The organism is Paraburkholderia sp. GAS333, from assembly GCF_050435665.1.
GTDB lineage: Bacteria > Pseudomonadota > Gammaproteobacteria > Burkholderiales > Burkholderiaceae > Paraburkholderia > Paraburkholderia fungorum_A.
This window is the reverse complement of the sequence record NZ_JBNDKS010000001.1, coordinates 1-115,343: the sequence shown is the minus strand read 5'-3', so window position 1 is coordinate 115,343 and position 115,343 is coordinate 1. Positions and strand designations below refer to the sequence as shown.

Here is a 115,343-nt window from a genome sequence, read left to right as displayed (position 1 = left end):
GCGGTCGGATCGACCCGCAACTCGACCTCCTTGCTACGGTACAGCTTGCCCAGCGGCGGCAGCACTTCAGCCGCAATGCCGCGCGCGACCAGCAGCGTTTCCATCGTGTTGCAGGTGCCATAGCGATGCGTCTTGGCGTTGTCGCACACGTTCAGCGCCTTGGTCAGATCGGCGCGGTCGTCCACGTACACATGGCAGATGCCGTCGAGGTGCTTGATCATCGGCACGCGGGCTTCGTTGATCAGACGTTCGATCAAGCCCTTGCCGCCACGCGGCACGATCACGTCGACGAATTCGGTCATCGTGATCAGCTTGCCGACTGCGGCGCGGTCCGACGTCGCGACCACCTGCACCGCGTCCTGCGGCAGACCGGCGGCTTCCAGCCCTTCGCCGATCAACTTCGCCAGCGCCGTGTTGCATTCCAGCGCTTCAGAACCGCCGCGCAGAATCGTCGCGTTGCCGGACTTCAGGCACAGCGCGGCGGCGTCGATCGTCACGTTCGGACGCGATTCGTAGATGATGCCGATCACGCCCAGCGGCACGCGCATCTGCCCGACCTGGATGCCGCTCGGCCGATACTTCAGATTGCTGATTTCACCGATCGGATCAGCCAGCCCCGCGACCTGACGCAAGCCTTCGAGCATCGTCTTCAGCGCCTTGTCCGAGAGGATCAGACGGTCGATGAACGCCGCGTCGTGGCCCTTTTCGCGAGCCCGCGCGACATCGCGTGCATTCGCTTCTTTCAGCAACGCGGCGTCGCGTTCGATAGCCTGCGCGACGGCTTCGAGCGCCGCGTTCTTCGAGGCCGTCGAGGCGCGCGCCATTGCTCGCGAAGCGTGGCGGGCGCGACGACCGAGGTCGGTCATGTACTGGTCGATATCCATGGTCATTCTCATGATGCCGCGCACGTCGAGGTGCAGCGGATAAGCGGAATTAGCGAAAGATCAAACAATTGTAAGCCGGGTACAGGGGCTTTGCTTCGAGCGGCGGCTGGCGTTGTCGGCGGAGTCGAATTTCAGCGTGCGGAAAATATCGCGCTTGAGAATTCGTCGACACGGGCACGCCGATGTTTCCGCGCCGCTCTGCCGCTCCGGCTGTTCTGAGCGAAGCCTGCTAAAACGCGCTTTGTGTTATTGCAAGGCTGCAGCAATTCAGACTGGCCTTCGCGCCGAAGAAGCGCCAGCCGCGCTCCGAGGTCGTGGCGGCGGCACCGGCGATGTCTTCGGCGACGCCACCGACATCGCCAACTCGAACAGCCCGTCCCACGGATCAGGCGGCGGATCATTACGATGATTGCCCGGCGTGCCGCCCGACAAACCCTTGACCTGCCGATCCAGCCGCGCCGCCAGAGCCAGCGCCTTTTCCAGCGCGCCCTCGGTCACGCGCGACAACGCGGGGCCGATCAACCGTTCACGCGGACCCCACACGCGGTTCTCGCGCACCAGCATCGCCAGCGGCTTGCCGGCGGACACGCCGCGCTTGATCCGCAGCAGCGTGCGCACTTCTTCGACCACGGCCCACAACACCAGCACCGACGCCTCGCCTTCGCCGCGCAGCCCGTCCAGCATGCGAGACAGACGGCCGACGTCGCCCGCCAGCATCGCTTCGTTCAGCTTGAACACGTCATAACGCGCGACATTGAGCACCGCGTCGTGAACCTGCTCGAAGCTCAGCGAACCCGCCGGATACAACAGCCCGAGCTTCTGGATTTCCTGATGCGCGGCAAGCAGATTGCCTTCCACGCGCTCGGCAATAAACGCCAGCGCGCGCCGCCCTTCTTCACCCGCCACCACCCGTTGACCTTGTGCGGCGAGCCGCTGACCCACCCAGTTCGGCAACTGCGTGCGCTCGACCGGATCGATTTTCAGCGCGACGCCCGCGTCGGCGAGCGCCATGAACCACGCCGACTTTTGTGTGGCCGCATCGAGGCGCGGCAGCGTGACCATGGTCAGCACGTCGTCGTTGACGGCGGCGGCGAGCGTTTTCAGTGCGTCAGCGCCGTCTTTGCCCGGCTTGCCGGACGGAATGCGCAACTCAACCAGTTGACGGTCGCCGAACAGCGACATCGACTGACTCGCGCCGAGCAGCGAACTCCAGTCGAAACTCCGCTCGACCGTGAACACCGAGCGGTCGGTGAAACCGGCCGCGCGCGCGGTGGCGCGAATGCGGTCGCACGCTTCCTGCGCGAGCAGGTGCTCGTCGCCGTACACGACGTACAGTCCGGCAAGTCCCTTGGCGAGATGCGCTTCGAGCGCGTCAAGTCGCAGTTGCATGGCTACCGATCGGCGAGGTTGGACAAGTGCAGCAAATCAGACACGCAAGGACGCTCACAGCGGCGGCGGCGGCAACGGCGCACGCGGCGCTATTGCCGGAACGCCCTGGCCCGGCGCCGGAGTAAGCGTATGCACGACGCCCAGACGCCGGATCAACTGGTCGATCGCGTCGTTTTCCATGTCGGCGAACAGGATGTCGGACTCGGCGGCCTTGGCTTGCGAGAACTGGTCGCTGTAGGTCATCGCGCGGTTCAACGCGATCACGCTCGTCGGAATCAGCACGGTGCCGTCCTTGCCGGTCAGCGTGTACGTCATCGTCAGATTCAACTGATATTCCTGGACCACGCCCAGCGAACTCAGCGTCAGCGTGGCGATGCCGCGAGCCTGGGTCAAATTCAGGATCGCGTCGGCGTTGGCCGGCGACGTCACGACGACCGTGTCGCTGCCGCCCTGCACCATGCGCGTGAGTCGCGCGGAGGCCGCCGGGGAACCGCCGGACACGAACAAACGTTTAAAGGCGTAATCCTGCTGGCCGCGCAACTGGAAGCCGCAAGCGGACAACATCAGTACGCTGCAAGCCAGCGTCAAAAACGATCTGCGAGTCACATTGGCTCCCGGTTCGCAGTGAGTTTCGCGGCATGGACAAGCGCCGCCGCGCGCGGCGGCGTCCTGTCTGCCGACATGTTTTTGTGGGCTGTCAAACGACCACGTTCACGAGACGGCCCGGCACCACGATGATCTTCTTCGGGGCACGGCCTTCGCTGAACTTCGCGACCATGTCGTGAGCGGCCGCGAGCTGTTCGATTGCTTCACGCGTGGCGTCCTTCGCCACGGTGATCGCGCCGCGCACCTTGCCGTTCACCTGCAGCACGAGTTCGATTTCGGCCTGTTCCAGCGCCTTTTCGTCCACCTTCGGCCAGGCGGCGTCGAGCAGCGAGCCGAATTCGTCGGCGTAACCGAGTTCCTGCCAGAGCTGGAAGGTCAGGTGCGGCACCACCGGGTACAGCACGCGCAGCATCACGCTGTAGGTTTCGCGCATCACGCCCGGGTTCGCACCCTTCGCGCTGTCGAGCGCATTGAGCATCTTCATCGCCGCCGACACCACCGTGTTGTACTGCAAACGCTGGTAGTCGAAATCGGCCTGCTTCAGCACGCTGTAGATTTCGCGGCGCAGCGTCTTGTCGACTTCGCCGAGTTGCGCGGCGTCGAACTTGCCGCCCGCGCGCAGTGCTGCCTCGTTGCCCTGACCAAAGCTCCACACGCGACGCAGGAAGCGGCTCGCACCGTCCACGCCCGAACCCGACCACTCCAGCTGCTGCTCGGGCGGTGCGGCGAACATCACGAACAGACGCGCGGTATCCGCGCCGTGCTGGTCGATCAGCAATTGCGGATCGACACCGTTGTTCTTCGACTTCGACATCTTTTCGACGCCGCCGAGCACCACCGGCTGACCATCCGAATTCAGGACAGCGCCGACCGGACGGCCCTTGTCGTCGAACGACACGGTGACATCGGCGGGGTTGTACCAGGTCTTCTTGCCCGCATCGCTTTCGCGGTAATACGTTTCGTTGAGCACCATGCCCTGCGTGAGCAGATTCTTGGCCGGCTCGCCGAACTTGATCAGGCCGAGGTCGCGCATCACCTTCGCCCAGAAGCGCGAGTACAGCAGGTGAAGAATCGCGTGCTCGATGCCGCCGATGTACTGATCCATCGGCGCCCAGTAATCGGTGCGCTCGTCGACCATGGTCTTCGCGTCCGGCGCCGCATAGCGGTAGAAGTACCAGGACGAATCGACGAAGGTGTCCATCGTGTCGGTTTCGCGTTTGGCCGCGCCGCCGCAGGTCGGGCACGCGCAGTTCACGAACGCTTCGGACTTGGCGAGCGGATTGCCCGTGCCGTCCGGCACGAGGTCTTCCGGCAGCACCACCGGCAGATCTTTTTCCGGCACCGGCACGTCGCCGCACGTCGGGCAGTGGATGATCGGAATCGGCGTGCCCCAGTAACGCTGACGCGACACGCCCCAGTCACGCAGACGCCACGTGATCTGCTTGTCGCCGAGACCGAGTTCCTTCAGGTCTGCTGCGATCTGGTCGACCGCTGCTTCGTACGCGAGACCGTCGTATTTGCCGCTGTTGATCAGCGTGCCGGTTTTCTCGCCGTACCATTCTTGCCAGGCTTCGGTCGAGAATTCCTTGCCTTCGACCGCGACCACCTGCTTGATCGGCAGGTTGTATTTCTTCACGAACGCGAAGTCGCGTTCGTCGTGCGCGGGCACGCCCATCACCGCGCCTTCGCCGTAGCTCATCAGCACGTAGTTGCCGATCCACACTTCGACCTGTTCCTGCGTCAGCGGATGCGTGACGTAGAAACCCGTGCCCATGCCCTTCTTTTCCATCGTCGCGACATCGGCTTCAGCCACGCCGCCGCGCTTGCATTCTTCGATGAACGCCTGCAGTTCCGGCTTGCCTTGCGCGAGGCGCGTGGCGAGCGGATGCTCGGCGGCGATCGCGCAGAAGGTCACGCCCATGATCGTGTCGGCACGCGTGGTGAACACGCGCAGCAGCTTCTGTTCGCCGTCGATTTCGTACGGGAAGCCGAAGTTCACACCGAAGCTCTTGCCGATCCAGTTCTGCTGCATGATCTTGACGCGCTCGGGCCAGCCGAGGCCGTCGAGGTCGTTCAGCAGTTCGTCCGCGTACTGCGTGATACGCATGTAGTACATCGGGATTTCGCGCTTTTCGACGAGCGCGCCCGAACGCCAGCCGCGGCCGTCGATCACCTGCTCATTGGCGAGCACGGTCTGGTCGACCGGGTCCCAGTTGACGGTGCCGGTTTTCTTGTACGCGATGCCTTTTTCGAGCATCTTCAGGAACAGCCACTGATTCCACTTGTAGTAGTCGGGGCTGCAGGTGGCGACTTCGCGCGACCAGTCGATCGCGAGGCCCATCGACTGCATCTGCTTCTTCATGTAAGCGATGTTGTCGTAGGTCCACTTGGCGGGCGGCACGTTGTTGGCCATTGCCGCGTTTTCCGCCGGCATGCCGAACGCGTCCCAACCCATCGGCATCAGCACGTTGTAGCCGTTCATCCGCAGATAGCGGTACATCACGTCGTTGATCGTGTAGTTGCGCACGTGGCCCATGTGCAGCTTGCCCGACGGGTACGGCAGCATCGAGACGCAGTAGAACTTGGGTTTGTCGCCGGTTTCCGTCGACTTGTACGCGTCAATCGCGCGCCATTGCCCTTGCGCGGCGGATTCGACGTCGGAGGGAACGTATTTTTCGTGCATGGTGTGATGGGATCGCTGGGTCGGTGCTTTCGCACCGGCCGCTTTGGTGCTCTGCTGGATGAAATGGCTTCGATTCCCCTTCGACGGGGAAAGGGCTGATTATACCGTCCGCGGACGGGTACGCCGCGTGGTGTGGCAGGCGGTCTTCGCGCGGTTTGCGCCAGTGCGGCGGGTTCGGGCGGATTCGGATGGGCCCGGGCGGGGCAAAGGCAACCGCAGCAGAGTGACGCGGCGTCGTACTACACCGTCACCGGAGGACGACACGATTCGACACAATCAGCGCGACGACTGGGCCGTGTCGGCAGACACCCCGGGCAAACCGCTCGCAGCGCCTGCCGGCGCATTCAGTGCGCGGTAGCCGGCGAGCCTGCCGCACCGGCTGGCGGTGGCGGATCCGTGACGAAGCCAAGCCGCTCCAGCCCCGCCTGCTGCGCCGCGCCCATCACCTGGGCGATCACCTCATAGCGGGTCGAACGTTCCGCACGCAATTGAATCTCAGGCTGTTCGGCCTGCTTGCCGGCGTCCGCGAAACGCGTGCGCATCTGCTCGGACGTGATGACGCTGCCGTTCCAGTACAGCTTGCCCGCAGCGTCGATAGAGAGAGAAATGGTTTGCGGCGTCTGACGCGCGGGCGCTGCCGCGACCTTGGGCAGATCGAGCCGGATCGCGTGCGAGAACAAAGGCGCGGTAATGATAAAAATCACCAGCAGCACCAGCATCACGTCGATGAGCGGCGTCATGTTGATCTCGGCCATGGGCGCGGCCGCCTGCTTTTTTTCGAGTCCGCCGAATGCCATGTCGCCTCCTTTTACGAGAGTGAGCTAGCTCTGGATGGGTCTTGAGGCGTCGTACTCGCGAGTGGGTGTTGCTTGCGAGAACTTTCCCATGACTCGGTTCGTTGCACCGCTCACGGGCAATCGAAACAGCCAATCAAGCCTGATGCGTCGACGCCTGCTGCGCCCGCACCATCGGCTGAGCCTGCTCGGCCGGCGCACACACATACGCATGCAGATCGTGCGCAAAGCCGTCGAGTTCCTCCGACAACTGCCGCACGAGACGCCCGAGCACGTTATAGGCAAGCACCGCCGGAATCGCGACCACGAGGCCGAAGGCGGTCATGATCAGCGCTTCGCCAACCGGCCCGGCGACGTTCTCGATCTGCGCTTGCCCGCTCGCGGCGATGCTGCCAAGCGCGTGATAAATGCCCCACACCGTCCCGAGCAAGCCGACGAACGGCGCCGTGCTGCCCACCGACGCCAGCAGCACCTGCCCGAACTCGAGCCGCCGCTGCGACGCGTTGAGCGCCTGGCGCAGCGCCCGCAGCACGCGCTCGCTCCGTTCGACGCGAGCCAGCAACGCACCGGGAATGTCGACCTCGGCCGCGTGGAGCGCCGCTTCGGCGAGCGGCGCGAACACGCGCTCGCGATCCGTACGCTTGAGCACGGAGACGCCTTCGGACAGCGTAGGCGCCTGCCAGAACCGCGTAATGGCATGCGTAGCCTGACGTTTGGCGCGAGTGAGAATCCAACTTTTGACGATCAGAAAGCACCAGCTTGCGATCGACATGGCCAGCAGCACATACGCGACGCCGTGCGTAATCGCATCGCTGGATTGCAGGTAATGGATGATGCCGCTGCTGCCTGCCATCTGACCTCGCCGGAGAAAGTGGTTTCACGAGCAGAACAGGGGCCGCGATGCCCCTGTCCTGTCCGAAAGACCTGTGCGTAAGGCCCGCTTACCGCAGACCCAGCACGTCCTGCATATCGAAGAAACCCGCTTGGTGATTCTCGAGAAAATGTACAGCACGAAGCGAGCCTTGCGCATAAGACAAACGGCTCGACGATTTGTGCGTGATCTCGATACGCTCGCCAGTACCCGCGAACAGCACCGTATGATCGCCGACAATATCGCCACCGCGAATTGCCGAGAACCCGATCGTGGACGGATCGCGCTCGCCGGTCACGCCTTCGCGGCCATAGACCGCGCAGTCGTCGAGATTACGGCCGAGCGCGCCGGCGATCACTTCACCCATGGTCAGCGCGGTGCCCGACGGTGCATCGACCTTGTGACGGTGATGCGCCTCGATGATTTCGATGTCGTAGCCGGTCGCGAAATGCTTTGCCGCGAATTCGAGCAGCTTCAGCGTGACGTTCACGCCCACGCTCATGTTCGACGCGAACACGACGCCGATCTTGTCGCCGGCCGCGCGCAGCTGCGCTTTCTGCGCATTGTCGAAACCGGTCGTGCCGATCACCATTTTTACGTTGTGACGCTGCGCCGCTTCGAGATGCTGCAGCGTGCCGTCGGGGCGCGTGAAGTCGATCAGATAGTCGGATTCGGCGAACACGCGCTCGATGTCGTCGGTCAGCAGAACGCCCGTGGGTTTGCCGAGAAACGCGCCCGCGTCCTGGCCGAGATGCGCGGAGCCGCTACGGACAAGCGCGCCGGACAGCGTGGCGGCGGGATCGTTGAGGACGGTTTCGATGAGCATGCGGCCCATACGGCCCGATGCGCCAGCAATGGCAATTTTCATGGCGATGAGGGTGCAAAAAATGCGAAGAAAGTACAACCCGGCAGAGGCGGGCTAATGTGGCGACGGCAGGCAGCACACCCGCACGCCGCGCACATCATGAGAAAGCGGAAAAGCCGGCGGGCGTAGCGCCCGTCGGCGTTGCCCGCCTTAAGACAGGGACAGCGCGATTAGCTGCCCGTTCCCGACGAAGTGGCCGGGGACGCGGTAAGCGGTGCGTTGAGCGTCGGGCCGCCGTTGCTGCTTTGCGGACCGGTCGGTCCCACCGGATTGCTGTTGTTGTCCGGCTGTTGCGGCGGCGGCGGACGATGGAACTGGAACTGCGGCTGGCCTTGAGCCGTCGGACCTTGCGACGGGATGCCGCCGCCATTCGCGGTCGGCGCGCTAGGCACGGCCGAGCGCGGATTACCCGGCGACGTTTGCACAGCACCGGTCGCCCGATTGGCGGCCTGCGCGGCTTCCGCGTTTGCGTCCGTGGACGGAACAGCGGACGCCGCGGCACCGTCGACAGCCGACGCGGCAGCAGGCGCCGCAGCGGTAGCCGCCGGCGCGCTCGCCGCACTGGCGGCAGTCGCCGTAGCCGCCCTTCTGCCACCGCGCCTGTCGCCGTCGATTTCGGCGAGCAACTCGAGGTTGGACGGCAGATCTTCGCCACCCTGCCAGCTGGTAACGATGTCACCCGAGAAGAACACTACGAAGTCGCGCTGCTGCACGATCGCCGTCGAGCCGCGCTTGAAATAGAACACGTAGTCCCAGCGGTCTGCGTGGAACATGTCGGTCAGAAGAGGCGTGCCAAGCAACTGACGCACTTGCGCACGGGTCATGCCGACTTTCATCTGGGCTGCAGCTTCTGCCGAAACAAAATTGCCTTGCACCACTGTAATCCGGTACGGCGTGATGCTTTGGGCAACACGCTGTGTCAGGCTGTCGTAAGTGGAACATCCGGCAAGAACCGCGACAGTCGCAACAGCGATCAAGGTACCCCGCATTCGGCTCCCCCGGTAGATCAATTGAGATTTTGAAATCATTTCACTCACCGTGCGGGCCCGAAGACGAGCCGCGCGAGTTTCATTCCATCGAAGATGACCAGAGAACGGCAAAAACACATTACTATGAGAGCCCAGCATTGTACTCTAGGGATCCCTTGTCATGACCAATCCAACCGATCTCAAGAATATCGGGCTCAAGGCGACCCTTCCGCGCCTCAAAATCCTTGAGATTTTTCAGCATAGCCCGGTGCGTCACCTGACTGCCGAAGACGTGTACCGCAACCTCCTGCACGAAGAGCTCGATATCGGCCTGGCAACCGTATATCGGGTGCTGACGCAATTTGAGCAGGCAGGCCTGCTCTCGCGCAGCAATTTCGAGTCGGGTAAGGCGGTGTTCGAATTGAACGAAGGGTCGCACCACGACCACCTCGTGTGCCTCGATTGCGGGCTCGTCGAAGAATTTTTCGACCCCGAAATCGAGAATCGCCAGCAGTCCATTGCGAAGGAACGCGGCTTCAAGCTGCAGGAACACGCACTGGCGCTCTACGGCGCCTGCACGAAGGAAAATTGCCCGCATCGCAAGCACTGATGCGGGTTTGGCCGCGTCGGAGGACGCGGCCAAATACACAAGAAAGCCCCGGCCGATGCAAATCGGCCGGGGCTTTTTTCATGATCGGCGCCTGCTGTGATGCAGCCGGATTTACGCCTGCGCGATCAGCTCCTCGCTCACCTCGAACGCCAGCCGCCAAGGCTCGGTTAATGAGATTTCATCGCAATTGGGCTGCTCGCCGCCCCGGTCCACCACGATGAAATCGCTCACCCGATCGAGCGCCAGCAACGGGTGATGCCACACGCCTTTTGCATAGCTCACGCCCTGCCACGAATCGGTCCAGAAAGCGCGCATCTGGGCCGGGTCGAACTCGCCTGCGGGCGCGACCACGACCAGGTAATGTTCGTCGCGTAAGGGAATGAAAGCCTGACTGCCGAGCGGGTGCCTTTCCATCATCGTGATATCGACCGGAAAGGCGCGTGGCTGCGCGCGGAACAGGTTGATCAGCGGTCGGCCGCCCTGCTCCGTCACGTCGACGCGAGCGAGGTCGTGATAGCGCTCGGTCGTACCCCCATTGATCGCGAAATGACGCGCGCCATCCAGTTCGATGACCTCGCCGAACGGCGCGAAAGCCGCGCGCGTCAGGCGTTCCAGCTGCAATGTTTTCATCGGCGAACCCTCCGTTAAGCGATTTCACCCCACAGACGCAGCCGCGATACGCCGCCGTCCGGAAAGATATTGAAACGAACGTGGGTCACCGGACCGGGCGATGCGAGGCCGTCGGTGAAGGTATGCACGTGATCCATCTGCAGCTTCTGTTCGTCGAGCAGCAGCGGCCAGAACATCGCCTGCGTGACGAGCGAATCGTCGGTGCCGCCCGTAACCGACGCGGCCTGCAGCGAACAGCGGTCGGGGAAATTGCCCTTGAAGTGCGCCGTATCCACTTCGATCTTGCGGATCACGCCCGGCCGCGCCAGCGCGACGATCGCCCAGTCGTTGCCCGGCTCGCGACGCCGCCGCGTTTCCCAGCCGTCGCCCATGTTGACGCCGCGGCCCGGCATCAGCATCTGCGAAGCGGGACCGAAATGCTGATTGTTCGCGGCCACCAGATACGCGCCGTTTTCGATGGCGGCGAGGTCCAGCAGCGTGCCGCGCTCGACGCGTTCCCAGTCGCGTTTCGGCTGACCATACACGCGCAAACGCGCGAGGCCGCCGTCCGGGTACAGATTCACGCGCAGATGCGTGAAGGCGCGCGCGTCGTTCACTTCGACGTAGTGATGCTGGTTACCCTGCAACGTGGTCGCGGGCATGAGCGTCTGCCAGTCGGCGTTATCGGGCGGCGTGTCGCTGTCCGCGTAACAGGCGTCGATCGACGCAGCCGGCGGAAAATTGCCCGTGAAGTGGCTTGTGTCGAGATCCACGCCGTGCACGACGCCCGGTCGCGCGAGGCGGATCACGCAGTGGTCGTGGCCGGTGGTGCGCTTGCGGCGGGTTTCCCAGCCGTCCATCCATTTGCCGTGATCGTCGTACTTGCCGGGGATGAACACCGCCGGTTGCGGGTCGAGCATGCGCTCTTTCGGCGCGAAGAATTCGTCGCTCGCGTACAGCGCCTTCGCGCCCAGACGCGGGTCGGCGAGATTCATGTAGCGGCGGGTGAAGGCGGGAGCGTTGGGGTCGAGGATCGGATTAGCCATAGTCTCAGTCAGGCAGCGAAAAGATGAAGGACAACCGGCGGTGCTTGCAGGGCCCGCCGGTGCGGAAAGCGCGCTGCACTGGCGCGCGGAATTCGGGACGGTGGTGATGTCGACAGTCGGGTTGCAGGTTGCGGTGGACCGACCGCGCTGTTCTCAGCAGCAGGAGCGGTGGCAAAGGCGGCGGAGGCAGCAGCGAATCGCAACTTCGGCGCAGCAGGCCCGGATTCCCGCCGCCACACTCGCGGCAGACCACGAAACACATCTGCCTCCCCAGCGCCGGCTTCAGACTGCCGGCACACGCTCGCCGCTCAGCGCTTCAACGCCCGGGTCCTCGCCAGCGGGCACGTAACGCAAAGCCGCATCGCGATTCAGCACGCGATGCGCGCGCACCCGGTCGATATCGTTTTCCCACACGGCCACGACCACCGTCGCCACGCAGTTGCCGATCAGGTTGGTCAACGCGCGGGCAATGCCGACGAACCAGTCGACCGGCAGAATCAGCACGAGGCCGAGCACCGGGATCGCCGGAATCGCGGACAACGTGGCCGCCAGAATCACGATGGCCGAGCCAGGAATGCCGTGCGCGCCTTTCGACGTCACCAGCGATACGAGCACCACTACGATCAGGTCATGCAGCGACAGAGGCGTGTTCGTGGCCTGCGCGATGAAGATCACCGCCAGCGTGAGATAGATGGAAAAGCCGTCGAGATTGAAGGAGTAGCCGGTCGGAATGACCAGGCCGACGGTCGAATCCTTGACGCCCATCCATTCGAGCTTGCGCATGATCTGCGGCAGAACGGCGTCGGACGAAGCGGTGCCGAGCACGATCGACAGTTCTTCGCGCAGGTAGCGGATCAGCTTGAAGATGCTGAAGCCCGCGAGCCGCATGACGATGCCCAGCACGACCGCGACGAACACGAAACAGCTCACGTAAAACACCAGCACGAGCATGCCGAGTTGCTTCAGCGACTCGACGCCGTAGGTGCCGGTGGTGAACGCAATCGCGCCGAGCACGCCGAGCGGCGCGAGCTTGATGATGAAACCCATCACGCGGAAAAACACTTGCGAGAGTTCGTCGATCAGGCTGCTCACGCGCTGCGCCTTATTTCCAAGCAGCGACAGCGCGGAGCCGAACAGCACCGAAAACACCAGAATTTGCAGGATATCGCCGGTGGCAAACGCGTTGATGGCCGTGTCGGGGATGATCTTCAGCAGAAATCCCGCGGTGTCCTTGAGACTTTTCGCGTTCTCGGTGTAAGTCGCGAGCGACGCCGGATCGAGCGAATGCAGGTTGATGTTCATGCCGACGCCCGGCCGCGTCGCGTAGGCGAGCACGGCGCCGATCACAAGCGCGATCGTCGTCATCACCTCGAAGTAGACCACCGCTTTCAGGCCGACGCGCCCGACCTTGCGCAGATCGCCCGCGTGCGCCATGCCGCTGACCACCACGCAGAACACGATCGGCCCGATCACCATTTTGATCAGCTTGAGAAAGCCGTCGCCGAGCGGACGCAGCGACTGCGCGAAATGCGGATACACCGCGCCGATCACGATACCCGCCACCAGCGCTATGACGACCCGGCCAAACAGCGAATTGAAAAATTTCAACACGGCTTCCTCCTGGTTGAGATTTGCATCTGTTCAGACTGGTCGGACCAGTACTGTTATGGGCAATAGTAGGAAGCCGATATACTGGCGTCAAGGAATCATAAAACAGTGTTTACCCGTTGTTTTTCCAGCTGTTTCGGGTCGGATTGCGTCAGCAAATGTTCCGACGATACAGCCACCCGACGCGCGTATTAGAATGCTGGTCAGACCGCGCCACCCAGTGAGCCACAATGAAAAACGTCCCGCATACCGTTACCGATGCCGCCATCGCGACCATCCGCGAACGGATTGAAGCGGGCGTCTATCCGGTGGGCAGTCTGCTGCCCGCGCAGCGCCAACTGTCCGAGGAACTGTCGATCAGCCGCGCGTCGTTGCGCGAGGCGCTCTCCACGCTGGAGGCGCTCGGCCTGCTGGTGATTCGCCCGGGCAAGGGCGTCTATGTGGAAAGTGCGCAGGCCGCAGCCGCGCAGTCCTGGCGTTTCGCGGAGCAGTCGTCGCTGCCGGACACTTATCAGATGCGCTTCGCACTGGAAGGCTTTATCGCGCGGATGGCGGCGCTGGCGGTCAGCGATTCCGACCTCGCGTGGTTCGAAGAAAACATCACGGCCATGCAAACTGCGCTCGCGTGTGACGAGCTCGACGAAGCCGCCCGTCTCGACTACGACTTTCACATGCGGATCGTGAACATTGCCGGCAACGCGGCAATCGAGTCGATTCTGAGCAGCAGCGCGGACATCATGAAGGAAAGCCAGCGGATGCCGTTCTACCGGCGCGAACTGGTGTTGTCTACGTACACCGAGCATCGCGCGATTCTGGATGCGCTGAAGACACGCGATTCCGCCGCCGCTGGCAAGGCGATCGAAACGCATATTTCGAACGCCGCGCAACGCGCAGGCGTCTATTTCCCGACACCACAGACGTAAAAAAGCCGCTCCGAAGAGCGGCTTTTTTATCTACGACGACCGGCCAGAAAACCGGTGTCGCCGAGCATGCAGCGCGCGATAACTTACTTCGCGTTAGCCAGCGCCACAGCCGTGTCCAGCATGCGGTTCGAGAAGCCCCACTCGTTGTCGTACCAGCTCGACACCTTCACCAGACGGCCCGATACCTTGGTCAGCGTCGAGTCGAACGTCGACGAAGCCGGGTTGTGGTTGAAGTCGATCGACACCAGCGGTGCCGTGTTATAGCCGAGGATGCCCTTCAGCGAACCTTCCGAGGCTTCCTTCATGATCGCGTTGACTTCTTCGACCGTGGTGTCGCGTGCAGCGATGAACGACAGGTCGACGACCGACACGTTGATCGTCGGGACGCGGATTGCGTAGCCGTCGAGCTTGCCGTTCAGTTCCGGCAACACCAGGCCAACTGCCGACGCTGCGCCGGTCTTGGCCGGGATCTGGCTGTGCGTCGCCGAGCGGGCGCGGCGCAGGTCTTCGTGATACACGTCTGTCAGAACCTGGTCGTTCGTGTATGCGTGGATCGTGGTCATCAGACCGTTCACCAGGCCGATCTTGTCGTTCAGCGGCTTGACCAGCGGTGCCAGGCAGTTCGTCGTGCACGATGCATTCGAAATGACCGTGTCCGATGCCTTCAGCACGTTGTGGTTCACGCCGTAGACGATCGTTGCGTCGACGTCCTTACCGCCCGGCGCCGAGATGATGACCTTCTTTGCGCCGCCCTTGATGTGCGCGCTCGCCTTTTCCTTGGTCGTGAAAAAGCCCGTGCATTCCAGCACGATGTCGACGTTCAACTCGCCCCACGGCAGTTCAGCCGGGTTGCGGTTAGCCAGCACGCGGATCTTGTCGCCGTTCACAACCAGGTAGTCACCGTCCACCGACACTTCGCCCGGGAACTTGCCGTGCGCCGTGTCGTATTGGGTCAGGTGAGCGTTGGTCTTGGCGTCGCCCAGATCGTTGATGGCGACGATTTCGATATCGTGCTTCTTGCCGTTTTCATAGAAGGCGCGCAGCGTGTTGCGGCCGATACGGCCGTAGCCGTTGATTGCGACGCGAATCGTCATGGTCTATCTCCTGATGGCTGAAAAAAATTCGTCCAGGTTTCGTCTGACTGGCTGCGTTGCCGCGCGTTCAAGCCGAGGCGTGAACGCGGACGGCAACGCCGGCGCGAAATCAGCCGAGTGCGGCTTTAGCCGTCTCTACAACGTTTTCGACGGTGAAGCCGAAATGCTTGAACAGCACGCCAGCCGGGGCCGATTCGCCGAACGTGTCGATCCCGACCACGCCGCCTTCCAGACCCACGTACTTGCGCCAGAAATCCGTCACGCCCGCTTCGATCGCGACGCGGCGCACGCCGTGCGGCAATACGCGTTCGCGGTATTCGGCGTCCTGCTTGTCGAACACGGTGGTCGACGGCATCGACACGACACGTGCCGCGATGCCTTCGCGCGCCAGCGGCTCGACCGCGTTCAGCGCCAGTTCGACTTCCGAACCCGTCGCGATCAGGATGATCTTGCGTGCGACGATTTCATCGTTCCAGTCGCGCAGCACGTAACCACCCTTCTCGATGTTCGCGATCTGCGCGTCGGTGCGCTCCGAGAACTTCAGGTTCTGACGGCTGAAGATCAGGACCGACGGGCCGTGATGTTCGACCGCGTGGGTCCAGGACACCGCGGTTTCGACGGTGTCGGCCGGACGCCAGACTTGCAGATTCGGGATCAGACGCAGGCTGGCAACGTGTTCGATCGACTGGTGGGTCGGGCCGTCTTCGCCGAGGCCGATCGAGTCGTGCGTGAACACGAAGATCGACGGTGCTTTCATCAGCGCAGCGACGCGCAGCGCGTTGCGGCTGTAGTCGGAGAACGTCAGGAACGTGCCGCCGAACGCCTTGAAGCCACCATGCAGCGCGACGCCGTTGATCGCGGCGCTCATGCCGAATTCGCGCACGCCGTAGTTCACGTAGTTGCCGGCTGCGCGGCCTTCTGCGTTCACACGCACCGGAACCGCTGCCTTCCAGTTGGTCAGGTTCGAGCCGGTCAGGTCGGCCGAGCCGCCGAGCAGTTCGGGCAGAACCGTCGACAGACCTTCAATAGCCTGCTGCGATGCCTTGCGCGTCGCGATGGTTTCAGCGCGCTCGTTCGCACCGGCGATGATTGCGGCAGCCTTTTCCTTCCAGTCAGCCGGCAATTGCTTCGCGTCGCGGCGCTTGAATTCGGCCGCTTCCTGCGGGTACTTGGCCGCGTAAGCCGCGAATGCCTTGTCCCACTCGGATTCGATCTTCGCGCCCGCGTCCTTCGCGTCCCACGCTGCGTAGACTTCCTGCGGAATCACGAACGGCTCCCACTTCCAGCCGATCGCTTCACGCGTTGCCGCGATTTCCTTGTCGCCGAGCGGCGAGCCGTGCGAATCGTGGCTGCCGGACTTGGTCGGCGCACCCTCGCCGATCACGGTCTTGCAGCAGATCAGCGTCGGCTTGTCCGACAGCTTGGCCTGCTTGATCGCCGCGTCGACTGCGTCGACATCGTGGCCGACCACGTTCGGGATCACGTTCCAGCCGTACGCTTCGAAGCGCTTCGGCGTGTCGTCGTGGAACCAGTGAACCACTTCGCCGTCGATCGAGATGCCGTTGTCGTCGTAGAACGCGATCAGCTTGTTCAGCTTCAGCACGCCGGCCAGCGAGCACGCTTCGTGCGAGATGCCTTCCATCAGGCAGCCGTCGCCGACGAACACGTACGTGTGGTGATCGACGATCTTCGCGTCAGCCTTGTTGAATTCGGTCGCGAGCAGCGACTCGGCGAGCGCCATGCCGACCGCATTCGCCAGACCTTGACCCAACGGGCCCGTGGTCGTTTCGACGCCCGGCGTGATGCCGTATTCCGGGTGACCCGGCGTCTTCGAATGCATTTGACGGAAGTTCTTCAGCTCTTCCATCGGCAGGTCGTAGCCGGTGAGATGCAGCAGCGAGTACAGCAGCATCGAGCCGTGGCCGTTCGACAGCACGAAGCGGTCACGGTCGGCCCATTGCGGGTTCGTCGGGTTGTGACGCAGATGGCGCGACCACAAAGCCACGCCGATTTCGGCCATGCCCATTGGCATGCCGGGGTGGCCGGAATTCGCTTTTTGAACGGCATCCATGGACAGCGCACGGATTGCGTTGGCCATCAGGGAGGGGGTTGCGGGAGACGAGGTCGTCATGTCGAGTCCGGAGACAGAGTCAGAAAGCGGTGCGCGCTTGAAGACCGGAAGCTCGAATGCCAGTTCGCTTCGGCGCACGATGCGGCGCCAGGAGACGCGAAACGGGCAGAGCAAACGGACAAGGCTGAAAGCGAGACATTCTAGCAGAACGTGACCGGCGACCGGCCCGGAAAGCCGCGTCGTCGTGTGGTCCGATACACGAGGTGCGGCCCGCCGCCACACGGCCCTTTACAATTGCGTACAACCCTGAACCACCGCGCTCGTGACAGAGCCCGCCACCCGTGAGCGCTCCGCTGCTGTTCCACCCGAGTCCCGACGCCGTCTACGGATTTCCGCACGCGCGGCTGATCGAACGAGTCGACTCGCCGTATCAGCGGATCGAGGTATGGGACACGCCGCAGCTTGGCTGCCTCTTCACGCTCGACGGCCGTCCGATGACCTCCACCGGCGACGAGTTCATCTATCACGAATGCATGGTGCACCCGGCCGCGCTCGCGCATCCTTCACCGCGCGCCGCGCTGGTGCTCGGCGGCGGCGATGGCGGCGCCGCGCGGCAACTGCTGCGGCATCCGTCGATCGAGCGGATCGTGGTGGCGGAACTCGATGCGGAAGTCGTCCGCCTGACGCGCGAGCATTTGCCCGAAGTGCACGGCGGCGCTTTCGACGACCCGCGTGTCGAACTGGTGATCGGCGACGCGGCGCATTACGTGGCAGCGGCCGCGTCGGCGCAATTCGACCTTGTGATCTTCGATCTGACGCCGCCCGACTCGCCCGCCGCCGGCCTTTACACACGCCCCTTCTACCAGCAACTCAAGCGCGCGATGAGCCCACTTGCCGCGCTGTCGGTCCATCTCGGCTCGCCGTATCAGCATGTAGAGCGCATTGCCGCCCTGCTCGACGACCTCAGCGCCGAATTCAGCAGCCTCCGCACGATGAACACCTTCGTCCCCCTCTACGGCTCGCTCTGGATGATGGCAACCGCGAGCAACACGCTCGACCCCGCAGCCCTGCCCGCCGAAACAATCGCCGAACGCCTGGCCAATCGTCAAATCGATTCGCTGAAGCACTACGATCCCGCAATCCACGCAGGACTGTTCTCGGCATCGCGAGCCGTGCGCGATAAACTAAGTCAATTCTTAAAGCCATCAATCTGACGTGTGGGCACAATGCGCGATTGGTCAGGCGACGCCATCGGAGCATCGATACGCGACCGCCCATCCAGCCTTGCAGCATGTGTTCCGCCAACCTTCTAGATCGGAGAACCCCATGACCGCCCTCCGCCCAGCCGGTGTGCCCTGGTTGACCCCCTATCTGACGGTACGTGACGCGCGCGCCACGACTGCGTTCTTTTCGGCGGCGTTCGGCTTCGAAGTGCGCGACAGTGTCCAGGACGACGGCGTCGTCATGCACGTCGAGATGACCTATCAAGGGCAGTTGATTGTGATGTTCGCGCCGGAAGGCGCGTTCGGCTCGGCCGCGAAAACACCCAAAAGCGCGGGCGCGATCGCCCCGCAATCGTTCTATGTCTATGTCGACGATGTCGACGCGGTTTATACGCGGGCGCTGGCGGCCGGCGCAAAATCGCTGAGCGAGCCACAGGATCAGTTCTGGGGCGACCGGTTCGCCCAGGTCGAAGATCTGGACGGCTACCGCTGGGCGCTCGCTCGCCACCTTTCCTGAGCCAATGAGTATTTTTCTGATGCCCCGCTTTTTCGTCAGCACCCCGCTCAATCCCGACGACGTCATGCAGCTTCCCGATGACGTCGTCCGGCACGTCCTCGTGCTGCGCTTGCAGTCCGGCGATTCGATCGTGCTTTTTAATGGCGAGGGCGGCGAATACAGCGCCGAACTCGTCGAAGTCGAACGTCGGTCGGTTTCGGTCCGAATCCGCGAATTTCGCGCGATCGAGGTCGAGACGCCTTATCAGCTAACGCTCGCGCAGGGCATTGCCGGCGGCGACAAAATGGACTGGCTGATCGAAAAAGCAGTCGAACTGGGCGCATCCTGCTTCGTTCCGCTGACTACGACGCGCAGCGTCGTGCGCTTATCGGGCGAGCGTGCGCAGCGGCGGCATGCGCATTGGCAGGGCATTGTGCGCGCGTCGTGCGAACAATGCGGACGCAACCGGTTGCCCGAAGTCATGCCCGTGCGCGAGATCGCGACGTGGCTCGGCGCGCTGCCCCGCGAGCTTGCGGAAGGTGAACTGCGGATTCTGCTGTCACCGCGCGCCAGCATCAGCTTCGCAGCATTGCCGGCGACGCCGCCGCGCGGTCGCGTGACCGTGCTGGTCGGCCCGGAAGGCGGTTTTTCCGCTGCGGAAGAAGCGGCAGCAACCGATCACGGATTTATCGCCGTGGGCCTTGGACCGCGTGTGTTGCGCACCGAAACGGCGGGCATTGCGGTTCTGTCGGGGTTGGCTGCGCGTTGGGGCGGATGGTAAGTCGTCTGGATTCTCGTGCAGCGCTGCGCGGAAATATCAGCATCCAAAGCAAAAGGCCCGCCAATCGGCGGGCCTTTTTTCTTATTCCATCATGCAACGTGCAGCTATCTGTGCGGAATATCACGCAAACGAGTAAAACACCCGGAACGCCACTTTGCGCTCGGCCCAGAATTCGGCGGCCTCGCGGAACACGTCGAGCAGCGTCTCGCGCCCTTCCTTGTCGAATTTCTGCGCCACCGGCAACTGGTCGAGCACGATCACAAAGCCCGGCTGCGTACCGGCTTTATGAACGAGATCGGTCAGGCTGTCATAAAGCGCGTCGTAATTTTTGCCGAAATGCTTGGGAAACAGGAACGACGTAGCAATGGTTTCGAGCACTTCCTGTTTGGACGCCGCGTTCGCGCAGTACGCATACAGAAAATGCTGGCCGAGCTGGCTGGCTTCGTCAGCGAGATCCTGCACGCGGAACGCGCGGATCGACTGTACGATGTTCGGTCGTACGGTCTTGAAAAGGCTCATGGGCTCCTCGTTCGATGAAACCACCGTGCCAGCTTCGCTCTGGTTATCGCGACCCTGCTCGCCGGCGCGCATCTTCATGACGCGTTGGAACAAATTGCCGTCGCCGGCCGCGAAAAGATCCGTCGCGACTCCGGTATCGTGCGCGTAGACGTTGTCGCTCATGCCGTTCATCCCGATGTCATTCAACAATACGATTAAAACTGGTGTAGTGGTCGTCCGAGTAGTAACAATTGTCGGTTCGCTTTAGCGGACCTCCGCAGACGATGCGACGCGCCCCGCGATTGTGCGCACGAGGCGTGGGAACGGTGTATTCGTGGTAATAGCCGCGCCGATGGGCCGGCAGCAACCGTTCGCGATTGCCGAATACGATGCCGTCCTTCTCATACGGGTAAGGCCCGCCAGCAGCAATCAAGTTCAATGTATTGACCGCTTCGCGCGGTAACTGAGCCAGCGCGACCGTGCCCTGTGCGTTCGTATCGACAGGCGCCGTGTAGTCGCGGGCAAACGCGCCAGGCACGGAGCCGGATAACGCGTACAGCGTAAAAGCACCGAACAGCACGCCTTTAATGCGCAGCCACTTGCGTGCCATGTATCAAGGTTCCCCGCTGTTAGATCACGAGTTTGACGACCATGAAAGTCGTAAGGGTATCGCTAATAGCCCCCGGAATCAACGTTAGCCGGGCAGCCTAAGGCCATCCAATCGCGCGGGAAAGGCTACAGGTGGGTGTTTGACGAGTTTTGACAGAATGTTTAGCTTGATCGAGCTAAACTGAGCCCGACTGCGCAAATTGGTAGTGCATGACAGGCTAATCAGCACGTTGGCTGCGTGCACTGCTATTCCCCGGCTAGCGCGCCGTGGCCAGTTGCAGTCTTTGAAATTTGATGTGTGAGTAGCTGGTTTTAGGGTGGCTATCCCCTGCTTACCCTCGGGCGTGCCCATTGCGGGCACGCCTTTTTTTCGCTTGGCGCCTCGAAAAACAGCGCCATGCCTGCCCGGATCGCGACGATCAGCGAGCAGCGATGACGTCTGCAACCAGCAGCGCCGTCATATTGACGATCCGGCGCACCGTCGCCGACGCCGTCAGCACGTGAACCGGCTTGGCCGCGCCCAGCAGCATCGGGCCAATCGCGATGTTGTTGCCGGCTGCCGTCTTCAGCAGGTTGTACGAAATGTTGGCGGCGTCGATGTTCGGCAGCACAAGCAGGTTCGCTTCGCCTTCGAGCGTCGAGTCGGGCAGCACTTCGCGGCGCAGATTCGCGTCGAGTGCGACGTCACCGTGCATTTCGCCGTCAACATGCAGTTCCGGCGCACGTTCGCGCAGGATTGCCAGCGTATCGCGCATCTTCTGCGCGGTCGGCGCGTTGCTCGAACCGAAGTTCGAGTGCGACAACAGTGCGACCTTCGGCTCGATACCGAAGCGGCGAACTTCTTCCGCCGCCATGATCGTGATTTCAGCCAGTTGCTCCGGCGTCGGATCGACGTTCACGTGCGTGTCGACCAGGAAAATCTGGCGATTCGGCAGCACGAGGCCGTTCATTGCCGCGTAGACCTTGGCGCCTTCCTTCTTGCCGATTACCTGGTCGATGAAGTGCAGGTGACGATGCGTCGTGCTGACCGTACCGCAGATCATGCCGTCCGCTTCGCCCTTTTCCACCAGCATCGCGCCGATCAGCGTGGTGCGGCGGCGCATTTCGAGCTTCGCCATTTGCGGCGTGATGCCCTTGCGGGACATCATCTTGTAGTATTCCTGCCAGAAATCGCGGTAACGCTCGTCATGATCGGTATTGACGATCGTGTAGTCCTGACCCGCGACCAGACGCAGACCGAAGCGCGCAATGCGCTGCTCGATCACTGCCGGACGGCCGATCAGAATCGGCTTCGCCAGCTTTTCGTCGACGATGATCTGCATGGCGCGCAGCACGCGCTCTTCTTCGCCTTCCGCGAACACGATGCGCTTCTTCTCCGGCTCGACGCCACGCGCCAACTGGAAAATCGGCTTCATCGTCGTGCCGCTGTGATACACGAACTGCTGCAGATGCTGCTCGTACGCTTCCATGTCCTCGATCGGACGCTCGGCGACGCCGCATTCCATCGCGGCCTTCGCCACAGCCGGTGCGACCTTGACGATCAAACGCGGGTCGAACGGCTTCGGAATCAGGTATTCGGGACCGAACGACAGGTCCTGAATGCCATACGCCGTCGCGACGATATCGCTCTGCTCCTGACGAGCCAGTTCAGCGATTGCGTTGACCGCTGCAATTTCCATTTCCCGCGTGACCGTCGTCGCGCCTGCATCGAGCGCGCCGCGGAACAGGAACGGGAACACCAGCACGTTGTTCACCTGGTTCGGATAGTCGGTACGGCCCGTGCACAGCACGGCGTCCGGACGCACTTCGAGCGCCAGTTCCGGCAGGATTTCCGGCGTCGGGTTGGCCAGCGCGAGAATCAGCGGCTTCTCCGCCATCTGCTTGACCATGTCCTGCTTCAGCACGCCGCCAGCCGACAGGCCCAGGAAAATGTCCGCGCCGCCGATCGCTTCAGCGAGCGTGCGAGCGTCGGTTTCGCGCGCGAAGCGCTCCTTGTCCGGGTCCATCAGTTCGACGCGGCCCTTGTAGACCACGCCGGCCAGGTCGGTCACGGTGATGTTTTCGAGCGGCAGGCCGATATCGACCAGCAGGTCCAGACAGGCCAGCGCAGCCGCGCCCGCGCCCGACGACACCAGCTTGACGCTCTTGATGTCCTTGCCGACCACCTTCAAACCGTTGGTGATCGCCGCCGCGACGACAATTGCCGTGCCGTGCTGGTCATCGTGGAAAACCGGGATCTTCATGCGCTTGCGGCATTCGCGCTCGACGATGAAGCAGTCCGGCGCCTTGATGTCTTCGAGGTTGATCCCGCCGAAAGTCGGTTCGAGCGCGGCGATCACGTCGACCAGCTTGTGCGGATCGGATTCGTTCAGCTCGATATCGAACACGTCGATGCCGGCAAACTTCTTGAACAGAACAGCCTTGCCTTCCATGACCGGCTTCGACGCGAGCGGCCCGATGTTGCCGAGACCCAGCACCGCAGTGCCGTTCGTGACGACGCCGACCAGGTTGCTGCGCGCCGTGAATCGCGCGGCATTCAACGGGTTTTCGACGATTTCCTCGCACGCGAATGCGACGCCCGGCGAATACGCCAACGCGAGGTCGCGCTGGTTGATCATCTGCTTGGTCGGGGCGATCGCGATCTTCCCCGGGGTGGGGAACTCGTGGTAATCGAGGGCGGCTTCGCGGAGTTTGCTATTGACGGGATTCGACATAAGGCGGGCTTCGAAGTGCAGATTAGAATAGATGTTCGACGGCATTGTAGCCCCAATTGCCTACGCGATTCCTTCAATACGGGTGCAACTGCCGCGACTTAAAAGGAGTGAACGTCCACGGCGATTCGTGTCGCCCTGTCGAAAGTCCCGCAAGAAGTTGCATGCGGATTGAATCCCAATGCAGCAGCAACTTCGTACAATGCACGCCGTTAGCCGCTTTTCGCGGCGTTTCTTCCTTTTCTGCTGGCCGCCATGCTCTCCGAGTTCTCGCTGATCGATCGATTTTTTGCTCGCCGGGCCGCAGTGGTTCGTCCGTCTGACGCTACCGAAGGGACGCTCGGCATCGGCGACGACTGCGCTTTGCTCGCGCCGCGAGCAGGCGAGATGCTGGCGATATCGACGGACATGCTGGTAGAAGGCCGTCACTTCTTCCCCGATGTCGATCCCGAAGCGCTCGGTCACAAAACGCTCGCTGTGAATCTGTCGGACCTTGCGGCCATGGGCGCGCAACCGCAGGCCTTCACATTGGCGTTTTCTTTGCCGAAAGCGGACGAAGCCTGGCTAGCCGCATTCAGCGAAGGGCTCTTCGCGCTCGCCGAACGTTACGGTTGCGAGCTGATCGGCGGCGACACGACCGGCGGTCCGTTGAATCTGTGCGTGACGGTGTTCGGCAGCGTGCCGCCGCAATCGGCGTTGCGCCGCGACGCAGCCAGACCGGGCGACGACATCTGGATCTCCGGCACACTCGGCGACGCGCGCGCCGGGCTTGGCGTGCAACGCGGCGAGTGGTCGGCTGATCCGGGCGACGCTGCGACATTTCGCCGCGCCCTCGAACGCCCGGAGCCGCGGGTGCCGCTCGGGCTCGCGCTGCGCGGCGTCGCGCACGCGGCGCTCGACCTGTCCGACGGACTGGCCGGCGATCTGCGGCACATTCTCGAACGCTCGTCGGTCGAGGCCACGGTCGACATCGATGCCATTCCGCGCTCCGACGCACTGCGCCGTCTGTCGCCGGAAATTCAGCAGCGTTGCACGCTCGCCGGCGGCGACGACTATGAACTCTGCTTCACTGCGCCGGCCGAAGCGCGCGCGTCGGTCGAAGCGGCGGGTCGGAAGGCGGCCGTGGCGGTCGCCCGCATCGGTACAATAAGCGCTCTCCAGGCGGCAGAAGACCGCCCGGCGATCCACTGGCGCAACGCCGCCGGGACGCCGCTCAACCTGACGTTGCAAGGCTTCGATCACTTCCATGCAGACTGATCCCCCGCTCGGCCCCGCCGACGAACTCATCGGCGGCCCGTCGCCCCAGGCGCCCGGGCCGGACGCGCCCCGGCCCCGTCCGCGTCGCGCGACCGCGCGTTTCATGCTGTCGCATCCGCTGCATATTCTGTCGCTGGGTTTTGGCAGCGGCCTGTCGCCGGTTGCGCCGGGCACGATGGGAACGCTGTTCGCGTGGGCGTCGTTTGCCGTGTTGAGCCGCTATCTCACCGTGGTCGAGTGGGCGGTGCTGATCGTGGTGGGATTTATCGCCGGAATCGGGATTTGCAGCTTCACGGCGAAAAAGCTCAATGTCGCCGATCCGTCGCAAGTCGTGTGGGACGAAATCATCGCGTTCTGGCTAGTGCTGCTGATGGTCACGCCCGTCACGCTGACCGGCCAGCTTTGGGCGTTCATCGTGTTCCGTTTCTTCGACATGGTGAAACCGCCGCCCATCGGTTATTTCGACCGCCGCCTGAAAGGTGGTTTTGGCATCATGTTCGACGACCTGGTCGCCGCGTTTTTCACATTGCTCGTGATCGCGTTGTGGCGCATGTCGGTTTGAGCGCCAGCCGCGCGTAGTCTCATCTTCTGTCTCCCGGACACACCATGCCTACCGATTCCGTGGTTCACCAGCTCGCGATTCGCGTCAGCAACCGTCTGCGCGATGAGCGCCTGATGCTCGTCACCGCCGAGTCCTGCACGGGCGGCATGGTGGCGACCGCGATCACCGACATCTCCGGCAGCAGCGGCTGGTTCGAGCGCGGTTTCGTCACGTATTCGAATCAGGCAAAAAGCGAAATGATCGGCGTCCCACCCGACCTGATCGACAAGCACGGCGCGGTCAGCGAACCCGTGGCGCGTGCGATGGCCGAAGGCGCGCTGCGCAATAGCCGCGCGCAGGTGTCCCTGTCGATTACCGGCGTCGCCGGGCCGGGCGGCGGCACGGAAACCAAGCCGGTCGGGATGGTGTCGTTCGGTTGGAGCAACCGGCTGCATACGTCGGTGGAGACGAAGGTTTTTAAGGGCGATCGCGAACAGATTCGCGTGCAGGCCGCCGCTCATGCGTTGCGCGGCGTGCTGGCGCTGCTCGACGAGCGCGAGCATTAAGCGTCCCCTTCTCCTTTTGCATGGCGGAAAACGATGCCCGATTCGCATTCAGCCAAAGACGAGTTGATCCGGCGCTTCGATCTGAAGCCGCATCCCGAGGGTGGTTTTTTTAGCGAGACTTACCGGTCAAAGGCGCTGATAAGCCGCGACGACGGCTCGGCGCGTTCGGCATCGACGGCGATTTACTACCTGCTTTGCGACGGCGCGCATTCGGCGTGGCATCGGATCAAGTCCGACGAAGTCTGGCATTTTTATGCTGGCGAGCCGTTGCTGGTTCACGTGCTCGACGAAACCGGCGCACTCGTTACGCACCGGCTGGGCAATACGTTGACGCATCCCGAAGCCGTATTTCAGGCGGTCGTGCCCGCAGGCTTGTGGTTCGCGGCGGAGTGCGCCGATCCGGCGACGTTCGCGCTAGTGGGCTGCACAGTGGCGCCGGGGTTCGAGTTCAGCGAGTTCGAACTGGCTGATGTCGACGTGCTGAAGCGGCAGTATCCGCAGCATTCGGGTTTGATCGGGCGGATGAGGTCGGTGGGCTGACCGGGCCGGATTCGGCGCCGGTCGTTCAGAATTCAGAATTCAGAAGAAACTCCGTCTCTGCCGCTGCGTCCCTTACCCATCCAACGGGCTGCAAGCCCTCAAACCAGCAGCCCTTCCTCACTCACCGGAACGCATTGATCCGGTCACGCGTTTCCATCGCCGCCTTTGCTGCGGCTTCCGCGAAATCATCACCCTTGCCCGCGTAAATGATCGCGCGCGACGAGTTGATCAGCATGCCCGTGCCATTCGCGGTACGGCCGGCGTTGACCGTCGCCTGCACGTCGCCGCCTTGCGCGCCGATGCCCGGAATCAGCAGCGGCATATCGCCGACGATCCCACGCACCACCTCGATCTCTTTCGGGAACGTCGCGCCGACCACCAGCGCCAGTTGGCCGCTTGCATTCCACTTGTCCGCCGCGAGTTGCGCGACGACCTGATACAGCGGACGCCCGCCCGTCTCCAGGAATTGCAGATCGGAACCGCCCGCGTTCGACGTACGGCACAGCACGATCACGCCCTTGCCTTCATGTTCCAGATACGGCTGGATCGAATCGAAACCCATGTACGGATTCACCGTCACCGAATCCGCCTGATAGCGCTCGAACGCCTCGCGCGCGTATTGCTCGGCGGTGCTGCCGATATCGCCGCGCTTCGCATCCAGAATCACCGGCAGGCCCGGATGATTCGTGTGAATGTGCGCGATCAGTTGCTCGAGCTGGTCTTCCGCGCGATGTGCGGCGAAATACGCGATTTGCGGTTTGAACGACGACGCATACGGCGCGGTGGCATCGACGATCGCGCGGCAGAAGTCGAAAATCGCGTCGGGCCGGTTCGCAAGCGCGCCCGGGAATTTGCTGGGCTCGGGATCGAGGCCGACGCACAGCAGCGAGTTCGTGCGCTGCCAGGCGTCGTTGAGTGTCTGGATGAAATTGGACATGGTGAGTCTCGCGGCGAGCCGGTAATCGGAAGAGGCGCGTATTTTACCCGTCCTGCGCGGCGGGTCGGGTCGCGCGCGCGGCGACGGGCGTCGGCGCTGGCCGCTAAAACCGGCAACCGACGACTACACCCCGCCCATTCGCCTCTTTCTCCGTCACGACCGCCGCCGCGCTCCCGGCATCGAGCGCAAGCCCGTCCGCTCCACCGTGAACCGGAACGTCCGCGTCAGACGCTCGCCGCGTGAGAGCAACGTCATGCCGTTCTCGCTCGCGCCGCCTGCCAGATTCATCGCGTTGATCGGGTGATCCACGGGTTCGAAGCAGAAGAAATCTTCGCCGGGCGGCGTGTACAGCACGTAGTAATCGGTATCGGCGGCAATATTCAGCGACAGACGCCGCTTCGGCCACACCACCGCCGCCTGCCCGCTCCATCCAGTGAAAGCGTGGTTGACGATGGTGTCCGGCAGCGGATACGCGACGCCGAATTGCCACGCGGGCGGCGCAGGCACGTGCCGCACCGGCAGCCAGTCGTCGCCGGAAAGCCAGAGACCGCCGGCCGCCGCCGATAACTCGGTATCCGCGTCGCGCACGAAGAATGGATGCACGCCGAGTCCGAACGGCAGCGCCTCGCGCCCCGCATTCTCGATTTCCAGCGCAATCACGAGCGTCGGGCCGTCCAGCGTATAGGTCTGACTCGCGCGGAATGCGTACGGCTTGCCGTCGCGGCGATCGAGCGTCAGACGCACGTTTTCGCGGTCCGACTCGGCCACCTGCCACGCCGACAGCCAGCCATCCCCGTGAATCGGCAGCGGTTCGTCGTTGCGGTTGCGCGGTACTTCGACACGCCGTCCGCCGACATTGAATTGTCCGCCGCCGATCCGGTTCGAATACGGCAGCAGCGGATAGCAGGCGAGCTGGTTCGGTTGCGTATCGGCGGAAACGTGACGGCAGCTGCGGAAAATCGGCGTCAGCGCACCGTCGTTGCGCCAGTCGAAACGGGTGACGCCGCCGCCGAGAGTCGGCGCAACGTCGAGGCGCAAATGCGTATTGGCGAGCGTGATGCATGCCACGTCGCCGGCACTGGTTTCGCCGACCGCGACCGCCGACGTGCTCGGTCCGGCCAGCACCGGATTGGCCGCCGCGGCCAGCCGCGAGCGCCGGCTCTGAGAGGTAGGAGAAGAAGCGGAAACAAGATTCGCAACAGTCATATCTGGCTCCATCGAGAGGCGTGAGACGTTGGTGTCATTGCTGACAGATGCGGTAGGGCGATTTTTTTGTGTACGGATCGCCTCAGGGTCCAACTACAAGCTGCCGATTTGCTGCCACTGAAAATCACTGGAATTGCGACTTCAACTTCTGGATTTCGGTCAGGATCACTACGGATGCCAACCACCCGATCGACTGGGTGGCCGGCTGCGTCATTCTGCGCTATGCAGGCGCGCCCTGGAACACCGGCTCGGGCAAACCGTGGCGCGCTTGCGTCGCCACGAACACACCGCCTGCGTGAGTATCGATCGCGAGCGCCGCTTCGTCGAGATCGGCGCGCGCGCTCGTGACGTACAGCGTGTCGAGTTGCGGGCCGCCCAGCGCGACGCAACTCGTGTGAGCGGTCGGCACCTCGACGCGTTCGGTTTCGACGCCATCGGGGCCATAACGCACCACGCGACGGCCGCCCCACTGCGCGTTCCACAAGCCGCCGTCGCTATCGACGGTCGAGCCGTCGGGCTCGACGCTGCGGTCCGGCAGACGGAAGAACAGGCGGTCGTTGGAAATAACGCCGTCCGCATGATAGTCGCAGGCGCGGATTTCGAAGGCCAGCGAATCGCAGTAGTACATCGTTGCGCCGTCCGGGCTGAACGCGATGCTGTTCGCAATCGCGGGCGACGGCAGCGGCAGGCGTTCCAGCGACAGATCGCGGTTGAGCCGGTAAAAACCGCCAATCGGTTGCGCCGGCGACGTGTCGTCTTTCGTACCGAACACGAAGCGGCCCTGACGGTCGCAACGTCCGTCGTTGACTCGCGTATGCAGGCCCGGTTCGACATCGACGACAGGACGGATTTCGCCGGTCGTCAGATTGAAAAACGCCAGTTGCGACGCGAGACCGAGCAGCACAAAACGCGGGTCTGCGCACAACGCGAAGCAGGCGAGCCGCTCGGGCATCGGCCACGACGCGTTGGTGCCGTCGACCGGATCGTAGCGCCACAAACGCGCGCCTTCGATATCCGTCCAGTAGAAGCGATCCGTGCTCGCGCACCAGGTCGCGCATTCGCCAAGCGTGCATTTCGTATCGAGCAGCAGCGTCGCCTTTTGCGAGGTCGAGCTGGAAGGCACGCCCGAACTCACGCCCAGCCTCCGTCGACCACGACGTCCTGCGCGGTGATCATGCGGCTGTCGTCGGCCGCGAGAAACAGCGCCATGCGCGCGAGGTCGGACGGCTCGAGTTCGGCGTCGATACACTGCCCTTCCTTGATCTGACGACGCCCTTCGTCGTCGAGCCACAGGCGCTTCTGCTTCTCCGTGATCACCCAGCCCGGCACCAGCGTATTCACGCGGATATTGAAATGGCCGAGGTCGCGGGCGAGACCGCGCGTCAAACCTTGCACCGCCGATTTCGACATCACGTAGACCGGGTAACCGCCGTTCTTCAGCATCCAGCTAATCGAGCCGAGATTGATGATCACGCCGCTGTTGGCCGCCTTCATGTCTTCCATCACCGCTTGTGCCGCGAAGAACTGGTGACGGATGTTGACCGCGATACCCGCGTCGAAAAACTCGCGCGTCACGTCGCCGATCTGATGACGCTTGTCGTTCGCGGCGTTGTTCACCAGCACCTGGATCGGGCCGAGCGCGGCCTTCACGTCGGCGATGGCTTTTTGCAGCGCGTCGATATCGGTCAGATCGCACGTCAGGAACAGCGGCTTGTGCTTCGAATCGCCGAGCTGGTCGGCGAGCGCTTCACCGGCGCTCGCGTCGATGTCGAAGAACGCGACGCGTGCGCCTTGCGCCGCGAAATGCTCGACGAACGATGCGCCGATTCCGGTCGCGCCGCCCGTGATCAACACCGTGCGGTCGACGAGACTCGGATAGCGCGCGAACGCGGTATCCGCGAGACGGGCGTTTGCATTGGCCGGAGACGACATCGTTCGATTCCTTTAAGAGCGGTTAGATAAGTGACGAGGTTCGGGGATCAGTCCCGCGAGCCACGGTTCTTCAACTGGTCGAGCAGCACGGCGGCGAGCAGGATCGCGCCACGCACGAGGTACTGATAGAACGCGTCGATGTTCAGCAGGTTCATCACGTTCTCGACCGTGCCCATGATCAGCACGCCGATCACCACGCCGGAAATCGTCGCGCGTCCGCCGAGCAGCGACACGCCGCCGAGCACACACGCCGAGATCACGTTCAACTCGAAACCTTCAGCGGCATTCGGCTGGCCCGACGTAATACGCGACGCCAGAATCACACCGGCCAGCGCGGTCACCGCCCCCTGAATCAGGAAGATGTAGACGCGCGTGCGTTCGACGTTGATACCGGCCAGACGCGATGCTTCCGGGTTGCCGCCGATCGCCAGCGTGTTGCGGCCGTACACGGTCTGGTTGAGCATCACGCCGAACACGATGAAGCACAGCAGCGTGACCCAGATCGGCAGCGACACGCCGAAGAAGCTCAAACCGCCCAGCGCGATAAACGTATCCGACGACACGCCGACTGCCTGGCCGTGCGACACGATGAAGCCGAAACCGCGCACGATTTCCATCGTCGCGAGCGTCGTGATCAGCGCGTTGATGCGCAGATACGCGATCACCGCGCCGTTGACGAAACCGATCACCGCGCCCGCTGCGACTGCGGCAATGATCGCGATGAACGTGTTGCCGGTCGCGTTCAGCACCATCGCGCACAGCACGCCCGCAAACGCGACCGTCGACCCTACCGACAAATCGAAATCGCGTGACGCCAGGCAGAACATCATCGTGCACGCGACCATGCCGATCTGCGAGATCGACAGTGCGAGGCCGAGCATGTTCTCGATCGAGAAGAAGTGATCGACGGTCAGCGACATCGTCACGAACATCACGACGAAAATCACGATCAGGCTGTACTCGGTGATCTGCTGCCACCATTTCGTCTTGTCGTTCGACGCTGGAATCAGCGCTTCCGCCGCGCCTTTGGCGGCTTGCTGCGCGAGGTTTTCTCTAGCTTGCATGATGAAGACTCCTCCCGTTCCCCACGGGTTGCCGGACTTGCGTCCGAATAATGTTCAGGCCGCCTGCTGGGCAGCGGTTTCAGTTCCGGTACCGGGCAGTGCAGTCGAGCTTTGCGGCAACGCGAGGCTCAACACCGCTTGTTCGTTTGCATCCTTGCGCGACAGTTCGCCGGAAATCCGGCCCTGGCGCATCACGACGATCCGGTCGGACACGCCGAGCACTTCCGGCAATTCCGACGAAATCATCACGATTGCGCAACCGCGTTCGGCAAGCTGATAGATCACGTTGTAGATTTCGTGCTTCGCGCCGACGTCGATCCCGCGCGTCGGTTCGTCGAGAATCACGACCTTCAGATCCGGTTCCGCGAGCCAGCGCGACAGAATCGCCTTCTGCTGATTCCCGCCCGACAGGAAGCGGATTTTCTGGCGACGGCTCGGCGTCTTGATCTTCAGCAGCTTGATGAACCGGTCGGCGGTTTCCGCTTCTTTCTTGCGATTGAGGAACATCCCGCCGCGCAGATAATGACGGCGGCAACTGATGTTGATGTTCTCCGACACCGTCGCCATCGCGACGATGCCCTCTTCCTTGCGGTCTTCCGGGCACAACACGATGCCGTGCCGGATCGCTTCGCCCGCGCTGCGCACCTTGATCGGCTTGCCGTCGAGCAGCAGTTCGCCGCCCTTCTTGCGATCCGCGCCATACACGAGGTGCATCAGTTCGCTGCGGCCTGCGCCAACCAGGCCGAAGAAGCCGACGATCTCGCCGCGCCGCACTTCGAAGCTGGCCGGTTGCGCGAGCGCGTGACCTTCGATCGCTTTCGCCGCGAAACGCACTTCGCCGAGCGGCCTTGGCGAATAGCTATAGATGTCCGAAATTTCCCGCCCCACCATCTCGCTGACGATGGTGTCGCGCGACACGCCTTCGAGCGTCGTGTGCGAAGCGATCTTGCGGCCGTCGCGGAAAATCGTGCAGGCGTCGCACAGTTCGTAAATCTCGTCCATCCGGTGCGAGATGTAGATCATTGCGCGGTTGTCGGCGCGCAGGTCGCGCACCAGCTTGAACAGCACTTCGGTCTCGCGGTGCGACAGCGAACTGGTCGGTTCATCGAGCGCGATCACGCGTGCATTGCGCAAAAGCGCCTTGCAGATTTCGACCATCTGCCGTTGTGCGATCGAGAGCTTGCGCAACTTCGCGTTCGGATCGAGGCCGACGCCCATCGCTTCGAGGCGTTCGCGCACGAAGCGTTTTGCCTCGCGCTTGTTGACCCAGCCGAGCGAGTTGGGCAACTGGCCGAGCAGCAGGTTTTCCGCGACCGTCAGATCGGGGACGTACTGCAATTCCTGGTGAATCACCGCGATTCCCGCCGCGATCGAAGACGCCGCGCTCGTGAAGCGCACCTCGTTTCCGTCGATCATCACGCGGCCCGAATCGGGCTGATATTCACCGCCGAGAATCTTCAGCAGGGTCGACTTCCCTGCGCCGTTTTCGCCCATCAGGCCGTGAACCTGGCCGACGTTGACGTCGAAGGACACACCGTCGAGCGCACGCACGCCTGGAAAGACTTTGCCGATATTGTCAAAACGTAGCGTCGCTGACACTTCGCCTCCTAATAGATCAGAGTTTCTGGTGCAAAGCACTGACTCCAATCCCATGCAGTTATTGCTGCTTCATATGAACCGCGTTGTGAAACGCCTCGTGGACGCACTCAACCCAGCCTGTCTCTACCGCTTCTTTTATTCCTGCCACCGACGCGCCGCGTTCAGAGATGTCCCCTGAAAATGACGCGCCGGCAGTTCACTTCATCTGCATTACAACCGCGTTACCCACCCGCTTAGTTCGCAGCCAGACCCATCTTCTGACGAACGTCGGCCACGTTGTCACGCGTCGCCAGCATGCCGGTGGTCAGCGTGAGCATCGGCGGTTCCTTGCCTTGCGTGATCCAGTCGTACATCAGCGTCGAAGTTTCTTCGCCGTGACGCTTCGGGCTGATGATGACCGTGCCGTAGAAGCCCGTCGGCGTCGGCTTCTTGAACTCGTTGAGTGCCGAGTCCGAACCGCCGATGCCGATACCGATCATGTTGTCCGCCTTGAAGCCGCGGCCTTCCGCTGCGCGCACCGCGCCGAGTACGCCTTCGTCGTTCAGCGCGTAAGCAACCCAGTGCTTGTACTGCGGGTTCTTCGTCAGCGCGATGTTGGCTGCGTTGAACGCGTTTTCCGTGTCGGTCTTCGCTTGCGGCGCCATGATGATGTTCGCCTTCGGGAAACCGGCGGCGACCAGTGCGTCGGTCGCGCCCGACGTACGGTCATGCGCGGTCGGCAGCTGCTCGTAGGTCACGTCGATCGCGCCGACGTCCTTCATGTCCCAGCCGCGCTTCTTGATTTCCGCCGCCAGGCCGTCGCCGACCTGCTTGCCGATGTTGTACGCGGAGATGCCCATATGCGGCACCGAAGCGATCGGCTTGCCCGCGCCGTCGACCAGGCGGTCGTCGACCGTCATCATCTTGAGCCCGTCAGCTTTCGCTTTCGCAACGATGCCCGGCCCGAGCTTGACGTCCGGCGTGCAGATCACGAAGCCTTGCGCCTTCTGTGCCGACAGGTTGTCGATTGCGCTCATTACCTTCTCGCCCGACGGCGCGCCGATCTTCACCAGCGTGAAACCCTTCTCCTTGGCGGCGATTTCGGCGAACTTCCATTCGTCCTGGAACCACGGTTCTTCCGGCTGCTTCACGAGGAAGCCGATCTTCACCGGATCAGCAGCTTGCGCGGCCGTTGCGTTGAACAGCACACCCGTTGCGGCTGCCATCAGCGTGAGGAAAATTCTACGTTTCATGATGCTTGTCTCCTGACTAATTGATAACGAGAAGGTATCGGCCGCGTCTTCTTGTACCGGGTATGACACACGCGGCCAGCGCGTCGTCCGGTGTACTTTTTTGCCCTTCTACTTTCTTGTTGCGTGAAACGTGCTGCGTGAATCTGGTGCTTGAATCTGCTGAATGAATCAGTCGTGGTACAGCGCGGAGCGGCCGCCGTCCACGGTAATGCAACTGGCGTTGATGAACGGCGCTTCGTCCGATGCAAGGAACACCGCCGTCATCGCCACTTCTTCGGGGCGGCCGATACGCTTCATCGGCGGCAGCGCGAGTGTGGCCAATTTCGCGGCGGCCGGATCGGGCTGCTCGTTCCACCAGTCGTGCGTCAGTTGGGTTTCGATATAGCCTGGCGCGATTGCGTTGACGCGCACGTTGCGCGGCGCGTATTCGATGCCGAGCGCGCGCGTCAGCCCGATCACGCCATGCTTCGCCACCGGATACGGAAAGCAGCCCGGAATGATCTTGAACGAATGTGTCGACGCGATGTTCACGATGCTGCCCGCGCCGCGTTCGACCATGCCCGGCAACACCGCGCGGCAACCGTTCCACACGCCGTCGAGATCGACCGCGAAGCAGCGCCGCCAGTCGTCGTCGGTCATGGTCAGCGGATCGCAGAACACGTTGATGCCGGCGTTGTTCACGAGCACGTCGAGCGGACCGAGGTTTTTTTCGGCCTCGCTCACGGCCTGCTGAACCGACGCCGACTGCGTCACGTCGGTATGCACCGCGAGCACCCGCGCGCCGGTTTGCGCGCGGATCGACTCGGCCGTTTGCTGCGCGGTGTCGATATCGAGTTCCGCCAGCACGACCGACGCGCCCTCACGCGCAAACGCAAGCGCGATCGCCGCGCCGATGCCGCGCCCGGCACCGGTGACCAGCGTGGTTTTGCCGGCGAGCCGCTTCATTTCTTCGCGCCCGCGCGGGCGATCCGCAAGCCGTTGATGTACGCCTTCGCATGCGACGCGGTCACGGCAGCGCTCTGACCCGGCTTGTACAGCGCCGAGCCGAGGCCGAAGCCATTCGCGCCCGCGCTGAGGAACGGCCCCATGTTGTCCGGCGTGATACCGCCGACCGGCACCAGCGGCACCTCGGCAGCGATCACCGCGCGCCATGCTTTCACGACCTGGCAGCCGAGCTGTTCGGCGGGGAACATCTTCAGCACGTCCGCGCCGTTCTTCAACGCGATGAACGCTTCGGTCGGCGTGGCGACGCCCGGCGCACAGGCCATGCCTTGCGCCTTGGCGGCGGCGACGACTTCCGGATCGCTATGCGGCATCACGATCAACTCGCCGCCCGCCGACTTCACATCGTTGACGAAGCTCGGATGCAGCACCGTGCCCGCACCGACGATCGCATCCGCCGGCAGCACCTTGCGGATCGCGGCGATGCTGTCGAACGGTTGCGGCGAATTCAGCGGCACTTCGACGATGCGAAACCCGGCTTCGTACAGCGCCTGGCCGTGTTCGGCGGCATCGGCGGGCGTCACGCCGCGCATGATCGCGACCAGCGGACAGGCTTCGAACGCCGCGATCAGACCCGCGTGCGGCATATACGGAGCGGGCAGATTGATGTGAGGTTGCATGTCGGTTCCTTGTTTCATAAGCGGCGGTGCGGCCGGTTAGCGGGCGAGCGCCGGTTGGGCGGCCGGATTGACGAGCCCCGCCTGCGAGGCGACGCGCCACAGACCGCGTTCGGTCGCCTGTTTGACCAGTTCAGTCTGCGTGCAGCCGAATTGCGCGAGCGCGAGGCGATAACGCTCGCATAGCGCTTCGTTGCCGATCAGACGCAGGCTTTGCCCGGCCAGTGAATCCTGTTGTTGCGCCAGCACGGCGTCGAGACCGGCCAGTTCGTGGCCGATCAGCAGGCCCGACAGATAATCCGGCTGCTTCTGCCCCGGCAACTGTCCGGTAAGACCGAGCGAGCGGGCGCTGAAAATGGTCGCCAGCACGCCAGCCTGGCCTTTTTCCCGCGCGATGTTCACGCCGTGCAAAAACGCTTCGGCATCCGGACGATCGGGCGTGACCATCGTGCGGCCGAGAATCGTGTGTTCGCGTAACGCCGCGAACACTTCGCCGGTCATGAAGGTATGAAATCGTTCGATCCGCCCTGCCTGCACCACCGCCCATTTCGCGTGGGTGCCGGGCAGGCCGATCAGTGCGCGGGCGTTGCTGTCGGCGGGGTCCACTTCATTCGCGGCCTCGCCGAGCGCGCCAAAAATCTGCGTTTCTTCGCCACGCATCACATTGGGCAACTCGCCGCGTTGCAGCACGCCCGGCACGATATGCAGCGTCGCGCCGCACGCCGCCTTCACGCGGACAATACCCGCGACCAATGCGTCGGCGTTGGCGGGCGCATCGACATACGGTGCTTCCAGCCAGCCTTGCGCGCTGCCGACCATGCCCGCAGCGATGGCCGGTACGTTCGGCGCGTCTTTGAGCCACTGGCCGCAGACGTCGTCGAACGCGGCATCGAAACCGCCCTGCTCGACGCTGCGCGGCAAATTCATGATGCCGGCCGGCGACGAGCGCGTGGCCAGCACTTGGCCCGCTGCGTCGAACAGATACGCGCGCAGCGAACTCGTGCCCCAATCGAGCGCGATCAGCGCGGCGTCCGGGAAATGCGCGACGGCGTCGTTGGCGGGAGAAGTCGTTACCATTTGAGAAGAACCCGCTTGTGTCATCGTTTGATCCTGCGGGTTGCCGGTTGCGGTGCGCGCCAACCGAGTTCCTCCGAAATCGCGCGCGCTTCGCGCTGCACGACCGGAATCAGTTCGTCCATCCGTTCGAGCGACATGTACGGAATCGTGCTCGCCACCGACAGCGCCGCCACCACCGCACCCGACGCATCGCGCACGGGCGCCGCGACGCAACGGATCGCCGCTTCGTTTTCTTCGAGATCGAAGGTGTAGCCGCCGGCTGCATAGCCCGTCATGCGCTGCATGAAGGTCGGTGCGTCGGGACGGTTATCCGGCTTGAACGTGACGCCGGCCAGTGCGCGGCGCGATGCATCGAACAGCGACTGCCAGGTGTCCGGCGTGAGATCGAGCATCATCGCCTTGCCGATTCCCGTCGACGCCAGCGGCATCCGGTGACCGACGCGCGAGCGCATTTCGAGGCCACGTGTGCCCGGGATCTTGTCGATGTAGAGGACGTCGTCGCCGTCGCGCACGCCGAGGTGGATCGTGTCGAGCGTCTGCTCCGCCAGCGATTCGAGGTGCGGACGGGCAACTGCCGTGAGCGGCATCTGTTCGAGCGCGATGGTGCCCAGTTCGATCAGCTTCGGTCCGAGCAGATACCCGCCCTGCACCTGCCGCAGATAGCGCGCCTGCACGAGGCTGCTGACCAGCCGATGCGTGGTGCTGCGAGTCGTGCCGAGTGCCGCGCCGAAGGTGCGGAGATCGCGCACGCCGGCGGCGGCGGCTTCGAGAATCGCCAGGCCGCGCAGTAGCGTTTGCGTGCCGGCCTGTTGCGGCGTGATGTCCAGAAGGGTGCTCGGCAGCGCGATGGAGTCGACGGAAGCCGGTTGGACGCTGGCTCGCGGTGCTTTGACCGCGGAAACCGGACGCGGCGTGGCGTTGGACGCGTGACCGGCGCTAGTCGCGTGATCAGCTTCGGACGCGCTCGCGGCGTGGGTGGGCATCGCTTTGTTCATGGCGATTGGCTTTTGGATGGGTTTTTTGCGCTTACAGCGCGGGGCCGGAGATGCGGCTCGGGCTCGATGTGCTCGCGATGCTGCGGGCGCGGGGGTGCTGCCTCAAGCTATTGGGCATGGTTGGCCTTGTCTCCGATTTTTTTGCATGCGCTGTTTTTTCCGCGCCCTTTGATGCGCGCTGTTTTATGGCGCTGCTGGGGGGCGGTGCGTATTGGATTGGATTGTAGGAGGGTTTGTGAGAAATCACCAATATGTGAATGGTGGATTCATATATTGGGATTTTTGATTGGCGTGGCCTGGGGTTGGGTGTGCTCTGTGCGGTTTTGGCCTTTCCTTGATGTCACGGTGGTCTATTAGCTCTGCCCCTGTGCGGGGCGGCACTCACTTTCTTTGCCGCCGCAAAGAAAGTAAGCAAAGAAAGCGGGCTCACACCGCTAGCTATGAAGTGGGTCCCCTGGCTTGGAGGGAGTAGTGGTTCATCTGGAATCGGTGCTCCCGCACACTCCGCGTTCGTGACAAGGCAGTCATGCTTCCCGACTCGCACTAGTGCTCGCCGGAATGGGTCGATCCCCGCGTTGGTTGGTGTGCGATCGGGTTGCCTCGTGATGCTCTGCCGAATGCTTGTTCGATCAGGAACGCAGTGCTCCCCTGCCGAAACGCGGGGGCGCATAAACCACAATTCGATTGGATAGCGTGCCCTCAGAACGAGGTTGCACGGAAGCATGAGCGCGGGGTTTGGGAAGGACCGCGACGGCGCGCGAAGCGCCGCCGGAAGCATGACTGCCTTGTCACGAACGCGGAGTGTGCGGGAGCACTGATTCCAGATGCACCACTGCCCCCTCCAGGCCAGGGGACCCGCTTATGAGCTAGCGGTGTGAGCCCGCTTTCTTTGCTTACTTTCTTTGCGGCGGCAAAGAAAGTGAGTGCCGCCCCGCACAGGGGCAGCGCTAATAGACCACCGTGAAAGCAAGGAAAGGCCAACACCGACAGAACACAGCCAACCCGCCGCAAAGGCAAAGGCAAAGGCAAAGGCAAAAGCACCACCCTGCAAGGGCAAAACCAGCCCCTTTAATCCGGCAATTCCGCCGCCCCCATCCGCCGCGCAATCACCCTCGCCCTCTGCACGAGATAAGCCGACCCGCGATGGTCATCGAAATACTTGGGCCTCGGCAGCATCACCGCCAGGCGGGCCGACTGCCCCGCAGTCAACTTACCGGCCGACGTCTTGAAGTAATACTGCGCCGCCGCCTCGGCGCCATACACCCCATTACCCCACTCAACGGAATTGAGATAAATCTCAAAGATCCGCTCCTTGTCCATCAACGTCTCAAGCATCCACGTGATGATCAGTTCCTGGCCCTTGCGGATATAGCTCTTCTCACGCGATAAAAACAGATTCCGCGCGAGCTGCTGCGTAATCGTCGACCCGCCTCGGACAATCTTGCCCTTGGCTTTGTTGCGCTCCCAGGCCTGCAGGATCGCATCGGTTTCGTAGCCGTTGTTGTTGACGAAATTCGCGTCTTCGGAGGCGATGATCGCTCGCTTCAGGTTGTGCGAGATCTGGTCGTACGGCACCCACGTATGCTGCAACGAGATACCGGGCCGGTCTTTCGGCAAAGTCCACGCGTCCGAGCGCATGAACGCGGTCGACTGCGGATTGACGTAATTCCACACCGCGATCTGCGCAAAGTAATAAGCCTGCGTGGCAAGCCACGCAATCACCAGCATCGCGCCGAAGTAAAACACCCATCGCACCGGAGCCGGCCGGTTCGCACGCCGTGTCGCTGTCATCGTGCTTCCAGTCCTCGAATCGGAGAGTTCGGCCAGGTCGGAGATTTACGCGTGAGACGGCGCCGTCAGCAGCGCACGCAATTCGGCCAGCACTGGCGCGCCGTCGGGCCGCACGCCGCGCCACACGTAGAACGATTCGGCCGCCTGCTCGACCAGCATGCCCAAGCCGTCCGCACCGCGCGCGCCAAGCTTGCTCGCGTGCTCCATGAAAACGGTGGGATGCGCGCCGTACATCATGTCGTACGCGAGCGTGCCGTTGCCGAACGCGCGGTCGTCGCACTCGGGCAACGACGCGTCCAGACTGCCCGCCGTCGCGTTGACGATCACGTCGTAGGTGCCCGCGTCGATCGCGCGCGCGCTGCCGCCGGTCAACCGGCATGCGGCGTCGCGAGCGGCTTGCGCGAACTGGTCGACCAGCGCTTCAGCCTTCGCCGCCGTGCGATTGACGATAGTCAGCGTATGCGGCGCCCGGTCGAGCATCGGCAACACGACGCCGCGTGCCGCACCGCCCGCGCCCAGCAACAGAATGCGAGCGCCCTTCAGCGACACGCCGAGATTCACTTCGATATCGCGGACCAGGCCGAAACCGTCGGTGTTGTCGCCGTAAATTCCGGTCGAATCGATCCGCAACGTGTTCACCGCACCCGCCGCTGCCGCGCGCGGCGACAACGTGTCGGCAAATGCATGCGCGTCGAGCTTGAACGGCACGGTCACGTTCAGGCCGCGCCCGCCTGCGTCGATGAAGGCGCGCACGTGCGGCACAAACGCATCGACGGGAGCCAGCAGGTGGCCGTAGTCGACCGGCTCGCCGGTTTGCGCGGCAAAGCGTCCGTGGATGAACGGCGATTTGCTATGGCCGACCGGATTGCCGATAACTGCATAGCGGTCGCGTGTTGAGTTCGTGCTCATCGTCCCGGCTCCGCGATGTGCTGATCGGCGGCGGCGCTCGTGGTGTCAGTGTCGGCTTCTTCGACTGCACCCGCCTCACCGTCGAGGTCGGCTTCGGCCTGCGCCTCGGCTTCGCCTTCGGCGCTGTCGTCGGCGGCGTCGATCAGCTCTTCTTCACTTTCGTCCGCTTCTTCAGCTTCTTCCGCTTCGTTGCCGCTCGTCACGGTCGGCGCGTCGAGCACGTGCAACAGACGCACGGAGGCTTCGACGGTCAACTCGTCGATCGACATCACTTCCATCTGCAAACGCGTGCCGCGTGCGTGTACGCCGAGGCCCGGCACATGCAGCAGCAGCGGAATCTCTTCGAGGCGCACCAGATCGCCCTTCACCACCGACGCCACCACCTGCTTGCGGTTTTCCTGTTTCAGCCAGCGCAGACACCAGAAATACTCCATGCGGCGCTGATGATCGGCATACGCGGTGTAGGTATCGTCGAAACCTTGCACGACGGCGAACAGGTCGGCGTCTTTCGGCTTGAACGGCGCGGCCAGCTTCGCGGTCACGCCATGCTGCACGCAGGCGATCAACTGCCACTGGTTCACGAGGTCGGTATAGCGGCGCAGCGGCGACGTGCTCCACGCGTACTGCGTGACGCCCAGACCTTCGTGCGGCGCGGCGTTAGTCTGCATGCGGGTGCGCTTCGGACCGGTCGGAGCGCCGAACGCGCGCTGCGTGCGGTAGATGCCCGGCACGCCGTGGTCGTGCAGGAATGCGCCCCACGACGAGTTCGCGAGAATCGCCAGTTCGGCGACGATCGTGTCGAGCGGCGAACCGCGCCGACGCGGCGTGATCGTGATGTGCTCGCCTTCCACGTAAAAGTTGAAGTCGGTATTGCGCTGCACTTCGCGTCGCAGGCCGTAACCGGCGCGCGCGGTCTGACGCTTTTCGAACAACGCCTGCGCGAACGGCCACAACACGGCGATGTCGTCCTTGTGCGGATATTCGCCGGTGCCGTTGGCCAGAGCCTCTTCGGTGACGAGTTCGTCGAGCGTGTTGTGACGCAGATTATTCGCGACGAACACACGCTCGGCGCGCGTTTCGCTCGCGACGATCTCCTGCGTCTCGCGATTGATGATCACATACAGCGACAGCGCGGGACGCAAGCCGCCTTCGGCCAGCGTGAACGCCTCGACGACACTGTCGGGGAGCATCGTGATCTTGTCGCCGGGCATATACACGGTGGACAAACGCGTGCGCGCAATCGCATCGACCTCGTCGCCGCGTTGAATGCCGAGCGCCGGTGCCGCGATGTGCACGCCGATCCGCACGCGGCCATCGGCCAGATGCTCGACGGAAAACGCATCGTCGATCTCGGTCGTGGTGATGTCGTCGATCGAGAACGCCTGCACGTTGGCTTCCGGCAGATCGTCCGGCAGGCTGCCCGCGGTGACTGCCGGGAAGCCGGTGCCGTGCGGGAAGAATTCGGAGAGGAATTTCGCCTCATGCAAAGCCCGCGCGGACGGAATCGCGCCGCATTCGAGCATCAGACGCGCCTGCGAAATGCCACGCGCGGCCGCCGCGTTTTCGAGCGCCTTGTATTCGATCGTGTTCTTGTCCGGCTTCGTCAGCAACGTGAGCGCGGTTTTACCGGCCAATGCGTCGGGCAGACGGCCAGCCTTCAACTCATCTTCGTAGCCCTGCTGCACCAGCGCCTGCTGACGCTTGCGCTCGAGCCCGGCCAGCGCCATCTTCAACTGTTCCTGCGGCGCGCGCTGATACATGCCGCGCCCCTTGCGGCGGAAATACACCGGCGCGCCATGCATGCGCAGCACCAACGCCGCACGCTCGATCGAACCGAAGCTTTCGCCGAAGTACTCGGCACCGAGTGTCGCAAACGGGAATTCATCTTCCGGCGCGCATTCCCACAGAAAGTCCAGATCGATGTCCTGCGCGATGGTGTCGGCCTGCTGCATCAACTCGGCCGCGCTCGGCTTTTCGAATTCGATCAGCACGTCTTTCGCGCGCACCTTGGCACGGCGGCCGCCCGGCAACTCGACCTGAAAAGCATCGCCCTGGCGCGACAGCACGCTGCCCGCCTTGAAACTGCCCGATTCCTCGAAGAAAACGTTCACTCAATACTCTCGTTCTGTCTTGCATCTGCCGGCGCGCCCGATCCTGTTCGGCGATCGGTCACTGCGTGCGCGGCACGGCAACGTGTTCGTGGTAGTGGATCCGCGGCGCGATACGCGCGCCTGCGGGTTGAATCTGGTGACGGGTGACAGATGACGGCTGGCTGGAGGCGGCTTGTGGTCGCTTCAATCACCATCAGTCATACCGATCTGGGTCCTTTCTCATGTCGCACCCAGGTCGTCACCGGCTGCATCCAGGCCGTTCTGTTGTCCGTCAGCCGACGAAATTCGCTGAGGCCGTCTTTACCGCATGGCCACTCGTGTCGTCTTTCGTCGCCTTATGGTGTGTTTCGTCGCTTAAGGCTGCTTCACGCTGCTTCGCGCGGCGCGGGCGGCTCGACGTCTTCGGCGTCGCAAAACGCCAGGACGTCGTCGACGTATTGCGCGAATTCGCTGATCGCGTGGTCACTCCCTTCGATCAGCGTAGTGCGTGCGCCCGGATAGTGCGCGAGCATTTCGCGATAATCGAGCACTTCGTCGCCGGTGGCGGCCATCAAATAATAGCGTTCGGGCCGCGTGACCGACGCGACGCTCAACGCCCGCAGTTCGTCCAGATGATGCGGCTCGACGACGATACTGCCGCCGCCGTGCCACAACGGCTGCTCGCCGAGATACGCGCTCAGATCGCGCTGCGGCACGACCGCCGGGTTCAGCAGCACAGCCGGCCAGCCGTGCTTCTCGGCCAGATAGGTCGCGAAGTAGCCGCCGAGCGAACTACCGATCACCGTCACGTTCTTCGGTTTGGCTTGCGCCACCAGCGATTCGGCGAGCGCCACCGTTTCGAACGGCGAAACCGGCAGCATCGGGCAACACCATTCGTCGCCGCGCCCCAGTTCCAGCAGACGCGCCGCCAGCACGCGCGCCTTGAACGAATTCGGCGACGAGCGGAAGCCGTGCAGATAAAGAATCACGAAGCGCCTCGCGCAGAAAGGGCGTCGAGCAGTTTCTGATGCACGCCGCCGAAGCCGCCGTTGCTCATCACCAGAATCTGGTCACCGGGGCGCGCTGCATGGACCACGGCTTTCACCAGCGCGTCGAGATTGTCGAAGGCTTGCGCTTTGCCGCCGAGCGGCGCGAGCGCTTCGCCGAGGTTCCAGCCGAGCGCGTCGCGGCCGTTCGGCGCGCCGTAGCCGAATACGAGGTCGGCGTCGGCGAGGCTGGCGGGCAGTTGCGCTTTCATCACGCCGAGCTTCATCGTGTTCGAACGCGGCTCCAGCACGGCGAGAATCCGCGTATTGTCGCGGCCGACGCGCGCGCGCAAGCCCGCCACGGTGGTGTCGATTGCGGTGGGATGATGCGCGAAGTCGTCGTACACGGTCACGCCGTCGACGCTGCCGCGCACTTCCATGCGGCGCTTCACATTGCGGAAGCTCGCCAGCGACTTCGCGGCCTGCGCGGGCGGTACGCCGACATGGCGCGCGGCGGCGATTGCAGCGAGCGCGTTCATGCGGTTGTGCTCGCCCTGCACCTGCCAGTCGACCACGCCTACCCGCTCGCCGTTGTGATACACGGCAAATTGTTCGTCGACGGGAACGCCGTCTTCGGCGGGCTGGGTTTCCCAGCCGCCCTGCACGCCGAAACGCTCGACTTCGCTCCAGCAACCGCGCGTCAGTACGCGCTCGAGCGCGTCTTCACGGCCGTTCGTCACGATCCGGCCGATGCCCGGCACCGTGCGGACCAGGTGATGAAACTGCGCCTCGATCGCTGCAAGATCCGGGAAGATGTCAGCGTGATCGAACTCGAGGTTGTTCAGCACTGCCGTTTTCGGCCGGTAATGGACAAACTTCGAGCGCTTGTCGAAGAACGCGGTGTCGTACTCATCGGCTTCGATCACGAAGAAGCTCGAATCGGTCAAACGCGCCGACACGCCGAAATTCAACGGCACACCGCCGATCAGGAAGCCCGGATTGAGACCGGCGTCTTCGAGCAGCCAGGTCAGCATCGAACTGGTGGTGGTCTTGCCGTGCGTGCCGGCCACCGCCAGCACCCATTTGCCGTTCAGCACATGCTCGCCGAGCCATTGCGGGCCGGACACATACGGCAGACCGCGGTCGAGAATCGCTTCCATCAGCGGGTTGCCGCGTGAGACCACGTTGCCGATCACGAACAGGTCGGCGTTCAGGCCGTTTAGCTGATCGGCGTCGTAACCTTCGATCAGACGAATACCTTGCGCCTCGAGCTGCGTGCTCATCGGCGGATAGACGCCGGCGTCGCAGCCCGTCACGGTATGACCCGCGCCGCGCGCGAGAACCGCGAGACCGCCCATGAACGTGCCGCAGATACCGAGGATGTGGATATGCATAAGCCTGTCGTGCCGCGCGGGCGTTTTTTGCGAGGGATGGAGGTGCAAAAGCGGCCGGAACGACCGTCTGCAAAGGACGTTATTGTAACCGAGCCGCCCGGCTCTCCCCATCGAGCGTTGTCCACGCTGCGCCCGGCCTGTGCGTCGGGCGGCCCGCCTGGAAAGGCCTGTCATCAATCTCTAGTATGATTGGCGGATGGTTCGCAAATCACATTTCGATCCGCAGCGCGTGCGCGAGGAAATCGCCATAGCAGCTGCGCGCATGATCGCCGAAGACGGTCTGGACTACGCCACGGCCAAGCGCAAAGCGGCCCGACAGGTTGTCGGCGAGACGCGCGTTGCCGGCGAATGGCTGCCGGATAACGACCAGATAGAAGAAGAAATCCGCGAATACCAGACGCTCTTTCAGGGCGATAGCCAACCGGCGCTCCTGCGACGGCTGCGCTGCATCGCGATTGACTGGATGGAGCGACTCGCGGCCTTTCATCCCTATCTGACCGGCGCCGTGCTGGGCGGAACGGCCGGCGAGCATTCGGACATTCATCTGCAAGTGTTCTGCGACAACCCGAAAGAAGTCGCGATCTACTTTCTGAACGCCAACATTCAATATGACGTGTCCGAGACCCGGCATTTCGCGGGACGCGGCTACGTCGAAACGCTGAGCTTCCTGTGGCGCCCCCTGAACGAAGGGCGCGACGCCGAACCGGCGGGCATCCACGTCGCGCTGTACGAGTCCGACGACCTGCGCGGCGCAGTCAAGGCCGACGCGCGCGGCCGCACGGCGCGGGCGAATCTGCAGGCGGTTCAGGCGCTGCTCGACAGCAGCGAAGCTGCCTCCCCCACTAATTAGACTGACCGACAATGAATACGAGACGGATTCTGGCAGGCGCAGTTGTGGCGATCGTCGCGGCGGGCGGCGGTGTGCTGGCCAATCACTGGATGAATGGCGACGCCGAAATTGCGCACGCCGCGCAGCCCGCTTCCCAGCAGAGCGCGGTCGACCAGCTGTGGGCCGCGGCAGTCACGAACGTGGACGGTAAGCCGCAATCGCTGAGCATGCTCAAGGGCCACCCGATCGTCGTCAACTTCTGGGCGTCGTGGTGCGGGCCGTGTGTCGAAGAAATGCCTGCTCTCTCGCAACTTCAACGCGAGTACAAGAAGAAAGGCATCCAGTTCGTCGGACTTGGTGTCGATTCGGACAAAAACGTACAGGCTTTCCTGCAGAAGGTGAAAGTGGCCTATCCGGTCTACGTCACCGGTTTCGGCGGCGCCGACCTTGCTCGCGCGTTTGGCAACAATGCAGGCGGCTTGCCCTTCACGGTTGTGATCGACGCCAAGGGTAACGTTCGGTCGACAAAATTGGGACAAATCGACCCTGCGACCCTTCGACAGACGCTCGACGCGCTTTAAATATCACATTCTTTTGACGCTCAGTTACCGTCGGAACGAGCAAAAATGCGCGCAAATCGCGCGAATTTGAGGGAAGATGCACGCCCGGCGACGTGACACGGCGATCGCATTAACGTTCCTTACCTCCGGAAAACTAGACAAGTTTCTCTAATCAGCGCTAAAGTGCGCCCAATTCCACGGAAAAAGAAGCGACCATGACGCGACTGCTGGTACTGCACGGACCCAACCTCAACCTTCTCGGCACCCGGGAACCCGAGGTCTACGGTCGCGTGACCTTGCCGCAGATCGATCAGGCGCTGGCGGACCGCGCAGCGGACGCAGGCGTCGAACTCGCGTCGTTCCAGAGCAACCACGAAGGCGCTCTGGTCGATCGCATCCAATCCGCCCGGACTGAACAAACCGATTTCATACTGATCAATCCCGCCGCGTACACGCACACCAGCGTGGCCATTCGGGACGCACTGGCGGGGGTCGGCATCCCGTTCGTCGAGATTCATCTGTCGAACGTGCATCGTCGCGAACCGTTCCGGCATCACTCGTATTTCTCCGACCAGGCTGAGGGCGTGATTTGCGGCCTCGGCTGGAAGGGATATATGTACGCGCTCGAATTCGCGCTCGACCGGCTCGCCGCCGGCTCGTCGCGCGGCTGAATCCAAACACGACTAATTTGAGCCGGCTCTCGCAAGCGCCGGCACTTTTTGCATTGAAAGGGGCTTCCTGATGGATCTTCGTAAACTGAAAACTCTGATCGACCTCGTCTCGGAGTCCGGTATTTCCGAACTCGAAGTGACCGAGGGCGAAGGCAAGGTGCGTATCGTCAAGAACGCGCCGCCGGTTTACGTCCAGCCGTCCGCCTCGTACGCGCCGCAATACGCGCAACCGGCCCCGCCGATGGGCGGCGAAGCGCCGGCTGCTGCGGCTCCGGCTACTCCGGCTGTCGCCGCGCCGCAAGGCCACGTGGTGACCTCGCCGATGGTCGGCACGTTCTACCGCGCGCCGTCGCCAGGCGCGGAGCCGTTCGTCCAGGTGGGCGACACGGTCAAGGAAGGCCAGACGATCTGCATCATCGAAGCGATGAAGCTGCTCAACGAAATCGAGTCGGACAAGTCCGGCGTGGTGAAGGAAATCCTCGTCGAAAACGGCCAGGCGGTCGAGTACGGCCAACCGTTGTTCGTGGTCGGCTAACGCGGCACGCTTTGCGCTTTTTGCGCCTGCCGCCCGCGTGCCCGCTGTCCGGGGTGCGCGACCGATCCTCAGAGGCAGCCGGTGTTGCATTCAACCCGGCGCCCATTGATGAGTCGAAAAACCGCTATGTTTGAAAAAATTCTCATTGCCAATCGTGGCGAGATCGCGCTTCGTATCCAGCGCGCCTGCCGCGAACTCGGCGTCAAGACGGTTGTCGTCTATTCAGAAGCAGATAAAGAAGCCAAGTACGTGAAGCTCGCCGACGAGGCGGTCTGTATCGGCCCGGCTCCGTCGAATCTGAGCTATCTGAACATGCCCGCGCTGATCAGCGCGGCTGAAGTGACCGACGCCGAAGCAATTCACCCTGGCTACGGCTTCCTGTCGGAGAACGCCGACTTCGCCGAGCGTGTCGAGCAGTCGGGCTTCACCTTCATCGGCCCGCGCCCGGAAACCATCCGGATGATGGGCGACAAGGTCACGGCCAAGCAGACCATGATCAAAACCGGCGTGCCTTGCGTGCCGGGTTCGGAAGGCGCGTTGCCGGAAGATCCGAAAGAGATCGTGAAGATTGCCCGACAGGTCGGCTATCCGGTCATCATCAAGGCCGCCGGCGGCGGCGGTGGCCGCGGCATGCGCGTGGTCCACACGGAAGCGGCGCTGGTCAACGCGGTCAACATGACGCGCGAAGAAGCCGGCCGTGCGTTCGGCAACCCGCAGGTCTACATGGAGAAATTCCTGGAGAACCCGCGGCACATCGAAATCCAGATTCTGGCCGACTCGTTCAAGAACGCGATCTGGCTCGGCGAGCGCGATTGCTCGATGCAGCGCCGTCACCAGAAAGTGATCGAAGAAGCGCCGGCGCCGGGTATCGCGCGTCGCCTGATCGACCGCATCGGCGATCGTTGCGCGGATGCGTGCAAGAAGATGGGCTATCTTGGCGCGGGTACGTTCGAATTCCTGTACGAAAACGGCGAGTTCTACTTCATTGAAATGAACACGCGCGTGCAGGTCGAGCATCCGGTGACCGAACTGATTACGGGCGTCGATATCGTTCAGGAACAGATCCGCATCGCGGCTGGCGAGAAGCTCGCCTTCCGTCAGCGCGACATCCAGTTCAAGGGTCATGCGATCGAATGCCGGATCAACGCTGAAGATCCGTTCAAGTTCATTCCGTCGCCGGGTCGTTTGACGTCGTGGCATATGCCGGGCGGCCCCGGCATTCGCGTCGACTCGCATGCCTACAATGGCTATTTCGTGCCGCCGAACTATGATTCGATGATCGGCAAGCTGATCGCTTACGGCGCCACGCGCGAACAGGCGATCAAGCGGATGCGCATCGCGTTGTCGGAAATGGTGGTGGAAGGCATTCAGACCAACATCCCGTTGCACCGCGAACTGATGCTGGACGCGAAGTTCGTCGAAGGCGGCACCAGCATTCACTACCTCGAAAACCGGTTGGCCGCGAAGCTGCAGGCCGCGCCGGAAGAAGCGTAAGTCATGAGCTACCGGGAACTGATCGCCGAGCTGGCACGCGAGCACGCGGAAGAATTCTCCGACGCGTTGCTCGAGTTGGGCGCGTTGTCCGTGTCGGTTGAAGATGCGGACGCCGACACGCCCGACGAACAGCCGTTGTTCGGCGAGCCCGGTCTCACGCCGGATCGCACGGCGTGGCAGCGTTCGCGCGTGATTGCATTGGTCGCGCCGGAACAGGAGCCTGCCGTGCTGCTGACTGCCGCGGCCAACGAGATTGGTCTGGAGAACGCACCGTCGTTCACCGTGCGCGTCGTCGAAGACCAGGATTGGGTGCGGCTCACGCAGTCGCAGTTCGATCCGATTCCGATCGGCGAACGCATCTGGGTCGTGCCGTCGTGGCACGACGCGCCGGACCCCGAAGCACTCGTGCTGGAACTGGACCCGGGCCTCGCGTTCGGCACCGGCAGCCATCCGACGACGCGGCTGTGCATGGAATGGCTCGAGCAATCGGTCAAGCCGGAACAGTCGGTGCTCGATTACGGTTGCGGCTCCGGCATCCTCGCGATTCTCGCGAAGAAGTGCGGCGCGAATCCGGTGTACGGCATCGATATCGACCCGCAAGCGGTCGAATCGGCGCGTCACAACAGCGAGCGTAATCGCGCTGACGTCACGTATGGTTTGCCTGACGAATGCCCGGCCGGCGAGTTCGATATCGTGGTCGCCAATATCCTGTCGAATCCGCTCAAACTGATGGCGTCGATGCTGGTGTCGAAGGTCAAACCGGGTGGACGAATCGCACTGTCCGGCATCCTGGCGCGCCAGGCCGACGAAGTCGCGCAGGTCTACGCGCAGTGGATCGATATCGGCGTATGGCGCGAACACGAAGGTTGGGTATGTCTAACGGGAACGCGCCGCGAAAGCCATTAGAATAAGGCGTATTGTCAAACCACCGGCCTTCTGGCTTACCGGCTCAATATGCTCCTGGCGACGCGTTGCCCCTTTTGTGAAACCGTCTTTCGCCTGCAACCGGCGCAGCTCGCGCTGCGCCGCGGTCTTGTACGCTGCGGGCATTGCCAGGAAGTGTTCGATGCGTCGAGCAGCCTGTTCGATGTAACCGAAGGCGGCGACTTCTCCACCGCCAAACCGGTCGCCGCAGCCGCGGCGATCGAAGCGCTTTCCGGCGTCCGTCCGAAAGGTCCTGACTTCAGCGCCGAAGCGTGGGACCCCTGGGCTCCCGCCACCGACGCCGCGATCGACAACCGTCTGCGGCACAACGCCGGCAACCTCCCGCTCTCGCCTGTTTCCACCGACGCGGGCGTTGCCGTCACCCCGCGCCATGCTACTGAGCCGGAACTGCCGGCCAGCGCTTTCACTACACCTCCGCCCGCCGACGAAGAACCGGTACTGGCAGATGCTCCGCTCGATCCCTTCGCCTATCCGGCCGACGAAGAGCCGCCCGCTGAGCCGTCCATCGACGAAGCGCCGCGCGTCTGGCACCGGACCGAGCGTCCTTCAGAAACGCCGCCGGACGAACCGCTACTGAACCCGTCGGCGACATTGCACGGCATTGCCGATAACGAACCGCATTTCGGCGCTGCGGCCGCGGCCACTGCGGCTGAAATAGGTGAAGCGGCAGCCTTCGGCGCCGCAGATGTCGGTCTGGGCCCGAACGCTCCCGCCGCGCGTACGGCCGCGTCGGGCGGAAGCGGCGGCGGTGGCGCGGGCATTCCTCCGTCTCCGGTTGCAGCCGGCGGCGAACCCTTCTCTGTCAATCCGGTCAACGACGGCGACGATCCGTTCCCTGTGGTGCGCGAAACCCGTCCCGCCAAACCCCGTCGGATGGGCTGGGCGATTGCCGGCTCGGTGCTGCTCGTTCTGCTGCTCCTCGCTCTGCTCGTGCAACTCGCGTGGTGGCAGCGCGAAACAGTGCTTGTGTATGTTCCGCGTTCGCAGGCGCTCTACGTGAAAGTCTGCTCGGAGCTAGGCTGCCAGATCACGCCGCCGCATAACATCGAAGGATTGCTGGTCGAGCCGTCCGATCTGCGGCAGATCGACGGCCCGCACAAGCTCGAACTGAGGATGCCGCTGCACAACCGTCTCAACATCGCGCTCGCGTATCCGGCCATCGAACTCACCCTTCTCGACGACCAGAACAACGTGGCGATCCGGCGCGTGCTGTGGCCGCAAGACTATGTGCCGCCCGGCACGCTGATCGCGGCGGGTCTGCCAGCGCATGCCACGCAAACCATGATCGTGCATCTCGACACGGGCGCCGCGGTCGCTTCCAATTTCCGCGTACAGATTTTTTATCCGTAACGCATCCTCGCGCGCCCGGCGACGACCGGGCGCGTTCACCGTCATTCCTGACGAATTTTCGGAGCACATCAACATGAGCCAAGTCACGCTGGGTGGTAACCCGATCGAAGTAGCCGGCACGTTCCCGTCGGTTGGCAGCAGCGCCCCTGCTTTCTCGCTGGTGGGTAAGGATCTGAAGCCGCTGTCGCTCGCCGATTTCGCCGGCAAGCGCAAAGTGCTGAACATCGTGCCGAGCCTCGACACGCCGACCTGCGCAACGTCGACCCGCAAGTTCAACGAAGCCGCTGCGAAGCTGACCAACACGGCTGTCATCGTCGTGTCGGGCGACCTGCCGTTCGCGGCATCGCGCTTCTGCACGACCGAAGGCATCGAGAACGTCGTCACGGCCTCCACGTTCCGCGGCCACGAGTTCGCGCAGGCGTACGGCGTCGACGTGACGAGCGGCCCGCTGACCGGCCTGACGGCGCGCGCCGTCGTGGTCGTCGACGAAAACGACAAGGTCGTGCACGCTGAGCTCGTCAGCGAAATCAAGAACGAACCGAATTACGACGCAGCACTCGCCGCGCTCAAGTAAGCCCTTCCGGGCGAACGCGGCGCCGCGCTTCGCGTGCGGCGCCGCCTGATCGCCACTCTTTTCCCTTCATTGTTTTTTACAGGAACGTTCGCCTTGGCTACGCTCATTTGCGGCTCGCTCGCCTACGACAACATCATGACTTTCGAGGGCCGCTTCCGGGAGCACATCCTGCCGGATCAGGTCCACATCCTGAACGTGAGCTTTCTCGTACCGACCATGCGCCGCGAATTCGGCGGCTGCGCGGGCAACATCGCCTACTCGCTGAAGCTGCTGGGCGGCGACGCGCGCATCATGGGCACGCTCGGCTCGGTCGACGCGCAGCCGTACATGGACCGCTTCGAGAAACTCGGCCTGTCGACTGAAAGCGTGCTGGTCGTGCCCGACACCCACACGGCGCAGGCAATGATCACCACCGACCTGGAAAACAATCAGATCGCCGCGTTCCACCCGGGCGCGATGATGCAGTCGCATCTGAACCGCGCCGACGAAGCGAAGGGCATCACGCTCGGCATCGTCGCGCCGGATGGCTACGACGGCATGATTCAGCATTCCGAACATCTGGCGGCGGCTGGCATCCCGTTCATCTTCGACGTAGGCCAGGGCTTGCCTCTATTCGACGGCGACACGCTGCGGCGCATGATTGAACTTGCCACGTATGTAGCTGTCAACGATTACGAAGCCAAGCTGGTGAGCAACAAGACCGGCTGGTCGATCGAAGAGATCGCCGGCAAGGTCGACGCGTTGATCATCACGCTCGGCGAGCAAGGCGCACAGATCCATCACGCCGACGGCATCGAAGAGATTCCGGCAGTGAAAGCGAAGCAGGTGCTCGATCCGACAGGTTGCGGTGACGCGTTCCGCGGCGGTCTGCTGTACGGCATCGAGAACAAGCTCGGCTGGGCGACCACGGGCCGTCTTGCGAGTCTGATGGGTGCGTTGAAGATCGAGCAACAGGGGCCGCAAAATTACGCGCCCACCCGGGCGGAGATCAACGAACGGTTCAAGCAGGCGTTCGGATACGACCTGCCGTGAGCTGAGCAATGGGAGCGAGGTAATGAGAACGACGAGTCGCCTGATGGTAGCCACCCTGATTGCCGGTTCAGTGGCCATGACGGGGTGCGCGGTTAACAGTAGTTCTCCCGACGTCTTCACTTCGTCGCAGGCACAGCGCGAACAGACGGTGCGTATGGGCACCGTCGACAGCGTGCGCATGGTGCGAATCAGCACCAACAACGGCCAGCCTAGCGGGCTGGGCGCGGTTGGCGGCGGTGCGCTCGGTGCGCTGGCGGGCAGTTCGATCGGCGGCGGCCGCGGCTCGGTGGCCACGGGCATCATCGGCGGTATCGGCGGTGCGGTCGCGGGTAACGCGATCGAGAACAACGTCGCGATGCGTGACGGCCTCGAAATTACCGTGCGGCTCGACAATGGCGACCTTCGCGCGATTACCCAAACCGCCACCGGCGAAACCTTCCGTGCCGGCGACCGTGTGCGGATTCTGTCGAGCGGCGGCGTCTCGCGTGTCACGCGATAGTCGCGCGCAGATCACGCTCTAACCATTTCCCCTCTCGCGCGGCCGGCTGAAACGCCACCGCGACGACCTCAGACGCATGCCCTCCCCTGTGCATGCGTCTTTTTTCGCCTGCAGGTTTTGTGCGCTCTGCACTCTTCGCGCTTTGTCCGCGCGCCTGCAGCTCGATCCTTCCTGAACAACATGCGTCGTCGCGATATATGACGCCTGACGCTATGTAAGCACCGCGCAAAAAAAATCCCGTCGCCGGAAACCAGCAACGGGATCATGACCGGGTAGCGCTCGCTAAAACGGGAGTGCTACCCGGTCATCGGACACATCGTGCGACGTGTCGAACTACTTCTACTGCTAACTACTGCCTGACTAAGGCTTACGGACGGCTGCCCGTCGGGAACGGCCATGCCGCTGCCGGGTTCAGCGCAGTCTTCACCGTTGCTGCCGGTGCGCTCGAGACAGAAGTCGCAGCGGGTGCAGGCGCAGCCTTCTTGGCAACAGCCTTCTTCGCAGGTGCAGCCTTCTTGGCAGGTGCAGCAGCCTTCTTCGCCGGAGCAGCAGCCTTCTTCGCAGCAGGAGCCTTCTTTGCAGCAGGAGCCTTCTTTGCAGCAGGAGCCTTTTTCGCAGCGGGCGCAGCCTTCTTCGCAGCAGCCTTTTTCGCAGGCGCAGCCTTCTTGGCAGCAGCCTTCTTGGCCGGTGCTGCCTTCTTAGCCGGTGCTGCCTTCTTCGCTGCAGCCTTCTTTGCCGGCGCTGCCTTCTTCGCCGCAACCTTCTTCACTGCAACTTTCTTTGCAGCGACTTTCTTCGCCGGAGCGGCCTTCTTGGCCGGTGCTGCCTTCTTCGCCGCGACCTTCTTCACTGCGACTTTCTTGGCTGCAACCTTCTTAGCCGGAGCAGCTTTCTTCGCTGCAACCTTCTTTGCCGGTGCTGCCTTCTTTGCTGCAACCTTCTTCACTGCGACTTTCTTTGCAGCGACTTTCTTAGCCGGAGCGGCCTTCTTTGCCGGTGCAGCCTTCTTTGCCGGCGCAGCTTTCTTAGCTACAACCTTCTTCGCTGCGGGTTTCTTAGCGGCGGCTTTCTTTGCAGTTGCCATCATTTTCTCCTTCAGGTTTTCAGATGAGAGTCAGTTCAAACTACACCCTTCGTCAAAACCCGCTTCCCGCGGACGCTTCTCAGGGCGCGCGCTACGAAGCGGGCTATTCATCGGCGTACGCAGGTGCCGCGCGCTTACGCTAATGAATGCGGTAAGGCGCGCCGTGCCACAAGGCACCGCGCGCCAGATCTGTTCGGCATCGAATCTCAATGCCGGCAATTGCTTGATCGAGCCGCTGGCGACAACGCCAACGGCTTTTTCCGGGGGGAAGTTTGCCCATCCCACTGAAGGGTCCGCAAAGTGCCAGTCATATTTGTGGGCCGCGAAGGCACGCGACGCACCGGGCAAGCTTTGCATCAGGCGGTTAAGCTCCTAGCCAAAATTGCCGCGGCCGAAGCCGACGGCATCCCCATCGATATTGCGTCTGCGACACGAACCCGGATCACTCCCAGGTCAGCGCGCCGCCAGTTTGATATTCGATCACTCGCGTCTCGAAGAAGTTGCGTTCCTTCTTCAGGTCGATCATCTCGCTCATCCACGGGAACGGGTTTTCCTCGTTCGGGTACAGCGGATCGAGACCGATCTGCTGGCAACGGCGGTTGCAGATGAAGCGCAGATAGCTCTTGAACATCGACGCGTTGAGGCCGAGCACCCCGCGCGGCATCGTGTCTTCTGCGTAACGATATTCAAGTTCGACCGCTTGCTGGAAGATCTCGCGGATTTCCGCGCGGAACTCAGCCGTCCAGAGTTGCGGGTTTTCGAGTTTGATCTGGTTGATCAGGTCGATGCCGAAGTTGCAGTGCATCGACTCGTCGCGCAGGATGTACTGGTACTGTTCCGCCGCGCCGGTCATCTTGTTCTGACGGCCGAGCGCCAGGATTTGTGTAAAGCCGACGTAGAAGAACAGGCCTTCCATCACGCAGGCGAACACGATCAGCGAGCGAAGCAGCGTCTGGTCAGTCTCGAGCGTGCCGGTCTTGAAGCCCGGATCGGTCAGCACGTTGATGTACGGAATCAGGAATTCGTCTTTCGCGCGGATCGAGGCAACCTCGTGATACGCGTTGAAGATTTCGCCTTCGTCGAGACCCAGCGATTCGACGATGTACTGGTAAGCGTGCGTGTGGATCGCCTCTTCGAACGCCTGGCGCAGCAGGAACTGGCGGCATTCGGGCGCCGTGATGTGGCGGTAGGTGCCCAGCACGATGTTGTTGGCGGCGAGCGAGTCGGCCGTCACGAAGAAGCCCAGGTTGCGCTTGACGATGCGGCGCTCGTCTTCGGTCAGACCGTTCGGGTCTTTCCAGAGGGCGATGTCGCGCGACATGTTCACTTCTTGCGGCATCCAGTGGTTGGCGCAACCAGCCAGATACTTTTCCCAGGCCCACTTATATTTGAACGGCACCAACTGATTGACGTCGGTCTGGCCGTTGATGATGCGCTTGTCGGCGACATTGACTCGCGCTTCAGAAACCGCTGCCGTTCCGGCAGCGTGAGCAGCGGCAATGCCTTTTTCGAAAACGTCTTGAGACGCGAAGACGTTTCGGTCCGAGGGAGCATGAGGAGCGGAACGCGTTCCGATTTGCGAACCGACAGCCGGTCCCGCTGCGTTGCGCAACGCATTCTGTTGCGCGCCGCTCGAGGGAGTTACGGCAGTGATCTCGTCATCCCAGTTGAGCATAAATGTCACCATCAATTTAGAACGGTTTGTACCATCTTTTCACGAGCGATAAAAGAGTTCGTTCGCGAAAAATCCTGTTTTCGATTCGCGTTGCTACGTTCATACAACACTTTGTTCAACCTACTGTGTGTGACGCCTCAGATGAAGCGTGTTGAACGTGTGTCGTCGACGTGCTTCGCGAGCTCGAAGAGCAACGTGTCGCGATGACGTTTCGCTGCTCTATCTATCTGTATTGCGGAGCGTGTTCGCAACGTCTTGCGATTGCTGGAGCGTTGCGTTTGCGATGCTCTGCGCGGTGGTCCGCGCTCGCTTCGCAGTTGCTTTGCGTTGCCTGACACATGCCTCGCGTTTGCCTGTTCGTCAGTGGAAGCGAGGTGAAGTTCAATGTCATGTCGAGCGATGCTTGCGGTCGATTCCGTTGATCGACCCACCACTCGAAGCGTTTGCTGAGCGCCCTGTGTCGCGCGCTTGGTAGTGATGCCGGCTGCTGACTGCGTGCTGCTGCTCTGCGTCGCTGATGTCGCTACCGACGATGAACGGCGCGCTTCCAATTCCACTCGCCGTTCATCGTCTTCCCTTCTTCCACTACGACCAACTTTTGCTGATCGTTACCTGCGGGTATTGCTGCGGGTCATTACCTACACCCGTCAGCAAGCAGCGATCCTGCTGCTCGCTGACTGCTTGCCGACAACTTACTGGCAAGCCTCGCACTCTTCGAAACCAGGATCGCCCGGACGCATCATGCAGACCGGACCATCCGCTTCCGGCGCTGCTTCAACCCCGACTGCTGGCGTGGACGCTGAAGCCTGAAAGCCGCCTGCGGCACCACCAACCGCGCCGTTGTTCGTACCGAATCCACCCGCCGCGCCACCTGCTGCACCGCCCGAACCTTCGCTGCCACCTGAGCTCACCGCGTTCAGCGCGCCGTGCGCAACCGTCGACTTCTCGACGTGCGTCGCCGCCATCGTGCGGAGGTAGTACGTAGTCTTCAGACCGCGCACCCATGCGAGCTTGTAGATCTCGTCGAGCTTCTTACCCGACGCACCGCCCATGTAGATGTTCAGCGACTGAGCCTGGTCGATCCACTTCTGACGACGCGACGCAGCTTCCACCAGCCATACCGGATCGAGTTCGAACGCGGTCGCGTAGATTGCGCGCAGGTCGGCCGGAATGCGGTCGATGCGCGACAGCGTGCCGTCGAAGTATTTCAGGTCGGCGACCATCACTTCGTCCCACAGACCGCGTGCTTTCAGGTCGCGCACCAGGTAGTCGTTGACCACCGTGAATTCGCCCGACAGATTCGACTTCACATACAGGTTCTGGAACGTCGGTTCGATACAGGCCGACACGCCGATGATGTTCGAGATCGTCGCCGTCGGCGCGATCGCCACGCAGTTCGAGTTGCGCATGCCGTACTGGGCGATACGCGAACGCAGTTCGGTCCAGTCCATCGATTCGCTCGAATCGACTTCGACGTAACCGCCGCGCGCATCGGCCAGCAGCTTCACCGAGTCTTGCGGGAGGATGCCGCGATCCCACAGCGAGCCGCGGTAGGTGGAGTAACGGCCGCGCTCCTGCGCCAGTTCCGTCGACGCGTAGTAGGCGTAGTAGCAAACCGCTTCCATCGACGTGTCGGCGAACTTGACCGCCTCTTCCGACGCGTACGGCGTGCGCAGCAGGTGCAGGCAGTCCTGGAAGCCCATGATGCCCATGCCGACCGGACGATGCTTCAGGTTCGAGTTACGTGCCTTGGCGACCGCGTAGTAATTGATGTCGATCACGTTGTCGAGCATGCGCATTGCCACGCTGATGGTGCGCTTCAACTTGTCGTGGTCAAGCACGAGCGTGCCGTCGGCCTGTTCCTTCAGGTGAGCGACGAGGTTCACCGAACCCAGGTTGCAGACGGCGATTTCGGCGTCGCTGGTGTTCAGCGTGATTTCCGTGCACAGGTTCGACGAGTGGACGACACCGACGTGCTGTTGCGGCGAACGCACATTGCACGGATCCTTGAACGTGATCCACGGGTGGCCGGTTTCGAACAGCATGCCCAGCATCTTGCGCCACAGTTGCGCCGCCGGCACCTTCTTGAACAGCTTGATCTCGCCGCGCGCGACCTTCGCTTCGTAAGCCGTGTAAGCCGTTTCGAATTCCGCGCCGAACAGGTCGTGCAGATCCGGGCAGGTGGACGGCGAGAACAGCGTCCAGTCGCCGCCTTCCATCACGCGCTTCATGAACAGGTCGGGAATCCAGTTCGCCGTGTTCATGTCGTGCGTGCGGCGACGGTCGTCGCCCGTGTTCTTACGCAGCTCGAGGAATTCTTCGATGTCCAGGTGCCACGTTTCCAGGTACGCGCACACCGCGCCCTTGCGCTTGCCGCCCTGGTTCACCGCGACTGCCGTGTCGTTGACGACCTTCAGGAACGGCACGACGCCTTGCGACTTGCCGTTGGTGCCCTTGATGTGCGAACCGAGTGCACGCACACGCGTCCAGTCGTTGCCCAGACCGCCGGCGAATTTCGACAGCAGCGCGTTTTCCTTCAGCGCTTCATAGATACCGTCGAGGTCGTCTTCGACCGTCGTCAGGTAGCACGACGACAGTTGCGAGCGATGCGTGCCCGAGTTGAACAGCGTCGGCGTGGACGACATGAAGTCGAAGCTCGACAGGATGTTGTAGAACTCGATGGCGCGCGCTTCGCGGTCGATCTCGTTCAGCGACAGGCCCATTGCGACACGCATAAAGAATGCCTGCGGCATTTCGATGCGGACGTTGTCGTGATGCAGGAAGTAGCGGTCATACAGCGTTTGCAGACCGAGGTAGCCGAATTGCAGGTCGCGGCTGTTGTCGAGCGCAGCGCCCAGGCGCTTCAGGTCGAATTGCTGAAGCTTGTCGTCGAGCAGGCCGGCGCCGATACCGCGCTTGATGAACTTCGGGAAGTACTCGGCGTAGCGCTCGGCCATTTCGCCTTGCGTGACTTCTTCTTCGAGGATCTCACGGCGGATCGTGTGCAGCAGGATGCGCGCGGTGACCTGGCTGTACGCCGGGTCTTTTTCGATCATCGTGCGGGCAGCGAGAATGGCCGAGTCGTAGACCTGCGTCATCGGCACGCCGTCGTACAGATTCTTCACCGTTTCCGCGATGATCGGGTCGGCGCTCACCGCGTCGCCCAGGTTCGCGCAGGCGGATTCGATCACGTTGCGCAGTGCAACCAGATCGAGCGGCCGCGTGACGCCGTTGTCGGTTACGTTCAGACCCGGCGCGCTGGCCGCGACGAGCTCGTCATGACCGCGAGCCTGCGTACGCTTCTCGCGATACAGCACGTAAGCACGCGCGACGTTGTGCTCGCCGCCGCGCATCAGCGCGAGTTCGACCTGGTCCTGAATGTCTTCGATATGGAACGTGCCGCCGTTCGGACGGCTGCGCAGCAGCGCGCGCACCACGCTCGCCGTGAGTTGTTCGACCAGTTCGCGCACACGCGCCGACGCCGCACCTTGACCACCGTTGACGGCCAGAAATGCCTTCGTCACAGCGATGGCGATTTTCGACGGTTCGAACGACACCACGCTGCCGTTACGACGGATCACCTTGTAGTCGGCGTAAGTCGCCTGCGGCGCGAGCGACTGGGCGTCTTGAGCCTGGCCGAACGCCTGGCCAGTCGATGAGCCCTCGTAGCGGGTCGTCGCGTTGTCGGTGGTTTGCATGTGCAAAGCTCCTGGTTCTGGAAATGGTGCGGCGAGTGCCGCGGATTAAAACGAACGCTGCGCAGACATGTACGCAAGCAATGGGGCGCGGGAAAAAGGCCGGCTGGGCCGGGTGGCGGGATGCGACTGCGATGAAGCCTGATTCGAATTGAAAACGGTCTTCATGGTGTGTGTCGCGATCACTTGCTGTGCCCTTTTCCCGAATGTTGCTGGATGACGCCGGAGGTCTCTACCGGCTCCACCACAGGGATATTTCACTGCCTTGGAATGCTTGCGGCGCCATGCTCGGAGAGCGGGGCGCCGCGGACTTATACACTCGGTTATTCACAGAGTTATGCACAGACCACACAAGATATAGTGCACAACCCGGTTTGTGGCACCAAGTATAGTGGAGAATCAAAACAGATCAAATGGTTTTATTTGCTCCGTAAGTCTTGACTTTTCGGATCGCACGGCGCGAAGCGGCCTCCCCGGAGAACACGGCTGCGCCGCGCTTTCGTCGGGTTCTGCGATATCACGCAAAGGGGTGTTTACCGCGTCCCGGAAAACTTGAGATAGGGGAAGTACCGAGCGTCGAGCGTGGTGTCGGCTTGCAGACGCGACCACTCGAAGTGGGGTCCGGGATCGGTCTTGCGACCCGGTGCGATGTCCGAGTGACCGGCCAGCGCTTCGACCGGATAGCGCGCCTTCAACGCGCTCACGAGTGCCGCGAGCGTGCGGTATTGCGCCGCGTCGAAGGCAGTGGTGTCGCTGCCTTCCAGCTCGATGCCGATCGAGAAATCATTGCAGCGCTCGCGGCCGAAGAAATTCGACGCGCCCGCATGCCACGCGCGTTCGTTGCACGACACGAACTGTTCGAGCGTGCCGTCGCGAAGAATCACGAAATGCGCGGACACCCGCACGCCGCGCAGATGCGCGTCGTAGTACGGATGCGCGTCGCAGTCGAGCGTGTTCTGGAATAGCTCGGCGATCGCCGTGCCGCCGAACTCATTGGGCGGCAGGCTGATGTTGTGGACCACGACCAGCGTCGGCACGACCCCTTCGGGCCGCGCTTCAAAATTCGGCGATGGCAGTTTGCGTGCGGCGGCGACCCAACCGTCTGCGTCGACGGTGAATTCGACGCTCATCGAGCGTCGCGGCCCGACGGACGCGCGCCGTGACGTTGCGCATGCGCGTCGCTGCAGAACGGCTGGCCGGCTACCACAACGGAGTCGCTCTTCGGCGCATGCACGCCGCACTCGACGCAACGGATCATCGGCTCGGCGAGCTTCGGTGCTTCCGCCGGACGCGCGCCGCCATTTGCACCTTTGGCACCCGCGCCGTTCGCATCGTTCGCGCCGGCGCTCCCGGTGCGTTGCGCGGATTGTGCGTCATGACGACGCAGTGCCTTCACCAGCCATTGGCCGACGATAAACAGGAGGATCAGCAGAAAAATTTGTCGCATGGGGACACGCTCACACTACAGCACGGTGCAACAGCACCTCGAAAACAAAACGGCTGCCGACGTACGCCAGCAACAGCGCGACGAACGACGCCAGCACCCAGCGCAATGCCGCACGGCCGCGCCAGCCGGATACCTTGCGCGCAGTCAGCAGCGCGCCGAACATGACCCACGAAAGAATCGCGAACACGGTCTTGTGATCGAGCCGCAACGCGCGGTCGACCAGTTGCTCGCTGAACAGGATGCCCGATACGAGCGTCAACGTCAGCAGAACAAAACCTGCGCCGATCAGACGGAACAGCAGTTTTTCCAGCGTCAGCAGCGGCGGCAGCGTATCGAGCCAGCTCGACAGCCAGCCGTTGCTCGCGGCGGCCACGTTTCGTTGCGCGAGACCCCCGCGCATGGCATGCAAACGACGCTCGACCAGCAGCATCAGGATTGCGTGCAGCGCCGCGATCGCGAACAGACCATACGCGATGTTGGCGATCAGGAAGTGCAGCTTGAACATCGGCGCGGCCGAATAGGGCAACACGCGGACGCCGCCGAACGCGAGCGGCATCAGCGAGGCAATGCAGGCGAGCGGCAACACCAGCAGACGCAAGCCGTCGAGCGGAAAGAAAAAGCTCTCGATCCAGTAGATGCCCGAGCCGAGCCAGAACATCGCCGACAGCGCGAACGCGAAGCCGAACACCATCGCGTTCTGCGGAAAGATGGTGGTGTGCAGCAGCACGCCATGCGCAAGCAGCGCGACGAATAGCAACGCGCGTCCCGGCGTGCTCATGCCCGAAGCCGCGGAAACCGATGTCGGGTCCGTCGCGGCGGGCACCGGCGGCACGCTCTCGAGCATGGGGCGCACGGCGGCGTGCCGGTGCGAGCGCCAGCCAGCTACGGCGAGACCGCCATAGAGGAGCGCAGTGAGGGCATACAGTACAATATCCATATTCGAAGTTTACACTAGGCCCCTACTCCACGACGTCTCCTCGTCGCGTGCTGCGCGGGCCGCACCACCGTTCATCGCTCCCCATGCTCGACAATCTGACTCAACGGATGGCGCGCGTCGTCAAGACGCTGCGCGGCGAAGCCCGGCTCACCGAGGCGAACACCCAGGAAATGCTGCGCGAAGTTCGCCTCGCGCTCCTCGAGGCCGACGTGGCGCTGCCCGTCGTGCGCGAGTTCATCGCCAAGGTGAAGGAAAAGGCCCTCGGTGAGGAAGTCATCAGCAGCCTGTCGCCGGGTCAGGCGCTGGTCGGCGTGGTGCAGCGCGAGCTGACCGCGGTGATCGGTGGCGACTACGAAGGCAAGGCCGTCGAACTGAATCTCGCCGTCACGCCGCCGGCCGTCATCCTGATGGCGGGTCTGCAAGGCGCCGGTAAGACGACCACGGTCGGCAAGCTCGCGAAGCTGCTGCGCGAAAAGTACAAGAAGAAGGTTCTGACCGTTTCGTGCGACGTCTACCGCCCCGCTGCTATCGCGCAGTTGAAGACGGTGACCGAGCAGGTCGGCGCAGACTTCTTCCCGTCGGAACCCGATCAGAAGCCGGTCGACATCGCGCGCGCCGCGGTGGATTGGGCCAAGCGCCACTACCACGACGTGCTGCTGGTCGACACGGCCGGCCGTCTCGGTATCGACGAAGCGATGATGGCGGAAATCACCGCGCTGCACGGCGAACTGAAGCCGGCGGAAACGCTGTTCGTGGTCGACGCGATGCTCGGTCAGGACGCGGTCAACACCGCGAAAGCGTTTAGCGACGCGCTGCCGCTCACCGGCGTGGTCCTCACCAAGCTCGACGGCGATTCGCGTGGTGGCGCGGCGCTTTCCGTGCGTCACGTGACGGGCAAGCCGATCAAGTTCGTCGGTGTCGCCGAAAAGCTCGACGGTCTCGAGATTTTCTACCCGGACCGGATGGCGAACCGGATTCTTGGCATGGGCGACATTCTCGCCCTCGTCGAAGAAGCGCAGAAGGGCGTCGACGTCCAGGCCGCGCAGAAGCTCGCCGACAAGGTCAAGAAAGGCGGCGACTTCGATCTGAACGATTTCCGCGCGCAACTCACGCAAATGAAGGGCATGGGCGGTCTGTCGTCGCTGATGGACAAGCTGCCCGCGCAATTCCAGCAAGCCGCCGCCGGTGCCAACATGGGCCAGGCCGAAAAGCAGATGCGCCGCATGGAAGGCATCATCAATTCGATGACGCCGCTCGAGCGCGCGAAGCCCGATCTGATCAAGGCCACCCGCAAGCGCCGTATCGCTGCGGGCGCGGGCGTGCAGGTGCAGGAAGTCAACCGCATGCTGAACCAGTACGACCAGATGCGCACCATGATGAAAAAGCTCAAGGGCGGCAATCTGCAGAAGATGATGCGCGGCATGAAGGGCATGTTGCCCGGCATGCGCTAAGCTTGAACAGGATGGCGGACGCGCGTTCTGGTAGATGCATCACGGAACGCGCGGCAACTTTCAGATTCATGCGGGTTTGTTCTGTACCGCGTGCCGCCCTTCTCACCCACACTATGTATACAGTCACCGCCCGTCAGACGTCATGAACCGCGAAGAAGCTCTCCACATTTTTAGCCACTCCGAAGAAATCGTTTCGGCCGACGACGTCAACGCGTCGATCAGCGGCATGGCGTCCGCCATCCGCGACGAGATGAGCGAGGACTTCCCGCTCGTGCTGTCGGTCATGGGCGGAGCGGCGGTGTTCACCGGCATGCTGTTGCCGCACCTCGATTTCCCGCTCGAGTTCGACTACATCCACCTGACCCGCTACCGCAACACCACCAAGGGCGGCAACGAGATGCAATGGCGCGTGGCGCCGGCCGAGTCGGTGAAGGATCGCGTCGTGCTGGTGCTCGACGACATTCTCGACGAAGGCGAGACAATGGCCGCGATCCGCGACCGCATCATGGCCATGGGCGCGAAGCGTTTCCTGAGCGCGGTGCTGTGCGAGAAGATCATTCCGAAGGCGAAGCCGCTGCGTCCGGATTACTGCGGTTTTGAAGTGCCAGACCGCTATGTGTTCGGCTGCGGGATGGACGCGAAGGGTTACTGGCGCAACCTGCCGACTATCCGCGCGCTGACCGAAGGCGCGTGAAGTTAAAGCGTCTACGCGAGTAGCGATAGATGTAAAAAAGCGGCCCAGATGGGCCGCTTTTTTATTGGTCGCGTTGCTCTCGATTCAAAGCTGATGCACGAAGGAGCGGATGCCGCCGAGCATCATTTCCACTGCGATCGCCACCAGCACCAGGCCCATCAGGCGTTCGAACGCGGCCATCGCACGCTCGCCCAGCCACGCCTGAATGCGCTCGGCCAGCATCAGTACGATCGCGCAGACAATCATCGTGACGGTCAGCGCACCGATCCATTCGAGCGTCTTGCCGGGCGCCTGCGACGTCAGCAGCATCACCGTTGCCAATGCCGACGGACCCGCGAGCGCGGGAATCGCGAGCGGCACGATCAGCGGCTCGCCGCCGCGTGAATCGCCGCCAAACGGACCGTCCGGATGCGGAAACACCATCCGCAGCGCGATCAGAAACAGCACGATCCCACCACCGATCCGCAGCGACTGGTCGGTCAGGCTCATTGCGCGCAAAAAGCCCTGACCGAGCACCATGAACACCAGCAGGATCGCAAACGCGATCGCCACCTCACGGAGAATGACGATCGTGCGACGCTCCGGCGACACGCTGCGCAGGCAGCTGATGAACAGCGGAATATTGCCGAGCGGATCAGTGATCAGAATCAGCAGGATGGTCGCGGACAGGAAGGTGTACTCCACCGTCCGCTCCGCTTAGCGAGCCAACGCTGCGCGGACTTTTCCGATCACCGTTTGGGCGGCGTCTTCGACCGGCAGCAGCGTTGCTTCAGCGTCGCGACGGCCCTGGTATTCAAGCTTGCCGTCCTTCAGCCCGCGGTCGCCGATCACCAGACGATGCGGCACGCCGATCAGTTCCCAGTCGGCGAACATCACGCCGGGGCGCTCGCCACGATCGTCGAGAATTACGTCGACGCCCGCTTCGACCAGTTCCGCGTACAGCTTGTCGGCCTGCTCGCGCACGGCTTCGCTGCGGTCATAGCCCATCGGGCACAGCACGACTTCGAACGGTGCAATCGATTCCGGCCAGATGATGCCCTTGTCGTCGAAATTCTGTTCGATCGCGGCGCCGAGAATGCGCGTGATGCCGATGCCGTAGCAGCCCATTTCCATCGGCTTCGGCTTGCCGTTCTCGTCGAGGCAATTCGCGTTCATCGCTTCTGAATACTTCGTGCCGAGCTGGAACACGTGGCCCACTTCGATACCGCGGCAGATGTCGATCACGCCCTTGCCGTCCGGCGACGGATCGCCCTTCTTCACGTTGCGGATGTCGGCGACGACCGGTTCCGGCAGATCACGGCCCCAGTTCACACCGGTGATGTGGAAATCCACCTCGTTCGCGCCGACCACGAAGTCGCTCATGTTCGCGACCGTGCGATCCGCGACGACCTTGACCGGCCTTTTCGTGTTGATCGGACCGAGGTAACCCGGCGGCGTGCCGAACGTCTCGACGATTTCGGCTTCGGTTGCCATGCGGAAGTCGGCCAGACCCGGCAGCTTGCTTGCCTTGATCTCGTTCAGATCGTGGTCGCCGCGCAGCATCAGCAACCAGATGGTCGGCTCGGCGCCTTCGTTTTCGGTAGCGAGGATGATCGACTTGATCGTGCGTTCGAGCGGAATGTTCAGCAACTCGGCGACGGCCTCGCACTTCGCCTTACCAGGCGTGGCGGTCTTCTTCATGTCTTCGGCCGCAGCCGCACGTTCCGCGTACAGCGGCAGCGCTTCAGCCGCTTCGACGTTCGCCGCGAACTCCGAGGTCGGGCAATAGGCGATCGCGTCCTCACCGGTATCGGCGATCACGTGAAACTCATGTGAACCGCTGCCGCCGATCGAACCGTTGTCCGCCGCCACCGCACGGAAGTCCAGACCGAGGCGCGTGAAAATGCGCACGTACGCGTCGTACATCTTGCGATACGACTCGCGCAGACCGTCCGCGTCCTTGTCGAACGAGTAGGCGTCTTTCATGATGAACTCGCGACCGCGCATCACGCCGAAACGCGGGCGGATTTCGTCGCGGAACTTGGTCTGCACCTGGTAGAAGTTGACCGGCAACTGACGATAGCTCTTGATCTGGTTCCGCGCGATGTCCGTCACCACTTCTTCGTGCGTCGGCCCGAGCACGAAGTCGGATTGCCTGCGGTCCTTGAAGCGCAGCAGTTCAGGACCGTATTTTTCCCAGCGGCCCGATTCCTGCCACAACTCGGCCGGCTGCACCGACGGCATCAGCAGTTCGATCCCGCCTGCCCGGTTCATTTCTTCGCGCACGATGTTTTCCACCTTGCGGATCGAGCGCAGGCCGACAGGCAGGTAGTTATAGATACCGCCGGCCACGCGACGGATCATGCCGGCGCGCACCATGAGCTTATGGCTGACGATCTCGGCGTCGGCCGGAGCTTCTTTCAGGGTGCCGATAAAGAAACGGGAAGCTTTCATTCAGATTTTCCAAAAGCGGCGGCTCCGGAGGGACCGCCCGAAAGGTGAAAACGGTGGGGAAATCGACACAGACCCGGCGCGAGCCGGCACGGTTTGTCCGACAACCGGTACGCATACCGTTCGCGGCGCCGCTGGCTGGACAAACCGCGCCGCGCAAAGCCTTTTGCACAAGGGATAAGGCACGGAAAGACTGACAGGCTACCGCAAACGCTGCCCTTTTGCGGCGAATCGTTCCATTCTGGGCCGATTCGGTGCGTCGGGACCGTTATCTGTTTATAATCAAAGCAATTTTAAAGGATTCGAAGGTGGTTGTATGCTGGATCGTGAAGGCTTTCGCCCGAACGTCGGCATCATCCTCTTGAACGCGCACAACGAGGTGTTTTGGGGCAAACGGCTCCGTGAACATTCCTGGCAGTTTCCGCAAGGGGGCATCAAGTACGGAGAGACCCCCGTGCAAGCGATGTATCGGGAGTTACACGAAGAAACCGGGCTGCTTCCTGAGCACGTCAAGGTGATCGGTCGCACGCGCGACTGGTTGCGTTACGAGGTGCCTGACAAGTTCATCAAGCGCGAAGTACGCGGTCATTACCGCGGCCAGAAACAAATCTGGTTCTTGCTCCGGATGGTAGGACGCGATTGCGACATCTGCTTGCGCGCCACCGACCACCCTGAGTTCGATGCCTGGCGTTGGAACGAGTACTGGGTGCCGCTCGACTGTGTGATCGAGTTCAAGCGGGATGTGTATCAGTTGGCGCTGACGGAGCTATCCCGTTTCATGCGCCGGGCTGCGCCGCGTGCGGAAAAACCTGGCGGGCACCATGGGCCTCGTTATCCCCGGATAGCGTCGTCAATGGAAAGTCCACCGGATTCCACGGTAATGACGGTGACTTCGATAACCACCGTCAGCATCGAAACATCGGTTCACGTCACGATCGCACCCGATTGCGGTCCGGGCTCCGGGTCAGCGGCTGAAGTAGACGCCGAGTCGGAACACGAAGACGAATCGGCCAGCGAAACCCTCGGCTCGCTGTACCGCCCGGGCGTGCGCAATTAACAACTTCATGCGGCTGTCCAGGCCGTCTCTGCTGGCGCGGCTCCTCGAGCCGCGCCAGTATTTCGAGGAAACCATATTGAAAGCAATTGCACTCGTCGTGGCGTGCGTCGCCACCGGCGCCCTGCTGGCTGGTTGCGCCAGCAAACCCACCAATAAAGACGACAGCACATTCGTCTATCTGCTGGACCGGAAAGGCACCTGGGTTGAAAACAAGGTGGACACGTTGCCGCCGCTGCCGCAAGAATCGAATTTGCTGCCTTTCGAAGTGTCGGGCAACACGCCGCTGCAATTCGCAATCGACCGGACTTCGGTTAGCGTCGGTTCCGACGGCGTGGTGCGCTATGTCGTGGTGGTGACCAGCCCGAGCGGCGCGCGCAACGTGAATTACGAAGGGATTCGCTGCGATACGTATGAGACACGTCAGTACGCGGGTTTGAACGCGGACCACGATGGCTGGGACACGACCGTCGCGAACGAATTCAGGCGCATTGAGAACGGCACGCTGAATGCATATCAGGCGTCGCTCTATCAGGATTACATGTGCGCGAACAAGATGCCGACAGGCAACGCGCAGCAGATCGTTGAGAACATTCGCTACAAACGCACGGCAGCCTCGTTGATCCATTGAGACGCCGGCAGGTTGGCCTGATGTGAATCCGAATACGCGTTGAATATAAAAAAGCCGCTCCACGGAAAGTTGGAGCGGCTTTTTTACGTGCTCGTCGCGAGGGTCAGGCAGTGACTAAACCAGTACCAGGTTGTCGCGATGGATCAATTCAGGCTCCAGCATGTAGCCGAGCACCGATTCAATCTCGCCACTCGGACGCCGTTGGATCAGCTTCGTCTCCGCGCTGCTGTAGTTGGTCAGGCCGCGCGCCACTTCGAGCCCCGCCGCGTTCAGGCAGGCAATAACCTCACCGCGCGCAAACGCGCCATGCACGCCGACAATACCAATCGGCAGCAAACTCTTGCCGCCACCGGTCAGCTTTTCAACCGCGCCGTCGTCGATAACCACGTGGCCGCGCACCTGCAGGTGGTCGGTCATCCATTGTTTGCGGGCGGCCATCCGCGCCGTGCGTGCAATCAATTGCGTGCCGATTGCTTCACCCGATGCGAGTCGGGACAACACATCCGCCTCACGCCCACTCGCTATCACCGTATTCGCGCCGCTGTGAGCGGCGCGTTTGGCGGCGAGAATCTTGGTCAGCATGCCGCCCCGGCCAAGGCTCGAACCCGCACCACCCGCCATGGCTTCGAGTTCCGGCGCACCAGCATCGGCCTCCTGAACCAGCGTGGCGTTCGGATCCTTGCGCGGATCAGCGGTGAAAAGACCTTGCTGATCGGTAAGGATGATGAGCGCATCGCCTTCGATCAGATTGGCGACCAGCGCACCTAGCGTGTCGTTGTCGCCGAACTTGATTTCGTCGGTAACGACCGTGTCGTTTTCATTGATGATTGGCACCACGCCGAGACGCAACAGCGTCAGCAACGTGGAGCGCGCGTTCAGATAGCGTTCGCGGTCGGCAAGATCGGCGTGCGTCAGCAGAATCTGCGCGGTTTGAATGGAGTGTTCGGCAAAGCGGCTTTCGTAGACCTGCGCGAGGCCCATTTGACCGACAGCCGCGGCCGCCTGCAATTCGTCGATTTCGCGCGGCCTTTTGGTCCAGCCAAGCCGCTGCATTCCTTCAGCGATGGCGCCCGAGCTAACCAGCACCACTTCCTTGCCTTGTGCACGCAACGCGGCAATCTGCGCGGCCCAGCGGCCGATCGCAGCATGATCGAGGCCGCGCCCGTCATTCGTGACAAGGCTCGAACCGACTTTCACTACCAATCGCCGTGAATCTGCGATGACGGAACGCATTGTGCGCAGTCTCCCAAGATAACGCGTGATGCAAGCCGGCAGCACGCAGAGGCCGCCGGCGCTCGAGCTTTTTTATTCCTGCGGATCGACGCTGGACTCGTCTGCCGCGGCCGCTGCTGCCGGCTTTTCGCGGAAACGCACGTCGGCGGCGAGATCTTCGGCTTCCGCCTGGCGCTGTGCATCCGAATGCGCGGCGATGTGGTCGAACACTGCGTAGCAGAGGTTTTCACAACCCTGGCCGGTCAGCGCCGAGATTTCGAACACCGGACCTTCCCAGCCGAAGCCTTCCAAGAACGCCGAAACACGTGCTTCGCGTTCGTCTTCGGGCACCATATCGAGCTTGTTCAGCACGAGCCAGCGCGTTTTTTCATACAGCAGTTCGTCGTACTTGCGCAGCTCGTTGACGATCGCCTTGGCTTCCGCGACCGGATCGACCGCCTCGTCGAACGGTGCGAGGTCGATGATGTGCAGCAACAAGCCCGTGCGTTGCAGATGTCGCAAGAACTGGTGACCAAGACCCGCGCCTTCTGCCGCGCCTTCGATCAGACCAGGAATGTCGGCGATCACAAAGCTGCGGCTCGGCCCGACGCGAACCACGCCGAGGTTCGGCGCGAGCGTCGTGAACGGGTAGTCGGCGATCTTCGGCTTCGCGTTCGACACCGACGAAATAAAGGTCGACTTGCCTGCGTTCGGCATGCCGAGCAGACCGACGTCGGCCAGCACCTTCAACTCGAGGCGCACCATGCGGCGCTCGCCCGGCTTGCCGTCGGTCTTCTGACGCGGCGCGCGGTTCGTACTGGATTTGAAATGCAGGTTACCGAGACCGCCCGCACCGCCTTGCGCGATTTGCACGCTCTGGTTGTGCTCGGTCAGGTCGGCAATCAGCTCGCCCGTTTCCATGTCGGTGATGGTCGTGCCAACCGGCATGCGCAGCGTGATGTCATCGCCGCCCTTGCCGTAGCAGTCCGCGCCACGGCCGTTTTCGCCGTTGCGCGCCAGATGTTTTTTCGCGTACCGGTAGTCGATCAGCGTGTTGATGTTGCGGTCTGCGATCGCGATCACGCTGCCGCCCCGGCCGCCATCGCCACCATCAGGGCCGCCGAACGGAACGAACTTCTCGCGGCGCATCGACGCGCTGCCATCCCCTCCGTCGCCGGCGATGACTTCAATCCTCGCTTCGTCAATGAACTTCATGCGTAACTCCGTCCCGTGGTGTACTGCCAGATGGTGCTGCTAGATTTAATGCTGCTTTGTACTGCCAGATGCTTGAAATGCTATTTTGCCGCGCCCGCCGCACGTTGATCAATTGGCCGAACGGCATAGGACCGAAGGCAATCGACCGTCGCGAATCCGGCAAAGCGCTGCAATAAAAAAAGCCCCGCTAACTTCGCGGGGCCTTTTTTCGGTCCTGAAGCCCGTGCCTGACTAACTCAGACTGCTGCCGGGACGACGTTGACCATGTGCTTCTTCGCTGCGCCTTTCGTCGAGAAATTGACGTGGCCGTCCGTCAGCGCGAACAAGGTGTGATCCTTGCCGATGCCGACGTTTTCGCCCGGGTGCATACGCGTGCCACGTTGACGAACGATGATGCCGCCAGCGTTGATAGCCTGACCGCCATAAACCTTCACGCCGAGACGCTTCGATTCAGAGTCGCGGCCGTTGCGGGATGATCCGCCTGCCTTTTTGTGTGCCATTTGATTTGCTCCTTAACCGGTGCGCTTACGCGTTGATCGCGTCGATGCGCAGTTCGGTATAGTTCTGGCGGTGGCCGCCATGCTTCTGGTAGTGCTTCCGGCGACGCATCTTGAAGATGGTCACTTTTGCGTGACGACCTTGCGACACGACGGTAGCCTTGACGGAAGCCCCACTGACCAGCGGCGTACCGAACTTAATCGATTCGCCTTCGCCCACTGCGAGAACCTGGTCGAGCGTGATTTCAGCGTCAATGTCTGCCGGTATCTGTTCTACTTTAAGTTTTTCGCCGACGGCAACTTTATACTGCTTGCCACCGGTTTTTATGACCGCGTACATTGAGAACCTCACTCTGTGTTCATTTTTTCCACGCACCGCGCGCGGAAACCCGTGATTATACATAGAGTTAGCTGCTCGGTCAAAACTCATTGCAAGCCGCCGTGCATAATGCCCGCACCCTGCCGCACAGCCCGGCGCGCGGGTTCTGACGCGGCTTCGAACGCGCCGCGCCGCAGCCTGCGACCCGGAACTGTCGCGATTCGCCTTATAATTCGCGGCACTACCCAATTCAGCCATCATGTCGTCGACTGCCACCCCCTCCTCAAACGCCGCCAGCCTGCTCGCTCCGATCGCCGAAGACATGCAGCAGGTCAATCGCGTCATCAGGCACCGTCTCGCGTCCGACGTGATGCTGATCAATCAGATTTCCGAGTACATCATCAGCGCCGGCGGCAAGCGGCTGCGGCCAGCGCTGCTGTTGCTGGTGGCCGGTGCGCTGGGTGAAACCACGGGACATCGCCATGAACTGGCCGCTGTCGTCGAATTCATTCACACGGCGACTCTGCTGCACGACGACGTTGTCGACGAATCCGATCTGCGGCGCGGCCGTCAGACCGCCAATGCGCTGTTCGGCAACGCCGCGAGCGTGCTGGTCGGCGACTTTTTGTACTCGCGCTCCTTCCAGATGATGGTCGGCGTGGGCAAGATGCGGGTCATGGAGATTTTGTCCGAGGCGACCAACGTCATCTCCGAAGGCGAAGTTCTGCAACTGCTGAACATGCATGACGCCGATGTCGACGAAGCCCGCTATATGCAGGTGATCCGCTACAAGACTGCCAAGCTGTTCGAGGCCGCGGCCCAACTCGGTGCGGTGCTGGCCGGTTCGGACGCGAAAATCGAGGCAGCCGCAGCGGAGTTCGGCCGCCGGATCGGTACAGCTTTCCAGATCATGGACGACTGGCTCGACTACACGGGCACGGCTGAATCCATGGGCAAGAATGCCGGCGACGATCTTCGTGAAGGCAAACCCACGCTCCCGCTGATCTATCTGATCGAACGCGGCACGCCGGAGCAGTCGGCGCTGGCGCGCGAAGCCATCGAACAAGGCGGCACGGATCGCTTCGACACGATTTTCGAGGCGATCACCCGTTCAGGCGCCTTGGATCACACGCTCGAATGCGCAAAACAGGAAGCTCAAGCAGCCGCAGCAGCAATTTCTTCATTTCCTGATTCCATTTTTAAAGATACCCTGCTAGAATTATGTTCTTACTCGACGGCAAGACAGTCTTGAACGAGACTGAAACACCGTAAGAGTCCAGCAGTAGAAATCGGGGTGTAGCTTAGCCTGGTAGAGCGCTACGTTCGGGACGTAGAGGCCGGAGGTTCGAATCCTCTCACCCCGACCAGATTTGCCTTGTTAGTTCAAGGCTCGAAAAACCGCCCAGCTTGCTCGGCGGTTTTTTGTTTTTCAACGCAGCTTTTGCGTCGGCCGCACATGCACTCGGCGAGCAATGCTGTTTGGCCGCCGCCGCCCGCTCAGGCGGCTCGCGCAGCCCCCTCTGCTATATTCTCTCCATCCTCTCCCCTATCCTTCACGACGCGTGGAACAACTTCCCTTATGGGCGCAGATTGGCGCCGTCTTTCTGCTGCTTGTCTGTTCGAGCTTCTTCTCGATTTCCGAAACGGCGATGATGGCGATCAACCGCCATCGCCTGAAACACCTTGCAAGTAAGAACGCACTTGGCGCCAGGACCACTCAAGGTCTGCTGGCGCATACCGATCAACTGTTGAGCGTCGTGCTGATCGGCAACAATCTGTTCAATACGATCATTCCGGTACTGACTACGTCGATCGCATTGCATACGTTCGGACGCAACAACGTAGTGCTGTCGATCGCGACCGGCATCGTCGCGTTCCTGATCATCGTGTTCGCGGAAATCACGCCGAAGATCGTCGGCGCAACGTTCCCTGAGAAAATCGCGCTGCCGGCGAGCCTGTTGATCGCGCCGATGATGCGCGTCGCCAAACCGCTCGTCTGGATCGTCAATCTGTTCGCGAACGGCATTCTGCGTGTGCTGCACATCAACACGAAAGGCGCACGCGACCAGCGTCTCTCGACCGAAGAATTGCGCTCCATCGTGCTCGAATCCGGCAGCTTCATGCCGACCAAGCACCGCAGCATTCTGCTGAACCTGTTCGACCTCGAAAACATTTCCGTCGACGACGTGATGATTCCGCGTCGCCGTATCGAGGCACTCGATTTCGATGCGCCGTTCGAACAGATCCTCCATCAACTCGAAACCTGCTATCACAACAAGCTGATCGTCTATCAAGGCGACATCGACCGGGTGCTGGGCGTGCTGCATGTTCGCAAGACGCTGGCCGCCTTGCATAACCAGGAGCTTGAGCGCGAAACACTGCGCGAACTATTGGCCGAACCGTATTTCGTTCCCTCCGGCACGCCCGTATTCCAGCAACTTCAATACTTCCAGGAGAGCCGTCATCGCACGGCGCTGGTCGTCAACGAATATGGCGAACTTCAGGGTCTCGTCACGCCTGAAGACATCATCGAAGAACTGATCGGTGAGTTCACGACGTCGATTCCCCGTAGCGCCAATTCACGCGGCGGCTGGAACGAGAGCGGCGAATGCATCGTCGCGGGCAGCATGCCGTTGCGCGAACTGAATCGCTGGCTGCAAATCACGCTGCCGACCGACGGGCCGAAGACGCTCAACGGCCTGATCCTCGAAATTCTCGAAGACATTCCCGACGGTGACGTGTGCGTGCAGATCGGCGATATCAAACTCGAAGTCATGCGCAGCGACGATCAGGCGATTCGCACCGTCAAACTGTTTAAACCGCCGGCACGCGCAAAGGCCGGTAAGGCGCTGCTGGGCTAGCTTCCCGGCTTGGGGCCACGACTGATTCGCCCAGCTTCGCATAGCGGCGAGACTCGCGCCATTAGCCGAATGGCCGAGTGGCACTAAGCCACCTCCTCGCCGGAAGATGACGCCATCGTGTTCAACAGGCGGCTCATCACCGGTCTCTCATGCAAACGTCTTTTCCTAACGCAGTTGCCTCGCCGCGGTCGAGCTCGCTCGACCGCGAAGGCGCGGCCAGGCCGAAACCCCATGCGTTCGCGGGCGAGGCCAATGCGGCGAATCCTGCCGCGAATCGCGCCGTAGCCAACCCATCCGCCAATTCAGCTAGCAACGCGGACCCCGACAACGCCCCCGCCGTCCGTCTCCTGACCGACACCTTGCAGGAAGCCACCCGTCGCAACGCATCCGATCTACATATTGAACCGGCGGAACACGGCTGGCGCGTGCGCCTGCGAATCGACGGCGTGCTGCATGAAATTCCGCAGCCGCCCGCGCATCTGCGAGACGCATTTATTACGCGTGTGAAAGTGCTGGCGCGCATGGATATCGCCGAGCGGCGAGTGCCGCAAGACGGGCGGTTGCGCATCGCCACGTCGCCGGGTCGCGTCGAGGACTATCGTGTCAATTCGCTGCCCACGCTGTTTGGTGAAAAGCTGGTGTTGCGCCGTCTCGACGCACTACCGGCAGATCTTTCACTCGACACGCTCGGTCTGAATCCGCGCCAACGCGAGACGCTTGATGCCGCGATTCGTGCGCCTCACGGTCTGGTGCTCGTCACGGGCCCTACTGGCAGCGGCAAGACGTTGTCGCTCTACTGCTTCCTGAATCTTCTGAATGGTGAAGCGACCAATCTGTGTTCGGTGGAAGATCCAGCGGAAATTCAGCTCGCCGGCATCAATCAGGTCAGTGTGCGCGAAAAGGCCGGACTGACTTTCGCGGTAGCGCTCCGCGCGTTTTTGCGGCAGGACCCCGACGTCATCATGGTCGGCGAAATCCGTGACCACGAAACTGCGGACGTCGCCGTAAAAGCCGCGCAAACCGGCCACCTCGTGCTGTCGACTTTGCATACGAACGACGCACCCGCAGCGGTCGCCCGTCTGATCGATATTGGCGTCGAGCCGTACAACCTGGCGGCCGCACTGAGGATGGTGACGGCGCAGCGGCTGGTCCGGCGCCTGTGCGTCGCTTGCCGTGCGCCCGCGTCACAATCGTCGGCCGCGCTGCGAGCGGCAGGCTTCGACGAAGACCAGCTCGAAGGCTGGCAGCCCTACGCGGCGGTCGGCTGCGCGGCCTGCCACGGTATCGGCTACCGCGGACGCGTCGGCGTTCATCAGGTGATGCCCGTCTCCGATGCCATGCGTGAACTGATCGTGGCAAGCGCCGGCTCGCATGAGCTTGCACGGCTCGCGCGAACCGAACAGGTCGACACTTTGCGCGACGCCGCATTGGCGCGAGTGCGCGACGGCACTACCAGTCTCTCCGAGGCATTGGCTGCCACCGAGGTCGCATGAGCCCAACGCCAACACATCGACCGTCCATTGCCGATACGCACTTCAAATGGCGAGGCGCCAACGCCGACGGCATCCACAAGAACGGCACGCTCATAGCGCCGGACGCTGCTGCCGCGCGCGCCATGCTCAAGCGCGACCATCTGTTCGTCATTGAACTGACCGCGCACGGAACGGCATCGAGTCCGAAAGCACGCGCCACAGAGGTCACCCTGTTCACGCGTCAACTCGCGAGTTTGTTGCGAGCGGGTTTGCCGCTTGCGCCCGCGCTGGATCTGCTAGCGCAGGCGCAGTCTTCGAACCGGCAAGGCATGCCGCGAATAGTCGGCGCGTTGGCCCGCGACATCACCGGCGGCTTGCGTTTCTCGGCGGCATTGCAGCGGCACCCGGGGCAATTCAACGTGCTGTATTGCCAGCTTGTCGAAGTTGGTGAAGCAGCCGGCGCACTCGCCGCCGTTCTCGCCCGTATCGCGGAAGACCGCGAGCGCGCCGCCGCGCAACGCGCAAAAGTGCGCGCGGCACTCACCTATCCTGCTGCGATTCTGTTGCTGGCAATGGCGATTACCGCGGCATTGCTCGTGTGGGTGGTGCCGACTTTCAAACAGATCTTCGACGGATTCGGCGCAAAGCTTCCGGCGCCGACACAGTTCGTGCTCGCGTTATCGGCGGGCGCGGCGCGCTGGAGCGTGCCGTTGTTCGTCATGATCTTCGCATTGTCTTCGGCCGTGACGTTTCTGCTCCGGCGTTCCGAAATGGCACGTATCCGGTTCGCGCGTCTGTCGCTCAAAATGCCTGTTGCTGGCCCGTTGCTGAGCACGTTGTGCGCGGCACGCTGGAGCCGCGCGCTGGGCACGTTGCTGTCGGCGGGAACGCCTTTGGCCGATGCATTCGACTCGTTGACTCATGCCACCGGCAACGCTTTTTTCGATCGCGCCACCACGGAAATCGCCGCGCGCTTGCGGCGCGGCGAGCGGCTAGCTGCAGCGATGCGTGCGGAGCGCTGTTTTCCGCCGGAGGTCGTGCAGCCGGTCGCCGTCGCCGAAGAGTCCGGTGCGCTCGACACCATGCTGATCGACATAGCATCGCTCGCAGATCGTCAGGTAGATGAAAAGATTGGCACACTGGCCAGCTTGTGCGAACCGCTTGTCATCGTGGTGCTGGGCGCGCTGGTCGGCGGGCTTGTAATCGCGATGTATCTTCCCATTATTCAACTCGGCAACGTGGTGTAGGATCGCAGCCGAATCCATCCCTTATCTATGCGGGCTCCTCTTTCATTCGTGCCAGAAACCTCTTCCAGCCTGCTCTCGGGCTTATTGCCCGAGCACTTCACAAGCGCTCTCGGCGCGGCGTTCGGCAGCTTGCCTAGCGGCCTGCAATTTGCGTTCGCGATCGTGTTCGGCCTTGTGATCGGCAGCTTCCTGAATGTGGTCGTGCATCGTCTGCCGATCATGCTGGAGCGTGCCTGGCGCGATGAAATCCGCGAGTCCACTGAACAGCCGCCCGAAGACGACGGTCTGCCGGCGCGCTACAACCTGTGGGTGCCGCGCAGTGCATGTCCTCATTGCGGCCACGTTCTGAGCGCGTGGGAAAATTTGCCGGTACTGAGTTACGTGCTCTTGCGCGGGCGTTGCTCGGCTTGCAAAACGCGCGTGAGCCTGCGCTACCCGTTGCTTGAAATCGCAACCGCAGCGCTTGCCACCGGTTCGCTCGCGACGTTCGGTCCAACTCTAATCGCGCTCGCCGCTTTTAGCCTCTGCGCGACGTTGCTTGCGATGAGCGCGATCGATATCGACACCCATCTGCTGCCCGACTCGATGACGCTGCCACTCCTCTGGGCTGGTCTCATCGTCAATTTCGGCGGCACGTTTGCGAACCTGCACGATGCCGTGCTCGGCGCTATCTTCGGCTACCTGGTGCTGTGGGCCGTGCATTGGCTATTCAAGCTGGTGCGTGGTGTTGAAGGCATGGGTTATGGCGACTTCAAATTACTGGCGGCACTCGGCGCGTGGCTCGGTTGGGCCGCGCTCCCGCAGATAGTCCTGGTCGCGGCAGTGACCGGCGCAGTCGTGGGCCTCGCGGCAACATGGAGAGGCCGCATGCGCTTCGAAGAACCGTTGCCATTCGGACCGTTTCTCGCTGCGGGTGGCGCGCTCACGCTGTTCTTCGGCACGCCGCTTTACCTGGCTCTGGGAGGCTGAACCATGTTTGTCGTGGGACTGACCGGTGGCATCGGCAGCGGCAAATCGACCGTTGCAGACCTGTTCGCCGCGCACGGTGTACCGCTCGTCGACACCGACCTGATCGCGCATCGCATCACCGCGCCGCGTGGTCTTGCAATGCCGCAGATTGCCGCCGAATTCGGCGAGGCGTTCGTTGCTCCAGACGGCTCGCTCGATCGCGCCCAGATGCGTGCGCTTGTCTTCAGCGACGAGGGCGCGCGCAAACGCCTCGAAGCAATCACACATCCACTGATTCGTGCAGAGACCGAACGCGAACAGCACGAAGCGCAAGGACCGTACGTGATCATCGTGGTGCCGCTGCTGGTCGAATCCGGTAGCTGGAAAAATCGCGTGAACCGCGTGCTCACCGTCGATTGCAGTGTAGAAACACAAATTGCGCGCGTGATGAATCGCAACGGCTTCAGCCGCGAACAGGTGCTAGCTATCATCGCGCGTCAGGCTACACGTGAAGCCCGTCTCGCCGCCGCCGACGACGTGATAGATAACGACAACGCCCCGCTCGAATTGCTGGAAACGCAGGTCGAAGCGCAGCATCGCGTGTACCTGTCGCTCGCGAATACGTGAAAGCGGCTGCTGCGTTTTGCGACAGCGCACGAATCGAAAGGTGAATCGAAGCGCACGTCGAAGCACGCAGAAACCGCTGGAAACAGGAGAAAAAAGTTGCAAAAGCGCGCGGAAAAAGTGCGTGATTGCTAGGGTAGTCTCACGGCATTAGAATGTTCTGCATTCCCGTCACCGACCACGCCCGAGGCGAGCCCGCTTGATCCTTTACGAGTATCCCTTCAACGAGCGAATCCGGACGCTATTGCGCCTCGAAGACCTGTTCGAGCGCTTCACGTTCTTTCTGACTCAGGAAGACGCCAGAGAGCATCACGTCGCACTGACAACGTTGTTCGAAATCTCAGAGGTCGCGGGTCGCGCAGATCTGAAGTCCGATCTGATGAAGGAACTCGAGCGTCAACGGCAAACACTGGCGCCGTTTCGCGGCAATCCGGGAATCGAGCAGAACGCCCTGGAAGCGGTGCTCGGCGAAATCGAACAGACCCTGGCGGGACTTTCGCAGATGCAGGGCAAGACCGGCCAGCATCTTGCAGACAACGAGTGGCTCGCCAGCATTCGCAGCCGCGCAATTATTCCCGGTGGCACCTGCAAGTTTGACTTGCCGTCCTACTACGCGTGGCAGCAGATCCATCCCGATCAGCGTCGTCAGGACATCGCGAAGTGGGTCACTCCGCTTCTGCCGTTGCGCGATGCGGCCATCATCGTGCTGCGGCTCGCGCGTGAGTCCGGTCAGGCGTCGAAGGTCATGGCAATGCAGGGTAGCTATCAGCAAATGCTGTCCGGCCGCTCGTATCAACTGATGCAGGTTCGCGTGTCGCCCGAGTTGCGGGTGATTCCCGAGGCAAGCGCCAACAAGTACATGCTGTGGGTGCGTTTCACTGTGCAGGACGGCGATCTGCGTCCGCGTGCCGTGGATGTCGACGTGCCTTTCCAACTCACGCTTTGTAGCCTGTAAGCTGGGCGTCAGCGCGCGCCGCAGACTCGCTTCGCATGGGGCGCGCCTTTAAACCGACGCGAAAAGCCCCTATATTCGTTACTTGTTCCGTTTGCGATTGATTGCCTGACCGTATGCCTACTGTCGTCAAATGCCCTACATGCGGCAAGGATGTCCGCTGGACCCCTGAAAACCGCTTTCGTCCGTTCTGCTCCGACCGTTGCAAGCAGATCGATCTCGGCGCCTGGGCCGCTGAGAAATACAAGATTGGCGGGACCGATCAGGAAGCGTCGTCGGATGAGACGCCTGATGGGGATTTCCACCCGCATTGAGTTCGGCCCTGATCTGGCTGCTACCGTGGCAGCCAGATACCGTGCGGGCAGGCGCTGCTGCTGATGCATGCGCCAGCAAACGCCCACTACCGCGCGGATCAGCCTTTCAGCTCTTTTCAGCCGCGAGCCATTCCAGCACAGGAATAGTCGCCGGCAATAGCGGCTCGACGTCCGCCGGCAACGTCTGCCAGACAAAAGCCTGACCTTCGCGACCGTGCGGCTCGCCGGACCACTGCGTCACCTTGCAGAAAAACAGCCGCACATACGCGTGCGGGTAATCGTGTTCGAGCGTATGCCACAGGTGGCTCGCCTTCACGTCGATACCCAGTTCTTCGTGCAACTCACGAGCAAGCGCGGCTTCGACTGACTCGCCCGCCTCCAGCTTGCCGCCCGGAAACTCCCAGTAGCCTTCATATGGCTTGCCAACCGGGCGCTGCGCCAACAGATAGCGCCCATCCGGCTGAACCAGCACGCCGACAGCCACTTCCGTCACCTTGCGGCCGGCGGCGTTTTTCTGCGTGTCGCTCATACCGGGTTCTTCCGGCCGGACCAGTCGCGTGCGAACTGCCACGCCACGCGCCCCGAACGCGAGCCGCGTTCGAGCGCCCACACCAGTGCATCGCCGCGCGCCGCTTCGACTTCAGCGTCGTCGCAACCAAAATGCTTCAGCCAATGGCCGATGATCGACAGGTAATCGTCCTGCTTGAACGGATAGAAGCTGACCCACAGCCCGAAGCGCTCGGACAGGGAAATCTTTTCTTCGACCAGTTCGCCAGGGTGAATTTCGCCGTCTGACGTGTGCTTGTACGTCTCGTTGTCGCTCATGTATTCGGGCAACAGGTGACGGCGGTTCGATGTCGCGTAGATCAGCACGTTGTCGGACTGCGCGGCGATCGAGCCGTCGAGCGCGACCTTCAGCGCCTTGTAGCCCGACTCGCCGTCTTCAAACGACAGGTCGTCGCAGAACACCACGAAGCGCTCCGGCCGCTGCGCGATCAGATCGACGATGTCGCCGAGATCGTGCAGATCGTCCTTATCGACTTCGATCAGACGCAGGCCGTCTTTCGCGTACGCGTTCAGGCAAGCCTTGATCAGCGACGACTTGCCGGTACCGCGCGCGCCCGTCAGCAGCACATTATTGGCCGGCTGCTTGTGCACGAATTGACGCGTGTTTTGCTCGATCAGACCTTTCTGGCGATCGATGTTCTGCAGGTCGTCAAGCGTGATCGACGAAATGGCCGGCACCGGTTGCAGATAGCCGCGCCCCTGGCGCTTGCGCCAGCGAAACGCCACCGCCGCCGACCAGTCGATTTCCGGCGCGGCAGGCGGAAGCATCGCTTCCAGGCGGACGAGCACAGCTTCGGCCCGGGTCAAAAACTGTTCGAGTTTGTCCATGACAGTGAAGTAAGCGGCCGAAGCCGCGTATTAAACCTGATTACGAACGATAGTCGGCGTTGATGCTCACGTAGTCGTGCGACAGATCGCAAGTCCAGATCGTGGCTTGCGCATCGCCGCGGCCGAGTACGACGCGAATGCCGATCTCGCTCTTCTTCATGACGCGCTGACCGTCTTCTTCACGGTAGGCCGGATTGCGGCCGCCAGCAGTGGCAACCAGCACGTCGTCCAGATACAGATCGATCTTGCCGACGTCGAGATCGTCCACGCCGGCATAGCCGATGGCCGCCAGAATGCGGCCGAGATTGGGGTCCGATGCGTAGAAGGCCGTCTTCACGAGCGGCGAGTGGCCGATCGCGTAGGCGATCTTGCGGCATTCGTCCACGTTCGAGCCGCCTTCGACATGCACGGTCATGAATTTCGTCGCGCCTTCGCCGTCGCGCACGATCAACTGAGCGAGGGTTTGGGCGACTTCGGTCACCGCATCGCGCAACGCTGCATAAGCGGGCGAATCGGTGGAGGTGATCGCCGGCAGGCTCGATTTGCCCGAAGCGATCAGGATGAACGAATCGTTGGTCGAGGTATCGCCATCGATCGTGATGCAGTTGAACGAGCGGTCCGCGACGTGCTTGACCAGCGCGTCGAGCACCGGCTGCGCGACAGCCGCGTCGAACGCGAGGAAGCCGAGCATGGTCGCCATGTTCGGCTTGATCATGCCCGCACCCTTGCTGATCCCGGTCAGCGTGACCGTGTGGCCGTCGATCGTGACCTGGCGCGAGGTGGCTTTGGGCAGCGTGTCCGTGGTCATGATCGCCTGCGCGGCGTCGTACCAGTTCGCTTCCTTGCGGTTAGCCAGCGCGGCCGGCAAACCCGCCTTCAGACGGTCGACCGGCAGCGGCTCCAGAATCACGCCTGTCGAAAACGGCAGCACCTGTTCCGGCGCGATGTCCGCGAGACGTGCGAGTTCGGCGCAGGTTTCGCGCGCCGCCAGCATGCCCGGCTCACCCGTGCCCGCGTTCGCGTTGCCGGTGTTGATCACCAGCGCGCGGATCGGCTTGCCGCCCCCGCGCACGCGCTCCAGATTCTCACGGCAAACCGTCACCGGCGCCGCGCAAAAACGGTTCAACGTGAACGCACCGGCTACGGTCGCGCTTTCGTCGACGGTAATGACGAGCACGTCCTTGCGGTTCGGCTTGCGGATATTCGCCTCCGCCCAGCCAAGCGAAACGCCGGCGACAGGGTGGAGTTGAGCGGGATCGATCGAAGGGAAATTGACAGCCATGGTCGCGACCTGTCGAAGAAAATGCCGGCAGGCGCCGGCATTAGGGAAACGGAAACTGATGGCTCGGGCAGGTTGCCGAACCACCGCGAAATCTGATGCGAAACTACAGCGAAGCACAGGGTAAAACGACGCGGCGCGCTCGGGAGCGCGCCGCTTTCGGCATTACACGATCTTGCCGTGGCACTGCTTGTACTTCTTGCCGCTGCCGCATGGGCACGGGTCGTTACGGCCGACCTTCGGCACGTTGTCCGCGCTCACGTTGGCCGTTACTTGCGACGACGAGCCGTGGCTCATCGCGTCGCCGATCATCGCAGCGGTGGCCGCTTCTGCAGCAACCGGGGCGGCGGCGGCTGCCGCTTCAGCGAACTCGGCGTGACGAAACTCGACGTTCTCGAGATGGCCGCCCTGCTCTTCCAACTGATCGGCTACGTCTTCCAACTGTTCCGGCGACTGGATCTGCACGTTCATCACCACGCGGGTGACTTCGAGCTTCACGGCGTCGAGCATCGCGGCGAACAGTTCGAACGCCTCGCGCTTGTATTCCTGCTTCGGATTCTTCTGCGCGTAACCGCGCAGATGGATGCCCTGACGCAGGTGGTCGAGCGCAGCCAGATGTTCGCGCCAGCTACGGTCCAGCGTTTGCAGCATGATCGAGCGTTCGAACGAGCTGAACGACTCGCGGCCGACCAGTTCGACCTTTGCTTCGTACGCTTCGTCCGCTGCGGCTTCGACTGCTTCGAGAATTTCGTCCGCGCTGATCGAATTCGACTCGTTGATCATTTCCTGAATCGCGAGGTCGAGCTGCCATTCGTTGCGCAGCACTTCTTCGAGTTCAGGCACGTCCCACTGTTCTTCGATGCTGCCTGCCGGCACGAACTGATGAACGATATCGGCGATCACGCCATGACGCATTGCGCCGATGGTTTCCGTGATGTCGTTCGCTTCGAGCAATTCATTGCGCTGCTGGTAGATCACCTTGCGTTGATCGTTCGACACATCGTCGTATTCGAGCAATTGCTTGCGAACGTCGAAGTTGCGCGCTTCAACTTTGCGCTGCGCCGATTCGATGGAGCGCGACACGATGCCCGCTTCGATCGCCTCGCCTTCCGGCATCTTCAGGCGATCCATGATTGCGCGCACGCGGTCGCCCGCGAAAATGCGCAGCAGCGGATCTTCCAGCGACAGATAGAAGCGCGACGAACCCGGGTCGCCCTGACGGCCGGCACGGCCGCGCAGCTGGTTGTCGATGCGGCGCGATTCGTGACGTTCGGTGCCGATAATGTGCAGACCGCCAGCGGCCTTCACCTGATCGTGCAGCGCTTGCCACTCGTCGTGAATCTTCGCGATACGGCGCTGCTTTTCGTCGTCGGAGAGCGTTTCGTCCTTTTCGAGGAACGACGCCTGCTTTTCCGCATTGCCGCCGAGCACGATGTCGGTACCGCGACCGGCCATGTTGGTGGCGATCGTGATGCGCTTCGGACGGCCCGCTTCAGCGACGATTTCCGCTTCACGTGCGTGCTGCTTCGCGTTCAGCACCTCGTGCGACAGACCGGCCTGCTTCAGCAGATGCGACAGCAGTTCCGAGTTTTCAATCGATGTCGTACCGACCAGCACCGGCTGACCGCGCTCATAGCAGTCGCGGATGTCGCGGATCACCGCGTCATAACGCTCCTTGGCGGTCTTGTAGATCTGATCCTGCTTGTCGATCCGCTTCGGCGGACGGTTGGTCGGGATCACGACCGTTTCGAGACCGTAGATCTCGTTGAATTCGTACGCTTCCGTATCCGCCGTACCGGTCATGCCGGACAGCTTCGCGTACATGCGGAAGTAGTTCTGGAACGTGATCGACGCGAGCGTCTGGTTCTCGCTCTGGATCTTGACGTGTTCCTTCGCCTCGACGGCCTGGTGTAGGCCATCGGACCAGCGACGACCCGACATCAGACGGCCGGTGAATTCGTCGACGATCACCACTTCGTTGTTCTGCACCACGTAATGCTGGTCTTTGAAGAACAGCGTGTGTGCGCGCAATGCTGCGTACACGTGGTGCATCAGCGTGATGTTTTGCGGCGCGTAAAGGCTCTCGCCTTCGCCGATCAGGCCCCACTCGGCGAGCAGACGCTCGGCCTTTTCGTGGCCCGATTCGGTCAGGAAAACCTGACGGCCTTTCTCGTCCAGCGTGTAATCGCCCGGCTTTTCGACGCCGGTGCCGTCCGCCTTCTCTTCGCCGATCTGGCGTTCGAGCAGCGGCGGCAGCGCATTCATGCGCACGTAGAGTTCGGTGTGATCTTCGGCCTGGCCGGAGATAATCAGCGGCGTGCGGGCTTCGTCGATCAGGATCGAGTCGACCTCGTCGACCACCGCGAAATTCAGCGCTCGCTGCACGCGCGCGTCGGTCTCGTAGACCATGTTGTCGCGCAGGTAGTCGAAGCCGAATTCGTTATTCGTGCCGTACGTGATGTCGGCAGCGTAGGCCTGCTGCTTCGCCTCGTGGTCCATCTGCGACAGGTTGATACCCACCGACAGACCGAGGAAGTTGTACAGACGCGCCATCCATTCGGCGTCGCGCTGTGCCAGGTAATCGTTGACCGTGACGACGTGCACGCCGCGGCCCGACAACGCATTCAGATACACCGGCAGCGTAGCGACAAGGGTCTTGCCCTCGCCCGTGCGCATTTCGCCGATCTTGCCGTAGTGCAGGACCATGCCGCCGATCAGCTGCACGTCGAAGTGGCGCATTTTCAGCACCCGCTTGCTGGCCTCGCGGCAGACCGCAAAAGCTTCCGGCAACAGCTTGTCGAGCGATTCGCCGCTCGCGACGCGCTGGCGGAATTCACCCGTTTTGGCGCGCAGTTGATCGTCCGTCAATTGCTCGATCTGCGGTTCGAGCGCATTGATCGCCGCGACGGTCTTTTGATATTGCTTGACTAGCCGCTGGTTGCGGCTGCCAAAAATCTTCTGTAGAAAACCGGTGGTCATCGGATCGGTGTCTGCGTCGCGGCTTCGGCTGGGTTGCGCGGTGCCGATCGTACCGATCGTGCACTGCGCTCCGGGGTCGGAAGGGCCTCGGCGGCTTAGTCCAAGAGTGAATTCGAATCGGGCATTTTAGCACGCGCCCCCGGCCGCGCCTGTGTCAGAGGCGCTACGTTGGCCTTGTGGACAATGCCCGCTGCGTCGGCTTGTGACCGTACGACTCGAGCCGGGCTGGCGTGCATCCCGCGCGGTACAATCGCGGCGTGAACGCGCAATAGGGTGCGAACACGCCCTTATTTACAAACATGAGCCGTTTTCCGTCCTTTTCAAGGCCGCCGCCGCAGCAGTTCAAAGCGCGCCGCCCGCAGCCCGTCGCCGAAGTGCTGAATCGCACGGATGCGTACGCGGCGCTGCGCGCGGGCGTCGAGCAAATTGCCGCGCTGGAAAAGGATTTGCGCTCGCTGCTGCCCGATTATCTGGCGACGAGCGTGGAGCCGGGCTTTATCAAGGACGGCGTGCTGGCGCTGTTTGCCGCGCACAACGCGCTCGCTGCGCGGCTGCGACATCTTGAACCACGGCTGCTGTCGGATTTGCAGCAGCGCGGCTGGCCGGTCAATGCGCTGCGAATTCGCGTGCGGCCTCAGCCGGTCAAGGAGCCGCCGCCGGTCAAGCAGGCACGCATGACGCCGGTCGGTGCCGATGCGCTGCATGCGTTGAGCGAATCGCTTGAACCGTCGCCGTTGCAGGAGGCGCTGGCGCGAATGGCGGCCCGGCATCGGAGAAATCGCTAAGGTTGTCGAAGTCGCGCTGAAAACAAAAACGGCCCCGAAGGGCCGTTTTTTTGCTATCTGCTACAGGGGACGTTACGCAAACGCCGTTTGCGTCTCGTACGCAAAGCCGCGCGGTGCCTTCTGCGTGTCGTCGAACGTGACGATTTCGTACGAATCTTCGTGCGCCAGCAGTTCGCGCAGCAATGCGTTGTTTAGACCGTGGCCCGACTTGTACGCGTCGTACGATGCCAGCAACGGATGACCGACCACATACAGGTCGCCGATCGCATCGAGCATTTTGTGCTTCACGAACTCGTCGTCGTAACGCAGACCGTCGTTGTTCAGAATGCGGTATTCGTCGAGCACGATCGCGTTGTCCATGCTGCCACCGCGTGCCAGACCCAGCTCACGCATCATTTCCACTTCGTGCGCAAAACCGAACGTGCGCGCGCGGGCAATCTCGCGCACGTAAGACGTGTTTGCGAAATCCACTTCCAGCGCCTGGCCGGTTTTATCCACAGCCGGATGACGGAAGTCGATCGTGAACTTGAGCTTGAAACCGAAGTACGGGTCGAGACGCGCGAACTTGTCGCCGTCACGAATTTCGACCGGCTTGGTGACCTTGATGAACTTCTTCGCAGCGTTCTGCTGCTCGATTCCAGCCGACTGGATCAGGAACACGAACGAACCCGCGCTGCCGTCCATGATGGGAATTTCTTCAGCGGTGACGTCGACGTAAAGATTGTCGATGCCAAGACCGGCGCAGGCGGACATCAAATGTTCGATGGTCGACACGCGCGCGCCGTCTTTCTGCAACACGGAAGCCAGACGCGTATCACCAATTGCCATCGCCGACGCAGGAATGTCCACCGGCGTGGGCAAATCCACGCGCGAAAAGACGATGCCAGTGTCTGGCGCCGCCGGGCGAAGCGTCAAATTGACCTTCCGACCCGAGTGCAGGCCGATGCCAACTGTCTTGACGATTGTTTTGATAGTGCGCTGCTTCAGCATGGTGATCTTCTATTCGATTGAAAATCCCAATCGGGACTTTTTATTCCATAGCACGAATTATACTCCAATACCCTTGGGGTCGTCGTTGCACGGAACGTATCAATCTGTTTCGCTACATTACCCAATGGGCGCCCGTCAGGGAAAGCGTGACGGGCCGACGTCCCGGAACGGAGGCGTTTCCGGTCGTCGGCCCGCGTAACGGCCTGTCACAAAAGCGTCTTACCACCCGTTGCCCTCGTACAACGCGACAAAACCGCGCGCTGCCAAGGTGAAGGGCGACGCCCGCGCAACTAGCTCAACGTGGCAAGAATGCTTGCTGCATCGCTCACTTCGAATTTGCCGGCAGCCTCGACGTTCAACGTCTTGACCACGCCGTCGTCGACCACCATCGCGTAGCGCTGGGAACGGATTCCCATGCCGCGCGCCGACAAATCCTGCTCCAGACCAAGCGCCCGTGTGAAAGCCGCACTGCCGTCCGCCATCATGCGCACCTTGCCCGAGGCGTGCTGATCGCGTCCCCACGCGCCCATTACGAACGCGTCGTTGACGGACACGCACCAGATCTCGTCGATGCCCGCAGCGCGCAACTGCCCGGCGTGCTCGATATAACCCGGTACATGTTTGGCCGAACAGGTCGGCGTGAACGCGCCCGGCAATCCGAAGATCACCACGCGCCTGCCCGCCGTCTGCTCGCGCACGTCGAAGCTGTTCGGCCCCAACGTGCAGCCCGCCCGCTCATCTTCGACGAATTCGAAGAGCGTTGCGTCGGGCAGCTTGTCACCTGCTTGAATCATGCTCAGTCCTTTGCATCGATGCGAAGCACGCTCGCACGTCGTCGTGTCGCAGTGAAATTGGCATGCAGCCCGTTAAGGCTACGCCGTTCGGCGACAGTCGCCCAATCCGCTTCGCGAATCCGAAGAGGGCAGTTGTCCTTGCCGCGAATCTGACGATACGCGACCTGTTCGCCGTTCACCCGCCACGCTCGTGCATTCGTCCGCCAGCGCTGCACTGCAAAACAACTGCAGCGCGGCAACGAAAGCCTGCTCGCGCGCTCAGTCCGCCTGCTTGCGCAGGAATGCCGGAATGTCGTACGTGTCGACGCCCTTTTCCTGCAGCGCCTGCACATGCGACGCAGCCGTATCGCGCGACGTGCGCCACACAGCCGGCGTGTCCAGCGCGCCGTAGTCGGCCGTAGCCGCGTGCGACGTTGCCGGTGCGTAAGCCGCGTGTTGCATCGTGCCGATCGGCTGATTGTCGGTGCCGGTGCGCAGCAGCGTCATCGGTGCCGATTGCTGCTTCTTCGCCGCACGGCCCAGACCCGTTGCGACGACCGTCACGCGCAGCGCGTCGCCCATTGCATCGTCGTACACCGCGCCGAAAATCACGGTCGCGTCTTCTGCCGCGTAGCTCTTGATCGTGTTCATCACTTCGCGCGTTTCCGACAGACGCAGCGAACGGCTCGACGTGATGTTCACCAGCACGCCACGCGCGCCCGACAGATCCACACCTTCCAGCAGCGGGCTGGCCACAGCCTGCTCGGCGGCCAGACGCGCGCGATCGACACCGGCAACCGTCGCCGTGCCCATCATCGCCTTGCCCTGCTCGCCCATCACCGTTTTCACGTCTTCGAAGTCGACGTTCACCAGACCGTCGACGTTGATGATTTCCGCGATACCGGCCACTGCGTTGTTCAGAACGTCGTCAGCGCACTGGAAGCACTTGTCCATCTCGGCGTCGTCGCCCATCACCTCGAACAGCTTGTCGTTCAGAACGACGATCAGCGAGTCGACGTGATCCTCCAGTTGCTGCGAACCGGCTTCTGCAACGCGCATGCGCTTGCCGCCTTCGAATTCGAACGGCTTGCTGACCACGCCAACAGTCAAGATACCCATTTCCTTGGCGATCTGCGCGACCACGGGTGCTGCGCCCGTGCCCGTGCCGCCGCCCATGCCGGCCGTGATGAAGACCATGTGCGCGCCGCGCAGTGCGTCGGCGATGCGCTCACGTGCTTCTTCCGCTGCGGCGCGGCCCATTTCCGGCTTGGCGCCGGCGCCCAGACCCGTGTTGCCGAGCTGGATCACCGCGGTGGCGCGCGAACGCGACAGAGCCTGCGCGTCCGTGTTCATCACGATGAAGTCGACGCCTTGCACGCCTTTGTTGATCATGTGCTGAACGGCATTGCCGCCAGCGCCACCTACTCCGACCACCTTGATGATGGTGCCGTTCGTTTCGGTTTCCAGCATCTGGAATTCCATGTTGCCTCCGTCAAGATAGAAAAGTACAGCCACTCGGCCGTTATCCGGCAGGAGATCGGGCAACCTCCTGTCGCGCGCTGGTCGCCGGCACCTGCGCGTGTTTGTTCAAACCTGCTTTGAATCCGACTGCTTATTTCACTGCTTGTTCGATTGCTTATCCGACTACTTGTGCCACTGCAAAACCGTTAGAAGTTGCCGAGGAACCAGTCTTTCATGCGCGTGAAAACCTGTCCCATCGAGCCCGACTGCACGGCGACCTTGCGGCCACGCATACGTTGCGAGCGTCCTTCGACGAGCAGGCCCATTGCCGTTGAATAACGCGGATTACGCACGACGTCCGCAAGGCCGCCCGCGTATTCCGGCACGCCGATTCGCACCGGCTTCAGGAAAATGTCTTCACCCAGTTCGACCATGCCGAGCATCATCGACGCGCCGCCGGTCAGCACCACGCCGGAACTCAGCAGTTCCTCGTAACCCGACTCGCGCACCACCTGCTGCACGAGCGAGAACAGTTCTTCGACACGCGGCTCGACCACTGCCGCCAGCGCCTGGCGCGACAACGTGCGCGGACCGCGCTCGCCGAGACCCGGCACTTCGATCATCTCGTCCGGATCGGCAAGCGCCTGCTTGGCGATGCCGTAGTCGACCTTGATGTCTTCGGCATCCGGCGTCGGCGTGCGCAACGCCATCGCGATGTCGCTCGTGATCTGGTCGCCGGCAATCGGAATCACTGCCGTGTGACGGATCGCGCCTTCGCTGAAAATTGCGATGTCGGTCGTGCCGCCGCCGATATCGACCAGCACCACGCCGAGTTCCTTCTCGTCTTCCGTCAGCACCGCGAGCGACGACGCGAGCGGCTGCAGAATCAGATCGTTCACTTCGAGCCCGCAACGGCGCACGCACTTCACGATGTTCTGCGCCGCGCTCACTGCGCCGGTGACGATATGCACCTTCACTTCGAGGCGGATACCGCTCATGCCGATCGGCTCGCGCACATCTTCCTGACCGTCGATGATGAATTCCTGCGTGAGGATATGCAGCACCTGCTGATCGGTCGGGATGTTGATCGCCTTCGCCGTTTCGATCACGCGCGCCACGTCCGTCTGCGTGACTTCCTTTTCCTTGATCGCCACCATGCCGCTCGAATTGAAGCTGCGGATATGGCTGCCGGCGATTCCGGTGAACACGTTCGTAATCTTGCAGTCGGCCATCAGCTCGGCTTCTTCGAGCGCGCGCTGAATGGACTGCACGGTGGCTTCGATATTCACCACCACGCCTTTCTTGAGCCCCTTCGATTCGCTCTGGCCAAGGCCGATCACCTCGTAGTGACCTTCGCCCTTCAACTCGGCGACGATGGCCACGACCTTCGACGTCCCGATGTCGAGGGCGACCAGCAGATCTTTATAGTCTTTACTCATAGAGTGCTCATTGCGTGTGATGTCCGTTTACTTCTTGCCCTTGTCGGGTTCGCTGATAAAGCGCATGCCAGCGGCACGAATCGCGAAACCGTTCGGATAGCGCAAGTCCGCATACTCGATATCCTTTCCCCAACGTTGCGTCACTGCGCCCCACGCCGCCGTCAGGCGCTTGCTGCGATCCAGCAGCGTGTCCTGATTGCGTTCGCGCCCAAGCTCAACCTGCGTACCGTTCGACAACTTCACCGTCCACGCGTAACGCGGCGACAGCGTCACTTCGTCGGGCGTCGCGCCCAGCGGCGCAAACCACTTCTGAAAGTCGTGATAACGCGCGACCACTTCTTTCGCCGAACCGTCGGGGCCGTCGAACGCGGGCAGATCCTGCTCGAGTTCGCCCTGATTCGCGGTGAACAGCTCGCCATCGGTGCTCACCAACTGATCGCTGCCCCACGTTCCCAGCGGTTTGTACTCCTCCAGCGTGACAGCCAATGCATTCGGCCAGACCCGGCGCACACTTGCATGACGCACCCATGGCATCTGCTCGAACGCCTGACGCGCAACGTCGAGATCGACCGTGAAAAAGTTGCCCTTCAACCGCCCTACTACACCGGCGCGCACCGTCGGCGAATTGATGTGCTCCGTATCGCCGCCGATCTGGATTTCGCGCAGTGCGAAATTCGGACGCTGGATCAGCCAGTCAGCGCCTGCCGCCAGCAGCACGAGCACCAGCAACACATGCAATGTGTTGGCGGCGAGATTGAGCTGGCGAACGTTGTTCCACATGGTGTTGCTTTCGGGTCACCCCGGTTAGTCATTAAGCGTCAGCGCCAACACGCCGACAACCAGTTCCTGATAGCTGATGCCCACCGCGCGCGCCGCTTTCGGCGGCAGCGAGTGATCAGTCATGCCAGGCGCCGTGTTCACTTCCAGGAAGTACGGGTTGCCGTCTGCGTCGAGCATGAAATCGGCACGGCCCCAGTCGGTGCAGCCGAGCACCTCGAACGCGCGGCGCGCCAGCACTTTCAGACGCGCTTCTTCTTCCGCCGCGATACCGCACGGAATCAGATACTGCGTGTCGTCGGCGATGTACTTCGCGTGATAGTCGTAGAACTCACCGGCCGGCACGATGCGGATCACCGGCAGGTCCAGATCGCCCGCGATGCACGCGGTAAATTCGCCGCCGCCTTCGATGCTCTTTTCGACCACGACGATCTTGTCGAACTTCGCGGCTTCGATTAGCGCAGCCGGCAATGCGTCGGCCGTTTTCACCTTGATCACCGCCACGCTCGAGCCTTCGCTCGCGGGCTTCACGAACAGCGGCAAGCCGAGCTTCGCGACGATGTCTTTCGCGCGCGCTTCGTAGTCGTCGCCACGCATGACCGCTTCGAACGGCGGCGTCGGAATACCGAGTTGCTGCCACACGAGCTTGGTGCGGAACTTGTCCAGACCCAGCGCCGAACCGAGCACGCCGCTGCCGTTGTACTTGATGCCGTAGAAATCGAGCGCGCCCTGAATCTGGCCGTTCTCGCCATAGCCGCCATGCAACGCGATGAACGCGCGATCGAAGCCTTCCGCCTTCAACTCGGCGAGCGGACGCTCGGACGGGTCGAACGGATGCGCGTCGATGCCGGCGTCGCGCAGGCCTTGCAGCACGAGGCGGCCGGACGTGAGCGACACTTCGCGCTCGGCGGATTCACCGCCGAGCAGCACCGCTACCTTGCCGAATTGTTTTGGATCAATACTGCTCATCTCACACCTTGGTTTCCTGCGCGAGGCGACCCGGCACGCCGCCGATCGAACCCGCGCCCATCGTAATCACCACATCGCCGTCGCGCACCACTGCTGCGAGCGCGTCCGGCACTTCATCCACCGTATCGACAAATACCGGCTCGACCTTGCCCGCCACCCGCAGCGCGCGCGCCAACGCGCGGCCGTCAGCGGCGACGATCGGCGCTTCGCCGGCCGAATAGACTTCCGTCAGCACGAGCGCGTCGACGGTCGACAGCACTTTCACGAAATCTTCGAAGCAGTCACGCGTGCGCGTAAAGCGGTGCGGCTGGAACGCCAGCACCAGACGACGCCCCGGGAATGCACCGCGCGCCGCCGCGACCGTCGCCGCCATTTCGACCGGGTGATGACCGTAGTCGTCGACCAGCGTGTAGGCGCCCGTCGCTTTGCCTTCGGCCGCGACCGGCACTTCGCCGTAACGCTGGAAGCGTCGGCCAACACCGTTGAAATCCGCCAGCGCTCGCTGGATATCGGCATCTTTCACTTCAAGTTCAGTCGCAATCGCGATGGCCGCCAGCGCGTTCTGCACGTTGTGCTCGCCCGGCAGGTTCAACACGATGTCGAGCGGCGCCGCGTCTTCGCGCAGCGCGGTGAAGTGCATCTTGCCGTCCTGCGCTTTCACGTTGACCGCGCGCACCTGCGCGTCCGCTGCCAGACCGTAGCGGATGATCGGCTTCGACACGAACGGCAGGATTTCCTTCACATTCGGATCGTCGACGCACAGCACCGCGATGCCGTAAAACGGCAAACGATGCGTGAATTCGATGAACGCCTGCTTGAGCCGCGCGAAGTCGTGGCCGTAGGTGTCCATGTGATCGGCGTCGATGTTCGTGATGACTTCGATCACCGGGAACAGGTTCAGGAATGACGCGTCCGATTCGTCCGCTTCAGCGACGATGAAATCGCCCGTGCCCAGCCGCGCATTCGCACCCGCGCTGATCAACCGGCCGCCGATCACGAACGTCGGATCGAGGCCGCCCGCCGCCAGCACGCTCGCCACCAGCGAGGTGGTCGTGGTCTTGCCGTGCGTACCGGCAATCGCGATGCCCTGCTTCAGGCGCATCAATTCCGCGAGCATCACTGCGCGCGGCACGATCGGAATCCGGCGATGACGCGCGGCCAGCACTTCCGGGTTGTCGCTGCGCACTGCCGTGGAAACGACCACTGCGTTCGCGCCTTCGATGTTCTCCGCCGCGTGACCGATCGCGATCCGCGCGCCGAGTTTCGCGAGACGGTCGGTGATTGCGTTGCTCGACAGATCCGAGCCGCTCACCTGATAGCCGAGATTGACCAGCACCTCCGCGATGCCGCTCATGCCGACACCGCCGATGCCGACAAAATGAATATGTTTGACGATGTGTTTCATTGCTTTCCTTCTGGGCTCGCGCCCGAAATCGAACCCGCCACGGTGGCGCAAATCTGCGCCACCTGTTCCGTGGCGTCGGGTTTCGCGAGCGAGCGCGAACGCTCCGCCATCTCCGCGAGAGTTTCCCGCGTCTGGCTGCGCAACCAGTCAGCGAGTTTTTCCGCCGACAGGTCACGTTGCTGCACGACCAGCGCCGCGCCGTTGTCGGCGAGGAACGCTGCATTGGTTGTTTGATGATCGTCTACTGCATACGGGAACGGCACGAAAAACGCTGCCACGCCCACCGCCGAAATCTCCGACACCGTCATCGCGCCCGAGCGGCAGATCACCAGATCGGCCTTCGCGTACGCGCTCGTCATGTCGTCGATGAAAGGCACGAGTTCAACATCCGCGCCCGTTTGCAAACCGGCTGCCGCGTAGTTCTCGCGCAGCGCTTCAATATGCTTCGCGCCCGCCTGATGCACGATGCGCGGACGTTCGTTCGGCGCGAGCATGGCGACCGCACGCGGCACCACTTCGTTCAACGCCGCCGCACCGAGACTGCCGCCCACGACGAGCACATTTAGCGGACCGTTGCGTTGCGCGTAGCGTGCTTTGGGTGCAATCGCGCGCGCAAGTTCCTCACGAATCGGATTGCCGGTCCATTCACCGTGCGGCAATGCATTCGGGAACGCGACCAGCACGCGCTTCGCGACTTTCGCGAGCACCTTGTTCGCGAGACCTGCAATCGAATTCTGCTCATGCAGCACCAGCGGACGGCCGCTCAACGCAGTCATCAAACCCGCCGGGAACGTGATGTAGCCGCCCATGCCAAGCACCACATCCGGCTTCACGCGACGCAATACGGACAGGCTCTGCGTGCACGCGCGCAGCAGATTCAGCGGCAGCATCAGCTTGGTCTTCATGCCCTTGCCGCGCAGTCCGCCGAAACGCACGTACTCCATCGGAATGCCGTGCTTCGGCACCAGCGCGGCTTCCATACCGGCAGGGTTGCCGAGCCAGACGACCTTCCAGCCCCACGCCTGCATCAGATGAGCGACCGCGAGCCCCGGGAACACATGTCCCCCGGTGCCTCCAGCCATCACCATCAGCGTGCGTTGCGGCACAGCGGTCATACCTTGCCTCCGCACATCAGCAGAAAGAAAAATCGGTTTTGGCTTCGGCCGCTGCGCTTAACTTCGTGCGCGTTGCGCACGAAGTTAGCCTTCGCCGAAATCGTGTACCGCTGCGTGGGGGTCATACCTTCCCCCCACGCATCAGCACACGATTTTCATAATCCACGCGCATCAATACCGCCACCGCGACGCAGTTCAGCAAAATGCCCGAGCCGCCGTAACTCACCAGCGGCAACGTGAGACCTTTGGTCGGCAGCAAACCGAGGTTCACGCCCATGTTGATGAAGGTCTGCGCGCCGAACCAGATGCCGACGCCCTTCGCCACCAGACCCGCAAACGTGCGATCGAGTGCGAGCGCCTGACGGCCGATTTCGAACGAACGGCGCACGATCCAGTAAAACATCAGGATCACGACCAGCACGCCGACAAAACCGAGTTCCTCGCCGATCACCGCGAGGATGAAGTCGGTATGCGCTTCCGGCAGATAGTTGAGCTTCTCGACGCTGCCGCCGAGACCCACGCCGAACCACTCGCCGCGGCCGAATGCGATCAGCGAGTGCGTCAATTGATAGGCCTTGCCTTGCGCGTAACGGTCGTCCCACGGATCGAGGTAAGCGAAGATCCGCTCGCGACGCCACGGCGATGCCCACACCAGCAAGCTGAACGTGCCCACTGCGGTGGCCACCAGCCCGCCGAACAGCTTGCCGTTCACGCCGCCGAGGAACAGCACGCCCATCGCAATCGCTGCGATCACCATGAACGCGCCCATGTCAGGTTCAAGCAGCAGCAACGCGCCGACCACGCCGACGGCAAACGCCATCGGCAGAAAGCCTTTGGCGAAGCTGTGCATGTATTCCTGCTTGCGCACCGTGTAGTTCGCCGCGTAGATCGTCACGGCGAGCTTCATGATTTCCGACGGCTGCATGTTCGTGATGCCGAGCGGAATCCACCGACGCGCGCCGTTCACGCCCTTGCCGATGTGCGGGATCAGCACGATCACGAGCGCGACGAGCGAGATCAGGAACAGCTTGGGCGCGTACTTGTCCCACGTCGAAATCGGAATCCGGAACGACACGACGCCGACCACCGCGCCCATGGTCACAAAAATGATCTGGCGCACGAGGAACGCCCAATCGCGATACGACGAGTACTTCGGCGAATCGGGCATCGCAATCGACGCCGAATACACCATCACGACGCCGAGGCCGAGCAGCGCGACGACCACCCACAGCAGCGAGTGATCGTAGTCGAGCATCCGCGAGCGCAACGGACGCACGCCGTTGACCGCGCTCGCCAGCCCGCTGCCGCCCGTGCGGCCACTCGAGACGCGCGCGCCGCCGCCCGCCTCGCCTGCGGTTGCCTCGCGCGAACCGAAACGTTCCGACCAGCTCATATCATCGTCCCCCGTTCGGCCGCGATATCTTCGACCGTGCTGCGGAATACGGCCGCACGGTGCTCATAATTTTTGAACATGTCGAAGCTGGCGCAAGCCGGCGACAGCAGCACGGCGTCGCCCGGTTCAGCCAATGCGGTCGCTGCGCGCGTCGCTTCTTCGAGCGTCGCGTGATCGGTCATCGCGATGCCACTATGTTCCAGCGCCGCGCGAATCAATGGCGCGTCGCGGCCGATCAACATCACGGCGCGGCACCAGCGTGTTACCGGCGCGGCGAGCGGGTCGAAATCCTGGCCCTTGCCTTCGCCGCCGACGATCAGCACCACGCGTTGCGCGAGGCCGTCGAGCGCGGCGACCGTGGCGCCGACATTGGTGCCCTTGCTGTCGTCCACGTAATCGACGCCTTCGATCGACGCGATCAATTCCACGCGATGCGGCTCGCCATGGTATTCACGCAAGCCGTGCAACAACGGTGCGCCGGGCAAACCAACTGCGCGGGCCAGCGCATACGCGGCCAGCGCGTTTGCCGCGTTGTGCAGGCCGCGAATGCGCAGCGCGTCCGCCGGCATCAGGCGCTTGAACGCGATGTCCGGCGCGCTCACCACTTCATTCTTCCGGCGACGTTTCGGCGCAGGTTCGTCGCTCGCGTCACGATCGTGCGCTTCGACGAGCCACACCATGCCGTTATCGCGCAGCAAGCCGTAATCGCCGTCGTTCTTCGGCTCGGTGACGCCGAACGTGATGACTTCCGCTTCCGCATCCGCCGAGTTGGCCAGCGACATGACCCGCGAGTCGTCGCGATTCAGCACACGCACGGTCTGTGTACCGAAGATGCGACCCTTCGCGGCCGCATATGCATCGAGCCCGCCGTGCCAGTCGAGGTGATCTTGCGTGATGTTCAGCACCACGGCTGCATCCGGTGCAAACGTGTGTGCGGTTTCAAGCTGGAAGCTCGACAGTTCGAGCACCCAAACGTCCGGCAGTGCGGTCTGATCGATGGCTTCGGTGAGCTTGTCGAGCAGCGACGGGCTGATATTGCCCGCTACCGCCACCTTCTTCCCGGCGCGTTCGCACAGCAGGCCGGTCAGGCTCGTCGTCGTGGTCTTGCCGTTGGTGCCGGTAATCGCGATCACCTTCGGCGCGTAGCCGCTTTCGCCGAGCGTCTTCAATGCCTGCGAAAACAGTTCGAGTTCGCCCCACACCGGAATGCCCTGCTCGCGCGCTGCCGTAATCAACGGCAGTAAATCGGCGGCAAGCGGCGACAAACCCGGGCTGATCGCCACGAGTTCGACGCCTTCGAGCAGCACCGGCGAAAACGGTCCGCCGACGAAATCGGCTGCGACGCCGTGCGCTTCGAGCGCGGGCAGATTCGGCGGCACCTCGCGCGTATCGGCCACACGCAGCCGACAGCCGTGCCGCGCGCACCAGCGCGCCATCGCGAGACCGGATTCACCCAGTCCCAGCACGAGCACCATCGGCTTTTGCCGATCCCGAAACTTCTCGCCGAACATCGCTTGCTTTCCTATTACCCGTTTAACGCAACTTGAGCGTGGACAAACCGAACAGACACAACATCAACGTGATGATCCAGAAACGCACGACCACCTGCGTTTCCTTCCAGCCCGACAATTCGAAATGGTGATGCAGCGGCGCCATCTTGAAGAGACGCCGCCCTTCGCCGAAACGGCGCTTGGTGAACTTGAACCAGGTGACCTGCAACATCACCGACAACGTCTCGGCGACAAAAATGCCGCCCATGATGAACAGCACGATTTCCTGACGCACGATCACCGCGACTGTGCCGAGCGCGCCGCCGAGTGCGAGCGCGCCGACGTCGCCCATGAACATCTGCGCCGGGTGCGTGTTGAACCACAGGAACGCGAGCCCTGCCCCGCCCATCGCCGAACAGAAAATCAGCAATTCGCCGGCGCCCGCGATATGCGGGAACAGCAGGTATTTCGAATAGACCGAGCTGCCCATCACGTACGCGAACACGCCGAGCGACGCGCCGACCAGCACGACCGGCATGATCACGAGACCGTCGAGGCCATCGGTGAGGTTGACTGCGTTGCTCGCGCCGACGATCACCAGATACGTCAGCACGATGAAGCCCCACACGCCGAGCGGATAGCTGATCGACTTGACGAACGGCAGCATCAGGTCGGCGCGCGCGGGCAGACTCATCGACAAACCGCTCTTCACCCACGCCATGAACAGGTCGAACACGCGCACGTTGGTCGCTTCGGACACGCTGAACGCGAGATACACCGCAGCGAACAGGCCGATCACCGACTGCCAGAAATACTTCTCGCGCGAGGACATGCCACGCGGGTCCTTGTAGACCACCTTGCGGTAATCGTCGACCCAGCCGATCACGCCGAAGCCGAACGTGACGAGCATCACGATCCAGATAAAGCGATTGGTCAGGTCGGCCCACAACAGCGTCGCCACGGCGATGCCGAGCAGAATCAGCACACCGCCCATGGTCGGAGTGCCCGACTTGACGAGGTGAGTTTGCGGTCCATCTTTACGGACTGCCTGGCCGACCTTCATCGCGGCCAGCTTGCGAATCACCGCCGGGCCGCAGACGAGCCCGATCAGCAGCGCAGTGATGGTCGCCATCACTGCGCGGAATGTCAGATAACTGAACACGCGCAAGAAGCTTGCGTCATTCTGCAGCCATTGCGCCAGCGCCAGTAGCATGCTTCGGTCCTTCTATTTCAATGTGCGGCGGGCGTCGAGCCCGCTGCGTTGGGTTGTGGACTCGTTACGGCGTCCACCACGCGCTCCATTTGCATGAAGCGCGAGCCTTTCACGAGAAGCGTTGCAGCAGCACCGAAACCGGCCTGCTGCAATTGCGCGATCAGCGTGCCAACGTCGGCCACGTGATGCGCGCCCGCGCCGTAAGCGGTGCAGGCGTCGCGGGATGCGTCGCCCAGCGCGTACAGCGCGTCGATACCGCGCTCCTTGGCGTAGGCGCCAATTTCGCGGTGGAATACGGGACCGTTGTCGCCGACTTCGCCCATGTCGCCCATTACCAGCACGCGCGGTGACGTGCGCGACGCGAGCACGTCGATTGCGGCGCGCATCGAGTCGGGATTGGCGTTGTAGGTGTCGTCGATCACGGTCGCGCCAGCGAGCGTGCCGAGCACGGCCTGCTTCACCTGCAAGCGGCCTTTGACTGCACCGAACGATTCGAGACCGCGTTTGATCGCGTCGAGCGACACGCCGGCTGCCAATGCCGCCGATGTCGCGGCCAGCGCGTTGTGCGCGTTGTGGTCTCCGAGCACTTGCAGCGTGACGTCGACGTGGCCTTCGGGCGTGTCGATGGCGAGCTGGTTGCCGTCGAACGTGCCGGTGACTGCGGCTTCTGTCGTGCGGCCGTCGTTACGCTGCGAAGCAAGTCCCCTTGGGGGATTGAGTGCGAAGTCGATGATGCGATTGCCTGTTGCCGCCACGCGCCAGATGCTCGCGTACGCATCGTCGGCGGGAAATACGGCGATGCCTTCCGGCGTCAGTGCATGAATCACGCTCGCATGTTCGAGCGCGACCGCTTCGACGGTCGCCATGAATTCCTGATGCTCGCGCTGCGCGTTGTTCACCACGGCCACCGTCGGCTCGGCGATTTTCGCGAGCAACGAGGTTTCGCCGGGATGGTTCATGCCGAGTTCGACCACGGCCAACTGGTGCGCAGCGTGCAGACGGAACAGCGTGAGCGGCAAGCCAATGTCGTTGTTGAAATTGCCTGCGGTTGCAAGACGCGCTTCCGCACCGACCGCGGCGGCAAAGATCGACGCGATCATTTCCTTAACCGTGGTCTTGCCATTGCTGCCCGTCACGGCGACGAGCGGCATGCTGAACCGACGACGCCAGCCGCGAGCCAGCGCGCCCAATCCGACGCGCGTGTCGTTCACGCGAATCGCGGGCACGTTCCAGCCTTCCGGCGTACGCGTGACGATTGCAGCAGCGACATTGCGCGCCGCGACTTCCGGCAGAAAGTCGTGCGCGTCGAAACGATCGCCCTTGATCGCGACGAACAGATCGCCGGGACCCGCACTGCGGCTGTCGGTCGACACGCGATCGAACGCAATGCTGTCGTCGCCGGTCACGGTTGCGCCGGGAATCAGTGCGGCGGCATCACGCAGCGTGAACATGCTCATTCGCCACCTCCGCGTGTGTGCGTCGCGCGTGCGGCGAGCGCGAGGCGGGCGTGATCCTGATCGGAGAAAGCGCGTTTCTTGCCCATGATTTCCTGTGTTGCTTCGTGCCCCTTGCCGGCCAGCACGATGACGTCCTCGCGCGCGGCGCTGCGAATGGCCTGCAGAATCGCGCTCGCGCGGTCTTCGATACGACGCGCCTTCGACACGTCTTTCATGCCGCCCGCGATCTGCTCGATGATCGATTGCGGATCTTCGCTGCGCGGGTTGTCGCTCGTGACGACCACGCCGTCCGCAAGCTTTTCGACAATCGCGCCCATCAACGGACGCTTGGTCGCGTCGCGATCGCCCCCGCAACCGAACATGCAGATGAGTTCGCCGCCGCGTGCTTCCGCCATCGGGCGCAGTGCTTCGAGCGTCTTTTCCAGCGCATCGGGTGTGTGGGCGTAATCGATTACAACCAGCGGCTCGTCGTTCTGCAGACGGCCACCGAGACGTTGCATGCGGCCGTTCACCGATTCGAGCTTCGCCAGCTCGGCGAGTGCGGCCTGGAACGGCACGTCGGCGGCGAGCAATGCGCCGAGCACGCCGAGCAGATTGCTGACGTTGAACGCGCCGAGCGTTTGCACTTCGACGTCCGCGTCGCCCCAATCCGATGTGCTCAGATGAAACGCGGTGCCCGTGGCCGTTGCCCGCACCTTCGACGCGAGCAGCAACGCGTCGGCTTGCGGCGCGTCCTGCAGCGTTGCATCAAGGCCGTAAGCGATCGTGCGCGCGTGGCCTTGCGTGCTTTCCAGCAGACGGCGCCCGGCGGCATCGTCGCGATTGATCACGGCTGCGCGCAGTTCCGGCCACGCGAACAGACGCGCTTTGGCCGCTTCATACGCGTCGAACGTACCGTGGTAGTCGAGGTGATCCTGCGTGAGATTCGTGAACACGGCGATGTCGAACGCGGTGCCGTTCACGCGCCCCTGATGCAACGCGTGCGACGACACTTCCATTGCCACCGCCTGAGCACCCGCGTCGCGCAATTGAGCGAGACTGCGTTGCAGTTGCGGCGCGTCGGGCGTCGTGAAACCGGTGTGCACGAGTTGACCGGGCAAGCCGGTGCCGAGCGTGCCGATGATCGCGCAACGCTTGCCCAGCGCGGTCAGCGCTGCCGAAATCCACTGGCTGCACGAGGTCTTGCCGTTCGTGCCGGTGACGCCGACCGTCAACATGCTGTCGCTCGGATCGTCGTACCAGCCGCTCGCAATCGAGCCGGCGAGTTCGTTCAACGCCGGCACGGCGAGCGTGTTCGACGGATCGATTGCACCGTTGAAGCCCTCGGGCTGAACCAGCACCGCCGCCGCGCCACGTTCAAGCGCGCCGTCGATAAACGCGCGGTTATCCGCGCCATCTACCGCGTAGGCGAAAAACACGTCGCCTACTGCGAGCGAGCGGGTGTCGGCGTGCAGATGCGCACCTGGCTGCACGCGAGCGTGCAGCCAGGTGAGGGCGTCGGCGATCTGCCGGTGCGCGGGATGTTGCTTGCGCAGCGCGCTCATCGCACCACTCCGGGGTGATTCCTGGCGTCGGCGGAAATCGTCAACTTCTTCGCGCTGGCGCTGGTGGAAAGTTTCTTTGCGGCAGTCGGCGTGGACGGCGTGGCTGAATTGCCGGCGCCGCCTGGCGCAGCGTTTGCCGAATCGTCCGACACGACCATCTGCTTGACCGGCATATCGGGCGGCACGTTAAGCGAACGCAGCGTATCGCCGACGATGCTGGAGAACACCGGACCCGACACCTGACCGCCGAAGTGGCTACCCGCCGTCGGTTCATCGACCGACACGGCCACGACGATGCGCGGATTCGGCATCGGCGCCATGCCGACGAACGAAGCGCGGTATTTGGAGTGGTCGTACCCGTGAGCGCCGTGTTTATAAGCCGTACCGCTCTTGCCGCCGACGCGATAACCCGGCACGGCCGCATCCGGCGACGTGCCGCCAGGCGCGACCACGGTTTCGAGCATCGCGCGCACTTCTCGCGCGGTAGTCGGCGCGAAAATTTGCGGACCGGTAGCCGGTTGATCGCCTGGCGTGCGGAAAATCGACACCGGCATGATCTCGCCGTCGTGCGCGATCGCGGTGTACGCGCGGCCCAGCTGGAACAGCGACACCGACAGACCATAGCCATACGACATGGTCGCCTGCTCGATCCGGCGCCAGCTTCTCCACGGACGCAAGCGGCCCGCCGCCGCGCCGGGGAACCCGACCTTCGGCGCCTGACCGAGACCGATGCTGGTGTACATGTTCCACATCTCTTCGGGCTTGAGCTGCATCGCGATCTTCGTCGCGCCGATGTTGCTCGACTTCTGGATCACGCCGCCCACCGTCAGCACGCCGAAGCCGCTGTCGTCGGTAATCGGTGCACCGTCGAGCACGAAGCGGCCGCCCCCCGTATCTACCAGTGTAGTCGGCGTGACGCGGTGCAGATCGAGCGCGAGCGAAACCGTGAACGGCTTCATGATCGAGCCGGGCTCGAACGTGTCGGTCAGGATGCGGTTGCGCAACTGGTCGCCGGTCAGGTGCGAGCGGTCGTTCGGGTTGTAGGTCGGGTAATTGACGAGCGCCAGCACTTCACCGGTACGCACGTCGATCACCATCGCCGCCCCGGCCTTCGCCTTGAACTTCTCGACGGCGGCTTTCAGGTTCGTGTAGGCGATGTACTGGATCTTGCTGTCGATAGACAGATCGACGTCCTGGCCGTTATGCGGCACGACCTGTTCGTCCACATCTTCGATGATGTGGCCCATGCGGTCCTTGATCACGCGGCGGCTGCCCGACATACCGGCGAGCAGCTTCTGGTCGCCCAGTTCGACGCCCTCCTGGCCCTCGTCTTCGACGTTAGTGAAGCCGATCAGGTGAGCCGTGATCTCGCCTTCCGGGTAGAAGCGCTTGTACTCGTCGCGCGCATAAATGCCGGGGATGTCGAGCGCGGCCACTTTCTCGGCGACGTCGACCGGAACCTGGCGCTTCACGTAGACGAAGTTTTTATCTTCGGACAGCTTCGTGCGCAGTTCCTTGTTGCTCATGCCGAGCAATTGCCCAAGCGAATTCAGCTTGTCTGCGCCGAGGTCGTCCGGCACCGATTCGGGAATCGCCCAGATGGCGCGCACCGGCAGACTCGTGGCGAGCACGAGACCGTTGCGGTCGAGAATCTTGCCGCGCGTGGCCGGCAATTCAAGCCGGCGCTGATAGCGGATTTCGCCCTGCTTCTGATAGAACGCGTTGCCCGGCCCCTGAATCCAGAACGCGCGACCAGCCAGCGCGAGGAACGCCATGAACAGCAGGAACACGACGAGCTTGGAGCGCCACATCGGCAGACGCACCGACAGGATCGGATTGGCCGAAAAAGCCACGCTCTTGCGAGCCGACGATTTTTTCATCGCACGCCTCCGCGACCTTTCGCTGCCGGTGCCGACGCCGGAGCGGACGTGGGGATCGGCGCATCTTCAGCCTTCACGGCGCCCGGGTCGAGCGTCAGGTATTGGGTGCGGCCGGTGGTGACCGATTGCATCTTCAGCGAGTCGGTGGCGAGTTGCTCGATACGCGAGGTTTTCGACAGCGCGCTCTGCTGATATTGAAGCTGGGAATAGTCCTGCTGCAGCTGGCGCTCCTGCGATTGAGCGCGCTGCAACTGGATAAATATCTGCCGCTGCTGATTGGTCGCGTTAACGACCGACAAAGCACAACCCATCACGATAATCAGCAGGAAGATGTTGAGGCGATTCATGGCGCGATTCGCTCCGCCACACGCATCACGGCAGAACGGGCGCGCGGATTCGCGGCGACTTCAGCGTCGCTCGCGAACACGCGGCCGATGATTTTGAGCGGAGGGCTCGGCAGGTCGACGGCGCGAATCGGCAGACGACGATCGATTGCAGGCGTACTGGCGTGCGCCTGCAGGAATCGTTTGACGATCCGGTCTTCGAGCGAATGAAAGCTGATGACCACCAGCCGCCCCCCTTGCTCCAACAGCGACAACGCTGCTTCTAAAACGACTTGCAGCTCCGCAAGCTCTTGATTGATGTGAATCCGTATAGCCTGAAAGGTGCGGGTTGCCGGATCCTTGCCCTTCTCACGGGTTTTGACGACGTTAGCCACGATTTGGGCAAGCTCGCCCGTGCTGACGAGAGGCCCAAGACGGTCGGACTCTGCCCGGCGAGCAACAAGCGCCTTTGCAATCTGAAAAGCAAACCGTTCTTCCCCATAATCTCGTATCACCTCCGTCAGTTCCTGCACCGTGGCCCGCGCCAGCCAGTCAGCGGCAGACTCGCCGCGCGTCGGGTCCATCCGCATGTCGAGCGGGCCGTCGGCGCGGAAGCTGAAACCCCGCTCCGGATCGTCGATTTGCGGCGACGAAATGCCCAGATCCAGTAACACGCCCGACACCCGCCCAACTCCGCGCTCGTCGATTGCCGAGCGCAGTGAAGCAAAACTCTCGTGCACGATCTCGAAGCGCGGATCGGCGATCTGCTGCGCCGTGGCGATGGCGAGCGGGTCTTTGTCGAACGCGATCAGACGCGCCGATTCACCGAGCTTCTCCAGCACCAGGCGGCTGTGACCACCGCGCCCGAACGTACCGTCCACATAAACGCCGTCCGCGCGATTAACCAGCGCGTCGACCGCTTCATCCAGCAGCACCGTGCGATGCTGCAATTCGTTTCCCATCGCAGGTGCCATATATGTATGCCGCGATCAGAACGTGAAATTCTTCAGCGCTTCGGGCATGCCCTCGGCGATCGCCGCCTGTTCCTTCGCGGCGTAAGTTTGTGCGTCCCATAACTCGAAGTGACGGCCCATTCCGAGCAGGTTCACTTCTTTTTCCAACCCACCAGCCATGCGCAACTCCGGCGACACCAGCACGCGGCCTGCGCCGTCCATATCTACATCCATTGCATTACCGAGAAAAATGCGTTTCCACCAGGCCGCGTTCATGGGCAGCTTGTCGACTTTGTCGCGAAAGATTTCCCACTCCGGGCGCGGAAAGAGCAACAGGCAGCCGTCCGGGTGCTTGGTGATCGTCACCCGGCCCTCTGCCTGTGTTTGCAGCGCATCCCGATAGCGAGAAGGGATCGACATCCGCCCTTTCGCATCGAGCGTCAGCGCCGACGCCCCTTGGAACACTTCGCTCTCCCCTGTCGACCGGATTCGGCGCTTTTAGCGCCTGCTCCGCTCCCCATGCATCTGGTTGCTCGCGGCACGTTTTGCGCCGGCTGCCCGATTCGTGAAAATCTACCCGAAACTGCTTGTGAGATCACACAAAAATACACTTTCTCACACTGTCTCCCACTTTAGAGTAACGCTAAACAGGGGTCAAGGGAGACCGGCGCTTTTCGAGAGGATTTTGTTTGTTAGAACAAGGACTTAGCGCGACTCCTTCACATCATGCATAAAACGGAAAACCGTTATAAATGAATGAGCTAGTGCAACTTGTGAAGGTGATACGTGAAAAGTGCGGGGGAACAGCGCGGAATGAAAGAGATCGTTAAGCGGATTTAGGAAATGCTTGAGGGTATTTGAGGGGCATTGAGAGGACGACGCGCGCGGCGCCGTCCCACTTGAGAATAGATAAGAACGAGCGGGTTAAACGCTATATGTAATAGGCGGTTTTCGTCATCACTTTCGATACAGCACGCATCAACGCGCGCGCCGGAAACGGCAGTTCGATACCGCCCGCGTCGATCGCGGCTTTGCCGTGCTCCGCTTCGTCCGTCCGCATTTGCTGGACGATGGCGCGCGACTCGTGGTCGGCGGCCGGCAACTCGTCCAGATGACTGTCGAGATGCTGCTCCACCTGACGCTCTGTTTCAGCCATGAAACCGAGGCTGACACGGTCGCCCAAACGCCCTGCAGCGAGACCAATGGCCAACGCGCCGGAATACCAGAGCGGGTTCAGCAGACTGGGACGCGAGTCGAGCGCTTCGAGGCGTTTCGCGGTCCACGCGAGGTGATCTTCTTCTTCAATGGCGGCGTGATTGAAAACGGCGCGCAGCGAAGGAGATTTCGTGGCGAGTTTCTGAGCCTGATAAAGCGCCTGTGCGCAAACCTCGCCGACATGATTCACCCGCATCAAACCTGCGGAATGCGCGCGCTCGGCTGGCGACAATTCGGGCGCCTCCGCCGTTGCCGCCGATTCTTGCGGAACCGGCAACGGTCGACTCATTCGCGACACGCCGGTCATTGAGCGTAAACCCCGATCAAACTCGCTAATCAACTCGTCCAGAAACATTAAGCACTCCCTGATTCAACAACTGCCTCGCCGAACCGGCAGGTCCGCGCGACAAGGCTTTGCGACGCAAAACCGGCTTCGCGAGAACCTCTATTTCGCATGAAATCGGCAGCTAATTCAAGATTTTAGACCATGTTGCGTAAACGAAACAGGAGCCTTCCAGGCCATCTCCTTTTTCTTTGTGCCATGTATGCCTTTTGTTACATTACGTGCAACTTCTCGCGAAGTTGGAATAGCAAGGCCCCTAGAGCCACACAAAATATTCGCCTTGTATAAAAGATTCGTAATCCTTGGAGATCATTCGATGAAAAAGTCGCTTCTCGCTCTCGCAGCACTGGGCGCATTCGCGGGCGTCGCACATGCTCAGAGCAGCGTGACCCTGTACGGCATTATTGATGTTGGTATCAACATGAATACCAACGCAGGTGGCTATCACAAGTACGACATGTCCAGCGGCGTGCTGCAGGGTTCGCGTTTCGGCCTGCGCGGTACGGAAGATCTGGGCGGCGGTCTGAAGGCAATCTTCGTGTTGGAAAACGGCTTTGACGTCACGAACGGCAAGCTCGGTCAAGGTGGTCTGATGTTCGGCCGTCAGGCTTACGTCGGTCTGTCGAGCCAGGCTGGTACGGTCACGTTGGGTCGTCAGTACGACTCCGTCGTCGACTACGTCGGTCCGTTTGAGGTAGGTGATCAGTGGGGCGGCTACATTGCAGCTCACCCGGGCGACCTCGACAACTTCAACAACGCATACCGCACGAACAACACGGTCAAGTACACGAGCAGCAACTACGGCGGCCTGACGTTCGGCGGCACGTATAGCTTCGGCGGCAAGGCTGGTGACTTCACGAGCAACCAGATCTGGTCGTTGGGTGCTGGCTACAACAACGGCCCCCTGGCATTGGGCGTCGGTTACTTGAACGCACGCACGCCGGCAGCTTCGGGCGGCCTGTTCAACAACGGCGGCTCGATCGCAACGAACACGCCGGCTACGGGCACGGCCGCTGCCAGCTACGCTGTGACGTCGGCGATCTACACGGGCTTCGCGTCGGCGAACACGTACCAGGTCGTTGGCGCAGGTGGCGCTTACACGCTGGGCGCAGCAACGATCGGTGCAACGTACTCGAACGTTCGCTTCGGCAACCTGGGTGCGTCGTACGCATCGCCGTTCGCGGGCCAGACGGCTACGTTCAACAACGGCGAAATCAACTTCAAGTATCAGTTGACCCCGGCATTGCTGGTCGGCGCAGCGTATGACTACACGCGCGGCACGCAAATCGAAGGCAACTCCCGCGCTCAGTACCACCAGGGCGCAGTGGGCGTGGACTACTTCCTGTCCAAGCGTACCGACGTGTACATCACCGGCGTGTATCAGCACGCTGTTGGCGACACGCTGAACGCAGCAGGTCAGGTTGTCGAAGCACACGCAGCGATCAACGGTCTGTCCAATTCGTCGACGAACAATCAGTTCACGGCGCGCGTTGGTATCCGTCACAAGTTCTAATAAGTCGTAAAAAAGCAGTTTGTCTCAAAGGCGCCTTCGGGCGCCTTTTTTTTCGTCTATCGGTGCTCCACCTCTTCATTTGGCTCAGCGCATTCAATAAAGCAGAAGGCCCCGGCAAACTTCCGTTTGCCGGGGCCTTCTGCTTCTCTTTATGGCTACTGCTTACACGCGTCCGTCACGCAGTTCGCGGCGCAAAATCTTGCCGACATTGCTCTTCGGCAGCTCCGTGCGAAATTCGACGATTTTCGGTCGTTTATAGCCGGTCAGTTGCGTCTTACAGTAAGCGAGGATATCGGCGTCGGTCAGCGCCTGATCTTTCTTCACAACGAAGATCTTCACCGCTTCGCCCGAGTGCTGATCCGGCACGCCCACCGCGGCAACTTCAAACACGCCCGGCAACTTCGCGACCACGTCCTCGATTTCATTCGGATAAACGTTGAAGCCGGACACCAGAATCATGTCCTTCTTCCGGTCGACGATTTTCACGTAGCCGCTTTCATTCATCAGGCCGACATCACCGGATTTGAAGAAGCCGTCCGGCGTCATCACCTTGGCGGTTTCGTCGGGTCGCTTCCAGTAGCCCGCCATCACTTGCGGTCCGCGAATGCAAATCTCGCCAGGCTGGCCGAGCGGTACTTCGTTGCCTTCGTCGTCGCGGATCGAAATTTCGGTGGACGGCAGCGGCAAGCCAATCGTCCCGCTGTATTCGGTGACCGTGGCCGGATTGCAGGTCACGCACGGCGACGTTTCCGACAGACCGTAGCCTTCGATGATCGGCGTATGCGTCTGTTCGAACCAGCGTTTGGCCACCGCTTCCTGCACAGCCATGCCGCCGCCGTTCGCGGCGAGCAGCTTCGAGAAGTTGAGCTTGTGGAAGTCCGGGCTATTCAGAAACGCGTTGTACAGCGTGTTCACGGCCGGGAAGGTGGTGATCGCATAACCCTCGAGCGCCTTGATCGTGCCGGGAATGTCACGCGGATTCGGAATCAGCACGCCGAGGCCGCCGGTACGCATGGTCAGCAGCCCGCACACGGTTAGCGCAAACACGTGATACAGCGGCAACGCGACCACGGTGATGAACTGATCGATGTCAGGACGATTCGCGCGAACCGGATTGAGCCAGACTTCAGACTGCAACACGTTCGCGATCAGGTTCCGATGCAACAGCGTCGCGCCTTTCGCCACGCCGGTTGTGCCGCCCGTGTACTGGAGAAACGCGACGTCGTCCGGACCTTGCTGGACCGGCTTGAAACTCTGGCGCGCGCCCTCGGCAATCGCGGTGTTGAACGGCACGTGACCCGGCAGGCTCCACGCCGGCACCATTTTCTTCACCTTGCGCACGACGAAGTTCACGAGCGCGCCCTTGACGCCCATCAGGTCGCCCATCGCCGCGACTACGATATGTTTGACCGACGTGTTGCGCACAATCTGCTGCAACGTCACCGCGAAGTTTTCGAGCAGGATGATCGCTTCCGCGCCACTGTCCTTGAGCTGATGTTCAAGCTCGCGCGGCGTGTACAGCGGGTTCACGTTCACCACCACATAACCCGCGCGCAGGATCGCGGCGATCGCCACCGGATATTGCAGCACGTTCGGCATCATGATCGCGATGCGCGCGCCGCGGGCGATTCCCTTTGACTGGAACCAGGCTCCGAGCTTCTGCGACAACGTGTCGAGTTCACCGTAGCTGATTTCCTTACCCATGCAGACGAACGCCGGTTTCGCGCGATGCTCGCGGAAAGCTTCCTCGAGCAGTTCGGCAACCGAGGAATAGCGATTCGTGTCGATTTCTGCGGGAACGCCGGGCGGATAAGATTTCAGCCAGATTTTGTCCATGCAGCGTCTCCTGATTTATTTTCGAATGGTCGTGCTAAAAACGCATCGTAGCATGGGCACCTCATTGCTATTCGCGAAAAGCAGCTTGGTTAGACTGCAGCCTCGAACCGGCCCCGGACGAGCGCTGCAGGGATTTTTTCCGTCTTTTCAAACGCGTTCGACTTCGACGAGGCAGTCGTAGAAAGTCGCCGATCCGCCGAGGTCAGTCAGCGCCTGACTCGTCACCTGATTGGCGTTGCGGCCGTCCGGCGCAAGTTTCTTCCACCAGATCGACAGCCCGACAACGAGCCCTTCACGTGCTTTATCGGTGACGCGAGCGCGCGCCTGCATCGAACCACGATCATTGAAAATGCGCACCTGGTTTCCGTCGACGATCTCGCGTGAATGCGCGTCGGCCGGATGAATATCGAGGTGCGGCTCGCCTTCCGTCGAACGCAGGCTCTCGATATTCACGAACGTGCTGTTCAGGAAATTGCGGGCGGGCGGCGAAATCATCGCGAGCGGATAGCGGGCGGCGAGTTCGGGCGCGCCGTCTGCGGATTCGTACGGCGGCAGATAGTCCGGCAGCGGGTCGAGGCCCTGCTGCGCGAGGCGCTCGCTGTAGAACTCACACTTCCCCGACGGCGTTCTGAAGCCGCCCTCCGCGAACGGTGCGTCGGGCAGGTTCAGCTGGATCCAACCCGTGTTCTTTAGCGTGTCCCAGTCAGCGCCTTCGAGCGTTTTGTCTTCCCAGCGGAATGCGGCCTGCGCGACGGCTTCGTCCGTTTCGAACAGCGCGGGTTCGTCGAGTCCCATCTGACGCGCAAGGCCGCGGAAAATCTCGGTATTCGCACGCACGTCGGCAGCGGGGGCGATGGCCGGCTGGTTGAGCATCACGTGCGTGTGTCCGTATGATTTGTGCACGTCGAGGTGTTCGAGTTGCGTCGTCGCGGGGAGCAGCAGGTCGGCGTAGTCGGCGGTATCGGTCTGGAAATGTTCGAGGACGATCGTGAAGAGATCGTCGCGCGCGAAGCCTGCCGCGACCCGCTCCGAATCCGGCGCGACGGCGACGGGATTCGAGTTGTAGACGACGATCGCTTCGACCTTGGGGCCGAACGCCGCGTCGCCGGGATGCAGCAACGCGTCGCCAATTGCATTCATATTGATGACGCGGCTGAGCTTGGTGGGCCAACCGGGCATCAGATCCGGCCGCTGAAGTGCATGTGAGTCGACCGGAGCCCAGCCGCCCGACGACAGCAGCGCCCCGCCCGCCCGTTCCCGCCATGCGCCGGTAAGCGACGGCAAACAGGCGATTGCGCGCACGGCATTGCCGCCGCCGCGAACCCGTTGCAGACCGTAGTTCATGCGAATCGCGGCTTTTTTTGTGCTGCCGTAAAGTCGTGCAAGCTCGATGATTTCCTGCTCTTCGACACCGCAAATTTCACTAACACGCGACGGCGAATAGCTCAGCGCACGCTCCTTCAATTCGTCGAAGCCCAACGTGTGGTCGGCAATGTACGCGTGATCCAGCAGATCCTCATTGATCAGCACATTGATCATGCCCAACGCTAAAGCGCCGTCCGTGCCGGGTTTCGGCGCAATATGCTGGTGGCATTTTTCAGCGGTCAACGAGCGATACGGGTCGATTGCGATCAGACGCGCGCCGCGACGTTTGGCTTCCTGCGCGCGCGTCCAGAAATGAAGATTCGACGCGATCGGATTCGATCCCCAGATCAAAATCACTTCGCTCTCGGCAAAAAACTCGGTGAGCATGCCGACGCTCGCGCCGTAGGTGTACTTCAGGCCCGCAGCACCCGCCGCAGCGCAGATCGTGCGGTCCAGTTGCGACGCGCCGAGCTTGTGAAAAAACCGTTGCGCGATGCTGTCACCTTGCACGAGACCCATCGTGCCGGCGTAGCTGTACGGCAGGATCGCTTCCGGCGCGCGGCTCGCGATCTCCGATAGACGCGTTGCCGCCAGTTCCAATGCCTCATCCCAACTGATCGGCTCGAAGCGGCCCTCACCCTTTTTGCCGACCCGCTTCATCGGCGTAGTCAGCCGGTTCGGATGGTACACACGCTCGGGATAGCGCGTAACTTTGGTACACAACGCACCTTGCGTCGGCGGATGATCGGGATCGCCGGCGACCTTGATCGCGCGCCCATTCTCGACGGTCACACGCATCGCGCAGGTATCAGGACAATCGTGCGGGCACACAGCACGCGCGAATTCAGTCGGAGCATTCATGGGTATGGATCAGCAGGAGCGAGAAGCGGTGGAGCAATGCGGGATTTTACGTCCATTGGGGTTCGGCCTGGACGGTGCCGCCAAAAAGGCCTTCGGCGTAGAATCGATTATCACGTGCCCGGGTCAATGTGACCCCGAGCGATCCCTCGCAAGTCAAAGCACCAGCGCATCAATCACTCCATCATGAAACTGATTCCCGAAATTCAAGCCGCTCACGGCGAAATTCAGACCCTTCGACGAACGATCCACGCTCACCCGGAGTTGCGCTACGAAGAAACGGCGACGTCCGACCTGGTTGCTAAAACCCTTGAGTCGTGGGGTATTGAAACTCACCGCGGATTGGGCAAAACGGGCGTTGTCGGCGTGCTGAAACGTGGTAATAGTTCGCGCTCAATCGGTCTTCGCGCCGACATGGATGCGCTGCCGATCCAGGAGCTGAACAGTTTCGAACATCGGTCGAAAAATGACGGCAAGATGCACGCGTGCGGCCACGATGGCCATACGGCCATGCTCCTCGGAGCGGCTCGGCATCTGGTTAAACATGGCGAATTCGACGGCACGATCGTGTTCATTTTCCAGCCGGCCGAGGAAGGAGGCGCCGGCGCTCAGGCCATGATCGACGATGGCCTGTTTGTGAAATTTCCGGTTGATGCGGTGTTCGGTATCCACAATTGGCCCGGTATGCCCGCTGGACACTTTGGTGTGACCGAAGGTCCGATCATGGCGTCGAGCAATGAATTTCGCATTGAAATCAAAGGCATAGGATCACACGCAGCACTACCTCATAACGGCCGCGATCCGGTTTTCACCGCTGTGCAGATTGCCAACGGGTTACAGGGCATCATCACGCGGAATAAAAAGCCGCTCGATACCGCAGTGTTGTCGATCACCCAGATTCACGCGGGCGACGCGTTGAACGTCGTCCCGAACGACGCATGGATTGCGGGCACGGTACGGACATTTACCACCGAAACGCTCGATCTTATCGAAACACGTATGCGCAAGATCGCGGAGAGCACCGCCGACGCTTACGACTGCTCGGTCAATGTCCGTTTCCACAGAAACTATCCGCCGACGATTAACAGTAGCAAAGAGGCTCGCTTTGCGGCGACGGTAATGAAGGAGATCGTGGGCGCCGAAAATGTCGACGACGCGGTGGAACCGACAATGGGCGCCGAAGATTTTTCGTTCATGCTGCTGGCAAAGCCTGGCTGCTATGCGTTTTTAGGCAATGGCGACGGTGGCCATAGAGATTCGGGACATGGCGCGGGTCCGTGCATGCTGCATAACGCAAGCTACGACTTCAACGACGAATTGCTGCCGATTGGTTCGACGTATTGGGTACGGTTGGCGCAGCGCTTTCTTGGCGAGGGGAGATAAGCCCTCGTTGTAAGGTGTTAAGGCTAGGGACGGGGACACGACCGGGTGGCTGGCGGTGCGCAGTCATCTAGCGGATCAGGAGAGAAGCGCTGATTGTTAGCGCTGAGGGATTGGCAACTGCGTCTAGGTTTTTTGAGGTTCCGTGCCAGACCACAGCGCTAACAGACTGCCAGATAACTACGTCGACTAGCGCGTTGGCATGTGCGCCTGGATAGGGTGCTCGATGCAAGATGCCGAGAGCCGTCAGGAATTTAGCCGCGCTTATTGCTAGCGTTTTTTTTGCTTGCAGCGTTTGCCCCCCGGTGCATTGCACTGACGCAAGACCGACGACTGCGCTCTACCTGTGCCCCACCACTTTCGTATCTCAGGATGCGGACACGATCAAGTGTTGAGGCGAGCGGATGGGCATCAACACGCGAATGCTCTGGTGAGTATCTACGCGGGGAGACGGAGTGGAGCTTCGGCGTTTGGCCAGGGCTTCGTCTTGCCGAAGCGACAGCCACATTAGCGCTCGATGCCAGTTTCGGACATAACCGCTGAACAACGTTTATCAAAGTTCAGGCGCGTTTATCACGCTATTCCGGAAGACGATGCTAGGTAATAAGCCGCAGCGGCTTCTGGGACGGAACAAGGCAGAGGACTGCTTTCGATGGGCCGGCCGCACGTGTCAGGACATGGCTACTATGGCAGTCCCCTGCCATGGCCGGGATTCCTCTGCAGCCTGTGAGATGCATTCCCCGACGCTTTCAGGATGCTGAATCGGTGCTGGTAAACGCAGAAACCCCACCTTTGTGGGGTGGGGTTTCTGATGCTGCTGGGGAGCCTGACGATTACCTACTTTCACACGGGCAATCCGCACTATCATCGGCGTGGAGTCGTTTCACGGTC

At 62.2% G+C, this 115,343-nt stretch carries 103 protein-coding genes, 1 tRNA gene and 1 pseudogene (1 of these 105 running past the window's edge); 36 read left to right on the top strand and 69 right to left on the bottom strand.

The window, feature by feature from the left end; translation table 11 throughout:
• The 8 genes from ABH945_RS00525 to ABH945_RS00490 all read right to left on the bottom strand — a co-directional run.
• Window positions 1-884, bottom strand: the 5' portion of a protein-coding gene (locus tag ABH945_RS00525) for a glutamate-5-semialdehyde dehydrogenase (protein ID WP_429249417.1). It extends 388 nt beyond the left edge of the window; the window shows 884 of its 1,272 coding nt (coding positions 1-884); its start codon is at window positions 882-884; its stop codon lies beyond the left edge, outside the window.
• A 267-nt stretch (window positions 885-1,151) separates the two neighbouring features.
• On the bottom strand, window positions 1,152-2,273 hold the full coding sequence (gene holA / locus ABH945_RS00520) for a DNA polymerase III subunit delta (RefSeq protein WP_429249416.1): 1,122 nt from the start codon (window positions 2,271-2,273) through the stop codon (window positions 1,152-1,154).
• Between the two features lie 54 nt (window positions 2,274-2,327).
• Window positions 2,328-2,879 carry an LPS assembly lipoprotein LptE gene (gene lptE / locus ABH945_RS00515; protein ID WP_074765753.1) on the bottom strand — a complete coding sequence of 184 codons (552 nt, stop codon included), beginning with the start codon at window positions 2,877-2,879 and terminating at the stop codon, window positions 2,328-2,330.
• Window positions 2,880-2,970: 91 nt separating this feature from the next.
• Window positions 2,971-5,562, bottom strand: coding sequence for a leucine--tRNA ligase (gene leuS, locus ABH945_RS00510; protein ID WP_074765755.1), 2,592 nt, complete (start codon window positions 5,560-5,562; stop codon window positions 2,971-2,973).
• Window positions 5,563-5,906: 344 nt separating this feature from the next.
• Window positions 5,907-6,359 (bottom strand): ExbD/TolR family protein, encoded by a 453-nt coding sequence (locus tag ABH945_RS00505; RefSeq protein ID WP_074765757.1) that lies wholly within the window; start codon window positions 6,357-6,359, stop codon window positions 5,907-5,909.
• Between the two features lie 133 nt (window positions 6,360-6,492).
• Entirely contained in the window at window positions 6,493-7,209 is a 717-nt protein-coding gene (locus ABH945_RS00500; RefSeq protein WP_429249415.1) for a MotA/TolQ/ExbB proton channel family protein, read from the bottom strand.
• An 88-nt stretch (window positions 7,210-7,297) separates the two neighbouring features.
• Window positions 7,298-8,095 (bottom strand): 4-hydroxy-tetrahydrodipicolinate reductase, encoded by a 798-nt coding sequence (gene dapB, locus ABH945_RS00495; RefSeq protein WP_074765761.1) that lies wholly within the window; start codon window positions 8,093-8,095, stop codon window positions 7,298-7,300.
• 167 nt (window positions 8,096-8,262) lie between these two features.
• Window positions 8,263-9,081 (bottom strand): outer membrane protein assembly factor BamE, encoded by an 819-nt coding sequence (locus tag ABH945_RS00490; protein ID WP_429249414.1) that lies wholly within the window; start codon window positions 9,079-9,081, stop codon window positions 8,263-8,265.
• A 160-nt stretch (window positions 9,082-9,241) separates the two neighbouring features.
• Between ABH945_RS00490 and fur the strand changes: the two genes are divergently transcribed.
• Window positions 9,242-9,670: a ferric iron uptake transcriptional regulator gene (fur, locus tag ABH945_RS00485; RefSeq protein WP_074765765.1), complete on the top strand. Its 429-nt coding sequence runs from the start codon at window positions 9,242-9,244 to the stop codon at window positions 9,668-9,670.
• Between the two features lie 111 nt (window positions 9,671-9,781).
• Here the strand turns inward: fur and ABH945_RS00480 are convergent, their stop codons facing one another.
• The 3 genes from ABH945_RS00480 to ABH945_RS00470 form a co-directional block, all read right to left on the bottom strand.
• On the bottom strand, window positions 9,782-10,300 hold the full coding sequence (locus ABH945_RS00480; RefSeq protein WP_074765767.1) for an ureidoglycolate lyase: 519 nt from the start codon (window positions 10,298-10,300) through the stop codon (window positions 9,782-9,784).
• Window positions 10,301-10,314: 14 nt separating this feature from the next.
• Window positions 10,315-11,325, bottom strand: coding sequence for an allantoicase (gene alc, locus ABH945_RS00475; RefSeq protein ID WP_429249413.1), 1,011 nt, complete (start codon window positions 11,323-11,325; stop codon window positions 10,315-10,317).
• A gap of 282 nt (window positions 11,326-11,607) precedes the next feature.
• A complete protein-coding gene (locus ABH945_RS00470) occupies window positions 11,608-12,936 on the bottom strand; it encodes a C4-dicarboxylate transporter DctA (RefSeq protein ID WP_429249412.1) in 1,329 nt (442 codons plus the stop codon).
• A gap of 227 nt (window positions 12,937-13,163) precedes the next feature.
• Here ABH945_RS00470 and ABH945_RS00465 point away from each other — a divergent pair, with 227 nt between their 5' ends.
• Window positions 13,164-13,856 carry a FadR/GntR family transcriptional regulator gene (locus tag ABH945_RS00465; protein ID WP_429249411.1) on the top strand — a complete coding sequence of 231 codons (693 nt, stop codon included), beginning with the start codon at window positions 13,164-13,166 and terminating at the stop codon, window positions 13,854-13,856.
• 83 nt (window positions 13,857-13,939) lie between these two features.
• Here the strand turns inward: ABH945_RS00465 and gap are convergent, their stop codons facing one another.
• A complete protein-coding gene (gene gap, locus ABH945_RS00460; protein WP_074765775.1) occupies window positions 13,940-14,950 on the bottom strand; it encodes a type I glyceraldehyde-3-phosphate dehydrogenase in 1,011 nt (336 codons plus the stop codon).
• Window positions 14,951-15,059: 109 nt separating this feature from the next.
• Window positions 15,060-17,081: a transketolase gene (gene tkt / locus ABH945_RS00455; protein WP_429249410.1), complete on the bottom strand. Its 2,022-nt coding sequence runs from the start codon at window positions 17,079-17,081 to the stop codon at window positions 15,060-15,062.
• Window positions 17,082-17,362: 281 nt separating this feature from the next.
• On the opposite strand from tkt, the gene speE reads away from it, so the two are divergent.
• From speE to ABH945_RS00440, 3 genes are all read left to right on the top strand, one after another.
• On the top strand, window positions 17,363-18,235 hold the full coding sequence (gene speE, locus ABH945_RS00450) for a polyamine aminopropyltransferase (protein WP_429249409.1): 873 nt from the start codon (window positions 17,363-17,365) through the stop codon (window positions 18,233-18,235).
• Between the two features lie 112 nt (window positions 18,236-18,347).
• Window positions 18,348-18,761: a VOC family protein gene (locus ABH945_RS00445; RefSeq protein ID WP_074765779.1), complete on the top strand. Its 414-nt coding sequence runs from the start codon at window positions 18,348-18,350 to the stop codon at window positions 18,759-18,761.
• Window positions 18,762-18,780: 19 nt separating this feature from the next.
• Complete coding sequence (locus ABH945_RS00440; protein ID WP_074766560.1) at window positions 18,781-19,521, top strand: 16S rRNA (uracil(1498)-N(3))-methyltransferase; 741 nt, start codon at window positions 18,781-18,783, stop codon at window positions 19,519-19,521.
• A gap of 120 nt (window positions 19,522-19,641) precedes the next feature.
• Here ABH945_RS00440 and ABH945_RS00435 read toward each other — a convergent pair whose 3' ends face one another.
• The 3 genes from ABH945_RS00435 to ABH945_RS00425 all read right to left on the bottom strand — a co-directional run bounded on the left by ABH945_RS00435 (window position 19,642) and on the right by ABH945_RS00425 (window position 23,387).
• On the bottom strand, window positions 19,642-20,202 hold the full coding sequence (locus ABH945_RS00435; RefSeq protein ID WP_074766562.1) for a barstar family protein: 561 nt from the start codon (window positions 20,200-20,202) through the stop codon (window positions 19,642-19,644).
• 16 nt (window positions 20,203-20,218) lie between these two features.
• The gene (locus tag ABH945_RS00430; RefSeq protein ID WP_074765781.1) at window positions 20,219-20,629 is read right to left on the bottom strand and encodes a ribonuclease; all 411 of its coding nucleotides are present in this window, start codon (window positions 20,627-20,629) and stop codon (window positions 20,219-20,221) included.
• A gap of 418 nt (window positions 20,630-21,047) precedes the next feature.
• Window positions 21,048-23,387, bottom strand: a complete 2,340-nt coding sequence (locus ABH945_RS00425; RefSeq protein WP_074765783.1) for an NADP-dependent malic enzyme — start codon at window positions 23,385-23,387, stop codon at window positions 21,048-21,050.
• A gap of 207 nt (window positions 23,388-23,594) precedes the next feature.
• Between ABH945_RS00425 and thiL the strand changes: the two genes are divergently transcribed.
• From thiL to ABH945_RS00405, 4 genes are read left to right on the top strand one after another with little or no spacing between them, the layout of a single operon-like run.
• Window positions 23,595-24,596: a thiamine-phosphate kinase gene (thiL, locus tag ABH945_RS00420; RefSeq protein ID WP_429249408.1), complete on the top strand. Its 1,002-nt coding sequence runs from the start codon at window positions 23,595-23,597 to the stop codon at window positions 24,594-24,596.
• On the top strand, window positions 24,586-25,158 hold the full coding sequence (locus tag ABH945_RS00415; RefSeq protein WP_171910232.1) for a phosphatidylglycerophosphatase A family protein: 573 nt from the start codon (window positions 24,586-24,588) through the stop codon (window positions 25,156-25,158). The genes thiL and ABH945_RS00415 overlap by 11 nt, the downstream gene beginning before the upstream one ends.
• A gap of 44 nt (window positions 25,159-25,202) precedes the next feature.
• A complete protein-coding gene (locus ABH945_RS00410) occupies window positions 25,203-25,703 on the top strand; it encodes a CinA family protein (RefSeq protein WP_074765787.1) in 501 nt (166 codons plus the stop codon).
• A 33-nt stretch (window positions 25,704-25,736) separates the two neighbouring features.
• The gene (locus ABH945_RS00405; RefSeq protein WP_429249407.1) at window positions 25,737-26,243 is read left to right on the top strand and encodes a cupin domain-containing protein; all 507 of its coding nucleotides are present in this window, start codon (window positions 25,737-25,739) and stop codon (window positions 26,241-26,243) included.
• A 121-nt stretch (window positions 26,244-26,364) separates the two neighbouring features.
• Here the strand turns inward: ABH945_RS00405 and pyrF are convergent, their stop codons facing one another.
• The 16 genes from pyrF to mpl form a co-directional block, all read right to left on the bottom strand.
• Window positions 26,365-27,180, bottom strand: a complete 816-nt coding sequence (gene pyrF / locus ABH945_RS00400) for an orotidine-5'-phosphate decarboxylase (protein WP_074765791.1) — start codon at window positions 27,178-27,180, stop codon at window positions 26,365-26,367.
• 153 nt (window positions 27,181-27,333) lie between these two features.
• Window positions 27,334-28,386 carry an aldose 1-epimerase gene (locus ABH945_RS00395; protein WP_429249406.1) on the bottom strand — a complete coding sequence of 351 codons (1,053 nt, stop codon included), beginning with the start codon at window positions 28,384-28,386 and terminating at the stop codon, window positions 27,334-27,336.
• Window positions 28,387-28,606: 220 nt separating this feature from the next.
• Window positions 28,607-29,521 (bottom strand): SMP-30/gluconolactonase/LRE family protein, encoded by a 915-nt coding sequence (locus tag ABH945_RS00390; RefSeq protein ID WP_429249405.1) that lies wholly within the window; start codon window positions 29,519-29,521, stop codon window positions 28,607-28,609.
• Window positions 29,518-30,318: an SDR family NAD(P)-dependent oxidoreductase gene (locus ABH945_RS00385; protein WP_074765796.1), complete on the bottom strand. Its 801-nt coding sequence runs from the start codon at window positions 30,316-30,318 to the stop codon at window positions 29,518-29,520. The genes ABH945_RS00390 and ABH945_RS00385 overlap by 4 nt, the downstream gene beginning before the upstream one ends.
• 47 nt (window positions 30,319-30,365) lie before the next feature.
• Entirely contained in the window at window positions 30,366-31,382 is a 1,017-nt protein-coding gene (gene araH / locus ABH945_RS00380; RefSeq protein ID WP_074765799.1) for an L-arabinose ABC transporter permease AraH, read from the bottom strand.
• 54 nt (window positions 31,383-31,436) lie between these two features.
• A complete protein-coding gene (gene araG, locus ABH945_RS00375) occupies window positions 31,437-32,981 on the bottom strand; it encodes an L-arabinose ABC transporter ATP-binding protein AraG (RefSeq protein WP_074765801.1) in 1,545 nt (514 codons plus the stop codon).
• Window positions 32,982-33,214: 233 nt separating this feature from the next.
• Entirely contained in the window at window positions 33,215-34,213 is a 999-nt protein-coding gene (locus ABH945_RS00370; protein ID WP_074765803.1) for an arabinose ABC transporter substrate-binding protein, read from the bottom strand.
• Window positions 34,214-34,381: 168 nt separating this feature from the next.
• Window positions 34,382-35,158: an SDR family oxidoreductase gene (locus tag ABH945_RS00365; protein ID WP_429249404.1), complete on the bottom strand. Its 777-nt coding sequence runs from the start codon at window positions 35,156-35,158 to the stop codon at window positions 34,382-34,384.
• The gene (locus tag ABH945_RS00360) at window positions 35,155-35,835 is read right to left on the bottom strand and encodes a 2-dehydro-3-deoxy-6-phosphogalactonate aldolase (RefSeq protein WP_074765808.1); all 681 of its coding nucleotides are present in this window, start codon (window positions 35,833-35,835) and stop codon (window positions 35,155-35,157) included. Before ABH945_RS00360 ends, ABH945_RS00365 begins: the two co-directional genes overlap by 4 nt.
• A gap of 36 nt (window positions 35,836-35,871) precedes the next feature.
• On the bottom strand, window positions 35,872-36,909 hold the full coding sequence (locus ABH945_RS00355) for a 2-dehydro-3-deoxygalactonokinase (RefSeq protein ID WP_429249403.1): 1,038 nt from the start codon (window positions 36,907-36,909) through the stop codon (window positions 35,872-35,874).
• A gap of 20 nt (window positions 36,910-36,929) precedes the next feature.
• A complete protein-coding gene (locus ABH945_RS00350; protein ID WP_429249402.1) occupies window positions 36,930-37,904 on the bottom strand; it encodes an IclR family transcriptional regulator in 975 nt (324 codons plus the stop codon).
• Between the two features lie 1,068 nt (window positions 37,905-38,972).
• Complete coding sequence (gene mtgA / locus ABH945_RS00345) at window positions 38,973-39,695, bottom strand: monofunctional biosynthetic peptidoglycan transglycosylase (RefSeq protein ID WP_074765812.1); 723 nt, start codon at window positions 39,693-39,695, stop codon at window positions 38,973-38,975.
• A gap of 45 nt (window positions 39,696-39,740) precedes the next feature.
• Window positions 39,741-40,604, bottom strand: coding sequence for a shikimate dehydrogenase (gene aroE, locus ABH945_RS00340; RefSeq protein WP_429249401.1), 864 nt, complete (start codon window positions 40,602-40,604; stop codon window positions 39,741-39,743).
• Window positions 40,601-42,715: a ribonuclease catalytic domain-containing protein gene (locus ABH945_RS00335; protein WP_074765816.1), complete on the bottom strand. Its 2,115-nt coding sequence runs from the start codon at window positions 42,713-42,715 to the stop codon at window positions 40,601-40,603. Before ABH945_RS00335 ends, aroE begins: the two co-directional genes overlap by 4 nt.
• A 365-nt stretch (window positions 42,716-43,080) precedes the next feature.
• On the bottom strand, window positions 43,081-43,683 hold the full coding sequence (locus ABH945_RS00330; RefSeq protein WP_074765818.1) for a YqiA/YcfP family alpha/beta fold hydrolase: 603 nt from the start codon (window positions 43,681-43,683) through the stop codon (window positions 43,081-43,083).
• Complete coding sequence (gene mpl / locus ABH945_RS00325) at window positions 43,680-45,074, bottom strand: UDP-N-acetylmuramate:L-alanyl-gamma-D-glutamyl-meso-diaminopimelate ligase (RefSeq protein WP_429249400.1); 1,395 nt, start codon at window positions 45,072-45,074, stop codon at window positions 43,680-43,682. Before mpl ends, ABH945_RS00330 begins: the two co-directional genes overlap by 4 nt.
• Before the next feature lie 196 nt (window positions 45,075-45,270).
• On the opposite strand from mpl, the gene ABH945_RS00320 reads away from it, so the two are divergent.
• From ABH945_RS00320 to ABH945_RS00275, 10 genes are all read left to right on the top strand, one after another.
• A complete protein-coding gene (locus ABH945_RS00320; protein WP_074765822.1) occupies window positions 45,271-45,924 on the top strand; it encodes a UDP-N-acetylmuramate--alanine ligase in 654 nt (217 codons plus the stop codon).
• A gap of 11 nt (window positions 45,925-45,935) precedes the next feature.
• A complete protein-coding gene (locus ABH945_RS00315) occupies window positions 45,936-46,484 on the top strand; it encodes a TlpA family protein disulfide reductase (RefSeq protein ID WP_074765824.1) in 549 nt (182 codons plus the stop codon).
• Between the two features lie 194 nt (window positions 46,485-46,678).
• Window positions 46,679-47,134 (top strand): type II 3-dehydroquinate dehydratase, encoded by a 456-nt coding sequence (aroQ, locus tag ABH945_RS00310; RefSeq protein ID WP_074765826.1) that lies wholly within the window; start codon window positions 46,679-46,681, stop codon window positions 47,132-47,134.
• Between the two features lie 70 nt (window positions 47,135-47,204).
• Window positions 47,205-47,669: an acetyl-CoA carboxylase biotin carboxyl carrier protein gene (gene accB / locus ABH945_RS00305; protein WP_074765828.1), complete on the top strand. Its 465-nt coding sequence runs from the start codon at window positions 47,205-47,207 to the stop codon at window positions 47,667-47,669.
• A gap of 126 nt (window positions 47,670-47,795) precedes the next feature.
• Complete coding sequence (accC, locus tag ABH945_RS00300) at window positions 47,796-49,163, top strand: acetyl-CoA carboxylase biotin carboxylase subunit (protein WP_074765830.1); 1,368 nt, start codon at window positions 47,796-47,798, stop codon at window positions 49,161-49,163.
• A 3-nt stretch (window positions 49,164-49,166) separates the two neighbouring features.
• Entirely contained in the window at window positions 49,167-50,069 is a 903-nt protein-coding gene (gene prmA / locus ABH945_RS00295) for a 50S ribosomal protein L11 methyltransferase (protein ID WP_429249399.1), read from the top strand.
• A gap of 48 nt (window positions 50,070-50,117) precedes the next feature.
• On the top strand, window positions 50,118-51,458 hold the full coding sequence (locus ABH945_RS00290) for a DUF3426 domain-containing protein (protein ID WP_429249398.1): 1,341 nt from the start codon (window positions 50,118-50,120) through the stop codon (window positions 51,456-51,458).
• A gap of 73 nt (window positions 51,459-51,531) precedes the next feature.
• On the top strand, window positions 51,532-52,032 hold the full coding sequence (gene tpx / locus ABH945_RS00285) for a thiol peroxidase (protein ID WP_074765835.1): 501 nt from the start codon (window positions 51,532-51,534) through the stop codon (window positions 52,030-52,032).
• A 93-nt stretch (window positions 52,033-52,125) separates the two neighbouring features.
• Entirely contained in the window at window positions 52,126-53,064 is a 939-nt protein-coding gene (locus tag ABH945_RS00280) for a carbohydrate kinase family protein (protein ID WP_429249397.1), read from the top strand.
• 22 nt (window positions 53,065-53,086) lie between these two features.
• Window positions 53,087-53,563, top strand: a complete 477-nt coding sequence (locus tag ABH945_RS00275) for a glycine zipper 2TM domain-containing protein (protein WP_429249396.1) — start codon at window positions 53,087-53,089, stop codon at window positions 53,561-53,563.
• A 367-nt stretch (window positions 53,564-53,930) separates the two neighbouring features.
• On the opposite strand, the gene ABH945_RS00270 is transcribed toward ABH945_RS00275, so the two are convergent.
• The 7 genes from ABH945_RS00270 to ABH945_RS00240 all read right to left on the bottom strand — a co-directional run bounded on the left by ABH945_RS00270 (window position 53,931) and on the right by ABH945_RS00240 (window position 62,401).
• Entirely contained in the window at window positions 53,931-54,647 is a 717-nt protein-coding gene (locus ABH945_RS00270; protein WP_429249395.1) for a histone H1-like DNA-binding protein, read from the bottom strand.
• Window positions 54,648-54,677: 30 nt separating this feature from the next.
• On the bottom strand, window positions 54,678-55,004 hold the full coding sequence (locus ABH945_RS00265; RefSeq protein ID WP_074765841.1) for a hypothetical protein: 327 nt from the start codon (window positions 55,002-55,004) through the stop codon (window positions 54,678-54,680).
• An 85-nt stretch (window positions 55,005-55,089) separates the two neighbouring features.
• The gene (locus ABH945_RS00260) at window positions 55,090-56,322 is read right to left on the bottom strand and encodes a ribonucleotide-diphosphate reductase subunit beta (RefSeq protein ID WP_074766576.1); all 1,233 of its coding nucleotides are present in this window, start codon (window positions 56,320-56,322) and stop codon (window positions 55,090-55,092) included.
• 692 nt (window positions 56,323-57,014) lie between these two features.
• Complete coding sequence (locus ABH945_RS00255; RefSeq protein WP_074765842.1) at window positions 57,015-60,020, bottom strand: ribonucleoside-diphosphate reductase subunit alpha; 3,006 nt, start codon at window positions 60,018-60,020, stop codon at window positions 57,015-57,017.
• Window positions 60,021-60,550: 530 nt separating this feature from the next.
• Window positions 60,551-61,147 carry a 1,6-anhydro-N-acetylmuramyl-L-alanine amidase AmpD gene (gene ampD / locus ABH945_RS00250; RefSeq protein WP_429249394.1) on the bottom strand — a complete coding sequence of 199 codons (597 nt, stop codon included), beginning with the start codon at window positions 61,145-61,147 and terminating at the stop codon, window positions 60,551-60,553.
• A complete protein-coding gene (locus tag ABH945_RS00245) occupies window positions 61,144-61,464 on the bottom strand; it encodes a PP0621 family protein (RefSeq protein ID WP_429249393.1) in 321 nt (106 codons plus the stop codon). Before ABH945_RS00245 ends, ampD begins: the two co-directional genes overlap by 4 nt.
• Window positions 61,465-61,474: 10 nt before the next feature.
• Window positions 61,475-62,401 (bottom strand): cytochrome C assembly family protein, encoded by a 927-nt coding sequence (locus ABH945_RS00240; RefSeq protein WP_074765847.1) that lies wholly within the window; start codon window positions 62,399-62,401, stop codon window positions 61,475-61,477.
• An 83-nt stretch (window positions 62,402-62,484) separates the two neighbouring features.
• Between ABH945_RS00240 and ffh the strand changes: the two genes are divergently transcribed.
• Together ffh and ABH945_RS00230 are read left to right on the top strand one after the other, a co-directional pair.
• Window positions 62,485-63,852 (top strand): signal recognition particle protein, encoded by a 1,368-nt coding sequence (gene ffh / locus ABH945_RS00235; protein WP_429249392.1) that lies wholly within the window; start codon window positions 62,485-62,487, stop codon window positions 63,850-63,852.
• Between the two features lie 142 nt (window positions 63,853-63,994).
• The gene (locus ABH945_RS00230; RefSeq protein WP_074765851.1) at window positions 63,995-64,546 is read left to right on the top strand and encodes a hypoxanthine-guanine phosphoribosyltransferase; all 552 of its coding nucleotides are present in this window, start codon (window positions 63,995-63,997) and stop codon (window positions 64,544-64,546) included.
• Between the two features lie 84 nt (window positions 64,547-64,630).
• Here ABH945_RS00230 and ABH945_RS00225 read toward each other — a convergent pair whose 3' ends face one another.
• Together ABH945_RS00225 and ABH945_RS00220 are read right to left on the bottom strand one after the other, a co-directional pair.
• Window positions 64,631-65,230, bottom strand: coding sequence for a MarC family protein (locus ABH945_RS00225; protein ID WP_074765855.1), 600 nt, complete (start codon window positions 65,228-65,230; stop codon window positions 64,631-64,633).
• Between the two features lie 12 nt (window positions 65,231-65,242).
• Entirely contained in the window at window positions 65,243-66,979 is a 1,737-nt protein-coding gene (locus ABH945_RS00220; protein ID WP_429249391.1) for a proline--tRNA ligase, read from the bottom strand.
• Window positions 66,980-67,292: 313 nt separating this feature from the next.
• Here ABH945_RS00220 and ABH945_RS00215 point away from each other — a divergent pair, with 313 nt between their 5' ends.
• Together ABH945_RS00215 and ABH945_RS00210 are read left to right on the top strand one after the other, a co-directional pair.
• Window positions 67,293-68,033 (top strand): RNA pyrophosphohydrolase, encoded by a 741-nt coding sequence (locus tag ABH945_RS00215; protein WP_429249390.1) that lies wholly within the window; start codon window positions 67,293-67,295, stop codon window positions 68,031-68,033.
• Window positions 68,034-68,109: 76 nt separating this feature from the next.
• The gene (locus tag ABH945_RS00210) at window positions 68,110-68,661 is read left to right on the top strand and encodes a CNP1-like family protein (protein WP_074766578.1); all 552 of its coding nucleotides are present in this window, start codon (window positions 68,110-68,112) and stop codon (window positions 68,659-68,661) included.
• A gap of 114 nt (window positions 68,662-68,775) precedes the next feature.
• Here the strand turns inward: ABH945_RS00210 and proB are convergent, their stop codons facing one another.
• The 4 genes from proB to rplU all read right to left on the bottom strand — a co-directional run bounded on the left by proB (window position 68,776) and on the right by rplU (window position 71,925).
• Window positions 68,776-69,894 (bottom strand): glutamate 5-kinase, encoded by a 1,119-nt coding sequence (gene proB, locus ABH945_RS00205; RefSeq protein WP_074765862.1) that lies wholly within the window; start codon window positions 69,892-69,894, stop codon window positions 68,776-68,778.
• Window positions 69,895-69,966: 72 nt separating this feature from the next.
• Window positions 69,967-71,088, bottom strand: coding sequence for an Obg family GTPase CgtA (gene cgtA, locus ABH945_RS00200; protein WP_429249389.1), 1,122 nt, complete (start codon window positions 71,086-71,088; stop codon window positions 69,967-69,969).
• 236 nt (window positions 71,089-71,324) lie between these two features.
• Entirely contained in the window at window positions 71,325-71,588 is a 264-nt protein-coding gene (gene rpmA / locus ABH945_RS00195) for a 50S ribosomal protein L27 (RefSeq protein WP_007180330.1), read from the bottom strand.
• 25 nt (window positions 71,589-71,613) lie between these two features.
• A complete protein-coding gene (rplU, locus tag ABH945_RS00190) occupies window positions 71,614-71,925 on the bottom strand; it encodes a 50S ribosomal protein L21 (protein WP_007180329.1) in 312 nt (103 codons plus the stop codon).
• Between the two features lie 238 nt (window positions 71,926-72,163).
• Between rplU and ABH945_RS00185 the strand changes: the two genes are divergently transcribed.
• From ABH945_RS00185 to yacG, 9 genes are all read left to right on the top strand, one after another.
• The gene (locus tag ABH945_RS00185) at window positions 72,164-73,156 is read left to right on the top strand and encodes a polyprenyl synthetase family protein (RefSeq protein WP_074765866.1); all 993 of its coding nucleotides are present in this window, start codon (window positions 72,164-72,166) and stop codon (window positions 73,154-73,156) included.
• A 38-nt stretch (window positions 73,157-73,194) separates the two neighbouring features.
• Window positions 73,195-73,271: transfer RNA gene (locus tag ABH945_RS00180), tRNA-Pro, on the top strand.
• Between the two features lie 195 nt (window positions 73,272-73,466).
• Window positions 73,467-74,765 (top strand): HlyC/CorC family transporter, encoded by a 1,299-nt coding sequence (locus tag ABH945_RS00175; protein WP_429249388.1) that lies wholly within the window; start codon window positions 73,467-73,469, stop codon window positions 74,763-74,765.
• A gap of 149 nt (window positions 74,766-74,914) precedes the next feature.
• Window positions 74,915-76,258 (top strand): GspE/PulE family protein, encoded by a 1,344-nt coding sequence (locus tag ABH945_RS00170; RefSeq protein WP_429249387.1) that lies wholly within the window; start codon window positions 74,915-74,917, stop codon window positions 76,256-76,258.
• Window positions 76,255-77,484, top strand: coding sequence for a type II secretion system F family protein (locus ABH945_RS00165; RefSeq protein WP_429249386.1), 1,230 nt, complete (start codon window positions 76,255-76,257; stop codon window positions 77,482-77,484). Before ABH945_RS00170 ends, ABH945_RS00165 begins: the two co-directional genes overlap by 4 nt.
• A gap of 27 nt (window positions 77,485-77,511) precedes the next feature.
• Window positions 77,512-78,453, top strand: coding sequence for a prepilin peptidase (locus tag ABH945_RS00160; protein ID WP_429249385.1), 942 nt, complete (start codon window positions 77,512-77,514; stop codon window positions 78,451-78,453).
• A gap of 3 nt (window positions 78,454-78,456) precedes the next feature.
• Window positions 78,457-79,059, top strand: a complete 603-nt coding sequence (gene coaE, locus ABH945_RS00155; RefSeq protein WP_429249384.1) for a dephospho-CoA kinase — start codon at window positions 78,457-78,459, stop codon at window positions 79,057-79,059.
• Between the two features lie 196 nt (window positions 79,060-79,255).
• Window positions 79,256-80,011: a cell division protein ZapD gene (gene zapD, locus ABH945_RS00150; protein WP_074765879.1), complete on the top strand. Its 756-nt coding sequence runs from the start codon at window positions 79,256-79,258 to the stop codon at window positions 80,009-80,011.
• Window positions 80,012-80,124: 113 nt separating this feature from the next.
• Window positions 80,125-80,322: a DNA gyrase inhibitor YacG gene (gene yacG, locus ABH945_RS00145; RefSeq protein ID WP_074765881.1), complete on the top strand. Its 198-nt coding sequence runs from the start codon at window positions 80,125-80,127 to the stop codon at window positions 80,320-80,322.
• Between the two features lie 106 nt (window positions 80,323-80,428).
• Here yacG and ABH945_RS00140 read toward each other — a convergent pair whose 3' ends face one another.
• Genes ABH945_RS00140 through argJ form a run of 3 tightly spaced genes read right to left on the bottom strand, consistent with a single transcriptional unit; the run spans window position 80,429 to window position 82,999 of the window.
• Window positions 80,429-80,851 (bottom strand): NUDIX domain-containing protein, encoded by a 423-nt coding sequence (locus ABH945_RS00140; protein ID WP_074765883.1) that lies wholly within the window; start codon window positions 80,849-80,851, stop codon window positions 80,429-80,431.
• A complete protein-coding gene (locus ABH945_RS00135; protein ID WP_074765885.1) occupies window positions 80,848-81,717 on the bottom strand; it encodes an ATP-binding protein in 870 nt (289 codons plus the stop codon). Before ABH945_RS00135 ends, ABH945_RS00140 begins: the two co-directional genes overlap by 4 nt.
• 40 nt (window positions 81,718-81,757) lie before the next feature.
• Window positions 81,758-82,999, bottom strand: a complete 1,242-nt coding sequence (argJ, locus tag ABH945_RS00130) for a bifunctional glutamate N-acetyltransferase/amino-acid acetyltransferase ArgJ (RefSeq protein WP_429249383.1) — start codon at window positions 82,997-82,999, stop codon at window positions 81,758-81,760.
• A gap of 95 nt (window positions 83,000-83,094) precedes the next feature.
• Between argJ and ABH945_RS00125 the strand changes: the two are divergent.
• Window positions 83,095-83,178, top strand: a pseudogene (locus ABH945_RS00125) (hypothetical protein); the annotation flags it as partial.
• Here ABH945_RS00125 and secA read toward each other — a convergent pair.
• Window positions 83,162-85,975 (bottom strand): preprotein translocase subunit SecA, encoded by a 2,814-nt coding sequence (gene secA / locus ABH945_RS00120; protein ID WP_429249382.1) that lies wholly within the window; start codon window positions 85,973-85,975, stop codon window positions 83,162-83,164. The pseudogene ABH945_RS00125 and the gene secA overlap by 17 nt on opposite strands.
• A gap of 299 nt (window positions 85,976-86,274) precedes the next feature.
• Between secA and ABH945_RS00115 the strand changes: the two genes are divergently transcribed.
• Window positions 86,275-86,760: a DciA family protein gene (locus tag ABH945_RS00115; RefSeq protein WP_074765888.1), complete on the top strand. Its 486-nt coding sequence runs from the start codon at window positions 86,275-86,277 to the stop codon at window positions 86,758-86,760.
• Window positions 86,761-86,832: 72 nt separating this feature from the next.
• On the opposite strand, the gene lpxC is transcribed toward ABH945_RS00115, so the two are convergent.
• The 18 genes from lpxC to coq7 all read right to left on the bottom strand — a co-directional run bounded on the left by lpxC (window position 86,833) and on the right by coq7 (window position 107,512).
• On the bottom strand, window positions 86,833-87,750 hold the full coding sequence (gene lpxC, locus ABH945_RS00110) for a UDP-3-O-acyl-N-acetylglucosamine deacetylase (RefSeq protein ID WP_074765890.1): 918 nt from the start codon (window positions 87,748-87,750) through the stop codon (window positions 86,833-86,835).
• A 290-nt stretch (window positions 87,751-88,040) separates the two neighbouring features.
• A complete protein-coding gene (locus ABH945_RS00105) occupies window positions 88,041-88,544 on the bottom strand; it encodes a peroxiredoxin (RefSeq protein ID WP_429249381.1) in 504 nt (167 codons plus the stop codon).
• 258 nt (window positions 88,545-88,802) lie between these two features.
• A complete protein-coding gene (gene ftsZ / locus ABH945_RS00100) occupies window positions 88,803-90,005 on the bottom strand; it encodes a cell division protein FtsZ (RefSeq protein ID WP_074765894.1) in 1,203 nt (400 codons plus the stop codon).
• Window positions 90,006-90,190: 185 nt separating this feature from the next.
• Complete coding sequence (gene ftsA, locus ABH945_RS00095; protein ID WP_007180311.1) at window positions 90,191-91,423, bottom strand: cell division protein FtsA; 1,233 nt, start codon at window positions 91,421-91,423, stop codon at window positions 90,191-90,193.
• Window positions 91,424-91,450: 27 nt separating this feature from the next.
• A complete protein-coding gene (locus tag ABH945_RS00090) occupies window positions 91,451-92,203 on the bottom strand; it encodes a cell division protein FtsQ/DivIB (RefSeq protein ID WP_074765895.1) in 753 nt (250 codons plus the stop codon).
• Window positions 92,204-92,227: 24 nt separating this feature from the next.
• The gene (locus ABH945_RS00085; RefSeq protein ID WP_429249380.1) at window positions 92,228-93,169 is read right to left on the bottom strand and encodes a D-alanine--D-alanine ligase; all 942 of its coding nucleotides are present in this window, start codon (window positions 93,167-93,169) and stop codon (window positions 92,228-92,230) included.
• Between the two features lies 1 nt (window position 93,170).
• Complete coding sequence (gene murC, locus ABH945_RS00080) at window positions 93,171-94,574, bottom strand: UDP-N-acetylmuramate--L-alanine ligase (RefSeq protein WP_074765899.1); 1,404 nt, start codon at window positions 94,572-94,574, stop codon at window positions 93,171-93,173.
• Entirely contained in the window at window positions 94,571-95,689 is a 1,119-nt protein-coding gene (murG, locus tag ABH945_RS00075) for an undecaprenyldiphospho-muramoylpentapeptide beta-N-acetylglucosaminyltransferase (protein ID WP_429249379.1), read from the bottom strand. The genes murC and murG overlap by 4 nt, the downstream gene beginning before the upstream one ends.
• 121 nt (window positions 95,690-95,810) lie before the next feature.
• Window positions 95,811-97,082 (bottom strand): putative lipid II flippase FtsW, encoded by a 1,272-nt coding sequence (gene ftsW, locus ABH945_RS00070; RefSeq protein ID WP_429249378.1) that lies wholly within the window; start codon window positions 97,080-97,082, stop codon window positions 95,811-95,813.
• The gene (murD, locus tag ABH945_RS00065) at window positions 97,079-98,593 is read right to left on the bottom strand and encodes a UDP-N-acetylmuramoyl-L-alanine--D-glutamate ligase (protein WP_429249377.1); all 1,515 of its coding nucleotides are present in this window, start codon (window positions 98,591-98,593) and stop codon (window positions 97,079-97,081) included. Before murD ends, ftsW begins: the two co-directional genes overlap by 4 nt.
• Window positions 98,594-98,615: 22 nt before the next feature.
• Entirely contained in the window at window positions 98,616-99,785 is a 1,170-nt protein-coding gene (mraY, locus tag ABH945_RS00060; RefSeq protein ID WP_074765907.1) for a phospho-N-acetylmuramoyl-pentapeptide-transferase, read from the bottom strand.
• A gap of 17 nt (window positions 99,786-99,802) precedes the next feature.
• On the bottom strand, window positions 99,803-101,242 hold the full coding sequence (locus ABH945_RS00055; RefSeq protein WP_429249376.1) for a UDP-N-acetylmuramoyl-tripeptide--D-alanyl-D-alanine ligase: 1,440 nt from the start codon (window positions 101,240-101,242) through the stop codon (window positions 99,803-99,805).
• Window positions 101,239-102,786, bottom strand: a complete 1,548-nt coding sequence (locus ABH945_RS00050; protein ID WP_429249375.1) for a UDP-N-acetylmuramoyl-L-alanyl-D-glutamate--2,6-diaminopimelate ligase — start codon at window positions 102,784-102,786, stop codon at window positions 101,239-101,241. Before ABH945_RS00050 ends, ABH945_RS00055 begins: the two co-directional genes overlap by 4 nt.
• Entirely contained in the window at window positions 102,783-104,666 is a 1,884-nt protein-coding gene (locus ABH945_RS00045) for a peptidoglycan D,D-transpeptidase FtsI family protein (RefSeq protein WP_074765912.1), read from the bottom strand. The genes ABH945_RS00050 and ABH945_RS00045 overlap by 4 nt, the downstream gene beginning before the upstream one ends.
• Complete coding sequence (ftsL, locus tag ABH945_RS00040) at window positions 104,663-105,013, bottom strand: cell division protein FtsL (protein ID WP_074765914.1); 351 nt, start codon at window positions 105,011-105,013, stop codon at window positions 104,663-104,665. The genes ABH945_RS00045 and ftsL overlap by 4 nt, the downstream gene beginning before the upstream one ends.
• Window positions 105,010-105,951 (bottom strand): 16S rRNA (cytosine(1402)-N(4))-methyltransferase RsmH, encoded by a 942-nt coding sequence (rsmH, locus tag ABH945_RS00035; RefSeq protein WP_074765917.1) that lies wholly within the window; start codon window positions 105,949-105,951, stop codon window positions 105,010-105,012. Before rsmH ends, ftsL begins: the two co-directional genes overlap by 4 nt.
• Before the next feature lie 27 nt (window positions 105,952-105,978).
• Window positions 105,979-106,407, bottom strand: a complete 429-nt coding sequence (gene mraZ, locus ABH945_RS00030) for a division/cell wall cluster transcriptional repressor MraZ (RefSeq protein ID WP_074765919.1) — start codon at window positions 106,405-106,407, stop codon at window positions 105,979-105,981.
• Between the two features lie 466 nt (window positions 106,408-106,873).
• Window positions 106,874-107,512, bottom strand: coding sequence for a 2-polyprenyl-3-methyl-6-methoxy-1,4-benzoquinone monooxygenase (gene coq7 / locus ABH945_RS00025; protein WP_074765921.1), 639 nt, complete (start codon window positions 107,510-107,512; stop codon window positions 106,874-106,876).
• Between the two features lie 304 nt (window positions 107,513-107,816).
• On the opposite strand from coq7, the gene ABH945_RS00020 reads away from it, so the two are divergent.
• Window positions 107,817-109,013, top strand: a complete 1,197-nt coding sequence (locus ABH945_RS00020) for a porin (protein ID WP_074765924.1) — start codon at window positions 107,817-107,819, stop codon at window positions 109,011-109,013.
• 162 nt (window positions 109,014-109,175) lie between these two features.
• On the opposite strand, the gene ABH945_RS00015 is transcribed toward ABH945_RS00020, so the two are convergent.
• Window positions 109,176-110,849, bottom strand: a complete 1,674-nt coding sequence (locus ABH945_RS00015; RefSeq protein ID WP_429249374.1) for a long-chain fatty acid--CoA ligase — start codon at window positions 110,847-110,849, stop codon at window positions 109,176-109,178.
• Window positions 110,850-110,996: 147 nt separating this feature from the next.
• Window positions 110,997-113,075: a molybdopterin-containing oxidoreductase family protein gene (locus ABH945_RS00010; RefSeq protein WP_429249373.1), complete on the bottom strand. Its 2,079-nt coding sequence runs from the start codon at window positions 113,073-113,075 to the stop codon at window positions 110,997-110,999.
• Between the two features lie 183 nt (window positions 113,076-113,258).
• Here ABH945_RS00010 and ABH945_RS00005 point away from each other — a divergent pair, with 183 nt between their 5' ends.
• A complete protein-coding gene (locus ABH945_RS00005) occupies window positions 113,259-114,455 on the top strand; it encodes a M20 aminoacylase family protein (RefSeq protein ID WP_429249372.1) in 1,197 nt (398 codons plus the stop codon).
• Window positions 114,456-115,343 lie beyond the last annotated feature (888 nt).

Bases quoted from the DNA above. Each gene is read 5' to 3' on its own strand.
- holA (WP_429249416.1), bottom strand. From the start codon at position 2,273: ATGCAACTGCGACTTGACGCGCTCGAAGCGCATCTCGCCAAGGGACTT.
- leuS (WP_074765755.1), bottom strand. From the start codon at position 5,562: ATGCACGAAAAATACGTTCCCTCCGACGTCGAATCCGCCGCGCAAGGG.
- ABH945_RS00505 (WP_074765757.1), bottom strand. From the start codon at position 6,359: ATGGCATTCGGCGGACTCGAAAAAAAGCAGGCGGCCGCGCCCATGGCC.
- ABH945_RS00500 (WP_429249415.1), bottom strand. From the start codon at position 7,209: ATGGCAGGCAGCAGCGGCATCATCCATTACCTGCAATCCAGCGATGCG.
- dapB (WP_074765761.1), bottom strand. From the start codon at position 8,095: ATGAAAATTGCCATTGCTGGCGCATCGGGCCGTATGGGCCGCATGCTC.
- ABH945_RS00490 (WP_429249414.1), bottom strand. From the start codon at position 9,081: ATGCGGGGTACCTTGATCGCTGTTGCGACTGTCGCGGTTCTTGCCGGA.
- fur (WP_074765765.1), top strand. From the start codon at position 9,242: ATGACCAATCCAACCGATCTCAAGAATATCGGGCTCAAGGCGACCCTT.
- ABH945_RS00480 (WP_074765767.1), bottom strand. From the start codon at position 10,300: ATGAAAACATTGCAGCTGGAACGCCTGACGCGCGCGGCTTTCGCGCCG.
- alc (WP_429249413.1), bottom strand. From the start codon at position 11,325: ATGGCTAATCCGATCCTCGACCCCAACGCTCCCGCCTTCACCCGCCGC.
- ABH945_RS00465 (WP_429249411.1), top strand. From the start codon at position 13,164: ATGAAAAACGTCCCGCATACCGTTACCGATGCCGCCATCGCGACCATC.
- gap (WP_074765775.1), bottom strand. From the start codon at position 14,950: ATGACGATTCGCGTCGCAATCAACGGCTACGGCCGTATCGGCCGCAAC.
- tkt (WP_429249410.1), bottom strand. From the start codon at position 17,081: ATGACGACCTCGTCTCCCGCAACCCCCTCCCTGATGGCCAACGCAATC.
- ABH945_RS00445 (WP_074765779.1), top strand. From the start codon at position 18,348: ATGACCGCCCTCCGCCCAGCCGGTGTGCCCTGGTTGACCCCCTATCTG.
- ABH945_RS00440 (WP_074766560.1), top strand. From the start codon at position 18,781: ATGCCCCGCTTTTTCGTCAGCACCCCGCTCAATCCCGACGACGTCATG.
- ABH945_RS00435 (WP_074766562.1), bottom strand. From the start codon at position 20,202: ATGAGCGACAACGTCTACGCGCACGATACCGGAGTCGCGACGGATCTT.
- ABH945_RS00430 (WP_074765781.1), bottom strand. From the start codon at position 20,629: ATGGCACGCAAGTGGCTGCGCATTAAAGGCGTGCTGTTCGGTGCTTTT.
- ABH945_RS00425 (WP_074765783.1), bottom strand. From the start codon at position 23,387: ATGCCGTCGAACATCTATTCTAATCTGCACTTCGAAGCCCGCCTTATG.
- thiL (WP_429249408.1), top strand. From the start codon at position 23,595: ATGCTCTCCGAGTTCTCGCTGATCGATCGATTTTTTGCTCGCCGGGCC.
- ABH945_RS00415 (WP_171910232.1), top strand. From the start codon at position 24,586: ATGCAGACTGATCCCCCGCTCGGCCCCGCCGACGAACTCATCGGCGGC.
- ABH945_RS00410 (WP_074765787.1), top strand. From the start codon at position 25,203: ATGCCTACCGATTCCGTGGTTCACCAGCTCGCGATTCGCGTCAGCAAC.
- ABH945_RS00405 (WP_429249407.1), top strand. From the start codon at position 25,737: ATGCCCGATTCGCATTCAGCCAAAGACGAGTTGATCCGGCGCTTCGAT.
- pyrF (WP_074765791.1), bottom strand. From the start codon at position 27,180: ATGTCCAATTTCATCCAGACACTCAACGACGCCTGGCAGCGCACGAAC.
- ABH945_RS00395 (WP_429249406.1), bottom strand. From the start codon at position 28,386: ATGACTGTTGCGAATCTTGTTTCCGCTTCTTCTCCTACCTCTCAGAGC.
- ABH945_RS00385 (WP_074765796.1), bottom strand. From the start codon at position 30,318: ATGTCGTCTCCGGCCAATGCAAACGCCCGTCTCGCGGATACCGCGTTC.
- araH (WP_074765799.1), bottom strand. From the start codon at position 31,382: ATGCAAGCTAGAGAAAACCTCGCGCAGCAAGCCGCCAAAGGCGCGGCG.
- ABH945_RS00370 (WP_074765803.1), bottom strand. From the start codon at position 34,213: ATGAAACGTAGAATTTTCCTCACGCTGATGGCAGCCGCAACGGGTGTG.
- ABH945_RS00365 (WP_429249404.1), bottom strand. From the start codon at position 35,158: ATGAAGCGGCTCGCCGGCAAAACCACGCTGGTCACCGGTGCCGGGCGC.
- ABH945_RS00360 (WP_074765808.1), bottom strand. From the start codon at position 35,835: ATGCAACCTCACATCAATCTGCCCGCTCCGTATATGCCGCACGCGGGT.
- ABH945_RS00355 (WP_429249403.1), bottom strand. From the start codon at position 36,909: ATGGTAACGACTTCTCCCGCCAACGACGCCGTCGCGCATTTCCCGGAC.
- ABH945_RS00350 (WP_429249402.1), bottom strand. From the start codon at position 37,904: ATGAACAAAGCGATGCCCACCCACGCCGCGAGCGCGTCCGAAGCTGAT.
- mtgA (WP_074765812.1), bottom strand. From the start codon at position 39,695: ATGACAGCGACACGGCGTGCGAACCGGCCGGCTCCGGTGCGATGGGTG.
- aroE (WP_429249401.1), bottom strand. From the start codon at position 40,604: ATGAGCACGAACTCAACACGCGACCGCTATGCAGTTATCGGCAATCCG.
- mpl (WP_429249400.1), bottom strand. From the start codon at position 45,074: ATGCATATCCACATCCTCGGTATCTGCGGCACGTTCATGGGCGGTCTC.
- ABH945_RS00320 (WP_074765822.1), top strand. From the start codon at position 45,271: ATGGTTCGCAAATCACATTTCGATCCGCAGCGCGTGCGCGAGGAAATC.
- ABH945_RS00315 (WP_074765824.1), top strand. From the start codon at position 45,936: ATGAATACGAGACGGATTCTGGCAGGCGCAGTTGTGGCGATCGTCGCG.
- aroQ (WP_074765826.1), top strand. From the start codon at position 46,679: ATGACGCGACTGCTGGTACTGCACGGACCCAACCTCAACCTTCTCGGC.
- accB (WP_074765828.1), top strand. From the start codon at position 47,205: ATGGATCTTCGTAAACTGAAAACTCTGATCGACCTCGTCTCGGAGTCC.
- accC (WP_074765830.1), top strand. From the start codon at position 47,796: ATGTTTGAAAAAATTCTCATTGCCAATCGTGGCGAGATCGCGCTTCGT.
- prmA (WP_429249399.1), top strand. From the start codon at position 49,167: ATGAGCTACCGGGAACTGATCGCCGAGCTGGCACGCGAGCACGCGGAA.
- ABH945_RS00290 (WP_429249398.1), top strand. From the start codon at position 50,118: ATGCTCCTGGCGACGCGTTGCCCCTTTTGTGAAACCGTCTTTCGCCTG.
- tpx (WP_074765835.1), top strand. From the start codon at position 51,532: ATGAGCCAAGTCACGCTGGGTGGTAACCCGATCGAAGTAGCCGGCACG.
- ABH945_RS00275 (WP_429249396.1), top strand. From the start codon at position 53,087: ATGAGAACGACGAGTCGCCTGATGGTAGCCACCCTGATTGCCGGTTCA.
- ABH945_RS00270 (WP_429249395.1), bottom strand. From the start codon at position 54,647: ATGGCAACTGCAAAGAAAGCCGCCGCTAAGAAACCCGCAGCGAAGAAG.
- ABH945_RS00265 (WP_074765841.1), bottom strand. From the start codon at position 55,004: ATGCAAAGCTTGCCCGGTGCGTCGCGTGCCTTCGCGGCCCACAAATAT.
- ABH945_RS00260 (WP_074766576.1), bottom strand. From the start codon at position 56,322: ATGCTCAACTGGGATGACGAGATCACTGCCGTAACTCCCTCGAGCGGC.
- ABH945_RS00255 (WP_074765842.1), bottom strand. From the start codon at position 60,020: ATGCAAACCACCGACAACGCGACGACCCGCTACGAGGGCTCATCGACT.
- ampD (WP_429249394.1), bottom strand. From the start codon at position 61,147: ATGAGCGTCGAATTCACCGTCGACGCAGACGGTTGGGTCGCCGCCGCA.
- ABH945_RS00245 (WP_429249393.1), bottom strand. From the start codon at position 61,464: ATGCGACAAATTTTTCTGCTGATCCTCCTGTTTATCGTCGGCCAATGG.
- ABH945_RS00240 (WP_074765847.1), bottom strand. From the start codon at position 62,401: ATGGATATTGTACTGTATGCCCTCACTGCGCTCCTCTATGGCGGTCTC.
- ffh (WP_429249392.1), top strand. From the start codon at position 62,485: ATGCTCGACAATCTGACTCAACGGATGGCGCGCGTCGTCAAGACGCTG.
- ABH945_RS00230 (WP_074765851.1), top strand. From the start codon at position 63,995: ATGAACCGCGAAGAAGCTCTCCACATTTTTAGCCACTCCGAAGAAATC.
- ABH945_RS00220 (WP_429249391.1), bottom strand. From the start codon at position 66,979: ATGAAAGCTTCCCGTTTCTTTATCGGCACCCTGAAAGAAGCTCCGGCC.
- ABH945_RS00215 (WP_429249390.1), top strand. From the start codon at position 67,293: ATGCTGGATCGTGAAGGCTTTCGCCCGAACGTCGGCATCATCCTCTTG.
- proB (WP_074765862.1), bottom strand. From the start codon at position 69,894: ATGCGTTCCGTCATCGCAGATTCACGGCGATTGGTAGTGAAAGTCGGT.
- cgtA (WP_429249389.1), bottom strand. From the start codon at position 71,088: ATGAAGTTCATTGACGAAGCGAGGATTGAAGTCATCGCCGGCGACGGA.
- rpmA (WP_007180330.1), bottom strand. From the start codon at position 71,588: ATGGCACACAAAAAGGCAGGCGGATCATCCCGCAACGGCCGCGACTCT.
- rplU (WP_007180329.1), bottom strand. From the start codon at position 71,925: ATGTACGCGGTCATAAAAACCGGTGGCAAGCAGTATAAAGTTGCCGTC.
- ABH945_RS00185 (WP_074765866.1), top strand. From the start codon at position 72,164: ATGTCGTCGACTGCCACCCCCTCCTCAAACGCCGCCAGCCTGCTCGCT.
- ABH945_RS00170 (WP_429249387.1), top strand. From the start codon at position 74,915: ATGCAAACGTCTTTTCCTAACGCAGTTGCCTCGCCGCGGTCGAGCTCG.
- ABH945_RS00165 (WP_429249386.1), top strand. From the start codon at position 76,255: ATGAGCCCAACGCCAACACATCGACCGTCCATTGCCGATACGCACTTC.
- ABH945_RS00160 (WP_429249385.1), top strand. From the start codon at position 77,512: ATGCGGGCTCCTCTTTCATTCGTGCCAGAAACCTCTTCCAGCCTGCTC.
- coaE (WP_429249384.1), top strand. From the start codon at position 78,457: ATGTTTGTCGTGGGACTGACCGGTGGCATCGGCAGCGGCAAATCGACC.
- yacG (WP_074765881.1), top strand. From the start codon at position 80,125: ATGCCTACTGTCGTCAAATGCCCTACATGCGGCAAGGATGTCCGCTGG.
- ABH945_RS00140 (WP_074765883.1), bottom strand. From the start codon at position 80,851: ATGAGCGACACGCAGAAAAACGCCGCCGGCCGCAAGGTGACGGAAGTG.
- ABH945_RS00135 (WP_074765885.1), bottom strand. From the start codon at position 81,717: ATGGACAAACTCGAACAGTTTTTGACCCGGGCCGAAGCTGTGCTCGTC.
- argJ (WP_429249383.1), bottom strand. From the start codon at position 82,999: ATGGCTGTCAATTTCCCTTCGATCGATCCCGCTCAACTCCACCCTGTC.
- secA (WP_429249382.1), bottom strand. From the start codon at position 85,975: ATGACCACCGGTTTTCTACAGAAGATTTTTGGCAGCCGCAACCAGCGG.
- ABH945_RS00115 (WP_074765888.1), top strand. From the start codon at position 86,275: ATGAGCCGTTTTCCGTCCTTTTCAAGGCCGCCGCCGCAGCAGTTCAAA.
- lpxC (WP_074765890.1), bottom strand. From the start codon at position 87,750: ATGCTGAAGCAGCGCACTATCAAAACAATCGTCAAGACAGTTGGCATC.
- ABH945_RS00105 (WP_429249381.1), bottom strand. From the start codon at position 88,544: ATGATTCAAGCAGGTGACAAGCTGCCCGACGCAACGCTCTTCGAATTC.
- ftsZ (WP_074765894.1), bottom strand. From the start codon at position 90,005: ATGGAATTCCAGATGCTGGAAACCGAAACGAACGGCACCATCATCAAG.
- ftsA (WP_007180311.1), bottom strand. From the start codon at position 91,423: ATGAGTAAAGACTATAAAGATCTGCTGGTCGCCCTCGACATCGGGACG.
- ABH945_RS00090 (WP_074765895.1), bottom strand. From the start codon at position 92,203: ATGTGGAACAACGTTCGCCAGCTCAATCTCGCCGCCAACACATTGCAT.
- ABH945_RS00085 (WP_429249380.1), bottom strand. From the start codon at position 93,169: ATGAGCAGTATTGATCCAAAACAATTCGGCAAGGTAGCGGTGCTGCTC.
- murC (WP_074765899.1), bottom strand. From the start codon at position 94,574: ATGAAACACATCGTCAAACATATTCATTTTGTCGGCATCGGCGGTGTC.
- murG (WP_429249379.1), bottom strand. From the start codon at position 95,689: ATGACCGCTGTGCCGCAACGCACGCTGATGGTGATGGCTGGAGGCACC.
- ftsW (WP_429249378.1), bottom strand. From the start codon at position 97,082: ATGAGCTGGTCGGAACGTTTCGGTTCGCGCGAGGCAACCGCAGGCGAG.
- murD (WP_429249377.1), bottom strand. From the start codon at position 98,593: ATGTTCGGCGAGAAGTTTCGGGATCGGCAAAAGCCGATGGTGCTCGTG.
- mraY (WP_074765907.1), bottom strand. From the start codon at position 99,785: ATGCTACTGGCGCTGGCGCAATGGCTGCAGAATGACGCAAGCTTCTTG.
- ABH945_RS00055 (WP_429249376.1), bottom strand. From the start codon at position 101,242: ATGAGCATGTTCACGCTGCGTGATGCCGCCGCACTGATTCCCGGCGCA.
- ABH945_RS00050 (WP_429249375.1), bottom strand. From the start codon at position 102,786: ATGAGCGCGCTGCGCAAGCAACATCCCGCGCACCGGCAGATCGCCGAC.
- ABH945_RS00045 (WP_074765912.1), bottom strand. From the start codon at position 104,666: ATGAAAAAATCGTCGGCTCGCAAGAGCGTGGCTTTTTCGGCCAATCCG.
- ftsL (WP_074765914.1), bottom strand. From the start codon at position 105,013: ATGAATCGCCTCAACATCTTCCTGCTGATTATCGTGATGGGTTGTGCT.
- rsmH (WP_074765917.1), bottom strand. From the start codon at position 105,951: ATGGGAAACGAATTGCAGCATCGCACGGTGCTGCTGGATGAAGCGGTC.
- coq7 (WP_074765921.1), bottom strand. From the start codon at position 107,512: ATGTTTCTGGACGAGTTGATTAGCGAGTTTGATCGGGGTTTACGCTCA.
- ABH945_RS00020 (WP_074765924.1), top strand. From the start codon at position 107,817: ATGAAAAAGTCGCTTCTCGCTCTCGCAGCACTGGGCGCATTCGCGGGC.
- ABH945_RS00015 (WP_429249374.1), bottom strand. From the start codon at position 110,849: ATGGACAAAATCTGGCTGAAATCTTATCCGCCCGGCGTTCCCGCAGAA.
- ABH945_RS00010 (WP_429249373.1), bottom strand. From the start codon at position 113,075: ATGAATGCTCCGACTGAATTCGCGCGTGCTGTGTGCCCGCACGATTGT.
- ABH945_RS00005 (WP_429249372.1), top strand. From the start codon at position 113,259: ATGAAACTGATTCCCGAAATTCAAGCCGCTCACGGCGAAATTCAGACC.